Raw genomic sequence first — 112,310 nt, 5'->3', positions numbered from 1 at the left:
TTGGACAAAATAAGAACAAATGTAGGGGCCTGACCCGGAGCCTGCTTATGCCATACGCCCATTCCGACAAGACACAGCTGACCGCTGAAGACGTCCGCGCGCGCCTGAAACTAGAGGGCGGTAAACAGTTCGTCATGCATACCGAATTCGCCCCCGCAGGCGACCAGCCCACGGCGATCAAAGAACTGACCGGAGGGGTTCTGGATGGCGAGCGCGATCAGGTCCTGCTGGGGGCGACTGGGACAGGTAAGACCTTCACCATGGCCAAGGTTATTGAAGAAACCCAGCGGCCGGCGATCATCCTTGCGCCCAACAAGACGCTGGCCGCGCAGCTGTATGGGGAGTTCAAGGGCTTCTTCCCCGAAAACTCGGTCGAATATTTCGTCTCATACTACGACTACTACCAGCCCGAGGCTTATGTGCCGCGCAGCGACACCTACATAGAAAAAGAATCGCAGATCAACGAACAGATCGACCGGATGCGCCACTCGGCCACCCGCGCGCTGCTCGAACGCGATGACGTGATCATCGTGGCGTCGGTCTCTTGCATCTATGGTATCGGTTCGGTCGAAACTTATGGGGCGATGACGCAGGATCTGAAGGTTGGCAACGAGTACGACCAGCGGCAGGTGATGGCCGATCTGGTCGCCCAGCAATACCGCCGCAATGATCAGGCGTTTCAGCGTGGCTCGTTCCGGGTGCGCGGCGATTCCCTGGAAATCTGGCCTGCCCACCTTGAGGATCGTGCCTGGAAGCTGTCCTTCTTCGGTGAAGAACTGGAAACCATCACAGAATTCGACCCCCTTACCGGCGAACGCGCCGCGACGATGGAGCATGTGCGGGTCTATGCGAATTCCCACTACGTGACGCCCAAGCCGACGATGCAACAGGCGATCATCGGCATCAAAAAGGAACTCCGCATCCGTCTCGACCAGTTGGTGGGCGAAGGTAAACTGTTGGAAGCCCAACGGCTGGAACAACGCACCAACTTCGATCTGGAAATGCTCGAGGCCACCGGCGTCTGCAACGGGATCGAGAACTACTCACGTTACTTGACGGGACGCGCTCCGGGCGAACCGCCCCCAACCCTGTTCGAATTCATCCCAGACAACGCCATCGTCTTCGCCGACGAATCCCACGTCTCGGTCCCGCAAATCGGCGGCATGTACCGGGGCGACTACCGGCGCAAATTCACGCTGGCCGAACATGGATTCCGCCTGCCGTCCTGCATGGACAACCGCCCCCTCAAGTTCGAGGAATGGGACGCCATGCGCCCGCAATCTGTCTTTGTCTCAGCCACCCCGGCGAAGTGGGAGATTGAACAGACCGGCGGTGTCTTCACCGAACAGGTGATCCGCCCCACTGGCCTGCTGGACCCCGAGGTCGAAATCCGCCCCGTCTCGATGCAGGTGGACGACCTGCTGGACGAGGTGCGCAAGGTCGCCGCCAATGGCTATCGCACGCTGGTGACAACGCTGACCAAACGCATGGCCGAGGACCTGACCGAATACCTGCACGAACAGGGCATCAAGGTCCGCTATATGCACTCGGACATCGACACGCTGGAACGCATCGAAATCCTGCGCGACCTGCGTCTGGGGGCATTCGACGTGCTGGTCGGCATCAACCTGCTGCGCGAAGGGCTCGACATTCCAGAATGCGGGTTGGTCGCCATTCTGGACGCGGATAAAGAAGGGTTCCTGCGGTCCGAAACATCCCTGATCCAGACCATCGGCCGCGCCGCGCGGAACGCCGATGGCCGGGTGATCATGTATGCCGACAAGATCACAGGCTCGATGGAACGCGCCCTGAACGAGACCAACCGCCGCCGCGCCAAACAACTCGCCTATAATCAGGAAAACGGCATCACCCCCGAGACGGTGAAAAAGAATGTCGAGGACGTTCTGGCCGGTCTCTACGAGGGCGACGTCGACATGAACCGCGTCACCGCCACCATCGACAAACCGATGCACGGCGCGAACCTCGAGGCCCATCTGGACGGGCTGCGCGAGCAGATGCGCAAAGCCGCCGAGAACCTGGAATTCGAAGAAGCCGCCAATATCCGGGATGAGATCAAACGTCTGGAAGTGGTCGACCTCGCCGTCGCCGACGACCCCATGGCGCGCCAATGGGCGGTCGAGAAAGCCTCGGAAGACGCGGTTAAGTCGCGAGGACGGTCAACGGCTGGCAGGCCGGGGCAGCGGGGTGGGAATGTGAAGCGGAGGAAGCGGTAAGTCAAAGATAATATCTTTTAACCCCCTGTGATTGTGTATAGAATCGCGGATATGGCAAAGCGAAACTACATCATCTATGGCGATGAATCGGACAAGTCAGGCAACTTCTTCGGAAACTTCTTTGGCGGGGTATTGCTAAAGTCCGAAGACCGTCAGGCGATTGAAGAACTACTGCTTGCGAAGAAGCTCGAATTGAACTTCGGAAACGAGATCAAGTGGCAAAAAGTGACACCCCAATACCTCTCAAAATATCAGGAGTTCATTGAGTACTTTTTCACTTTTGTTGCTAGCGGCCGTTTGAAGGTACGCATTATGTTTACGCAAAATATCCATCAACCTCGCGACCTGTCCCCAGAACAAAGAGACGAAGCATACTTTTTGCTTTATTATCAATTTCTTAAACATGCCTTCGGGATTAGGTTTTGCAACCCCAACGCCATCGATACTGTTTCCTTTAGTTTGTTGTTAGATCAAATCCCTGACAGCAAAGCAAAGATCGATAGATTTAAGGAGTACTTATCTGGGATACCTACAACGAGAGATTGGCGTGGACTAAACATTCAAATCCCAAAATCTCATATAGCTGACGTTGATTCTTCAAAACACACGATCCTTCAGGGTTTGGATGTTATTCTTGGAGCGATGTGCTTTCGGCTTAATGATAAACATCTTGAGAAACCAGAAGGTGCTACTCGTAGAGGTAAACGAACTATAGCTAAGGAGAAATTGTATAAGTTTATCAATAAAGAAATTCGAAATATCTACCCAAATTTTAATGTTGGAATGACAACCGGGACAAGAACTGGGCCAAACGAACGCTGGACCCATCCGTATCGACATTGGCGGTTTGTGCCCAACAATCATGCATTGGATTTAGGGCGCTCAAAGCAAGGAGCCCCGCAAGATCCTACATAAATAATCCAAGTGGAACTTGGACCTTCGAATCCGGCAGGGCTCATTCAATAAAATAGAAATCCACTAACAAGTTGTCAACAGGATACTCTATATGTTGTGCAAAACTCAATATCTGACACAATAGTGTCAACAGACGTTGCACTGCGCTATCTCTCTCTGGCTTAACACAACACCACACTTCAACCTTGCAGCCCAGCGCCCTCTCCTCCACGTTTGAAATCACAAATTGTGATTCCAAACGGCTGCCATGACGAACCCCAACACCCTGCCCAGCACGCATGAGGTCCAAAGCGCCATTCACCGGGTGCGCGGCACGCGCGTGGTGCTGGCCGAGGATTTGGCGCAGTTCTATGGAAAATCCGTCAGCGCGTTCAATCAGGCCGTCTCGCGCAACAAGGACCTGTTTGAGGGCTATCGCTTTCAGCTGACCGATGCCGAGGTCGCCGATTTGCAATCACAGAATGTGATTTCAAAACCCAAGGGCCGCGGCGGACGGCGGGTCAATCCGTGGGTCTATACCGATTACGGTGTGGCCATCGCCTCGGCCTTGTTCAAGGACCCGCGCGCGATCAGGATCACTCGGATGATCACCGAAGCCTTTGTCGACGGCGCAAACGCTCTGGCAGAGACCCCGCGCAGCGTCCCGGAAATCCTGCCGCCCGAAGGTGCCCCTGCCCCGCTGTTGCCCAATGGCGAGCAACTGCGCGATTTGGCCGAGAACATCCTAGATTCCGGCCAGCAGAGCCTTGTCGATTACATCGCCAACCCCACCACCAAGCGTCAGCAGGCGGTGGCGGTGATCATGAAAACCCTCGCCGAAACCGCAGGTGAAGAGGTGCGCACCCAGCACGAACGCCTGCGCCTGAACATCGCCCAGCGTCTGGCAAGCGGCGATTACGCCGATGATGATGACCGCAAACGTCTGTTGGAATTGCTGCAGGCGATGAAGGGTTAAACCCCCAACTCGGCCCGCATCTTCCTGGTCAGCTTGGCCACGACCAGATCATAAGACGTCACGATATGTTCACGCAGTGACGCATCGCTCATCCCGCGCGCCTCATAGACCTGCAGCCACTTCATGCCACGCGATGCCAGATAAGGCGCCGGGCGGATGCCGGGCTCATCGCCCAGCACCTCAAACGCCAGATCGGTGGCCTTGAAGGTGAAGGCATCGCGCCCCTCGTTCCAGCCGCAAATCGCAAAGACCTTGCCGCCCACTTTCCACACATCCGCATTGCCCCATTGCACCACATGGCTGGTGGCTTTGAGGGTGGCGCAGAAGGTGTTGAATTCATCGCGGGTCATCGCCCGAATCTCGGCGATCACCCGGAAATATGCAAGCGTTTAAAGGGCTTTATCCCAGTGGACGACGACGTCAAACCCGGCAGGGGACGGCGGGCCTTCAAGGAATTCTGCGAAATTTCCCCACAACTCGGCCACTTTGGGCGCGTTCGCGTTCGATGTCTCCTCGCTTTCGACAACCGCAACAACGTAACCGGTACCGTCCTCGTTCATGGCATTGGTAAAGCTGTGCATCCCATTCATGCCCATAATCTGATCTTTAAGCTCATTCATTTTCGCCTCGGCGGCATCCCGCATGCCCGGCTTCATTTTGAACTGAGTAATACGTGCAAACATGGTACTTCTCCCTTGCTGGGCACAATCGCCCTTGGCAGGCAACCTCAGAGCGCCTGCCGCGCGGATCGTATCACAGGCGGCGTCGGGTTTCAGAGAAGCAGTTCACAATGCGCGTGCACGTCTCCAATTTCATTTCCGATGCAACTGTCAGGGTCGCAAGAATTTCGCGCTTCCGACCGTTCGCCGGTTCGTCGGCTGCGGTGAAGCGGATGGTGTTTGACGCGCGCCTTTTTGAACGAATGTTCCACAGGCCACTCCGTCGCCGTCAGGGTCGTTGCGCGTATGGTAACCCGCTTCACCCTGACGAAACGGGCCGAGACCGATGGCCCGCGCCGCGTCACATCCCGCCAGCGCCACCAGATGAACCACGGCCTCGTCCCGATCATAATCGGTGATGCGCAAAAACAACCCGGTCGCGATTATTGCAGTGGTCAATGGCAGCGCGAGCACCATGATCAGAATGCGTACGGGTGACAGCGCCTTTTTGCGCAACGCATCTGCCCGCCGATGCCGCCGGGCGGATCGCGGGTTGGGGATCACGTCGTCAACTTCCGTCGTCTTTGTCTTCATACGGTTGGCCGTACACCAACTATATGGCAATGCTGAGGCATCGTGGTGGCGCAAGGCGAGGACACGCTGTGAAACGATCCGATCCATTTCAACTTGTTGACGATTCGGCGCGCGAGTTGGCTCGGGAGTTGATTGCCAAGGCCGAATACGCAGCTCTGGCGGTTTTGAGGCCCGAATCCGCAACACCTTCGGTGACCCGGATTGCACTGGCCACGGATAAGTTGAACCAGCCGATTTCCTTGATTTCCACATTGGCCGAGCATACCCGGGCGCTTCTGGCAAATCCGACCTGCTCCTTGCTGGTTGGGGCACCCGGTGACAAGGGTGACCCGTTGACCCATCCACGTTTGACACTGCATTGCACTGCCCAAATGGTCGAACGCAGTTCGCAGGATCACGTGACCCTGCGCTCGCGCTATCTGTCGTTGCGACCGAAGGCGCGTCTGTATGTTGATTTCACCGATTTCGGCTTTGTCCGTTTCGAGGTCAGCGATGGGCTGCTCAACGGAGGGTTCGGCAAAGCCTGGCGATTATCGAAGCACGATTTCTGATCCGTCGCGTATCAGCGCACGACATGAACAGCGCATTTGGCGTGTCGCACGACATGAGTCGCCGTCGAACCCAGCAGCAGATCCTGCATCCCCGGTCGGTGCGACGCCATTACTATCAGGTCCGGGTTGTTGACCTCGGTCCAGTCGAGAATTGTGCGGCCAGAGTGCCCCTCAATCACTATCCCCTCGGCATTCGGAATCTGAGAGGCCAGATTGTCGAGTTCGGTTTGAATGGCTTTTCGTGCTTCGGACAGGTATTCGGCTGGCATGTAAGAAATTGCGTAATCCGGGATATGCTCAACCACGTGCAGCAACGTGACCTTGGCATCCGGCGTGGCCAGAAGTTGCGCCAGTTTCAAAGGCGCCGAGGTGTCCCTTTCGGCATCGAATGAGATTGGAACTAGAATGTTGTGATACATGGCTCGTGCCTCCGTCTCTGAGCCGTTAAGCTGAACCGCATCGGGTCCTTCGGCATTGATCTAGGTCAGGATTCTCCAAATGTTTCTGCAACATCGTACATTACGGGTTCAAAACTCTTGCACAGTTCATTGACCCTGCGGTTCCGCTCGCGCATCTCGGGTGTTCTCAGCATGGCCAGAAAATCTTCGCGTTTCTCCCACTGGGAATAGTTCGCGATTCGAGTCTGCGCGTCGTTTACATGCAAACCCGCCGCTATGAACCCAGGCTGTTTGGAAATGAATGACGCATAGGCATCTGTCAGGGCTTCCAACAGGTCCTGACATGTCCCCGGAGTCATCTCGAAGGTCGTTATGACGGTTTGGCTGCTGTTGTTCTTCGAAATATGAGGCATCTGGCTTCTCCTTATTGCTGACCCGAGCCTAGCACAGCTTTCGAAATCGCCACCCCGTTTCGTTGCAAAAGTTTGACGCATCAGCACAAATTCTTTCTGGGAAGTGAACGAAAAACTAACCAACCGTTAACCATGCTTGCCGATGCTGCCCGCATGAGACACCTGGTTTTGACCTTGCTGATAAGCTTGCTGTGCGGGCCCGCGTGGCCGGGTGCCTGGTTGAGGGAAAAGGACGCCGCGTTCACAGCCGCCTCGGTCACGGCATTTCAGGAAGCGGACGGGACATATAAATTCAAGTCCGCGCTATATGCCGAATGGGGGTTTCGACCCCAACTCACCCTTGGGCTGGATGCTGAGGAGCATCAGGACCTTTACGGTCACGCACTGGTTTTTGCGCGCTTCCCCGTTGCGGATTTCGGCACACAGGGTCGCCTCGCAGCCGAATTCGGCGCGGGCGCGCATCATCGGGGCCATCGCGCCTGGGCCATGTACAAGGCAACATTGTCATATGGCAAAGGAATTCAAACCGGTTGGGGTGGCGGTTGGATTGCGATCGACACGGCATTGGAATACCGCACGCACGAAGCATTGATCCAAAAGCTCGACTTCACTGCGGGACTGTCTTCAGGTCGAAGATTTGATCCGCTGCTCCAGTTAGAAACCTCCAATGCACCCGGCCGTCCGGTGTACTGGAGCGTGCGCCCGTCTGTCATGTATCGCCCGAAAACCGGAAGGATCACATGGGTGCTGGGGGTTGAGCAGAACGCAACACAAAGCGGAACCGGGATAAAAATTGCGCTGTGGAGCACGCATTGAGGCACCGGCTATCTAGGAAAAGACAGCCAGTGCCGGTCGCGATCAGTTCTCGACACGCATAGTGACCCAGACCGTGCCCGTCAGCGACTCGGGCCAACGAAGGGCTATGGCATCTTGGGACGCACCTTGCCGCACTTGGGCATAGGGCGACGTATAACGAATAGTGTTGAAAACGGTGCGAAGTGGACCATAAGGCACCACCGCATCACAGGCACGTGCCTTGCCACCAAACGGAAGCTGTCCCAACGAACCAATCGTCCAAACCGACGAAGCCGAGTTCTGAGAATAGCGCACTCTCAGAGGGTTCATGGTATGCGTGTTGATCCCGTGGAATGTATTGTTTTCAAAGGTAACGTTGACGTATCTCTCGTTGTCCAGGCCAGCATACGTGGTATCCACCTGTTCAGCCCGATAGATATTGCCTGCATTGGTACGGAATTTGTTTCCCGTCACTGTCAGCCCGTTCAGGAAATGCCCTGTCCCATATGGGCGGATTACGAAGTAGCTGAACCAGGGGGCAACGTTGCTGCAATAGAAGATATTGTCTGTCACACTCAACGCACTGAAAGAATACCCAGACGTGTAGTTGGGCGACGAGTCGCGTTCGTTGGTCCACTGGATAAAACAGTTATCCACGTAGTTTTCGGCAATGGACGAACTGTTGTATCCGCCGATCATCACCAGCCCCGGGCTGCGAACGCCATTCGAAACGCTGTCACCTTGGAAAAAGTGATTGCCCAGAACAAGGTTGTTGTCCCCTCCTAGAACGGCAAAGTGATGGAACCGAGTGGCCCGGTTGTGGCGTAGCTTGACGTCATTGGCGTTGGAGTTAACGGCAATCGAACTGCGCGCCGATACGTCCAGATCTTCTTCCGCCGACAGGAATTGGCAGCCGTCGATCAGCATCCCCTGACATCCCGCACCGATCGACGTGATCCCACGATCCTTCGGGCGGCTGATGAAGCAGTCCTTCAGCACAAAGGTATTCCCGCCCGGTGCCAGGCGTATGGCGCTGCATCGACTGTTGCACTGAAACTCGATGCCTTCCATGTTGAACTTTTGCAACGCGCTGAAACCGCTGAAATCCAGCAGGTACTTGAATGCCGTAAAAGTAAAGCTCTGAGTACCGGCGGCATTGTAAATCGGCGCGTTCAGGGTGATTTCACTGGCAACGTCGTTCTTGGATCGCACATAGATCTCACGTCCGACACCACTGCCTGTTATCAGGGATCCGACGGGAACGTTCGCAACATTCGCAACATTCGACAGCTTGTAGGGGTCGTTGGGATCATAAGTTGCGACCGAAGTGAAGGTCTCGGTATCCCAGGCCGAACTGCTTTTGACATCGAACTGGCCATTGCGTACCACTCGGCGCGTGGCATAGCCGGTGCGGTTGGGCACAGCAGCCTGCATGTCAATTGGCGCGTCAACCGATATTTTGCGACCACCCATATCCAGCGATTCATGATCTGAATTATTCAGCAAAGCCTGAAACGCCTTCTTGAAGGCCAACGCTTCGTCGCCGAAGGCCGAGATATAAGTCGGCAGGTCAAAATTCTTGGTCAGCAACAGCATCTTGTCGTCGGGCATCGTGACCGTACCATCAAATTCAACTTCTGATGCAAGACTGGTGTTCTGGTTCAGCAGAAAAGTGCCCTGCGGCACATAAATCCGCCGGCCATTCGCGGCCTGATCCGCAGCTTCAAATGCGGCCGATGCATCTGCCACACCGTCACCAACGGCACCATAATCCCGCACGTCGACCAGACCGATCATGTCGCGCAGGAAAACCGAAGTGACGTCAGCGATTTCGATGTCGTCAATCCGCACGACCGCACCATTGGTGCCTTCGATGTCCAGCCCGAAGTGACCGTACAAAGCAGCCGGCCCCCACGACATGTCGACCCCGGCCCGACGACCGGTACCTACAATGGCCGTGATCTCGTGCACGGTGCCATAGCTCGAAAGTTGCATCGCCGGGCCTTGTTCGACCACTCCGGAAACATGCGTATCACCCGCACCACCAGCCCAGCCGGCAATACGGACCGAAGGCAACGGACCGCTGATCGCCTTGACCCGTGCCGTGATCTGTAGATAGCAACCCGGCAACAAGACCGTTTGGCCCATGTAGCGCAGTTGCTGGGTCACGTTGGACTTTAGGATTTCGAGGCACCCGCCGAAATCCGCATCTGCCGGCACGAATACTCCGGTTCCCGATCCGTCATAGGTCGCCGAGCCGGGCGTTCCATCGCCGCTGGACCAGACGCCCAGCCCGTCTGCGAAAGCAGGCGGCATGAACACGATACCGTCGGTGATTGCCTTGTTCATAGAAATCCCTTTCTCAATCGCGCCCGCAGCGCGTGCCAAAACCATTGGCCCGGGCGTTGCCAGGGCGCATAGGTCTGAGTACCGATATGGAATTAACCGACGATCATAGTACCGTTACGGTGGTGTTGCCTCAGGCAGCAGGATCCGAGTTCCCGAGAAGCTGCACACCGTTGATCTTCCAGCCATTTTCCTGCTGAACCATCTGATAGTCCAGGATATGCACGCGGCCATCGCCATCCGTGATCATGACTTTCTGCCACAAGGATCCAGCGACTTCGCGCAGTTCGAGAAACCGCACATCCGTCGGTCGCCAGACCATCGGATAGCCATTTCGCACCATCGCGCCGAAGTTATCGGGATTTCGGAACAGCCGTTGGATATTGGGGCTGGCAAAGGTAAATGCGGTGGCAAAATCGTCCGCTTTGAACGCCTGTATCTGCGCCGATATGTTTGCTTCGATCTCGGCATTCTGGGCGAACGCGCCTGATGCCAATCCGACGCTCAATGAAATGGTAAGCAACAATCGACGCATGGGGCCACCTCCTGACGGAAGGGTAGCCCCACACGGTATCGGGTCAAATCAGGCCAGTTCCCCGGCCAATGCCCTGTTGATCAGAGCAATCGTCTCGGGCACGCCGTAAAGTGCTATGAACCCGCCAAACCTCGGGCCCTGGCTGGCACCCAACAACACCTCGTAAAGCGCCGTAAACCAGCCGCGCATCGGATCAAAGCGATCCCGTCCAATGGAATAGACCACCGATTGCAGCGCTTCATCCTCGATCGGCCCATCATAGGCCTCCAGCGCGGCATTCAAAGCCTCCAGCGCTTCTCGCTCCTGATCCGTCGGCGCACGATGCTGGCGTGTCGGTTTGACAAAGTCGTTGAAGTAGCGAACTGCAAAGCCCGCAGCCTGATCCAAATCGGGATGCGTTTCGGCGGTCGCCTCTGGCGCATAACGGCGGATGAAGCCCCACAGCGCCTCCTTGTCTTCGGCTCCAGAAACTGATGCCAGGTTCAGCAGCATCGCGAACGGCACGATGAGCGTCGATTCAGGGACATCTCCGCCATGGATATGCCAGACGGGGTTGTTCAGCTGCGCCTTCAGGTCCTGACCCGGATAGGCCCGCAACTGCTGGTGATACTCATCATAGGCCTTCGGGATAACATCGAAATGCATCCGCTTGGCGGTCTTGGGCTTCTGATACATGAAATAGGCCAGGCTCTCGGTCGGCGCATAGGTCAGCCATTCGTCGATCGACACACCGTTGCCGGATGACTTGGATATCTTCTGACCGTTCTCATCCAGAAACAGCTCATACGAGAAATGCTCAGGCGCGCGTCCACCCAGCGCCCGACAGATCGCGTCATAGATCTTTTCGTTGGTGGCGTGTTCTTTGCCATACATCTCGAAATCCACGCCCAGCGCCGCCCAACGTGCGCCGAAATCAGGCTTCCACTGCAGTTTCACATTGCCCCCCGTTACGGGCAGCGTCCATTCCTTGCCGTCCTCGTCATCGAAGGTGATTGTGTATGTCTCGGCACAGACCTTCTTCATCGGGACGTACAGAACCCGCCCGGTTTCCGGATGAATGGGCAAAAAGATCGAATAGGTCTGTTGCCGCTCTTCCCGAAGACTTTTGAGCATGATGGCCATCACGTCATCATACTTCTCGACCGCCCGCTTCAGGACCTCATCGAACTGGCCCGAGCGGTAGAAATCGCGTGCGGAATAGAACTCATACTCGAACCCGAACGTGTCGAGAAACCGGCGCAGCATCGCGTTGTTATGCTCACCAAAGCTGTCATATTCGTCAAATGGATCGGGCACCGAGGTCAGCGGACACTGCAAGTAATCCTGCAACTTCTCGGGGTTCGGCACGTTGCTGGGCACTTTGCGCATGCCGTCCAGATCGTCCGAGAAACAAATCAGCTTCGTAGGGATGTCCGACAGCGCCTCGAACGCGCGCTTGACCATCGTGGTCCGCGCCACCTCGCCAAAGGTACCGATATGCGGCAGGCCCGACGGGCCGTAACCGGTCTCGAACAGCACATACCCCTTTTCCGGAGCGCCCTGTCTGTAGCGTTTGAGCAGCCGGCGCGCCTCTTCAAAAGGCCAGGCCTTGGACGACATCGCGGATTCACGCAGGTCAGACATTTGATTGGATCTCCATCGGGGAATACGAAGCCAGTTGCCCCATGCAACTGACCGACCCCTCCTATTGTGCCGGTGCAGCATGAGTCAATAAAGCACCGCGTATTTCGCCTCCCTTCTGGCCCGGATTTCGCCACCGCCAGCAAAACTTGCCCAATTCTCCTTGTGATTTACGGTGGTCAGTGTGGTTTCACAAAGACTGAGGTAAGGGCATGCTGGGGCTGGATCTGCTGGTCAACACCGCGAACGTTTTTTATCTGCTCTCCTATTCCGTCAAAGACATTCTTTGGCTTCGAATCCTGTCCATAGCCGGCGGGTCAATTCTATTGCCGTATTATTATCTCCAGAACATGCCACTCTGGGCTCCGATTGGGTGGAACCTGTTTTTCATGGCAATCAACATTTACTGGGTGACCCGCATTTTGCTGGAACGCCGTCCGCCACCCTTCACCGACGAAGAACGTCGCCTTTACAGATCATCGCTCCGGAATTTCGCTGAACTGGATGCGTTCAAGTTTCTTCGAATGGGCACTGGCACATCAGTTTCGGCGGGGGCCGTCCTGCTGAAACAGGGTGAAAAGGTGCGGAACCTGTCACTCATCACCGATGGGGAAGTCTGCGTCGAAATGAACGGCGAACCAATGGACACACTTGGCAACGGTCGATTTCTCGGTGGCACAGCGTTGCTGAGCGATGACGAACGCTTCACAGCGCCCGTCACAGTGCGCGCCAAGAAACCTTCACGCATCCTGGTTTGGAACCTGTCGGATCTCGAAACCGAATTCGCAAAGAACACAGACCTTCAGATTGCAGTCGAATCCCGACTTGGCCTGGAAATCTCGCGCTTCCTGCAGACTGCAAGAAAGCATCTGCTCTGAACCCACTCGGACTGGCCGATACTGTATTTCAAGCCTGAACGATTGCTCGTATTTTTCAGGTGTATTTACCAGCCCAAACATGCCCTAAGGTACAAACAAGGTGTTGAACCTGCCTCCGCCCCCTCATATCGTGCGCGGTCAGAGACACCCAAGCAGGACGACCCAATGACCGACCAAGTACCCCACCCCATGTCCCCGCAGGATTGCCTTGTGGCGATCATGGTTGCGGTGTCCGCCTCAGACGAAAACATTCGCACTGCGGAACTGGTCAAGATCGAAACCGCGGTCAACATGCTGCCGGTGTTTGCCAACTATGATATCGATCGCACCCGCCGGGTGTCGCAGATTGTGTTTGACCTGTTCGAACAGGAAGACGGGCTTGACGCCTTGTTCGGCCTGATCCGCGAAAACCTGCCTGAGCGCCTGAATGAAACCGCTTATGCGCTGGCCTGTGATGTGGCTGCCGCAGACGGCGCTTTGGCAGAGACAGAGCTGCGTCTTCTGGAAGAAATCCGGTACGAACTGAACGTGGACCGCCTGCACGCTGCCGCGATTGAACGCGGTGCGCGTGCGCGTCACACCGTCTGATCACTGACGCTGAGCGTCAACTCCCATACAGGGCTCCCCATCGCTCAATAAGCGCGCGCTGCAATTTGCGAGACCTGCTGTTCCAGCTGCGTGCCCCGTCCGGACGCTCGCGATGCGCGCGGGGAATTTTAGCGCGTCGAGCCACATCAGCCGTGAAAATGGCAAAAGCCAGTTCGGCACCATCGGCTGTTGTCAAAAACCCGCCCAGTCCCGAAACGAAATTCAGCGTGCCAGTTTTTGCGTCGACAGTGATGGGATGATTTTTGACCGGCCGACCATTGCGGTCGGTCAGGGCAAATGGCTTTAGCAAAGGGCGCAGCGCCTCTGAATTCCGCGCCGCTACCAAAACAGCGACCAGATCGTCAGGCGCCATACGCGACGCGTCCCCTAGTCCGGAGTGATCGACCATGGCGATCCCATCCACGCCGTAAACATCTGAGGCCCACCGGTTCATTTCAGCCGCCGAATCTGCAAGGTCGTGCAAGTCAGCGCCGCGCGCAGTCGACGCCGCCATCCCAACCATTTCCGCCGTGACATTGGTCGAATATTTCAACATTCCGCGCAATATGCTGTCCAGCGGATCGCTTTGGTGTACCACCAGTACAGTTCCCTGAGGCACTTCACGTGTGATCTGCACACGACCCAGCACGATGCCGTTCGACCGCGCCAGTGTTCGAAACACGTCACCTGCATAAAGTGCCGGCTTGCGCACCGGCAACCATCGTGCCCCGCCATTGCCAAGTGCTCCTTTGGCCACGGTCCAACGGTCCTGACGTGCACTGGGTTGATAGGTGTAGATGGGAAGACTGCGCTTCTCGACCCGCATCGACGCCATGTCGACCGAAGGCCTGTACCGTTGACTGCGCGCGTCCATGGATACGTCATAGCTGGTACCGTCGCGCTTCCACTCGAAATGCACGCGGTTGAAGTTCAGCGAAATACCGCTGAGCGCAGGGCTGTAACCAAGATGGTCCGGTTGGCCCGGGTCGATGCTGAATACATAAGGCAATGCCCCGTCATAGACCTTGAAAGCCCCGCGAACTTCGGTAATCCCGGCCTCGCGCAAATTGGCTGCCATCGTGGCCAACGCATCCGTGTCCAACAGCGGATCACCGCCGCCGACCAGAATCAGATCGCCCATGAGGACGCCGTTTTCGATCGGGCCATCCGCCATCAACGCGGTTTCAAATCGAAAATTCGGGCCAAGAACGTCCAACGCGTAAAGCGCCGTCAATGCCTTGGCTACACTGGCAGGTGGCAAACCCCGTTCTGCACCAAATGTCTCCAGCGGAGCGCCGGTTTTCACATCGGCGACGGCGAAGACAACCTCGCCCCGCAGTCCGGAGGACTTAACAAGACGCTCGGCGCCAGTTAGCTGAATACCCCTGAGCTGAGGCCGCAGCGACACCAAGGGGGCTTCGGCAAAAGCAGTGGCCGGGACCAGAGCGGCTCCGAGCCCTCCGAGAAAAGCGCGACGCGAAAAACGATCAGTCATGGGCCAATTAAAATCCCAGAGATCTCCGGCAAACAACCACCGAAATGGATAATGAACGCAGTGGGGCTATTCAGGCAACACACCATTTGCCCAATCGCCCCGCGTGCGAATTTCGGTCGAGCTTACATCGACCATCGGCACATTCACGAAACACCAGGCCGGAGCAGCCGCCCGCCCCAACAGATGCCGCGCCTGCCCGTCGATCCGGTACTTGGCATAGACCCGCGCCGCCGGAGACATCCGGGCCGAGATACGATCCCCCGGCCGCGCCACGACACCCACCGGCACGCTGTCCATGATCAACCGCCAATCCTTCCACTTGTGAAACTGCGCCAGATTGTCCGCACCCATCAGCCAGACGAATTTCACCCGAGGGTACAATTGCCGTAGCACCGCCAGAGTATCCGCCGTCGCCCGCGTCCCCGTCAGCGCCTCGACATCCGTCACTTCTACCCGTGGGTGCTGCATGACGTTTCGCGCCGCATTCATTCGCTGCGCCAGCGGCGCAGGCCCTCTCGCCTTCAGCGGATTACCGGGCGACACCATCCACCACACGCGATCCAGGCCAAAAGCCTTCATCGCCTCACGCGTCACATGCACATGCCCCTGATGCGGCGGATCGAATGACCCACCGAACAAGCCCACGACCTGCCCGGGCCGCGCATATGGAATGCTGTATCGCTCCATCCCTTGCTGATGTTCAGAACTACGGGCTGTTGTCAATCAACAGGTTGTACCGCATCACCCAGACAAACCCGCCCCGGCTTGATGACTTCGGCACACCATCCCCCATGCCCCCGCACGGCCGAATAGCCTCCCTTGCCCAGCGCCTCCTCCATCCGGCTGCACGGCGCGCAAATCACGGTAAAGCGCAGAACAGCATCCCCCACCTGCACCTCGCGCCCTTTGAGCGCGGCCAGATTGATCCCTGAAACCACCAGATTGCGCCACAGGATTTCCGGCGCAATCGGCCCTTGCCCAAGATAGGAACCAATCGCCGCCAGATGCTCCTGTTGGATCAGAGTCACCGCCCGCTTGCCCGACCTGCCCCGATCGCCGTCCAACCCGGTCTCAGAAATCAGAACCTCCGCCAGAGCAGCCATTTCTACAAGTCGCCCGGGTCGAATCCCGATCCAAGCGACATGACCGGGCTGCGCCCAGCCAGCAATCAATTCCGCCAGTTTTGACAAACCTTCCCCCTCATCCGATCCAGTCAGATTAGCCCGCACAATCGACAATCGAAATTCACAAAACCACCAGCTTGCCCCGCTCGCCCGGCTCGGATATCCAGCGGATCAACCCGATTTCCCCGACCCAGAGGACGCGACATGGCCGCCTATCAATATGTCTACCACATGCAGGGTGTCTCAAAGACTTATCCCGGTGGCAAGAAGTGCTTTGAAAACATCCACCTGAGCTTTCTGCCCGGCGTGAAAATCGGTGTTGTCGGCGTCAACGGCGCGGGTAAATCGACACTGATGAAGATCATGGCCGGCCTCGATACCGACTTCACCGGCGAGGCATGGGCCGCCGAGGGCGCCAAGGTCGGCTATTTGCCGCAGGAACCGCAGCTGGATGAATCGCTGACCGTCCGCGAAAACGTCATGCTGGGCGTGGCCGCGAAAAAGGCCAAGGTCGACCGTTTCAACGAAATTGCCATGGAGATCGCCGAGAACTACTCGGACGAGCTGATGGAGGAAATGACCACCCTACAGGACGCAATCGACGCGGAAAACCTGTGGGACCTCGACAGCCAGATCGACGTCTCGATGGAGGCGCTGCGCTGCCCGCCGGACGACGCCAACATCTCTAACCTCTCGGGCGGTGAGAAACGCCGTGTGGCGCTCTGCAAGCTGCTGCTGGAAGCGCCCGACATGCTGCTGCTCGACGAACCGACCAACCACCTGGACGCCGAGACCATCGCCTGGCTGCAACAGCACCTGATCGACTACAAAGGCACCATCCTGATCGTCACCCACGACCGTTACTTCCTGGATGACATCACCGGCTGGATCCTCGAACTCGACCGTGGCCGCGGCATCCCGTACGAGGGCAACTATTCCGCGTGGCTGGAACAAAAAGCCAAGCGGCTGGAACAGGAAGCCCGCGAGGACAAGTCCAAGCAGAAAACCCTCCAGCGCGAACTGGAATGGATGCGTCAGGGTCAGAAAGCGCGGCAGGCCAAATCCAAGGCCCGGATCAACGCCTATAACGAACTGGCCGAACAGTCCGAGCGCGAAAAGCTCACCCGCGCCCAGATCGTCATCCCCAACGGCCAGCGCCTTGGCGGCAAGGTGATCGAGGTCGAGGGCCTGTCGAAGCACATGGGCGACAAGCAGCTGATCGAAGGGCTGGATTTCGCCCTGCCCCCCGGCGGCATCGTCGGCGTCATCGGCCCCAACGGTGCCGGTAAATCGACCCTGTTCAAGATGCTGACGGGTCAGGAACAGCCCGACACCGGCACCATCACGCTGGGCGACACGGTCGAGCTGTCCTATGTCGACCAGTCCCGCGACGACCTGAAAGACAACGACACCGTGTGGGAAGCGATCACCGGCGGCGCCGAAATCATCCAGCTGGGCGACGCGCAGGTCAATTCCCGCGCCTATTGCTCGTCCTTCAACTTCAAGGGCGGCGATCAGCAGAAGAAAGTCTCGCTGTTGTCAGGCGGTGAGCGCAACCGCGTCCACATGGCCCGCCTGCTGAAAGAGGGCGGCAACGTCCTGCTGCTCGACGAACCGACCAACGATCTGGACGTCGAAACCCTGCGCGCACTGGAAGACGCACTGGTCGATTTCGCCGGCTGCGCCGTCGTCATCTCACACGACCGCTTCTTCCTCGACCGGATTTGTACGCATATTCTGGCGTTCGAGGGCGATGCCCATGTGGAATGGTTCGAGGGCAACTTCGAGGACTACGAAGAGGACAAAAAGCGCCGTCTGGGCCCGGACGCGCTGGAGCCCAAGCGGTTAAAGCATAAAAAGTTTGCGCGGTAAGTCATGCGTATCCTTCTATCACTTTTTTTATGTGCCTTCGCCACGTTTTCCCATGCAGAAGGACTGAAGGAACTTCAATCGAAGCGAATTGGAGCGTGGGATGTACGTGTATTCGAAACTGGGAAAGACGGTCTCAGTTGTCAGGCCCTCAAGTGTAATATTCGGAATTGTGAAAGTCCGTCCGCTAAGGCGTCTATTCTGCTTTGGGGGTCCGCGAGGCGTAAGGCGATTACTCCGATGCTGAAAGCCAATTTTGATCTCGCTGGAATTACGCGCTCCAGTATTCTGGTTGGCGGCAACTCATATGACATGGAACTTTCCAAAACGGGAAGTCAAACAAGATTGATCGCCAAAAACCCAAAAGACGACGCTCGGATCATTCAAGCTATTGCTCGGGATGAGAAAGGTACTCTGGTTTTCAAATCCGCCCGCGGTGAAGCCCGATTTAAACTGCGTGATTCTCGGCGTGTTTTTTTGTTTTTTGAAAAACACTGCAACATACCTTCGCCTTGAGTGGCAACGGCAAAAGAAAGTTGGATTTCAACTCCATCACACACCCTTCGGCAGTCCGAACGCGCCTCCCGTTTTGGTGCCGCTCCTCTCCAATCAGCTCGGCCTATACCAGAAGCATGATTGACCGATGAATACGACCCGCGATCAGGTGCTTATTTCTCGGCGGATTTACGTTCAAAACGCCCGTTGAGCCCTGAAAGCAAGGTACATTCCGTACAATCCGCCCTTGCCACATCGCCTGACCGATGCCATATCCAAGAGGCTTACGTTTTTCTATTTCGACCTACTGTCTCCTTCTACGGCGCTCAGTCTATCGATACAGACAACGACGCCGGGCTGCCGCAACACCGTGGGCAGCACTAAAACAGGAGACAACGGAATGCCCGCAGGCACCGTAAAATGGTTCAACACCACCAAAGGCTACGGCTTTATCGCACCCGAAGATGGCGGCAAAGACATCTTCGTCCACATCTCGTCCGTCGAGCGTTCGGGCCTGACCGGTCTGGCCGACAACCAGAAAGTCACGTACGAGCTTCGCTCGGGTCGTGACGGCCGCGAAAGCGCGGACAATATCGAACTGGCCTAACCAGTTGAAAGGGCAGAGGAATTCTCTGCCCTTTTTCTTTTCTCAAACCCAGCGATTTCACGCAGGTGTGGCCTTCAGGCGACATCACAATTCGGTGACTCTGCCTCAAGATTGTCCAAATCGATTATCATACTGAAATTACAGTTATGATTTCTTTGGTATTTTGATGAGGCTCGCCATGTTCACACGCCGCACCTTTCTGGCCACGTCGGCCACAGCCAGCCTGCTCCCGACGCTCGCCAGCGCCAAGAAAAAAGTCGAATACGATCCGACGCCGCAATATGTGCGGATCAAAAAGCAATTTGTGCCGGGTCAGCTTCTGGTCGCTCCACGCTCGTTCTACCTGTATTTCGTAACCGAACCGCGCAAGGCGATCCGCTATGGCTGTGGCGTTGGTAAGGCTGGTCTTGAGTTCACCGGCACCGCAACGATCGATGTAAAGAAGGAATGGCCGACCTGGCGCCCGACCGACGAGATGATCGAGCGTGAACCGGTGACTTATGCGAAATTCAAGGACAACGACTATGTTCAGCCCGGCGGTGGCGACAACCCCCTGGGGGCTCGGGCGTTGTATTTGTTCCAGAACGGGGTCGACACCTATTTCCGAATTCATGGAACGACACAGCCGCAGACAATCGGCCATGCAGTGTCAAACGGATGCATTCGGATGCTGAACGAACACGTCATCGACCTTTATGAACGGGTTCCGATCGGTACAGTCGTCACGGTGGTCTGAACCCTTCAGGGCCCGGACCAATCGACATCCGTAGCTTCTTGGATCTGCAACAAACCGTCCGGCCAGGGACGCGCCAACGTTTTGGCTTGCGCTTCAGAGCCGGTAAGCCAGGTCTGAATGCCTGTGTGATCCAGCAAGACGCCCATTCGGTGATGAATGGGTTCAAGATCGGCATTCGGTTCGCACGTGACGGCGGCGAATTGATCGACGCGCAGCCCGCCGGGGGCTTGCCAGCTGTCCGTGATAGCGGCAAAGAACAAGGGCGCACCATTTGCCGAGGCGATACGCCAAGCGGTTTTTCGGCGTTTTTCTCCGGTCCATTCATACCATCCGTCCACCGGCACGACGGCCCGGCCAACGCCTTCGAATGCCGATTTGTCAAAAACCGTCTCTGAGCGGGCGTTGATTATGGTTTCCATGACCGGACGCCCGCGTGCATTGACCCGTCCAACCGGGATCATGCCCCAACGCATGGACGTCAGGCCAGCCTTGGTCAGTACGATCACCTCTTGTCCTGGCTGAATGTTGTACCGTGGCGGTTGCGGGCCGACATTGTTCGGAACATTCAATGCTTCCGCAATCTCAGCCATTGATCGCGTCAGAAAAAACGCCCAGGCATTGCCTAGTCCTGCCTGGCCGAGGCGTCGACCAGTTCCAGCACCTCGGGCCCAATAGCATCGACAATCCGTTCAACCCCAGTTGCGTTCGGATGAATGCCGTCGGGTTGCATGAACTGCCCTACCGCATTCGGATCACCATCCGGCTGCAACCCATCGAAGAAACTTTCGACATAGTGCACCTGAAACTCCTGCGCCAATTCCGGATACATCGCATCAAACGTCTGCTTGTATTCGGGGCCATAGTTTCCCGGAGCCTGCATCCCGATCAACAAGACTTCAACGCTCGCCTCTCGTGCGGCTGTCAGGATCGTAGCAAGATTTGCGCGTGACACCTTGGGATCTATGCCGCGTAACAGGTCATTGCCACCCAGTGCCACGATCATCCCGTCCACGTCGGGCGTCAGGGTCCATTCCACGCGCGCAGCCCCTCCGGCAGTGGTGTCTCCCGAGACACCAGCGTTGATCAGCCGGACTTCCGCGCCCTGCTCAACAAGCCAACGCTCAAGCTGCGGGACAAATCCATCCTGTTCGACCAACCCGTAGCCCTGGGTCAGAGAATCCCCCAACGCGGCGATTACAACGGGTTCGGCTGTGGCCGACATGCCGCAACAGATGATAACAGTCGAAATCAAAGCCTTGCGGAAATTCTGTTCAGCGCCATATCCCAATTGACTGTTCTCCTTTTGGAATGACTGATGACGACACCCGTTCTCTCGTTAAATGATGCCGCATTGTCACTGGATGGCAATGCAGGGCGTGTCGATATCCTGCACAACATCAATCTGACTGTCGACAAGGGCGAAACACTTGCATTGGTTGGCCCGTCCGGATCCGGCAAATCGTCGTTGTTGATGCTGATGGGGGGGCTTGAACAGGCGACCAGTGGTAGCGTGACCGCGCTGGGCCGCGACTTGACCGGTATGGATGAAGATGCGCTGGCGCGGTTCAGACGAGACACCATGGGTGTCGTCTTTCAGAACTTTCACCTGATCCCAACCATGACCGCGCTGGAAAACGTGGCCACGCCATTAGAGCTGGCTGGGCACAAGGATGCGTTCGACCGGGCTGAACAGGAATTGCAGACCGTAGGCTTGTCTCATCGCAGCGATCACTATCCCGCGCAGCTTTCCGGTGGAGAACAGCAGCGCGTGGCGCTGGCGCGCGCCTCGGCTCCGCGACCGCAGATTTTGCTCGCGGACGAGCCGACAGGGAATCTCGATGAGGCAAACGGGAACGCCATCGTCGATCTCTTGTTCGGCCTGCGCGACAAGCATGGGGCAACTCTCGTTCTGGTCACCCACAGCCATTCGCTGGCACAGAAATGCAATCGGATCGTCCGGCTGAGGGATGGCCGCATTTCCGAGAATGTCACCAAAGAGGCCGCGGAATGAGCCTGCGGCTTGCGGGACGCATGGCACGCCGGGAATTGCGCGGTGGGTTGCGTGGGTTCCGGGTCTTTCTGGCCTGCCTCGCATTGGGTGTCGCAGCCATTGCGGCTGTTGGGTCTGTGCGTTCGGCGATCGAGGCTGGGCTGAAACAGGAAGGGGCGGCGCTGCTTGGCGGGGATGCCGAGCTGGAATTCACCTATCGTTTTGCGAACGATCAGGAGCGGGCGTGGATGGACACGTCCGCAAACGCCGTGTCCGAGGTTGTCGATTTCCGGTCGATGGCAGTTATCGACCGGAATGGCGACGTTCAGCGGGCGCTGACCCAGGTAAAAGCAGTGGATGACGCCTATCCTTTGTTGGGCGAAGTCGGACTGAAGCCAGAAATCTCACTCGCCGCAGCACTTGCAGGGACAAACGGTCTACCAGGCGCCGTCATGGATCCCGTTCTTGTTGATCGCTTGGGCCTTTCCGTGGGCGACGAGTTTGCCCTTGGCACGCAGGAATTCGTGCTGATGGCTGCGCTGGAGAATGAACCAGATGGCGCAGCCGATGGATTTGCACTCGGCCCTCGCACTCTGGTTCGAACACAGGATCTGGGTAATTCCGGACTGTTGCAGCCGGGTACTTTGTTTTCCACGAAATACCGTCTGGACCTGCCGCGGAATACCGATCTCGGCACGATCTCGACTGAGGCGGGGCAAGCCTTTGATGGCACCGGAATGCGGTGGACCGATGCACGCAACGGTGCGCCGGGGATCACTGAATTCGTGGGGCGTCTGAGCGCGTTTCTGGTTCTGGTCGGCCTGTCCGGGCTGGCTGTCGGAGGGATTGGTGTCTCGGCAGCGGTCCGCGCCTATTTGGCACAGAAGACCGATACCATCGCGACCTTGCGCACAATAGGCGCGGACCGGGCGACGATTTTTCAGACCTACATGATCCAGATCGGTGTTCTGTCAGGCCTTGGTATTCTGATCGGTGTGGTCCTGGGCGGGATTCTTCCCCTGCTTCTGGCCCCGGCAATCGAAAGCCGGTTGCCCGTGCCGGCGGTGTTCACACTCTACCCGCAACCTCTTGCCGAGGCGGCATTGTATGGCCTTCTCACGGCATTCCTGTTCACATTGTGGCCCCTAGCCCGCACGGAAGAAGTTCGCGCAGCGACCCTTTTTCGGGATGCACTGTCTTCGGCCCGTCGCATCCCGCGCCCTGTATACGTCCTGGCAACCGGTGTCGGACTGGCGATGTTACTCGCTGCTGCCGCAGTTTTCAGCGGTTCAGCGAGGCTTACCTTGTGGACCGGCGGCGGCATTGTCGGCGCGCTGCTTCTTCTGTCACTGTCGGCCTTTGCCATTCAATGGCTCGCGCGAAAGGGCGGCCCGCTGGCGCGTGGTCGCCCCTCCCTGCGTTGGGCCTTATCCGCCATTTCCGGCCCGCGTGAAGGCGCGGCATCCGTTGTGTTGTCACTTGGTCTGGGCCTGTCGGTATTGGCCGCTGTAGGTCAGATCGACGGCACCTTGCGCAATGCGATTTCAGGCAACCTCCCGGATGTGGCCCCGTCATACTTCTTTGTCGACATCCAAAAGGAGCAAATGCCCGGCTTTTCCCGGCGGCTCGACACCGACCCAGCCGTCAGCCGGATCGAAAGCGCGCCGATGCTGCGGGGCATCATTACGCAAATCAACGGTCGCCCCGCCAGCGAGGTTGCCGGCGATCACTGGGTTCTGGAAGGGGATCGGGGCGTCACTTATTCCACCCATCCACCCGAGAACGCCCGTATCACAGCCGGGGAATGGTGGCCTGAAGATTATCTGGGACAACCCCAAGTCAGCTTTGCCGCCGAAGAAGCCATCGAAATGGGTCTGAAGCTGGGCGATGAACTGACGGTAAACATCCTTGGGCGAGATATCACGGCGGAGTTGACATCGCTGCGCGAAGTAGATTTCTCCACCGCTGGGATGGGCTTTATCATGTCGATGAACCCGTCAGCGCTATCCGGGGCGCCACACAGCTTTATCGCGACGGTTTATGCCGAAGAACAGGCTGAGGCCGTTATCCTGCGCGATCTGGCCGGGCAGTTTCCCAACATCACGGCAATCCGCGTACGGGATGCGATCGACCGGGTCTCCGGCCTGCTGGAAGGTTTGGCGGCTGCCACATCATACGGGGCCGGCGTCTCACTCCTAACCGGGTTTCTGGTGCTGATCGGCGCCGCAGCGGCAGGAGAGCCCGCGCGCAGATACGAAGCTGCGATCCTGAAAACCTTAGGTGCAAATCGCCGCAGGGTTCTGCTCAGTTTCGCGTTACGCGCCATTTTGCTGGGCGCTGCGGCTGGGTGCGTCGCCCTGTTGACCGGCATCGTCGGCGGATGGGCCGTTGCAACCTACATCTTTGAAACAAATTTCGCGGTCATCTGGCCCTCGGCGCTGATCATCATCGCAACCGGAGTGGCCGTCACGCTGGGCGCAGGGCTCATATTTGCAATTCGCCCGCTTTCCGCGCGCCCGGCTCGCATCCTGCGCGCCAGCGATTGATTTCAGCGTACGCAGGCGACGGGCTGCAGAATTCTGATCAGCTGGTCATTGTCGCAAACCAGCGCATCCAGCGTGATCTCGTCCAGCGAGGCATAGAACACCTCGGCCGCGTCCTGCAGTGCCAACCGCAACCGGCAGGCATCTGTCAGCGGGCAAGTATTGTCTGCGTCAGCAAAACACTCGGCAATCGGCAAACCGCCTTCTACATGGCGGAATACAGACCCGATGCGGATCTGGTCCGCGGGCCGCGCCAACGACATACCACCATTGCGACCACGCTGAGTGCTGAGATAGTTCAACTGGCTGAGCTGGTTGATCACCTGGGCCAGATGATTTTCCGAAATATTGCACACTTCGGCGATCTCGGATTTCGTCACCAGCCGATCCTGATGCGCGGCACAATACATCAACAGCCGCACAGCTATATTTGTCCGTTTGGTAATCCGCATGGAATCCTCCCAGAATTCACGATGCAACCTTATTGCATGCCGGACAAAAAAGCGGTTTGACATACATCAATCGCTACAGAAGGACGCCTGAACGCATGGCAGACCCCTATTTCTTTGGCTATGGCAGCCTTGTGAACCTTGCCACGCATGATTTCCCTGACCCGCGACCGGCTGTATTGAAAGGCTGGCGACGCGCCTGGAGGCATACGGACTTGCGCCCCGTCGCCTTCCTGACGGCAGTGCCCGACGCGGATTCCGAAATCGAAGGCATGATTGCGCATGTTCCCAAGGACGATTGGATGGCGCTTGATGAGCGCGAGTGGGCCTATGACCGAATACCTGCGACGCACTGCGTCACCCATCCCCTGACGCACGACGTCGAGATCGCGGTTTATGCGGTGCCACAGAACCGCCAGAATGAACCCACTAATCGCCATCCTCTTCTGCTGAGCTATATCGACGTTGTTGTTCAGGGGTACTTGCGCGCTTTTGGCCCTGAAGGCGCGGATCGGTTCTTTGCCACGACCGATGGTTGGGAAGCTCCTGTCCTCAACGACCGCAGCGAACCGCGCTATCCGCGCCACCAGCAGTTGAACCGGTCCGAGACTGAATTCGTGGATGACCGGTTGCGTCAGTTATCCGCGCGCATATTGCAGGACGCCCGATAAGAAGGGCGGGGCTCACAACCCCGCCCGGTTCTCGGCTTGCTGGCAATGCGGTTTCAACCAGCCGCGCACCTCGTGTTAACCCCGTGCGCGGATCACCTGCAACAACGGCAACAGGGTCGCCATTTCCGGGCCCCGCTCCATTCCGGTCAGCGCCTTGCGCAACGGCATAAACAGACCTTTGCCCTTGCGACCGGTGGCTTCCTTAACGGCGCTGGTCCACGCGCCCCAGGTTTCCCCGTCGAATGGGCCTTCGGGCAGCAATGCCATGGCATCGGCAATGAAGTCGCGATCTTCTTCGGCGATCAGGGGTTCTGCCCCATCGCGACACAGCTCCCACCAGCTCTTTAGATCTTTCAGCGTGGTGACGTTCTCACGTGCCATGGCCCAGAACGGCTCGGCCAGTTCCGTTGGCACGCCTGCATCAGCGACGGCATCAGCCACGTCTGACAGAGGCAGAGACTGCAAGTGCTTGGCGGTCAGCGGGAACAGGTCCTGCACATCGAACTTGGTCGGCGCCGCGCCGAAGCGGCTGACATCGAACCCTTCGATCAACTCGGCCATGTCCGAACGCAGCTCGACCGGATCGGACGAGCCCAAACGCGCCATCAGGCTCAGCAGAGCCATCGGCTGAACGCCCTGTTCACGCAAATCACGAAGGGCCAGTGTGCCCAGACGCTTTGACAGCGCTTCACCTTGTGGACCGGTCAACAGCGAGTGGTGCGCGAAACGCGGGCGGTTCCCGCCCAGCGCCTGAATGATCTGAATCTGTGTCGCAGTGTTGGTCACATGGTCCGAGCCACGCACGACGTCGGTCACGCCCATCTCGGTATCATCGACCACGGACGCAATCGTGTAGAGAACCTGACCATCGCCGCGGATCAGCACCGGGTCGGACACCGAGGCCGCATCGATCGAGATGTCGCCCAGAATGCCGTCGTTCCACTCGATCCGCTCGTGATCCAGCTTGAAGCGCCACACGCCATTTCCACGCTCGGCGCGCAAGGCCTCCTTCTCGGCCTCCGACAGGGTCAGCGCAGCGCGGTCATAGACCGGCGGCTTGCCCATGTTCAATTGCTTCTTGCGTTTCAGGTCCAGCTCGGTCGGCGTTTCGAACGCTTCATAAAAGCGACCCATCTCGCGCAGTTTATCAGCAGCTTCGGCATAGCGGTCGAGACGATCCGACTGACGTTCTACCCGATCCCAGTGCAGGCCCAGCCACTCCAGATCCTGCTTGATCGCATCGACATATTCCTCTTTCGACCGCTCGGGATCGGTGTCGTCGATGCGCAGGATGAACGTGCCGCCAGCCTTGCGGGCGATCAGATAGTTCATCAGGGCGGTGCGCAGGTTGCCCACATGGATATAACCGGTGGGCGACGGGGCAAAACGGGTGGTTGTCATGGGTGTCTCCTGTTGGCGCGGCTCTTGTCACATGAGCGGCGTTTTGTCCAGCAGCCGCATAAGGTGACATCCGTTCAGGAGGCGTCTCAGGTCGGCTCGACAGGCCAATACCGACCCAGATCCTTCAGACCGGCCGCAATCAATTCCGACAAAACGTCCAGGTCGATATCCGGCAGTTTGTTCACATACAAGCACGACTTGCCGATCTTGTGTTTTCCCAATCGGGACAGGATTTCAGTGAAATCGGCGTATCCCGGCATGATGTAGATCGAATGTGCAGCCTTGCGCGGTGAAAACCCGGTTGCCAGAAAGTCCCCTTCGCGCCCCGTGTCATAACGGTAGTGATACGTGCCATACCCAACGATCGAAGGACCCCACATCACCGGCGCAAATCCCGTGACCTCTCGAAACAGCGCGTCCAGAACCCGCGCCTCTTCCGCTTTGCGCGCTGGGTGGACGCCGGCCAGAAAGCTCTCGACGTTTTGCTTGGTTGGAACGGTCTTGTTCTGAGATCCCGGCATGAACAAAAATTAACACGTAATGTTCATCCACGCAGCCCATGTGTTGGGGGTATTTGAGTGGCCGAGAACGCTCATCGACCTAGTTGAAAACCTGATGTTCTGACAGGGAGAACGACAATGACCATCAAACTGACACGCCGGGCGGCGCTTGGAACCGCCGCGGCTTTTCCATTTGCAACAGTGGCTGCACCTGTTCTGGCAGCCGGAGCAGACACCAAAGCCAATTCAACTATTGCCAAGTCCTTTCAACTGGGCGATTTCACCGTCACGACGCTGCTGGATGGCAGCCTGCCACGCGATGGCGCCAAGGACATCTTCGGCGGCGGCGCATCGGACGAGGAATTCGCCAAGGTTTCGGCGGAAAACTTCATTCCCGCCGACAAGGCTCAATTCTTCTTTACACCTACTCTGGTCAAAACCGGCGAAGAACTGGTCTTGTTCGACACTGGTCTAGGTCAGGGCGGTATTCAGGCTGCACTGACAGACGCGGGCGTGACGCCCGATCAGATCAACGTGGTCGTCATCACCCACATGCACCCCGACCACATCGGTGGCATGACAACCAACGACGCTCCGACGTTTCCAAACGCGCGCTATGTGACTGCGGCGACGGAATACGATTTCTGGGCCGCGCAGGATGCAGGCAACCGTGTGGGCGATCTGGTTGCGGCCAAAGTCACACCGCTGGCCGAAAAAATGAGCTATATCGAAGACGGCGGCGAAGTGTCCTCCGGCATCACGGCCATGGCCGCCTTTGGACACACGCCCGGCCACATGGTCTATCACCTGGAAAGCAATGGCCAACGCCTGATCCTGACCGCTGATCTCGCCAACCACTATGTCTGGTCCTTCGCCCATCCAGAATGGGAAGTGCGCTTTGATATGGACAAGGCAGCCGCCACCGCTGCCCGCCGGAATGTGTTAGGCATGCTGGCCGCCGACAAAGTGCCTATGATCGGGTATCACATGCCGTTCCCGGCAGCCGGGTATGTTGAAACCCGCGGCGACGGGTTCCGATTTGTCCCGGTCAGCTACCAGATGATGGGCTAGAAACAGAAAAACCCCGGCACGCGGAGCGTCGGGGTTTTACGCACGCATTACCCTTATGCAACGGTCTGCTGCCGAACTATTGTGAAGCGGAAATGCTGTAGGTTGCCCTCGGGATAACAGGCCTAGCACCCCGGGTCTGGCCGTACCTTTGATCCGTCCGTGAATCGGGTCAGGCGAAATGCGATCGGATCGACGCATGGTGTTACCTGCGTCACAAGATCGGCGACCAACCGGCCAGCGCCCGGCCCGATTCCGAAACCGTGACCGGAAAAACCAGTGGCAATCCACAGGCCCGGCAGGTCTTCAACTTCCGAAATCACCGGAATTGCATCCGGCGTCACATCAATAAACCCCGCCCAGCTTTCGACAACATCAGAGTTCTCCAAAACCGGGAAAGCCCTGGTCGCAGCGGACAAAGCCTGCCGCAGTGCTTTTTTCGAGGGTTCCGGGTCCAGAATACGGCAATCTTCAAACGGCGTGATGTCTGAAGGTAACCAGGACCGGTTCTGCTGCGCCTCTACAGACCAGCGCCGAGACAGGCGAAACCGCAGCGATTTCCATTCCTGCTTATAGGCTGGAAGGAATTGCCAAGCCAGACGGAGGCTGTCTGGAACAATATCCACGGTGTTTTCATGCCCTGAAGCAATTGTAAAACCGCCATCTGCCCGTTTGCGGATCGCAAAATCGTCAGACCACAAGGCAATTCCCGGCCCGTCCTGGCTCGGCGACGTCCGCATCACGGTGTTCAAAACCTTGAGTTGCGGCAACGCGATACCGAGGTTTCCGGCAAAAAGGCGAGACCACGCCCCGCCAGCCAGAACTACCCGATCGCAAGTCACACGACCCCGCTCGGTGAAAACTCCGGCGACCCGCCCCGCCTGGATGTCGAGACTGCGGACCGCACAGTTGGTAACGATCGTTGCACCGTTGTCCCGGGCGCCCTCGGTTATTGCGGGTGCTGCCCATTGTGGCTCCGCCCGACCATCCTGTGGGGTGTAGAGCGCTGCGGACAGCCCCATTGCCATACCGGGCAACAGCTGATCCAGCTCGGCGCCCCACACCATGCGGGCGCCCGTCTGCCGCCCTTCGAGATGACGTAGCCAGCGGTTCAACTTTCCCTCGGACAACGCGTCCCGCGCTCCAAACATGATCCCTGACTGGACGTAGCCGGTTTTTCGCCCCACTCGTGCATCCAGCCCCTGCCAGATGCGAATTGATTCCTGCATCAGCGGGATCTCCCGGGGGTCGCGCATGCCCAGCCGCACCCACCCCCAGTTGCGAGAGCTCTGCTCGCCCCCGATCTGACCTTTTTCACACAGAAGAACCGAAAGTCCGCGCTCGGCCAGTTCCAGCGCGGTGGACGCACCTATTATGCCGCCGCCAATTACGGCTACGTCCACCTGCTTGGGCAAAGTGAAATCGGATTCGACATGTATCGGCTTGGGGCCGGGCATCCACTGCTCAACTACAATTCCTCGGACCGGTATGGAGCCCCAGGACGGCAGTGCAGACAATGTAGAAAAACAACAAAACGGGCGATTGCCCGAACCTGTGGCACATTCGCATACGCGCCGACATATTCAGCACTCATTCGGACGACAGCAACCGTGTGGGTCAGGCCGCGCCGGACAAGTGCGCCCATGTTTGACGCAGGATCGCGCCCACGCCGGTTTCCTGAGGCTCTTCTTCCTCTTCAGATGCCTCCTGCGACGTCAGTGTCGGGAATTCAGTCCGCTCCCGTGACATTTCCGCTTCCTCGGCCGTCTTGGCCGGCACGTTCTCGCTCAGGATTCCAGCAATCGCATCATCGGTCGCCGCCTCGTTCAATTCCTGTGCGGGCGACTCCATCGCCTTGTATCTCAGAGGCGAATGCAGCGATTTATCGTATTCGTTATACATTTGACCACCAAAACATTTACCTGCACCCACATACCCGGATGCATCGTACCCAGTTCAGCAAACCCGGCCCTTTGGCCCGTTTGTCGGGCTGTTCGACCGGATTGCGTCACGCTTGCCAACTTTAAGGCAAACCCCGGTCACAAATGTGGCAAAAAATGGGCCAAAACGCAAGGTGAACGCGCAACGCGCCCGGACAAGGGGCTGTTTTTCATAAACAATATTGGACCAAACATGGGATTGCCCCAAATTTGTCAACTATCAATCGCCCTCGACCGAAACGCCGGATGGTTGGCGTTAAAACCACCCGCCGTTTACGCCTTGTCGCGCCAGCGATTCACAATGGGATAACGGCGATCCAGCCAAAAGGCGCGCGACGTCAATCGAGTTCCCGGCGCGGACTGGAATCGCTTGTATTCGCTGATGTAAATCAGGCGCTCGACCCTTCTTGCGACTGCCGCATCAAACCCGGCCGCGACGCAGTCGGCAATCGAGCCATCCTGATCGACGAGAATATCAAGAATGGCATCCAGAACCGGGTAATCCGGCAGGCTGTCGCTGTCCTTTTGATCTTCGCGCAACTCGGCGCTTGGTGGTTTGTCGATGACCGATGGTCGTATGATCTCGCCCTCGGGGCCCATCATCCAGTCGCGATGGTTGGCATTGCGCCAACGACAAGTTTCGAACACCCGCGTCTTGTACAGATCCTTGATCGGATTGTAGCCGCCGTTCATATCACCGTAGATCGTGGCATATCCCACAGCGACCTCTGACTTGTTTCCGGTGGTCAGCAGCATCTCGCCAAACTTGTTCGAAATCGCCATCAGCAGCAGACCGCGCAACCGGGACTGAATGTTTTCCTCGGTCAGATCCTCATTACGACCGGCGAACAGCGTGGCGAGCGTTTCGGTTACCGCTGCACGGCTCTGCGAGATCGGAACAAAGTCATATTGCACGCCCAGCGCTCGAGCGACGGCTTCGGCATCCTCCAGTGAGCTCTGGCTGGTATACTCCGAAGGCAGCATCACACAGCGCACATTGTCCGCCCCGATTGCGTCAACGGCAATGGATGCAACCAACGCGGAATCAACGCCGCCGGACAGGCCCAGCACAGCTTTTCCGAACCCTGTCTTGCCCATGTAGTCCCGCAGCGATTGCACCATGGCGCGGTAGTCCTGCTCCCACTCGTTCGGCTGCGGAACGATTTCGGCAGGTACGATCTGCCAGCCTTCGTCGCCGCGCTGAAGATCGATATGGGTCACGGCCTCATCAAAAACCGGCATTCGAAAGGCAAGCTCGCCGCCCGGGTTCAGCCCGAACGTCCCGCCATCGAAAACCTGATCGTCCTGACCGCCCACCATGTTGAGGTAAATCAGCGGCAGTCCGGTTTCGACCACGCGCGAAACCATGTGGTTCAGGCGCACATCGTATTTGTTGCGGAAATAGGGCGATCCGTTGGGGATCAGCAGGAACTCGGCACCGGTTTCAGCCAGAGTTTCCGCGACGTCCTCGTGCCACCCGTCCTCGCAAATCGGGCTGCCAATCCGGGTATTTCCAACGGAGTAAGGTCCACCCAAAGGCCCAGCATCATAAAGGCGCACCTCGTCGAACACGGTTTCATTCGGCAGGTGGTGTTTCAGCATCTTACTGGTGATGCGCCCATTCTTCAGGATCAGGTAGGCATTGTACAGGCTGCCGCCTTCAAACCAGGGCCCGCCAATCGCCAGCGCCGGGCCCTTGGCACATTGCTCGGCCAGAGCTTCGACCGCAGCCATCGCGGCGCGGTAAAATACGGGCTTCATCACCAGATCCTGCGTGTTGTAGCCGGTGATGAACATCTCTGGCAGTGCGACCAGATCCGCCCCGGCGTCGCGCCCATGTTCCCAGGCTTCTGCGGCCTTTGCCGCATTACCCTCGATATCCCCGACCACGGGGTTAAGCTGCGCCAGAGTGATGCGGAAACGATCGGCCATTTTGCCCCCATGTTCTCGTAGCTTCCAAAGGCATTTAGCAGATCACACCGCGAGTAAAAGGCAAATGCGGCAAAAGCCGTTGCTCTGCCCCCGGCGGTACCTTAGTTTTGCGAAAAAGGATGCAACCCGGAAACAGGGCAGGCAGGGACCAGCATGAATGTGATCCGCAACTCTATTGCTATTGTAACGCTCGTTCTGGCGGCGCAGGCCGCCTCGGCACAGCAAGGACAGATCATTGTCGCCGACGACGAGGTTGGCGGCGTCTACGAGGGCACCTTCGAAAATGGGCTGCGCCACGGCACCGGAACCTACCGGTTGCCCGACGGGTTCGAGTATTCCGGTGAATGGGTCGAGGGTGAGATTCAAGGTCAGGGAACGGCCCGCTACGCAAACGGGTCGGTCTACGAGGGCTCATTCGTCAAAGGCCAGCCCGAGGGCCACGGAAAGATCCTGTTTGCCGATGGCGGATCTTACGAGGGCGAGTGGTCGAATGGCGCAGTCAACGGAACCGGCGTCGCCGTCTATGCAAACGGCATGCGTTATGAAGGCCAGTTCAAGGATGGACGCCGCAATGGCAAAGGCGTTCTGACCGATCAGAACGGATATGTCTATGACGGCGAATGGGTCGATGGCGTCAAGCAAGGCAAGGCGAAAATCACCTCGGGCGATGGCAGTTTCTATGAAGGCGACATTCGCGCGGGGCAACGGCACGGAATTGGCACCATGACCTTTCCCGACGGGATGAGCTATGTCGGCGACTGGGTCGAGGGTCACATGACAGGTGCCGGCCGAGCCACACAGGCCAATGGGGATGTGTATGAAGGCGAAATGGTCGAAGGCCGCCGACAGGGCAAGGGCAAGGCGACCTATGCCAACGGAGCGGTGTACGAGGGCGACTTCGTCGACGACCAGCGCCATGGACAGGGTGTTTTTACGGGCAGTGACGGTTTCCGCTACTCCGGCACGTGGACCAAAGGCCAGATCGAAGGGCTGGGCGAAATGACCTACCCTGACGGGTCAGTCTATGTCGGTGATTTCGTGGCCGATTTGCCCCATGGCAAAGGACAGACCACCTATCCCAATGGCGCGGTGTATGACGGCGAATGGATTGCCGGAGTGTTCGAAGGCTCCGGAACCGCTACGTTCCCCAACGGCACTGTGTACAAAGGCCAATTCAGGAACGCCAAGAACCACGGCAAGGGCGTTTTGACCTTGGCCGATGGCTACCTTTACGAGGGCGACTGGGTTGATGGCGTCCGGCAGGGTCAGGGCAAGGCAACCTATCCGGACGGAACCGTGTACGAGGGCGGGTTCGAAAACGGAAACCGCCACGGAAAAGGAAAGATCGTAACACCGACCGGTTTCGAATATGACGGAGACTGGGTTCAGGGCAAAATCACCGGCAAGGGTATCGCCACCTATGAAACCGGCGATGTGTACGAAGGCAATTTCCTGGACAACAAACGTCACGGTGACGGCACCATGCGCTATGCGAGTGGTCAGGAACAATCGGGCGTGTGGGAAGACGGCGAACTGGCGTCCGAGACCACTGTAGACTCTCAGACCGAAGAAGCACCGTCTGCGGAAGAAGACCCCGCTGAAAGCACATCAGATCCAGAAAATTCTGACGGGTGATCCACCGCTACCACGGCACGGGGCTTCCCGCCCAATCAAAAAATCCGCCCGTTTCGGTGACCTTCAGCGCACCTACTACGCCAATAAGATTTCGTGCAGCCTCATCCGGTTCCACCGCAGGGTGCCGTCCGAGGTATTTTTGCGTAAACGCAGTTTTGACCGTTCCAGGGTGGAGTGAAACGCAGATTGCCTGTTTATGCGTCCGCGCCAGCTCGATCGATGCCGTGTGAACAATCTGGTTCACCGCCGCCTTGGCCGCGCGGTAGCTGACCCAACCGCCCAGCCGATTGTCTCCGATCGACCCAACGCGCGCCGACAGCACGCCCAGAACTGACCGCCGGTCGCGCGGCAACAGACGGGATGCATGTTTCAGCACCAGGGCAGGTCCAACGGCGTTCAGGGCAAATTGATCCATCATGGCTTGCGCCGTAACCGCACGCAGCGACTTTTCCGGCGCCGCGCCGTCAATCTCAAGCGCGCCAGAAGTCACCAGAATCAGATCGAACGGGCCTTCGATCCGCGAGAGAAATTGTTCGACCACGTCGGGCTGCATCAGATCAAACCCGCCCCTGGACCGGGACAACCGGGTCACCGCGACTTTCTGCGCCTCAAGCCGGTCGCAGATAGCCTGGCCAATTCCGCCTGTCGCACCAATGATCAACGCCGTTTCCATGGGACGAAGCTAGGCGGCGACCCGCGCCAATCAACACCGCTCGCTTCGAAACACCGCGTAAAGGTCACGCGAGGGCAGATTCCGTCTTTTCATTCCCGGATCGCACTGTATAACCTCAACCCCATGATCATCCGCGCAGATATCCTTGTTGCCGACACCGCCATTCGCGGTGCGTCGCTGCGTGGCCTACTGATCCTAATCCGCCTCTGAGCGTGCCAACCGGCGCGCCCGCTCAGAGGAGGACGCCCGCGCGCCATAGGCTTTAGGACAGAAGAAGAAAGAGATTCCCATGACCAACGTGACCGACCAAGACCACGTCTTGATCTTCGATACGACTTTGCGCGACGGCGAGCAGAGCCCGGGCGCAACCATGACCCATGACGAAAAGCTGGAGATCGCCGAACTGCTGGATGACATGGGCGTTGATATCATCGAAGCCGGCTTTCCCATCGCTTCCGAAGGCGATTTCAAAGCCGTCTCCGAGATTGCCCAGCGGTCGAGGAACAGCCGCATCTGTGGCCTTGCCCGCGCAAACTTCACCGATATCGACCGCTGCTGGGAAGCAGTGAAACACGCTGAAAAGAACCGAATCCACACATTCATCGGCACCTCGCCGCTGCATCGTGCCATTCCGAACCTCACGCAGGACGAAATGGCCGAGAAAATCCACGAAACGGTCAGCCACGCCCGCAACCTGTGTGAGAATGTGCAGTGGTCGCCAATGGACGCGACACGTACCGAGTGGGACTATCTGTGCCGTGTGATCGAAATCGCGATCAAGGCCGGTGCCACCACGATCAACATTCCCGACACGGTGGGCTATACAGCGCCGCTCGAGTCCGCCGACCTGATCAAGCGCCTGATCGAAACGGTTCCGGGCGCGGATGAGGTCGTTTTTGCCACCCATTGCCACAACGATCTCGGCATGGCGACGGCGAACTCGCTGGCGGCCGTCGCTGGTGGCGCGCGCCAGATTGAATGCACGATCAACGGCTTGGGCGAACGCGCGGGCAACACGGCGCTGGAAGAGGTCGTGATGGCCCTGCGCACCCGCAACGACATCATGCCATGGCGCACCGGTATCGATACCACCAAGATCATGCATATCTCGCGCAGGGTGGCGACGGTGTCGGGCTTTCACGTCCAGTTCAACAAGGCCATCGTCGGCAAGAACGCCTTTGCGCATGAAAGCGGCATCCATCAGGACGGGATGCTGAAAAACCGCGAGAATTTCGAGATCATGCGCCCCGAGGATATCGGGCTTTCCGGCACTTCCCTGCCCTTGGGCAAACATTCGGGCCGCGCGGCGTTGCGCGACAAGCTGGAAAACCTGGGCTATGAAGTTGGCGACAACCAGCTCAAGGATATCTTTGTTCGTTTCAAGGATCTGGCCGACCGCAAGAAAGAGGTGTTCGACGACGACCTCATAGCCCTGATGACGCTGGACGATGACGAAGCCAACGATCACCTGCAACTGGTGTCGATGAAGGTGACCTGCGGCACCGGTGGGCAGGCAGAGTCCACGGTTGAGCTTGAGGTCGATGGCGCGGACATCATTGCCACCGAACATGGTGACGGCCCGGTCGACGCGACCTTCAAGGCCATTCGCGCGATCTACCCCAACAAGGCGCATCTGCAACTGTATCAGGTACACGCCGTTACCGAAGGGACTGACGCACAGGCAACGGTTTCCGTCCGTCTGGAAGAGGACGGGATGATCGCAACCGGCCAGTCCGCCAACACGGATACTGTGGTTGCATCGGCAAAGGCGTATATCCACGCGCTGAACCGCCTGATCGTGCGTCGCGAAAAGGCAGGCCCCGGCGCTGATGCACGGGAAATCAGCTACAAAGACCTTACCTAATACAGGTCTTGAGCAAACGGACGGCCCGGAGTTTCGGGCCGTTTCTTTTTTGGCTTCAGGTCAGTCCGGCTTTTTCCATACCCTGAACAAAGTGCTGCAGGTCTTCCTTGTTGCCATAGTGCAAGGTCGGCACAAGGGTTTCGATCTTGAAATCCGGCTGTGCTGCGTAAACCGCATCGGCATGTCTTTTGGCCTCATCGGAATTTCCCAGCCAACCGTGGCACGCAGCCAGATATGCGTCTTGAATGGCATCGCGTACCGGCAGGCGGGCGAAATCCTCGATGGCCTGCTCATAGTCCTTTGCGGCGAACCGCGCGCGGCCCAGATGGCTCCAGAACCGGGCCGGATGGTGCGGGTTCAGGCGCATGGCTTTCTGAATCCATTCGGCGCCCTCTTCAGGGCGGCCTGACCACGTCAGCAGCTCACCCATCTGAACAACGACCAGATCGTAGTTGGGGTTCAGCGACAGCGCACGTTCCTGATGATAACGCGCGCGGGCCAGCTTGTTGCGCAATATCGCAACAGCGGCCATCAACCGGTGCACGTCGGCATCGTTGTCATCCAAAGAGGCCGCTTTGTGAATCGCCTCCTCGCAAAGTGCCAGCATCTCCTCCGGGTCATCGCACCAGCCATAGCCCCAGGCCTGCCCTCTGATGCACCCGCTCCAGGCATGGGCGTGCGCATATTCGGGATCCAGCTCGATGGCCCTGTCGATCAGCTTCATTGCTTCGACATTATCCTCGCGCGTGCTGCGATGATGCAGGGCTTTGGCCGCCAGAACACACTCATAGGCCGCGAGGTTCGATGGCGGCTTTCGCTTCAACCCTTCCTGCTGGGACGCCTCAATGCGACCTGGCAGTGTGGCCACAACAGCCGAAGTGACCTCGTCCTGAATGGCAAAGATATCGTCCAGATCACGATCATATTTTTCGGCCCAGACATGAGCGTCGTTCTGGCTGTCGATCAACTGCACGGTCACCCGAAGCCGGTTCCCGGCTTTGCGCACACTACCTTCGACGATGTATTGCGCCCCCAGAGCCTCGGACACCTCGCGCAGGTTTACAGCCTGCCCCTTGTAGACAAAACTGGAATTGCGCGAGATCACGAACAGTTCGTGCCGGCGACTGAGTTCAGTCAACAGGTCCTCGGTCAGGCCATCGACAAAGAACTCCTGTTCGGGATCCCCGCTCATGTTTTCAAAAGGCAACACCGCAATTGAGGGTTTGACGACCTTGGTCGAGCCATTGCCTTCGACGTCTGCGTCAGCCGCCTCGACAGGCCCATCCAATTCAACGCGGAATGCCTGCACCGGTTGAGACAGGTTCTTGAGCGACAGGCTCCCCAAATCCTGAAATCTCAGATCCAGGCGGCTGGTCACCTGATCATGTACCGCGCCGGAAATCAGAACCTCTCCGGCATCGGCCGATTGCTCAAGCCGTGCGGCCACGTTAACGCCGCTGCCAAAGATGTCGCCGTCCTCATAGATGATTTCATCCAGGTTGATGCCGATCCGGAACTGGATGCGCTGGTCTTTGGGTACGTCGGCATTGCGACGAAACATCCGGTTTTGCACTTCGACCGCGCAGGCAACCGCATCGCAGGCGCTGGGGAATTCAACCAGCATCCCGTCGCCGGTCGTCTTGATGATCGTGCCGCGGTTCTTTTCAATGGACGGGTCTATCAGCTCGATCCTGTGGGTGCGCAGGCGGGCCAGCGTGCCCTGTTCGTCGGTTTCCATCAACCGGCTGTAACCGACCATGTCGGCTGCAAGAACTGCGGCAAGTCGACGATCCATTTCCCCCCCCTGCGACAAGTGTAGTGTTGCGTGCCTTCACCTAACAAGGAAATTCGCACATGCATGAGGGGGCCGTCAGCGAACGTGTTCACGCGCCAAGATCGGAAAAAACCTGGTCCAAGGCCTGCGTTTCGGCAACAAACCCGAACGGCGCATTTACCACGAACATGCCCGAACCCACCATGCGATGCCCTTCGCGAGCGGCCGGAAAACCGACTTCGTGACAAACCGACTTTGGCAGGTTCTGCGCCTTCAATGCCTTGACCATCGCGGCATGTCGGCGATCCCTCAGGATCGGGTACCACAGGGCGATCACGCCCACGTTCCATTTGCGGTGTAGCTTTGCGACGATCCCCGGCAAGCGGTCGTAATCTGATTTCACCTCATAACTGGGATCGATCAGCATCAGGCCCCGGCGCGGTGTCGGAGGCAGCAGGGACTGTGCCAGCTCAAACCCGTCCTGCCGATAAGTCCGGGCCGCGTAAGGCTTCATCGCCTTGTTCAGTGCCGCATGTTCCTGAGGGTGCAACTCGGCCAGATGCAGGCTGTCCGAGGAACGCAATAGATTTGCCGCGATCAAGGGCGACCCCGGATATGCCGTGTCCCCATGTTTGGCTTGCACCTGTTCAAGCGCCTGCGACAAGGGATGCCGGGCGTCAAACCAACCTTCTGCTCTGGCCCGTTCGATACCCGCTGCGGCCTCACCCGTGCTTACAGCTTCGATCGCGTCGAGATGATAGAGGCCACGTCCGGAATGCGTTTCGATATAGGACAGAGGTTTGTCTTTTTGCGCCAGATAACTCAGCATCCAGGCCAGTAATGCGTGCTTTTGCACATCAGCCAGATTGCCGGCGTGGTAAATGTGTTGATAAGACAGCATTTTGCCCTCTAAAGTCCTTATCAATGAGGCGGAAAGGTGCTGATTGTCGCGGAATCAGCCCTTTTACCGGGCGGTTTGGCACCCTATAAGACATCCGTCCCGGAACCGTCGAGTCGCGGGCAGTAGATAACAACTGACACACAGGATCAGGGGACACATGGGATTCTTTGGCAATCTGGGCGGCCTGTTCACAGCAGACATGGCTATCGACCTTGGAACAGCAAACACGCTGGTTTATGTCAAGGGGCGAGGTGTGATCCTGTCGGAACCTTCGGTGGTGGCCTACCATGTCAAGGATGGGGTGAAAAAAGTTCTGGCAGTAGGCGAAGATGCCAAGCTGATGCTGGGCCGTACTCCGGGATCCATCGAAGCCATCCGACCGATGCGTGAAGGTGTGATCGCCGACTTCGATACCGCCGAAGAGATGATCAAGCATTTCATCCGCAAGGTACATAAACGCTCAACCTTCTCGAAACCCAAGATCATTGTCTGTGTCCCCCATGGCGCGACGCCGGTTGAGAAACGCGCAATTCGTCAGTCGGTTCTGTCGGCAGGCGCGCGCCGTGCGGGCCTGATTGCCGAACCGATTGCGGCAGCCATTGGTGCCGGAATGCCAATCACCGATCCGACCGGGAACATGGTCGTCGATATCGGCGGCGGCACGACCGAAGTTGCGGTTCTGTCGCTGGGAGATATTGTTTACGCGCGCTCGGTTCGCGTTGGTGGAGACCGGATGGACGAAGCCATCATCTCATACCTGCGCCGCCAGCAGAACCTGCTGGTCGGTGAATCCACGGCCGAACGTATCAAGACCACCATCGGCACTGCCCGTATGCCCGATGACGGCCGTGGCCAGTCGATGCACATCCGAGGCCGTGACCTGTTGAACGGTGTGCCGAAGGAAATCGAAATCAGCCAGGCTCAGGTGGCCGAAGCGCTGACCGAGCCGGTTCAGGCGATTTGCGAGGCGGTGATGACCGCGCTGGAAACCACTCCACCCGATCTGGCGGCAGACATTGTCGATCGCGGCGTGATGCTGACTGGCGGAGGGGCGCTGCTGGGCGATCTGGACCTCGCCCTGCGCGAACAGACCGGACTGGCTGTCTCGATTGCGGATGAAAGCCTGAACTGTGTGGCATTGGGCACCGGCAAGGCACTGGAATACGAAAAACAACTGCGCCACGCGATTGACTACGAAAGCTAAGGCGCGCACCCTTTGACGGGTGACAAACGGACGCGAGCAGCACGGGAAGGAGTCCTGTGGCAAAGGACCGTTCACAGCGCGACGATTACACGGCCCCTCTGCGCAGGTTGCTGTTGGGGATCGTGGTTCTGTGCCTGCTGGGCATCTTCGTCGTCTGGCGGATCGACAGTCCGCGGGTCGAACGCTTCCGCGCACAGGTGGTCGACAAGGTCGTCCCATCGATGGAATGGGCCATGGTGCCGGTTACGGCCGCGGTCAATCTGGCGCGTGATTTCCAAAGCTATCAACGGCTGAGCGAACAAAACCGCGAGTTGCGCAGCGAGCTGCGCCTGATGCGCGCCTGGAAAGAGGCCGCGTTACAGCTTGAGCAGGAAAACGCCCGCCTGCTGGATCTGAACAACGTGCGGCTCGATCCCCGCCTTACTTATGTCACCGGGGTTGTCATGGCCGACAGCGGGTCCCCGTTCCGGCAATCGGTCTTGCTGAATGTGGGTGAACGGGACGGTATCCTGAATGGATGGGCCACGATGGACGGAATCGGAGTGGTCGGCCGCATCTCGGGCGTGGGGCCGGACACGGCACGGGTGATCCTGTTGACTGATGCCTCCAGCGCCATTCCGGCAACGATCCAGCCTTCCGGTCAAACTGCATTGATTGCAGGCGACAATACAGCGTCGCCGGTGGTTGAGTTTCTTGAAAACCGCGAGTTGGTGCGCCCCGGCGACCGTGTGGTCACTTCCGGCGATGGCGGTGTGTTTCCGGGCGGCCTGCTGATCGGTCAGATCGCTGTCGATCCGGGTGGACGCCTGCGGGTGCGCCTGTCGGCAGATTTCGAGCGGTTGGAGTTTCTACGTGTGTTGAGATACCAACCCGCGACGTCCATTCCCGATCCCGGAGGTATTGTCGGACCTCTCAGACCCGAAGCTGCCCTGACCCCGCAGGAGGTCGGAGATGGATAAACCCACCTCTCATCTGTGGGTTAAGCGCAGCCTGTATCTGCTGCTGGCGGCCATCGTCCTGTTCCTGCACCTGCTGCCGCTGGATACGAAACCGGATCGCTGGCCATTTCCGGACTTGCTGATCGCGCTGACCTTTGCCTGGGTCCTTCGCAGGCCGGAATACGTCCCCACTCTTGCCATCGCCGCCGTTATGCTGATGTCCGACCTGTTGCTGCAACGCCCTCCGGGACTGCTTGCAGCGCTGGTTGTTTTGGGCGCAGCTTATCTGCGGTCGGCGGCACCGGGCATGCGCGATGCCGGTTTCTTCAGTGAGTGGACCTCGGTCGGTGCTGTCATCACGGCAATCTATGTTCTGAACCGGCTCGTTCTCGGTATTCTGTCCGTCCAGCAGGCAGCGCTGACGCCGACCGTCGTGCAAGTGGTACTGACGATTGCAATTTACCCGCTGATTGTTCTGCTCAGCCAGAGCGGTTTTGGCGTGCGACGCGCATCTGCCGTGGATACAGCCGCCGCAGGAGCGCGGACATGAAGCAACGCAGATCGAAGTCACAGGGCCTTGCCTATAAACGCCTGCCCCGCCGGGCTTTGGTTCTGGGCGGATTGCAGGCCGCATTCATTGGCGGTCTGGCGGCAAGGATGCGGTTCATGCAAGTCGATCAGGCGGATGAATACCGCCTGCTGGCGGAAGAGAACCGGATCAATATCCGCCTGATTCCGCCGAAACGCGGTCGGATCTACGACCGGAATGGACAAATCATCGGGCAAAACTCGCCCTCGTACCGTATTGTCATAGTGCGCGAGGACGCCGGCGATATCGATCAGGTCATTGCCAAGTTGTCCCGTCTGATCCCCCTGAACGAAGATGAGATTGAACGTGCCAAAACCGAAATGCGTCGCTCGGCCCCGTTCCTGCCTGTCACCCTGGCCGATCAGGTCACGTGGGAGGATATCTCGAAGGTCGCGGTCAACGCACCCGCCCTGCCCGGCGTCATCCCCGAGGTTGGCCTGACCCGGCAGTACCCCCGTTACGAGGATTTCGCCCATGTCGTCGGCTATGTCGGCCCGGTCAGCGACTATGACCTGAGCCAGATAGAAGACCCCGAACCGGTCCTGCGCATTCCGCGCTTTCAGATCGGCAAGGTCGGTTTGGAAGCCAAGCAGGAAATCGTCCTGCGCGGAAAGGCGGGCGCAAAACGTGTCGAGGTGAATGCAACAGGGCGTGTCATGCGCGAGCTGGATCGGCAGGAGGGCACGGCCGGAGCCGATCTGCAGTTGTCCGTCGACGCCGATCTGCAGCAATACGCGCAGGCCCGTCTGGCCGGCGAAAGCGCGGCCGCTGTGGTAATCGACTGTGAAACCGGGGATATCCGGGCCATCAGTTCAGCCCCAAGTTTCGATCCCAATCTGTTCGTCCGCGGTATTTCTGTTGCGGATTATCAGCTTCTCACACAGGACAAATACCGCCCGCTGGCCAACAAGACGGTACAGGGCACATACCCGCCGGGGTCGACCTTCAAGATGATCACCGCCATGGCGGCGCTTGAAGCTGGCGTGATAGGTCCATCCAACACCGTCTATTGTCCGGGGCACCTGAAGGTCGGTAGCCGCCGGTTCCATTGCTGGAAGCGCGGCGGACACGGCACTGTCGATCTGGAAACCTCGCTTAAGCGCAGTTGCGACGTGTATTACTACGACGTGGCTCTGCGTGTCGGGATCGACAAGATATCCGAGATGGCCCGAACATTCGGGTTGGGTGTCAAACACGATATCCCGATGTCCGCTGTGGCCGCAGGCCTTGCCCCCAATCAGGAGTGGAAACAGCGCATCCATGGCGAGGAATGGCTCGTCGGTGATACTGCCAACGCGTCGATCGGTCAGGGATTCATGCTGGCCTCGCCCTTGCAACTTGCCGTGATGACCGCGAGGCTCGCCACCGGCCGTTCCGTCACGCCGCGTCTGGTGCGCAGCATCAACGGCGTCGAACAACCTTCGGGCGCAGGCGAAGCCCTGAACGTGAACCGGAACAATCTGGAGCAGGTGCGACGGGCCATGTTCACTGTTTCTAACAACCGGCGCGGCACGGCCTACCGTAGTCGCATCATCGCCGATGAGTTCCGCATGGCGGGAAAGACCGGCACCAGCCAGGTCCGCAATATTACCAAGGCCGAACGCGCCGCGGGCGTCATCCGCAACGAAGACCTGCCGTGGGAGCGCCGCGACCACGCCCTGTTCGTCAGCTTCGCCCCTTATGACAATCCCAAATACGCTGTAGCGGTCGTCGTCGAACACGGCGGTGGGGGGTCCAGAGCGGCGGCGCCGGTGGCACGGGACATCATGCTGCAGGCGCTCTATGACGGCACCCCCCCGCTCGAGGCTTACCCGGCCGCAGATCGCGAGCGCATCAAAGAGCTGCAAAAAAGGCTCGAGGGTGACCGGCGTCCCAAAGCGCGTCCTGACGAAAAGGACCGCGCATGAGTTACCTTGAATATGCCGTCAAATCCACGCCGTCAGGGTTCCGCAAAATTCTGTATATGAACTGGCCGTTGACGCTGTTGTTGATCAGCGTTGCAAGTGCCGGTTTCCTGATGCTGTATTCCGTGGCGGGCGGGTCCTGGACACCCTGGGCCGAACCGCAAATGGAACGCTTTGGACTGGGCCTTGTGGCCATGTTCATTGTGGCGATCGTGCCAATTTGGTTCTGGCGCAACATGTCTGTGCTGGCCTATCTGGGCTCTATCGCCCTACTGGTTTTCGTCGAACTATTCGGAACCATCGGAATGGGCGCACAGCGTTGGATTGACCTTGGGTTCATGCGCTTGCAGCCTTCCGAATTGATGAAGGTCACGCTGGTGATGCTGCTGGCGGCGTATTACGACTGGCTGCCGTCACACAAGACCTCGCGCCCCCTGTGGGTCATTATTCCGGTTCTGCTGATTCTGATCCCGACATTCATGGTGCTGCGCCAACCCGACCTGGGAACATCAATCCTGCTGCTGGCGGCGGGCGGCGGGCTCATGTTCCTTGCGGGCGTTCACTGGGCCTATTTCGCTGCGGTCATCGCCGCAGGCGTCGGCCTTGTTGCAACGGTGTTCAACAGTCGCGGAACAGAATGGCAGTTGCTAAAAGATTATCAGTTTCGCCGGATCGATACGTTCCTCGACCCCTCAACCGACCCGCTGGGCGCCGGATACCATATAACGCAGTCAAAGATTGCTCTGGGGTCAGGTGGTTGGAACGGACGCGGCTTTATGCAGGGCACGCAATCGCGCCTGAACTTTCTGCCGGAAAAACACACCGATTTCATCTTTACGACACTGGCCGAAGAGTTCGGTTTCGTCGGAGGTATCACTCTGCTGATCCTCTATGGTCTGATCCTGATATTCTGCTTGGTCACGGCGCTGTCGACCAAGGATCGCTTTTCGTCACTGGTAACGCTTGGCATTGCGTTGAACTTTTTCCTGTTCTTCGCCGTCAACATGTCGATGGTTATGGGACTGGCTCCGGTCGTCGGCGTTCCGTTGCCAATGGTCAGCTACGGCGGGTCGGCCATGCTGGTGCTGATGGCGGCCTTCGGGATCGTTCAAAGCGCCCATATTCATCGTCCACGCTGATCTGAAAGGTTCCAAATGCCCGTAAACGTTCTGTTTTCCGCGCGCCCTGATCTATGGCCCGTGTATGAACCGTTGTTGTCTCAGGGGCTTCGACAGGCAGGGCTGGAATTTCATCTGTCCACGGACATTCCTCCTGAACTGGTCGACTACGTTGTCTACGCCCCCAATGGCGGGCTGTCCGATTTTACTCCGTTTACCCGTTTGAAGGCGGTGCTCAGCCTTTGGGCCGGGGTCGAGAGTATCTCGGGCAACGAAACGCTCACGGTGCCGCTGGCGCGAATGGTGGATTACGGGTTGACCGAGGGCATGACGGAATGGGTGGTGGGACATGTTTTGCGATACCATCTGGGCATGGACATCCACATCATGCAGCAAGACGGCACGTGGACGCCCGACGCACCTCCGCTGGCCTCACAACGCAACGTCTGCGTTTTGGGATTGGGCGCATTGGGGCAGGCATCGGCACGCGCTTTGGCAGCCCTGAATTTCAACGTCACAGGTTGGAGCAGAACGCCCAAGACCATCCCCGGCGTGACCTGTCTGCACGGTCCCGACGGATTGCGCACTGCGCTTTCGAACGCTGAAATTGTTGTATTACTGCTGCCTGACACGCCCGCGACCGAGAACACTCTGAATGCGGACACGCTTGCCTTGCTGCCCAAGGGCGCAAAGATCATCAATCCGGGACGTGGACCGTTGATCGACGATAACGCGTTACTGGCAGCCCTGAACTCGGGCCAGGTCGGTCATGCCACGCTGGATGTGTTCCGGGTCGAGCCGTTGCCGCCAGAACATCCCTATTGGGCGCACCCAAACGTCACCGTCACCCCACACATTGCCTCGGAAACCCGGCCCGTCACCGCAGCGCAGGTTGTTTGCGAAAACATCAAACGCGGCGAGGCCGGTGAGCCGTTCGTGCATTTGGTGGACCGTCAGCTGGGATACTGACGGCCCCGCTTGCCTAGGCCGCGATCAGTCCGCGACCTTTCAACAGCGCATCGACCCCCGGCAGCCGTCCCCGGAACGCCAAATACAGGTCTTCGGCCTCGCGCGAGCCACCATTTGACAGGATGTTGTCTTCCAGCGCTCTCGCGCGTTCCGGATCGAACGCTCCACCCGCTTCTTCGAACGCAGCGAAAGCGTCGGCATCCATGACTTCGGACCACATGTAGCTATAATAACCCGAGCTGTAACCGTCGCCTGCAAACACGTGCGCGAAGTGAGGCGTGGCATGACGCATGCCAATGGCTGCCGGCATTCCGATTTTCGCCAGAACCTCGGCCTGTTTTTCCATCGGATCGGCCGGAGCCGCGCCATCGTGAAAGGCCAGATCCACCAGTGCCGAGGCTACATACTCGACTGTCTGAAAGCCCTGATCGAAGTTGGACGCCTTCAACACCTTCTCCAGCATCTCCTTCGGCATCGGTTCACCGGTTTCGGCATGGGTCGCGAATTCGGCCAGCACTTCGGGCACTTCCAGCCAATGCTCAAATAGCTGGCTGGGCAGCTCGACGAAATCTCGCGCGACACTGGTGCCCGAAATGCTTTCATATGTGACGTTCGACAACATCTGGTGCAGCGCGTGACCGAATTCGTGAAACAGCGTCCGCGCATCGTCATAAGACAGCAAGGCCGGATCGCCCTTGGCGAAATTGCAGACATTGATGACCACCGGGGCCTGATTTTTGGGAAACTTTGCCTGCCCGCGCATTGCGCTGCACCACGCACCCGAACGTTTGGAGCCGCGCGCGAAATAGTCGCCGATGAACACAGCAACGTGGCGGCCATTTCTGGTCACCTCCCAGGCTCGGCAGTCGGGGTGGTAAAGCGGCACGTCCAGCGGGGCAAACTCCAACCCGAACAACCGGTTGGCGCAGGCAAACGCGGCCTCGATCATCCGGTCCAGTTGCAGGTACGGCTTCAGGGCGGCTTCATCCAGATCATGCTCGGCCTTGCGACGCTTTTCGGCGTAGTAGCGCCAGTCCCATGCCTGAAGCGGGCCGTTTACGCCGTCCTCCTGCATCATCCGAGTCAGGATTTCCGCGTCGGCGTGGGCACGCGACCTGGCAGGCTCCCACACCTTCATCAACAGATCGCGCACCCGGTCCGGCGTACGCGCCATTTCGGTTTCCAGTTTGTAGTCGGCAAAGCTGTCGTACCCCAGCAACTTGGCACGCTCTTCGCGCAGGGTCAGGATTTCCGCCGCAATCTCGCGGTTGTCGGTTGCACCCCCATTTGCGCCCCGGGCGGTCCAGGCGCGATACGCTTTTTCGCGCAAGTCACGGCGCGGAGAAAACTGCAGGAAGGGTACTATGAATGATCGTGACAGGGTCACCACCGGACCACCCACGCCTTTGTCCTGACCAGCGGCGCGCGCGGCGGTCACAACGAAATCCGGAAGACCTTTCAGGTCGTCCTCAGTCAGCTCCATGAACCAATCGCGCTCATCCGCAAGCAGGTTCTGGGTAAAGGATGTGCCCAGTGACGCCAGTCGCGCCTTGATCTCTTGCATACGCGCATCAGCGTCCCCTACCAGGGCCGCACCCGACCGGACAAAACCACGATGGCTGAGCATCAGGACACGGGCCTGCTCGTCTCTCAGGCCAAGATCCTCACGCCGGTTCCACAAATCTGCTACGCGCTGAAACAACGCCTTGTTCGAGGAAATACCGGAAAAATGCTCTGCCAGTTTCGGCGAGAAAGCCCGCTGCAACTCCTCCCGTTTCGGATTACTGTCGGCTCCGGCAACCGTGAAAAAGACCGCAAGCACCTTGTCCAACTGCTCGCCCGCGGCCTCCAGCGCTTCGATTGTGTTGGCAAATGTCGGGGTGTCCGGATTGGCGGCAATCGCATCTATCTGGGCGTTGTGCGCCTGCAAAGCCTGCACGAGAGCGGGGTCGAAATCCTCGTCCGATATCTCGGCAAAAGGCGCAATTTCAAAGGGCGTATTCCAGTCGGACAAGATTGGGTTGGTCATGCATGTCTCCTTTGCGCCTATAGCTAGGCAAGGAGCGCCAGATGATCCAGAGCACCCTCTGTTTTTTCAATTCTTATTCCACGGCACCCGCACAAACCGAACAATCCGGCCGCTGCGACAGAGTAATTTTGCGGCTTTCCCCGTAAAGCGCATCGTAGATCAACATCTCGCCACGCAGAGCCTGCCCGGCGCCGGTGATCACCTTGATCGCCTCAACCGCCATCATCGATCCGACCACGCCGGGCAACGGACCGATCACCCCCGCCTCGGCACATGAGGGGGCAAGACCGGGAGCCGGTGCTTCGGGGAAGATGCACTGATAGCAAGGTCCGCCCGTTGCCGGGTCAAAGACACTCAGTTGCCCCTCCCACTGCGACAACGCACCAGAGATCAGCGGTTTGCCCAGTGCAACCGCCGTTCTGTTTGCCAGATAGCGGGTATCGAAATTGTCGGTTCCATCCAGAACCAGATCGAAATCTGCGAACAAGTCTGTCGCAATCTCTTCGGTCAGTCGCCTGTGATAGGGCAGAACGACCACGTTCGGGTTCTGCGCTTCCATTGCCTGTTGGCCGGAAAAGACCTTGGGAATACCGATATCCGTATCGCGGTGGATCACCTGACGTTGCAGGTTGGCGTTTTCCACAACGTCATCGTCGATCACGCCGATGGTTCCAACACCAGCGGCCGCCAGATACTGCAGCGCCGGCGCCCCCAAACCACCGGCACCGATCACAAGCACGCGCGCCTGTTTCAGACGTTTCTGCCCCGGCCCGCCCAGTTCCCGCAGTACGATATGCCGTGCGTAGCGTTCCAATTCCGTCTCGGTGAACTGACTGGCGGGCATCTTTGGTTCCTTCTGCGGGATCGGCGCGGCGCGGGTGCGCAAAGCCTTCAATACCCTGCCATAAACCAAAGCCAGCGCGACAAAGCCACACAGAATAAGCCACATTGCCGCGGAACCACCGGTCGCCTGACGCAAAGGGTTGTCATCGGGCAGTATGAGTTGTGCCACGATGACCCCCACCAAAAGGACCGCGACAGATACGGTTCGCGCGGTTCGGGTCACACCGGCAATATATCCAATGCCCCACAAACCGGCGCCAAGAAGCAGGACAAGCAGCATCAGCCGCGACCGGTTGAGCCGAACCCGCCAGCCCCGCGTTGTGTCTCGCCCAGGGTTTCGGTCAGCTCGAACTGTGCCTGAACGACCGGCGCAACGACCAGCTGGGCAATGCGCTCGCCATGGGTGATTTCAAACGCTTCCTGTCCGGCGTTCAATACGATCACACCCAATGGGCCGACGTTATATTCACCAAAAGGCGGTTTACACACTTGTTTGTAAGGTTCTTGCACGTCTAAACGCTTTCGAGACCGTTGACACAATATTGTTTTCAGCATTTGACCTTCGCTAGCCATCGTCACGAGTAGAAGCCCTTTAGGCGGGTTCTCCAAAATGTAGGAACTTGGTTGGACAATGTCCTTATCTAACTTTCTGCGAGAGCATTCCTCACCGCTAATCCTTGGGCAACCTGACATCGAATAATCACCTGCTCCAAGATTTCGTCAACATTGTCGTTCTTGACGCCCAACCAGGACATTTTAAGCTTGCTACCTTTTGGGGTTAGAAATTTCAGCCTCCATTTCCATCACTAGCTGGCTCAAGGAAAGATCCAACGCGCCACTTATACGTTGAAGCGTATCGAGAGTTGGTTGGTGTCGGCAGCTTTCCAGTAGTGAGATGTAACGCATGCTTCTACCTGCCAGATGCGCAAGTTCTTCTTGCGAGAGTTTTCGCGCCTGCCTGTGACGTCTCAGCACGATGGAGAGTGCGGTTACCATTGGGTCATCGATTCTTTCAGGGTCCATTTAAGGACAAAGGCGGTAAAGAGTGGCTTGCGGCTATGAAGTATACTGTGAATACTGAGTAGAACCGAAAGAAACTGTTTGGAAACACAGATCCCGGCAACTCGCTTGGTCTGGCTCGCGTAAGGAAAGATGGAACATGTCAAAAAAGTTGTCTGAAGATCAGATTGCTATGTTGGTCCAAGTCATCACTCAAAATGTATTGGACGCGGTTTCAAGCCCCGAAGAGCAGACCAGAAAACGCATGGAGAAAACAGCACAGACTGTAGTCCTCAATCGTGACCGCGGGCGTCAATTATCGCCCTACACGGGACAGCTTCACTTAAAGGTTCTGCCGGAAGATGAGGAGTGGTTCAAAGAACTAAGAAAACAGATTAACGTCCAGAATGGAAAACTCTTTCATCTTTTCCGTAGGTTCATTGACGACAACGCGTCTATCAGTGCTGCTGAGTTTCAATATATTAATCGAGTGCAGTGAGACTGCGGATGGGCTACTGAAACGGTGAAATTCGCTCACACAACGTCGTATGCCATCTCCAATGGGTGCCCGAATTCCGAAATATGCGACGAACTGTTTAGCAATACCGTAGATCAAGTTTCAGTCGATGCTGAGGCGCGTTTGGCCGCGCAGGCTTTCTACTGCCGAAACAATAGTACCTTCTTCTGGTTGCAGCTTTGCCCAGTCAGTCCAAAAGTCTCGCGTAGCGCTATCTGGCTCTATTCTAGGTCTATCGAGCTTGATGCGTGTTGGCAAAAGGACGGCATCTCCCAGAACTAACGCTTCGCCCACATCAAGTAGCGGGAGTATCGCGGTCAACTCGGACATTTGATCCGGAACTAAGCGTCGGATCACGCCCTGATCAGTTTCATTGGTGAGTCGAAGAGCAATGAAATTATTGCATTGGCTAAGGATCGTTCTGCTGATGTCTGCTGGGCGCTGGCTTACGACAACAATCGAAACTCCGTATTTCCGGCCTTCTTTTGCAATTCTTTCGAACGCAGCTAGTGCTTGCCGTTCAACGGCATCTGCGTCTTGGCGAACAGGCAGGTACAAATGGGCCTCGTCACACAGAATCGTAAGAGGCGTTCGCTGGCTTGCGTGTGTCCAAAACTGAACGTCGTAAATGAACCTAGCAAGCATACCTGTCACGACCGGAAGGACATCAGAGGGTACTTCCGAAAAATCGATTACCTTAATGCCAGCAGTTCCATCGGCTTGCAGCAACTTCCAAGCCATGTTGGCAAGCCATCCGTATGCACTTGAGGTAGACGGCGGCTGGAACATGAACCCATACCTCCTGTCGTCTAATTTCGCCTCCAAACGTGAGACAAATCTAGTCAGCTTACCCTCCCAGTCTCCCTTGACTGGCTGGCCTTTTGCTCCCGTTCCTTTCCTTGTGTCATCAGCATGCAGTTCGCGGACCAAGTCGGAAATACAGTATGGAACGGGGCTATCGATGGTGAATGTCTGAGCAATCGATGTCTGTCCCTCGGCCTGTAGAGTCTGATGCTTAAGCGTCCTTATATGTGTCCGAAATCGAGACGCCTGATTAGGTGCGTTGTTGTCCGAGCGATCAAGGATCATGGACAACATCTCCTCGTTATTGAGCATCCAGTATGGGAGAAAAACACAATTCTCTCCTGGACTATCCAAGTCGCCAGGACCAGCTATGCGATAGCCAGTTGCAATAGCGTTCTCACCTTTCGTAAGTGGCGCGTACTCGCCGTGCATGTCGAAAACGACGATATTCGGATGAGGAAGCATAGCTGCGCGTTCTAAAAGCAAAGCGACCGCGAAACTTTTCCCTGAGCCCGTACTTCCGAGAACTGCGGCATGCCTTTGAAACAGCTTATCCCCTGAGGCAATTGCCTCGGCAGAGCTGTCAGCAACAAATCGCCCTAGTCTTAGGCGTTCATTCTCGTGTAATCCGGCGCCCAGAAGGCCCATGAAGCGTTGTAAATTGCCCGCTTCAACGATATAGGCCTCACGGTCAATTTGCGGAAAGCTGTCGGCGCCCCTTTTGAATGTATTAGACTTAGAGCCGTCGACTGTTCGATATGTTCCAATCAACGTTGCTCGAACGCTGTCAACTGGGGAGATTTCTATCGGTAGCTCTTCCTCAGTACCGTCAAGGTCAGGAAGCGACTGTGCCAGCGATCTCAAAACACGCTCGACAATTGCGATCAAGAAATCCTGCTCAGTTGAACCTTTTATGGCGATAAGTTCCCCAACCCCAATCCGTGTAACCAACGAGGGGTTATCGATTGCAATCGAAATGCGATGCGTATCGACACCGGCGACACGCCCAAGGACATCTTCATCAGAAAACTTCAATGCTGTTTCAGTCATGGGCATAGTATCTCCTGAACAAATGTCCCTAGATCCCAAATCGGTTCTATTGCGGCGGACTCAGCAGAGCCGTTTCTGAAAATCCGGCAATGGTAGTCATCCAACCTGTCAATAGCAGTTATGTTGCTATGGTTTCGAGCGATTGCCTCCGAATTTTCCGACAATGTTCTTGTCAAAATCAGAGTCGGAGCACCGCGTTGGATCACTTGCGACAAATGAGTTTCCAAATGATCGTCATTGAAACCATATCCAATGACCAATAACCGGGCGGCCTCTGCCAAGCATTTGTTCATAGCCTCGCGATGCTCGTCAAATGGCCGATCATATCCCTTTCGAAGCTTGCGACGCCCGGGAGAAACAATCAAACGGGCTAGGTTCAAGTCGCCCGAAAAGCGCAACGGGCCCTCCGGGCCATCGTACCAGTCAAAGCTTCCGTGCGGTTTGAATATCCGAGCATGGTTACGTCTTCGCATACGTACCGTTCGCCCATAGATTCCGGCAGTCCTGAGCAAATTGTTGCGAGCCTCTGTTGCGTCCGGCCTGCCGACCACATCGCCGTCAAACATTGTATCAAGTGCAAGACCGGAAACCTCGCACGCCACTTCAATCAGGCGGTCATAGTTGGTGGTAAGGATCGGGGTTCCTTTTTCGGTTTTTGGAAGATGGTCTACCAGCATAGAGAAGCGTAATTGTCGCCCCCCCGAGATAACCTCCTCCAGTACGGCGTGTTCCTCAGGAAGTAATTTTTCACAGATTGCATGCACGATGGCTGCATCAAGTTCGTCGCTCGGCTCCCGTTCCATAAGTGCCGCCTCAAGACCTTTATTGCGCGCGATTGGGCTCAACGACCTCCACTCTTGAGAGGCTTCGTCTCCCAACCTTTGCGGCAAAACATTGTCAAAATGCGCAAGAAGACCGCCCATGCCGGAGATTCCTTCCCCAGCCGAGAGACCAGATCCCACAACTATAGCTAAGCCATCAGAGAAATGTCTCTGCAAAGAGATCTTAAAATCTTCAATATCGTCCAAGGGAATAACTGATCCAGCTCTACGACAATTTTTCGTTCAGTTTGACGCAATGACTTGGCTATTGAAACCGAGTCTGCGAAACGGAAATGTTATATTTCACTTTCTTGACTGAATTCTCCAATGCTTTGCATCGATCCCAAGGTCCGCTATCACTTGGGGGTATAGATGGGCTCGCGAATTCCGCGAACTTTCATTTTCCGCCGCGCGTCTTGAAGTAGAATGTACGCTCTGCGCTGCGAAGGTCCGAGTACCCATAGAGCTATATGCGCTATCCAACGAGTCTGTGTAGCAACTTGAATCAGCCGTCGAAGTCCTCCGCGTCTTCGGCAATAGCATCTATCGATACATCTTCAGCAGTCGGTTTTTCCTGCCTGATCCTCGGCGCGGCCTTCTTCCAGACGGATAGATTTGAGCCTACTTCGCCGTAAAATAGAGGAACGACTTCTTCCAAGTCAGATATGAAGTTGGCCTGTTGTGTGAACCGCCCGCCGAGGCGTTTGGATAAGAAAACGTGGAAGCCGTGTGTAACGAGATGGTCTTTGCCTTCTTGGCAGATATCAATGTCTTCCCGAAGTTCTGAGATCAAGTGCTGCGTCGGCTCGCTGGCGCCAGGCCAAAGTAGGCGGACATACAGCCCATCCAGGTTATCGACCTTGATCTGCCGAAGAAGCCAATTCAGCCTGGCTTTTGTCGATTTCTTATCTTCTGGTGCTCGGATTGTCATACCGACGTCAACGCACCGCCGCTTCAAATCTGCGGTGACTTCGATAGGGGCGGCCGTGTCCGGCACATCCAATGTACATTGCAGTTGGTGCTGTTCGCGAAGCATCAGAAGTTCATCCTTTTTTCGCTGAGCGGGATCTTTGATGTGCTTGCGCGACAGTTTCTCACTAACGGACGTTTCCACCAATCGGCTCAAGATTAGAGACAAGTCTCGGGTTTCCTGGTGCCAAGCGTCGACTACAATTTGTGCCTCCGGCGACCGCGCTGGAATGACACCGCCAGACGACACCAGTTTGTTGAGATCGCCCCATTCCTTAGGCATCCTATGGAAGCCCTGAACGCCAGCGCTCTCATGATTGAGGAAGCGCCTAAGCTCATTCAGCAACAGTAGTTGGTCCTCGTCCTCGACCTGCTCATTGCTGATCAACAACTCCGCAGTCGTGACAACATGCATCCATGACCAGTGATACACGGGAATCTTAGACCTGCTCTTCCTGACTTCCTCAACGGGGTGCGCCGTCGGCGTAGTTGCGAATTGATTGGATATCGTGATGACGCAATCGACGCCGTTCTCTTTGGCCAGAGCACGGTATCTTTCAATTTGTTCGGCATCGAGGGTGTTGTTCCCAACTTTGGTCTCAACAAGGGCCTTCCACTCGCGGGAGCCAACCTTCAGGACAATCAATCCGTCGGGCCGATCCTTGATTGCCTTTGATTGGTTCTTGAATACAACCTCGGTGAACGCATGTGCCTGAGACCGTTTCCCGCGCTTCTGGCCTACTGATTGAAGCAAAGCGGCTCCCAACTCTTCAATCTGAACCATACAAGCCAGCACAATAGACGTCGTGCGACCTTCCTTTGAAGTAGTTGAGAGAACGGGGAACAAACGGGCGGCTTCGCCTTGAGCCAGATAATCTGGCAGCTTTTCAGTCATCTATACGCCTACAACTTGAAATTGAATATCGTGTCTCAAATAGACAGCCGACTCAGCTTTCCGTCAAGTTTTCAATAAAGTATTGTCCACAAAACGTTGAGGGATACCGCTTCTCGCGTCGTTGAGTGACTACAGTTGTCAAGGAGTAGCGTATTTCAATGAAGTTCCATTCTGATTGGAAACTCACGCAATGGCAGTCAGTTGAAAGAGTTGTCAACAATGACTTAACGCGTGTCGTCGCGTTGGTGCCTATCATTGGGTATCTGATCCTTTTCAACGACCAAATTGCAGAAATAGCGTCATTTCGAATGATAGCTGGAGTTGAACCGGGTTTGGAAACACCGTTTTACCTAACTGGTATAGCCAAGATGAGGCTGGTTTTCTTTGGTAGTTTGCTTTTGCTGATTTCAAATCTAATTTTTATGGCCTTTCGTCCTCAGGTCTTAGGGCTTGCAAAAGGTGACATTGAGTTTGCCGCCAGAGTTGGAGAACGTTACAGCGTCCACGAGCTTGCGGACATGGAAGCGCATGTTTTCTCCGACCATTGGAAGCCCAGATTATCTTTGTTCTGGGAAGTGCATGACAAGTCCAGGAGTAAGAAACAGTTGGTTTCTGGCTACAGACCTGATGTTCGTTCTCATATGTTTTCGCGACATGGCGACTATATCAGCTACTTGGCGCGAGAATGGTGGACAGGAGAGATGCACACATTTCGTTTGGCGCGCTTCGTGTCACTAAGTCTGGGCATCACCGGAATCCTACTATTGGCAATTCCAACGCTGGACATAACGCAGGCCGTGGTCGGAGACGTTTATCTCAAGCTTTGGTGAGTTGCTTGGCAGTTGACCCTTATGTCACCTCAAGAACGAATGGCTGCTTCGGGCTGCGACCAACCAATGATGAAAGCCGCAGAGAACAGCGACACTGAGCCCAAAGTTGCCAGCGGTACTCAGGGCGCGAAGGTCTGCGATGCGCAGAAAGCAGACTTTGCAAAGTCTCGCTACGGCATCAAAACTGACGCTTATCGCTGTCTCGGATGTAGTAGGATAGTTCTCAAAAGCGGTCATTGATCTTCTGTGCCGCCTACCCAAGACGCCTTCGAATTTGGATCGCAGAGATACGGCGTCATCTCAACTTGCTAGGTTCCAAGCCAGACAGGCTCGATTTCTCTGTTACCCTCCTCTGCATCAAGGCTTGTATCGTGCGTACTCGAAGTCCATATACACAGGGCTTACGTTTTTCTTTTTCGACCTGCTGTCTCCCCAATTCGGCGTTCAGTCTTTCGATTCAGACCGACCACGCCGAGTCGCCGCAATGATGCGGGCGGCAAGTATTAGGAGACTTCCACCATGGCAAATGGCACAGTAAAATGGTTCAACTCGACCAAAGGTTTTGGCTTTATCGAGCCTGAAGACGGCAAACGCGACGTGTTCGTACATATCTCAGCAGTCGAACGTTCCGGCCTTAGCGAATTGAAAGACGGTCAAAAGGTTACTTTTGACGTCGAAGCTGGCCGTGACGGGCGCGAAAGCGCCGCCAATCTGGCACTGGCCTGACCTTTTACGGGCACCCTTTCTGGGTGCCCGTTTGCACAATGGGCAACTATAAGCCGTTGGAGAACAAGCAAGTTGCAACCAAAAGACTGGACGCGGGCGCTCGCGCAATACCGTGTGCCCGATGCGAAGCGCAGTATTTATGAAATTGCGATCACCGTTGTCCCCTTATTCGCGCTATGGGCTCTAGCGTGGTTTGCGTTATCATTTAGCGTCTGGATCGCAATATTGCTGGCCATCCTGAATGCCGCATTTCTGGTCCGTATCTTTATCATTATGCATGATTGTGGTCATGGATCCTTCTTTAGAAACCGTACCGTTTGCAATTGGACAGGCCGGGTTTTGGGTGTCCTTGCGCTGACACCCTATGACGTTTGGCGGCAAAGCCATGCGATTCACCACGCCTCAACCGGTAACCTTGATCGGCGTGGTATGGGTGACATCCCTACATTGACCACTGAAGAATACCTGAAGCGGAAGTGGTTCGGGCGTGCCGCGTATCGTCTGACCCGGAATCCCATCTTCCTGTTCGGTGTTGCGCCGGTCTATACGTTCTTCCTTCAAAACCGCTTACCTCTTGGTTTCATGCGGTCGGGCTGGCTGTATTGGGCAAGTGCGATGGGAACAAACGTCGCGATTGCAGGGATATTGGCTCTGGTTTTTTGGGCCGGAGGCTTTGAGGTGTTGGTATATGTTTTCCTGCCAACCATGATTGTCGCATCATCGATTGGTATTTGGCTTTTCTATATTCAACACCAGTTTGAGCACACGACCTGGGAACGGGAAGAGGGGTGGAATCTTCAGAACGCCGCATTCTATGGAAGTTCTCATTATGCCCTACCAGGCATCCTGCGGTGGTTCTCTGCTAATATCGGCGTACACCATGTTCACCACCTGGCCAGCCGCATACCGTTTTATCGGCTAAACGAGGTTTTGCGTGACCATTCTGAGTTGGAAAATTGCCAGCGTATTACTCTAAATGAGAGCTTTCATTGTGCACGCTTGCATCTTTGGGATGAAAAAAGTCAACGTCTGCTGACGTTTTCCGAGGCTTTGTCGAACGCCAATTCCAATAGGCATTTAGTGTAGTCTGGCACGGACCAGATAGGCTTCGACCGTATCACCGCCCAAGGCGCGAATGGCCTCCAATCGGTGAAGGCCTTCAATCAGCACGAACCTCTTGTTGTCCGAGCGTATCTGGATCGGGGTCTTCTGGCCGTTCTTCAGAATATCTTCGGCCAGCGTCAGAACTTTTTGTTGATCAAGCGTTTTCGCCCGTTTCACAGGTACATAGATCAGGTCGAGCGGATATGGTCTTTTCTCCAACATAAGCTACGTCAGCAACCTTTCGTGCATTTGTTTCGGTTCAGAGCTCGCTTCAAAAGCGGGGGCTAGAACGTACGTCATAGAACCGAACGAACAGCGTCGCGCAGTTCCTGATGCATAATCCAAGTTGCTGGCTCATCGTCACTTTCGATGTGAGAAAATGCCAGGACCTGTGCAGCGCCATCATTCTGTGCCGATCCAGCTTCGGGAAGTTCGAGTTCCAGATATTCTGCAATCAATAGTCCGATTTTCTTGAAGACCTTGATGGACGCCTCGCGCGATTTGTAACCGGCCGCCTGAGACAAGTGACCAATAGTCAGACCTTCCTTGCCTGCTATGGTAAGTGCTTTGAGCATTGTAACCTGCGCAGGGGTCAGCCTGATCTGGCGCAGTGCCTCGGCATATTCTCTTTCGCTGGGAACGAGAGTGCCGGAGTTACCCTCCAAACGGCGTTGACCGCTACGTTTCCTGTCTCGTTCTTCGAGAATTTCTTTTAAGGCTTCAATGGCCAATGCTGGAGTTTCGCCAACTGCATCGGCAATCATTGCCTGCGTTTTAGCCGGTGGCTTGGGAAATGCGCGCGCAACGCAGTTACCACTCAGAATGCCAGCCTTAATCAAGTATTTTCCAAACTCTTCTTCAATCACTCCTGATACGTCAGCGTTCCGCGACTTACGAACACTGCGGTCCTGAAATGCTCTTTGTTCCAAACCACGAGCTGACATCTTTGAATCGTGAAGAGTCACTTGGGGGGCATTTTTGCGCATCAGAGAAACACGACCACAATTATGGCCGCAACAAACACCGCTAACGCGATAAACATCTTTACTCTGTAGGACCAGCGATGCGCCCTTTCGGCTTTGAGCATTTTGCCCAGATTTTCGTCAATTGAGTTATGGTTCACGGCTTGGTCCTTCCGGATATTTCAGGCGGTATTGATTTCCACCAACCTATTGTCGCGGCACATTTTCGGTGCACTTATCGTTCTGTCTTGTGAACGGCCGATTACATTCCCAACCATCACCTCTTCGATTCAAGTGAGCGTTTGAAGGGACAAGGATCGCAACGCACCTGTCCCGGTTTGCGCGAAAACCACGTTCGCATTTCCATCCGGAATAAGTTTCAGGTGCAAGATATGCATGCTGTGGAACAGCTACAGGATCACAACCGCTCTCCGTTGCTCTGTAACCTCTGAGGCACACCCAACCATCCGCGCTGTTTTTGTCAGTCAGGCGGCCGTTGCTCGGGACATTAATCGAAACACAATCCTGGCCCTCCTTACGAAATCCCCAGTTACAGTGTATTTCCTGCGCGCCAAACCGGGTTTCGACGTATCCATTTCGAGGTGCAATCACTTCTTCACATTCTGCGCCGACACGCTGGAACAGCCGATTGCACTCCCACTGATCTCCGGTTGATGCAAGATAGGCATTTTCAGGAACTCTTATCTCCTCACAAAGTTCTCCGACATTCTGAAAACCGTGATTGCATTCCCAGCCGCTGCCGTAGGAGCTACCCGTCAAATATGCGTTTTCCGGTAAGTCTATTCTTTGGCACGATCCGTTCTTGTTTTCGAAACCTTCGTCACAAACCGATCCATCGGCACTGCCTGCGATCTGGGCAGGAAGCTGCGTTCCTGAGAGCAACACCAAGAGTGTCGGGATCAAACAAAGAATGCAGCGCGTAAACACGATGAAAGACTGATTGAAACGGAGCCTGAGACCTGTTTTATCGGTCATCAAGCACGCAATTTATGAGCCATGTGCTGTTCATACGGCGCCTTCTTTCATGGGTCACGCGATGACTGGGGCATGTCAGGTGACAGTTGCGAATGCTTGCGAGGAACGAGCTCATAGCGAAGACCCCAGCGAAACCCGTTCCTATGCTGGGGCACATGCTACGTTAGTCTGAAGGCCATTGGATTATCGAAGCCGGCAGCATCGCGGCGACGAGTAATTTTTACCAATGCACGTTTGTGGTCCTTAGCCAGAATAGAGTCAAGGAAGTTTCCCTCGTCGCAACGCTAGTACTGCCAAGGCAGGTGGTTTTGAAACAAGCACGTGACCAAGTAGCCTGGTGAACCGCCGAAAGAAGTTACTTGGCATTAATCTGTTGTTGTAGGGTTTTGGGGTCGGACCAGCAGCGAATGGCAGATTAAGTCCGCGTCTCCTTGTCGAGCCTGAGTGCGGCGAAAGAGCGGTACGTGATCAAGGTTTCCTCGTGGCTATGAATGACTGGCCTGACGTCATCAGCAGCAACGCAGCGACATTCGTGCCGCTCCTGTGAACTGAAGCTGCGCAAGCACTCGCGGCGCGAGCAAATGGTTAATCTGTTACGCTTCTCGGGAATTGCAAAGTCTAATTGTGAATGTCCGTTTTGGGCTGAGACCGGTCCTCAGCAACCGTTAAGCCTACGGCAACTATGTCCGCTAAGCCGGAATTGCAAAGTCTTGGATTGAAGGTCCGCTTCGGGCTGCGATCAGCTAATTGTGTAAGACGCATCCAGCAGAGTCATGGTTCGCAAAACTACATTCCATCACTGGGTAAACCCGACACCGACTGACAGCTATTTTTCATCCAAGTATTTTATCACAAGCCTCTTGTTCTTCTCGTTGTGCATTTCCCAATAACGCTTGGTGATCTGACTTGTGATATGGCCGGGAGATCCAGCGCCGATATTTTGTCCATTCACTTTGGTCACTGGCATGATCCCTCCGGCGGTTGAAGATATAAACACCTCGTCTGCACCCAGGAGTTGGTCTTGGGGTATGTCGACGGCTGAGCAGTCGATATCCAAGTTCGTGCATATGTCGAAGACCGTCTGACGAGTGACCCCGAGAAGCACACCGAGCTTTGGTGTTAGGACTCTTCTGTCGATGACGGCAAAAATATTAAACCCGGGCCCTTCCGACACGTTTCCATTTGTATCGACAAGGATCGCCGTGTCGGCGTCTCGGTCGTAAGCCTCATAGAGGCCTCTCACCAGATCCAACCAGTGATAGTTCTTCACAGTTGGATCGACTGAATTAGGTGGAATGCGGACCAAGGATGATATTGCTGCATGTAGCCCATGCTTCATCTGCTCTGGATTAGCCACCGATCCAAACGGGATTGCGAAGGCGATGAACTGGTTGACGGCATCACGCGGATCCCGGCTGAATGTTGGAGACATGCCGCGTGTGCAAATAAACTCGACGTACGAGTTCTTTAGTCCGGATAGCGCGACGCAATTGTGCAGTATCTCGGTAACCTGGTCTCGGTCATACTCAATTGACATATGCAGCTTTTCCAAACCTGCAAAGAACCGATCAAGGTGATTTTCGAGTCGAAAGAAGGCTCCGTTCCAAACATGGACGACATCATACGTCGCGTCGGAATGAAGTAGCCCATAGTCCAGCACCGAAATCTTGGCTTCCGAAATCGGCAAATACTGCCCGTCCATGAAAGCCACGCCAGGAGGATATGTTTTAGGGTCAGAGTAATGCTCGGAGAGATTGGGTAAAACAGTCATGAATAGAAGCTAACGGAGTGAGGACAGAAATCGCAATGTCCGTTTTGGGCTGCGAGCGCTGAAGCATCTATCTGCAATGGAAAGCCCTCAAACTGGGCTATAGAGCAATTTAGGTTGACAATTCATCTGTGAAATCGCCGGATTTCATGGGCAACAATCTTGGAGGTGGTGAACGCTCGCCGCTCCGGTCTGCGGCTGACACCAAATTAGGAGATACGCAATTTCTATCGACAGTTTTGCGGAAACCGAGATTGGAACACACCTCGCCGACGCTGCACGTCGTTGCCGCATGGTTTTCTTTACTGGATTACCGGCATCTGGAAAGTCATTTCTGTTGCGCCAGCAAATATCCATTTCGGTCTCCTTGGGACGTCGCGTACATATCATGCGGTGGGATACAGGACTCGCGGCGTTTCAGACCGAAGACATACTCGCAAAGTATCCAGATGTTTCAGATGGAACTCATCCGTTGATCCGCAAGGCAGCCGGATTGTGGGGCCGGAGAGCCCTGGCGCGATGGCTGACAGAGACTACCGATCCCACAGACATGATTGTCGGTGAAGTCCCTATCATCGGAAACAGGTTTTCCGAGTTTGTCCAGGCGCAGCCGGATCAGGTTGAACCAGCCTTAGCATCCGAGGAAACCACATTCATCTATCCTGTTCCTACAAAGAACTTGCGTGCCAATCTCGAAGCTATTCGAAGATCTACATTTACGAACCCCAGACATCCTGATGAGGCCAGGGACGCGCCACCATCCACAATGGATCTGGCTTGGCGTTTGACGTGTGCCAAGGCGGCAGAATTGGGCTTGATCTCAGAAGCGGATGGTCATTCTCCGTACAAGGAGATGATTTACGTGCGGTTTTTTGAGCACCTACTGCAACACCGAAACGCCATCAGAATTGGGGTTGATACGATTTTTTCAAATGCCGGGTCAGCCCATAATCTAGGGGCGAGCATTTTGGAACTTATTGCAAGCCCGGACGAAGTACGGCGTGTCATCGCGGAGGTAGAGGCTGCTTTTACAGTCGACGAAGCTACCCGAGACGTTGAAAACTGGTATCGGGTGTAGCCTCGTGCAAAAATTCGCTCTTTGGCATCTTTAAAACTGCAAAGTCTAATTTTGCATGTCTGCTTCGGGTTCTCGCTGCCGGAAAAACAGGGCGCAGAGAACCGCGTAATTGAGGCCGCGCCGGTAGGACAAAAGAGTTAATGTCGGCGTCAGCCAGACAATCCTGCCGCTCGTAGCCCATCCACAAGACGTTCGAAATCATCTGGTCGCCGCCACATAGACCGAAACCCGCGGGCAAGGCTGTCGACCGTCTTATCCTCAACCACAATACCTCGACTTGTGAACTCATCGTGACGTTCGGTGACGAATTCTCGCAATGCGCCAGAGGCGTCTCGCTCTCGTTCGAGCTGCGCGTAAGACGCTGCGACAAAGGCAGTGGCCAACGAGTTAAGCCGCGCTGCTCCCATCAGAAAACCAAGCACTGCTTCATAGTTACCGTTGAAAAATTCGACTTGCCCCATAATCCAGTCGATGGCAGGCGGATGTAGCGGGTCCAGCGCCATAGCTTCCGAAACTACGTCGCGCGCCTTTTCGTGCTGGCCGAGCAGTAGGAAAGCATAGCCGCACCAAGCCATCGACTCCGCCTCGCTTTCTATCATGGAAAGTGTCTTGTTGAATTGCGCTTCGGCCTCGCTCCACAGCCCGGCGCAGAGATAAGCAAAACCAAGCTGGTCCTGAATGTAGACGTCCCGGTTATCCAGTGCCACGCCCTTTCGGGCGATATTCAACGTGTGGGCGGGTGCGTCAGCATCCGCCAGACCCAGCCACAAATCTATGACATATGTATCTGAAAGATACATGTAAGATCGCGCGATACTGGGATCCAGCGCGACCGCTCGTTCCAACAACGCTCTCGCCTTGGCCGTATCTCGTGCGTTCAAGCCGTCGCGTAGTGCCTTGCCCTTGAGCATCAGCTCATAGGCCTTCATCTGATCCGTTGGTTTCTGTGTCGAACGGTCGACGACATCGTGCTGGACCCTGCCTGGCAACACTGCGACGATATTTCGGGCCACCTCGTCTTGTACCGCGAGAACATCTTCCAGTTCGTGGTCGTATCGATCCGACCAGAGTTGAGTGCCCGTTCGGGCGTCAGCGAGTTGCACCGAGATTCTGACGCGACTGCCGGCCTTCCGCACGCTGCCTTCAACGAGATATTCTGCGCCGAGAGTCTCCGCGATTTTGGCCGGATCTGTGTCCAGTGTCCGGAACCTGAAAGACGCATTTCTGGAAACAACCTTAAGCGTCCGAAAACGCGATAAGCCCACAATAATGTCTTCCGCAATCCCGTCGCTAAAGAAGGCCTGCTCGGGGTCATCGCTCATGTTGTGTAGAGGCAAGACAGCAATAGTGGCTTTTCCTGATGATTCAGGCTGAGGCGGTTCAGCGCGTACTGCGCTTGACCCCCCAATGCGCCAAGCATGTACCGGTTCGGCAACGTTCTTTACCGTGTGCTGACCAGTATCCTCCCAGGCGACCGGTATACGGTTCCCGACCACACGATAAACAGCGTCCGACACCAATACACCGCCGGGTGGGGCAAGCTGCTCCAACCTCGACGCAAGGTTCACACCGGACCCAAAAACATCTCCGTCGCGCATGATGATGTCGCCAAGAGTGACGCCGATGCGAAAGCGAAGCGGGTCGGAGCCCACTACCGCCGAATTTTGCCATTCAACCGCGCAGGAAACGGCATCAACAGCGCTGTCGAAGCTTACGAGCAGACCGTCACCCATCTGTTTGACAATGCGGCCGTGATGACGACCGACAAGCGGAACAACGGTTTCGTCAATGTGCGCTGAAAGGATTTCGAGCGTGCCTTTCTCGTCCCGCTCCATCCGGGCGGTAAAGCCGACTAGGTCGGCTATCAGGATGGCCGCTAGCTTTCGCTCCACGTGTTGTACTCCTATCTGTTTCATACTGATCGCTACGTGTTTAGACCATGCGAAAGTGAACAGGGGTGGTGTCTGATCTTGTCCGAAGTCTGTTTCAGCTTTGGAAAGCGCTGCGATACGTCTGCTTTAACAGCTCAGTGGGCAAACGGCCTTTTTTGTCCTCATCTTGCGAAAAATCATCGCCGCTCTGGGTTGTTGCTATCCGTTCGAGTCGAACGCCAATAACAGTTATATCAAGTGAGCAGGCGTCCATTTGAAAAGGCTTTTTTCATATTCGGTAATTGAACTGGAAAGCCACTTCTGAAACACCTTTGCCGCTGGACGAACTGCTCCAGGCAGCGTGACGAGGTGATATCCGATCTGCGGGATTGGATCATCGAAAAGCGCCACGAGATCTCCAGACTTCAATTCGTCAGAGATGAATGCCGGAACCGTTGCCCCGATACCATCACCTTGGCGGATTCCATCAAGCAGCATGTTGCCCGGCAAGCGAACAACTCTCCTATCTGCACCAGGTGGCACTCCAACCTTTTCCAACCACAGGTCAAATTCGACCGAAGCCTGTTCCTGAAGAAGAGTAAAGTCGAGCAACTCAATTGGGTCTTTGAGTACCCGTTCCCCAATCAATTCTTTTGCAGCAACCACTGTCAGACAGCCAGGTAGCAACATTTGCGACACCAGCCCCGACCAGCGCCCGGTGCCGTATCGAATGGCTATGTCAATGCCGCCTGGCTTGAGGTCGACAGCCTGGATCGTTGAGTCGATCCGAAGCTCAATATCCGGGAACTCCTGAACAAACGCCGATAGGCGCGGCATGAGGAATGCGCTTGAAAACATCGGTGTCGCACTGACCACCAGCGGGCGAACCGCCTCTGCACTTGATATGCTCTCAGTCAGGGACGCCATTGAGGCGAATGCTTCGTGTAGGCCCGCCGCTAAGAATTCTCCCTGCGCGGTCAGAGCGATACCGTGTCGCGTCCGAGTAACAAGCTGGGTTCCCAGATGCTGCTCCAGACCACGGATTTGTTGGCTGACCGCGGAATGGGTCACGTTCAGCGCCGCTGCTGCGCGGGTCAAGTTTTTAAACTCTGCGGCGGCGGCAAAAGCTCTGAGAGAAGTCAGCGAGGGAAACGTGTGCCAATCCATGAGTCAGAAAATCTAACAATACAGAAAAATTTACAACTACGCGATTTCTCGATTCTTACGCATGTTGACTGAAACACCAATAACCAGAACAGGAGGAAACCATGGCAACGCTTGCGGTACTCGGATTGGGCAGCATGGGTTCGGCGTTGGCGCATTGCCTGCTCAATGCAGGTTACAGCGTCTGCGTCTGGAATCGGACGCCTAAAAAGACAAAATCGTTTGCAAATGCAGGTGCAGTTATTTGCGCATCGCCGGAAGATGCTGTTGCAGCGTCGGATTTCGTCATCGTCTGTATCAAAAGTCACAAGGAAACTGTCGATTTGATCAGCGGTCTAAGTGTATCTTTGAAGGGGAAAACAATCTGCGACATGAGCACCGGCGACACGTCCGATGCTGATTCACTGGTCTCATTTCTCAGCGAAAAAAACGCAGACTACATGTTGGGCATGATCAATGCCTACCCTTCGGGCATCGGTGGCAGCGACACCACCATCCTCACCGTAGGCAGTGACGGAACCTGGGATCGCTACGGCGAAGTAATAAGATCTCTGGGGGGAAAGTCGGAGCAAGTCGGTGAGAAACCCGCAGCTCTTGCAGCACTTTTTGCTGGTCTCTTCACTGTCCGGCAAGGTTTCATGTTCGGGATGATATACGGTGCACTGGTTTGCCAGAAAGCTGGTGTTCCTATGCAGGTCTATGTCGATCAACTTCCTGCCACGATCAAGCTGGTAAATGACTACCAAGATCTCTTTGTCCGTACCGTTCCAACCGAGGACTATGACGACGCTGAAGCCTCGTTAAAAGTCTACGCATTGGCCCAGGAGGACGCTCTAAAGACCTGCAAATCTCTGAATGCTCCGGCTGACTTCATCCGATTGATGCATGACCGCACAAAAGCCGCGTGGGAGGGTGGATACGGAGACAAACAATTGACCTCTTTGGTCAAGCACATGACGGATGCCTGCTGAAATCGAAAGCTTACTGTCAAAATAGCCGTTCGACTTTACCAACAATCGGCTGCAAAGTTGCGTACATGGGATTGCGAAGTTGCGTCGCCAATGTCCGGTTTGGGCTGCCGCCAGACGCTAGTTGCGAGGAGGTGAACGGTCGTGTAGAGCCAAAGGGTGGGCTTACGAAAGCCGAAACGCCAACTTACAACGTCAGTTCTTTGGCTTCCAATTGGCTTGTTTCATAGCGTCACCAAGTTCCACCCCGTATTCTGGATTCGCAAATAGTCTCTGAAACAAAATATCCACCCTACTGTCAGGCCATTCACGCGAGAGTTGATCCGACAAGGCTTGAGCTTCACTTTCGTTCCCCAGCATCTGATGAGCCGCCATCAGATAGGCGACAGAAATAGGGCCGACAGGGCCACCCTTTTGGGTCACCTGCTCGAAGGCTGAAACGGCACCTTCGAAATCCTTCAGATGGAACTTTGCAGACCCCATCGCGTTCTGAAACACATAACCTCTGTCCAAATCTATTTTCGACAGGGCATCTTCGCTAATCGCCACGACTTTTTCGAACTCACCTGAGTACAACAGGATCAGTGAGACAAACTCCAGCACGTGTACGTCGTTTGGTGCCAAACGCTGTGCCCTGTAAGAAAACTCCATAGCTTCCGGCCAATTTCCTTTGGTAAATTCGACCCAGGCCTTTGCAGATTGACTCCACCCCGTTTCGGGTGCCAATTCAATCGCCCTGTTGGCCCGTGTGTCCGCGTAACGCAGCACATCCCCGGTCGGATCAGCGTCCGGTGTAACCAGCGCTATTGTTGCTGCAACCTGCGCGGCCCCTGCATGGCCTCCGAAATAGCTGTCGTCGTTTTCGATTGCCCCCTGGAATATTGTCAGGGCTCCCTTTAGCCGCGCGGGCTCCAAGGCCGGAAATATCAAATCGCGGCCCGAATTGGCCAGGTTCACGGCCTGAAGTCGCATGGGGGATGCATCAAATATGGCACTGCGCTCAGCTTGGCTCAGGCTATCTACTGGCTGGTCGACTGGAACGCCACGATATGTCGACATTAATGCAATTGCCGCTGCAACAAAGATAATAAGGAAAACTCCTGCAATTCCGATGAATCGGCGTGGCCAAGTATACGTCTTGGTTTCCCTCTCGGGTTTTTCGGGCTGATCTGTCCCGGGCGACCTAATCGATATCTCAGGTGCGTATCCGCCTTTAGGTAAATCGAAAACAGTGACTTCATCGCGGCCATCTTCGACATAATATTCGGCCAGCTTGCGACGCAGGCGCCCGGCATCCACCCGCACCACATTTTCTCGACGCGCCATCTCGGACATGCTCGCGCCGTAGACATCCATGGCGATAGTTTTGGCACGAATGTCTTCGGCTCGACCGTTGAGCGATTCCTCGACGACGTAGATAAGAAAATCCTGTAGTCGCTGTGATCCAGCGAAAGTCTGGGACCCGACAAGTCTCTGAAGCGCGGCCCGCACCTCTTTAGCGTCAGATGTTCTGCCATCACTAATAATAGTCGATGTGCTTTTGGATAGTTCCATTTTTTCAGCAAGTTACTTCTCTGATTATACCGTATTATGCCCCGATAAACCTTTTGTGAGAAGTGAATTCAGCGAACACTCTCCTAAGCCTGCTGATCCATCGAACGAGCTCCGAAATGAAAGGTATCGTCCTTGATACCCTGTTTCCTGACCAACGAGCCGCAATTGCGGACTTACGGCGTGAAGACATTATTTTCGATGAAATTTGCCGGGACTATCTGCTTCTCAGTGACGAGTACCTTGCCTTGAACACTGAGTCCGGAAGCCAATCGCTCAATATTGCCTGCGACATCCGCGAAACGCTGAAAGGTCTTCAGGAAGAAATTGCTCAATCGCTGCGGCGTGCAGGCAAGATGTAATTCAAATAGGGGAAGGGATACCGATGAGATCAACACTGAAACAAGCCTCAGTCATGGTGCTGATGGCAAGCGCGGGTTTTGCGCAGGATGCGCCGATAATTCATGATGGAGAGTTTGAGTTTCTACGCGCACAATTTGGCGAGCAATGGGACGCTCAAGACACGGAGATTGAACAGAAGCTTTCCGAGATCCGGGATGCAAATGACGGCAAACCACCCAACATCCTCTACATTTTGATCGACGATGTTAGCTTTGGTCAGATGGGCAACCGGACGATGAATTACGTCACCGGTTTCGATACGCCAAACATCAACGATTTCGCCGCGGAAGGCATGTCTTTGATGCGGATGTACACTGAGCCTTCCTGTACGCCGACACGAACGGCGATGCTGACCGGTCGTCACCCCGTGCGTGCGGGCGTTGAAGAGGTCAAGGTTGCCCTGGTTGGCGAAGGTCTTTCGTCAGAAGAGGTAACGATTGCCGAAATTCTGAAGGAAGAAGGGTACAACACTGCGCATGTTGGAAAATGGCATCAGGGTGATATTGAACAGGCCTATCCACACAATCAGGGCTTCGACTGGGCTGCTTTTCCCCTGCATCAGCAGGTTCAGCTGAGCTTGATGACACGGGATGCGATGGTCGCCAACAATATGCTTGGTTACCATCCGTCGGGGCAGTCCAACCAGTTTCAATTGGACGAGCGGTTCAAACCCTATGGCCTTGTGACCGGCGTTGAAGGTGAATCGGGCGGCCTGGCTCGCGAAGTCTACATGGCGCCGGGCGAAGAATGGACCCAAGCGAAATACGAGGAAATGAACTTGCGCTATCAGCGCCAAGCATTGGAGCAGCTAGAGCGGCTGGCTTCACAGGACGCGCCATTCTTTATGCAATACTGGCCGCTCTATCCGCTGAACTTTGCTTATCCTGATCAGGCTGTATCTCGCAACGGTGGTTTTCATGCAGACAAATTGCAGGTTCTGGACGGTTGGATCGGCGAGGTTCTGGCCAAACTGGATGAAACCGGCAAGGCAGATAATACTGTCGTTATGATCATGGCTGACAATGGTTTGATGTACCACTACGAAGGAACGTCAGGCCTAAATCAGCTGATTTATCGCGGCGGCAAGACACAGCATCTCGAAGGTGGTGTGAGAACTGACGCGTTCATCCGGTGGCCCGGCGCGATCGAGGCGGGCAGTGCAGCAGGTGACATCGTTCATGTCTCAGATCTGTTTTCCACGTTTGCCCGGCTCGCAGGCGCGACGGACCACATTCCACGCGACCGTGTCATTGATGGCATCGACCAGACGGCACTATTGCTTGAGGGTGAAGGCAATTCGCGCCGTGACTACGTCTATGTGTACGAAGGGCCGGTTTTGCGCTCGGTGGTAAAGCAAGAATTCAAGATGCATCTGCCAGCTCCCGGTCAGCCCGGCGCGGCCGCCCCTGTCTTCAATGTCTATCGCGATCCCCGTGAAGAACATCCGCTTGTCGGGTATTCGCTGTGGTCCGGGGCGTCATTCCAGGACATGTTGAAGCGCCACCAGAAGTCCATCGAAAAGCACCCTCACAAACCGCTCGGCAAGGGCGTCCCCTATGAGGGGATTGAAAATCTAAGGCCCGAAAGCGAATTGGCCCGAGAAGTCTTTTCTAGCTGGCAATGACGAACTTGAGACGGCGGTGCCGAGACGCCGCCGTCTCAATGATCGCATGAATTTTTCCAAGGTGTACTATGACCCGTACCTCGCTTCATCTCACAGTCTTAACCTTGGCGTTGCTTGTGATGGCTTCTGCCACCAAAGCCGAAGAAAACGCGTCAAATCCGCTAGCGGCAGTTAACAACACGGACATTCGCTATCAGTATTTTGATCTGGAAGGGGGGGCAGACCGTCAGGACATGTTCATTGATGGTGCATACATGCTGCGCCCCGATCTTAAACTAAAGTACGAGCTACACTACAATTCGACTGATGCGACCGGAGAGAGGTTCAATGGGTTCGAAAAGACCAGCTTCAAGCTGATCTACTTCCCATCCCAAAAACCCTTGAATGACACATGGAGCGTCAAGTCCGCGCTTGGTTTGGAGTGGATACTTGATTTCGGTGACCCCGATGAAGGCATTGGCACCGGGTCTGATCAAATCGCTCCTTTCGGAGGCTTCGCCTTTGCAAACACAAACAGTGGGCTGACACTGATCCCTCTGATCCAGCATTTCGCATCTTACAATGGACCGACCGATGTCAGTCAAACCGCGATGCGCCTAATTGCGCTTCAGCCATTTGGTGAGGGGTATTGGGTCAAAGCAGATATTAAAGCGCCCTATGATTGGGAGAATGACGACTGGCCCGCGACCGCAGAATTCCAGATCGGAAAGAACCTGAGCCCCGGAGTAGCCCTCTATGCAGATGTGTTGATCGGGATTGGTGCTGATCGCCCCTATGACCAAGGCGCCGGGGTCGGTCTTAGGTTCAATTATTAAGTCGCGATTTCCTAAAGGAAGCAGTCATGCCCCATACCGCATCACGCAGGGTCATGATACCTGCGATAAGCCTTGCGGCTCTGCCAGCGTTTGTATTTGCTCAATCATTACCGGCGCCTGGTCAAGACGAAACCGGTTGGCGTCATGGAGCCTCCTTCTATCTGTTCACACCCCTGCGAACCAAGGGAACGTCAACCGTGGCTGGACAATCCGCAGATCTGGATCTGGCCCTTGGTGACGTACTTGATGTGCTCGATTTTGCGGCAGCCGGCCGGTACGAGGTATGGAACGGGGATTTTGGGATCATCGTGGATGCGAATTATGTCGGCATCGAACAAGATACTACTTTGCCCGGCACTCTGGGTGCCGGGGTTAACGTCGACGTTCGTCAAAAATGGTTTGGTGTGCTGGGTGCTTACCGTGTTGCAGATGGCGTATATGGCGGCAGCAGCCAGCGATACGCAATCGATCTTCAAGGCGGTCTGAGGTACAATTCCATTCGTCAGGAAATCGACATAACAACCACAGGTCCGGGAAATCCACCTACATTGGGCGGAGATCAGGGTTGGATAGAACCTGTAATCGGTGCTCGTGGAATGTGGCGATTGAACCAAGAATGGAATGGGATTGCTTCTTTGGAGCTTGGCGGGTTTGGAGCGGGCGGTAATTACCTCCAGATCGGTGCGAATGTAGGGTTCGATTACCAGCCTTGGGAGAATACTGCGCTCACATTTGGGTATCGCTATTTCAGCGTTGACTATACCGACACGCTGAGTTCCGGAGAATTCGCTTATGACGTCGACCAGCATGGTCCTTACTTCGGCGTAAAGCTATTTTATTAATTGAACGGACGCGAGTCCTACGCTCAAACCAGACTGGGAATAATGCCCGCATAGAGACAACTTAGTTTGCCTATCGATTGTCCTAACCGTACAAGGCAAATGAGCGGTTTTTGCAAAAAGTGAGAATACGCTAACAACCGACCGGTTCCGTGCCAACTAATGCCCTATTGCAATGCCAAAATGAAAGCGCATCATCGATTACGAAAGAGATAGCTGCGCGAGGGAATGTCATGGTCGCCCGCATCTCGGAGAACTGCAAAGTCCAATTTTGAATGTCCGGTTCGGGCTGAAAGCGGGCATAGATCTTGGAGAGTGCGGCATAAAATTTGATGCGCTTTGTCGACTTTTGTTCAAGACACGACGATAGCCCGGTATTCTTCACACACTTTGCTCGGCGATCAGATCAAGCAGCGCATTTTGCCGACGGAGCATTTGTTCCAGTTCCGCTGCCATTGCTTCTTCTTGCACCTTGGCTTCACGAAGCTCGCCTTCGAGTTCGGCCACGCGTTCCGTTTCGCTCGCCGGGGTGCGCTCATAGACGGCGATAAGTTCGAGAAAGAGAGCGGTTTTAGCTCCTTTCCCATGGCCTGCAAACTGGACGGCCAGTGCGCCAAAATGCTCAAACATTTCCTCCGAGACCATGAACTGGAGCGGTTTGGTTGCTGTATCAGACTTCGTCGTCGTCATGGGTTTCTCCTCTAAACTTTGATGTCGTCACGATCTGTATTGCCGGGAGACCACTTTGAATTGCTTCCTCGCTGCGCGGATCATGCAGACGGCAGTTCTATCGATTTCTCGTGAAGGTATCCGTGCACCAGCCGCCCCAGAATGCGGATGGATTTATGCACCTTGTACGTGTCAGCCAGTGCTTCGACCTCGCCGATATCAAGCGAGAAGAACTCCCGCCTGAGACCGTGGTCCGCCGCATATCCACTGACGAGACTGTTGATGATGGCAGGCACCTGCTCTTGCGTGGGTTGCGGGATCTCATAGACCTTGCAACGGCTCCGCAGCGGCGCCGAGATCTTGTCCAGCACGTTTGCGGTGAAGATCCAGTTCACATGTGATGCATCGACTTCGGTGGTCAGGTATTTTTCCCGGTAACGCCTGGCTTCTTCGGGCTCCAACAGACCCAGGAGTTCACCCTGGATATCTCCGTTTCTACCTGCATGGGTCTTGTCAATCTCGTCCAGGATAATGGCGGGATTTAAAGTGCGTGCCGAAGCGACGGCCTGCGTTACAATGCCCGGATGGGCGCTATGCCACCCCGCGGACAAACCGAACAGATGATTTTCCGAAATACCGCCCACATTGGCAGACTGGGCGTATAGCCCAAGTGCCTTGCAAAGCTCCCTCGAGAACTTGGTTTTGCCGATACCAGGAGTACCAACCAATAGCGTCGGTCGGAACCGGATGACATCGGATCCCATTCCCCAATTCAATTCGATGTCGTGAGCAATACCGTCGACTGCCCGCTTACAGTGCGGAAAACTTTTCGGCAGCAAGCGAAGCTTCTCGAGGTGCTCCGGAACTTTGAGGCGCGCGAACTGGCCGCTCCATTCAACCAACTCCCGGATGTGTTTTGGCATTTCGTTTTTGAGATTGCGCGGCAGGTAATCAAAGTCGCTTTGGCCGATGAGGTAACGCGCGTCGAGCTTATTGGGATCTTCATCAGACCCACCATCTTCTACGAGCTTCGTCTGGTAGCTTTTGACGAGTAATTCAGCGACCTGGTGCCACACATCCATGCTGGGCATCTGGTTGATTGCGTCGGCCGCGTAAGATGTCGGGATCGGGTCGTCTTCTTTCAGTTTGTCGATCTCGGTTTGTCGCCAGTCTGTGTCGTCCGAAATGGCATACATAGATGCTTCAGCGCCCCTGCTTTTGATGACCTTGAACGCGTTTTCAGGTGGCTGCTGGTCGATAATGCGCGCCTTGAGTTCGTCCCACTCACGCTTGTCTCCAACAACTTCAACAGCGCGGCGCACAACGTCCTGGAACTCCCAGTCGAACCCCGAGAGTCGTCTGACTTCAGCGTCTTCCCATTTCCGTCTCGTGAGCACCATTTCTAAAGTCCTTTGGAGACGCAGCACGGGCACCGATGACCGGTTGCCGTCCAGGCAATCTGCCCCAGGTAGCCGCAACTCTGACACCGGAGTGGATCGTCCGGCAGGTGTTGGATGTTGAACTTAGGCTTCGACTCACTGGTGTTTTCCACCATGCGGTGCATGCACCAGCAGCACATGTTGACGATCCAGGCATCGATGACCTGCGTCCGGCAGCTGTTTCCGCACCGCTCACAACTGCGATTGGCCTCAGTGATCGCAGCCACAATGTCCGAATCCTGGTAGCCGTCGGTGTTCGCGCGGCTGTAGTAGATACGCAGCTCGCCAGACTTTTGCTTGATCTGATGAACCTCGGGGGCAGGCCTTTTTTGCTCAATCGCGCGCTTCTTGACGCGCTCAAGCGCTTCCTCGACGATCCGGATCCAGCCCTGGCACTCCTTTCCAAGTTCGCTGACGACGCTGTTATGGATGTCACCCCAATCAATCACGGACATAACTGCCTCCCGTTTCTCGACGGTGATGCAGGGGCAACTTGGTCCTGTGTTCACAGATTGTGTCCGCAACCAAGTCTCGGAACATGGACCACCAGAGACTTGGTCCCGCTGCGCGCAGGTGCTGTTTACATTCCTGATTGTTTTGTTGGTGGGTTGCGTTCCTAGGAAGCCAACCGAATTCATGCTGAGTCTTAATTTCCGGCACAAAAATTTCCTCCTTTGAAAATGGTAGGAGGCGTCGGAATCGAACCGACTCGTGCACTCTAATCTGGAGCTATCACAGGGGTATAAGCCCCGCCCGCATACCAATGCTGCCTCCCACGGGTTTCGCGTGGGCTATCGACCTCAGGCCGATATTCGGTGGCAGATGATGCGTGCGTTTGACATACGCTAAGGCTGGTCCAATTCCTGCGTCCCCGTCAAGACGGAATCTGAAACGCCAAGTGAAATGACCTGTAGTAAATTGAAAATAATAACTTATTTCCATCATCATTTCTACGAATGTGCAATTTGAGTACCAGTTCACAAGACTTCGCTAAGTGAAGAATCGACCAATCCTGATGCTCACGTTGTTTGAATTTGTGGCGTCACGGAAAATGCCTTGAGAACGTTGGATGCAAGTAGCGTTCGTCGGTTCCGCAGTTTCAGAAATAGAATCGAGTGCAACGAAATTGACCGTGCTTCCCAAGGTTTGGACGGTATGAAGATCCTCCATCACAAAGAAGATGAAAAAGTCATGCGTCGTCGTTTTCGGAGAATTCCTTTCGAATCCTTTTCTGATACTCGATGTCATCAACAAGAATTGCTCGGGTCTTGGTCTTATCTAAGAAAACTTTTTCAATTTCTTCGTCTGTAGCCGCTTTCGGCTCTTCGGGCAGGCTTCGCCATGTCAGCCAGCAGGCGATCCCACCGATTACGCCTATAACGACGGCGAGGATTGAAATGATCTGATCAGGCTCCATTCGCTCATTTTATCATAGAGATCTTGAGTGTGGATGACTATTGCGTACCAGTAGCCAAAATTTGGTCAGATTCTGAGTGCAACTAGCAGGAGAAAAAAGCATCTTAAAGGACACTAGATTTGAAAAACACCATTGCTTCCGCAGTTGCCTTTCTTCTTACAAGCACGGTCGCCAGCGCAGATATCTGCTACCTGGAAATTGACGGCATCATCGAGATGCAAGGCCCCTGCGTTTTCGATCCAATGGGCGGCGGTGACTTCTTTGTCGCAGACGCGGACGACAGGCTGGCATTCGTGTACTTCTATCTTGATCATGCTGGCATCGGGACTGCGATGTGGAGTGATCGCGAAAGCAAAGCCAACCATAATCTGGGTACGCTGAACCGCGACGGTGCTTGCTGGCAAAATGGCGGGGCCACGTTGTGTGCTTGGAAGTCCTGAACGCAGTTGCACTGGTCCATTTTGTTGGCGAAGACCAGTGCCGATTGCACAATCGAAGTCACCCTCTTTCACCGGGTCATGGGCCGTGAAGCTGGCGGTCCAGCGCTTTACACAGCGGGCGGCTCGCCTTCTTCGCCGGCGTAAATTCGGTGGGTCTGTAGTTGTCGCCACGACTGCGCGGCAAATGCGGTTGACGGCATTCTTTCTATGATCCTGCTTACCTATCCAGGTGTTAGCTGAAGTCCATGGGACTACTCAACCCCTGTTGAACCGAAGCCTCCTTCTCCACGTTGAGTTTCCGAAAGCTGTTCAACCTCCTCCAGCGAGAAGCGTAAAACACTTGCGATGACCGCTTGAGCGATCCGATCTCCATGACTAATCGTGAATGGTTCCTCTCCAAGATAGTAAAGCCCACATTTGACTTCACCGCGGTAATCAGCGTCGACCGTACCAGGGCTGTTTGGCACCAAAAACCGATGTTTGAGGGACAAGCCAGACCTCGGCCGGATCTGCATTTCGGTTCCAATTGGCAGTTCCACATGGAACCCGACGGAAATGAGCTGTAAGTCACCATGACTAAATGTGACCGGCCCATTGGGAAGAAATGCTCGCAAGTCCATGCCGGCGGCTCCCGGCGTAGCGTATGAGGGTAGTGGTAAGTCATTTCCCTCGACACGTTTGAACTTGATCTCAGTCATTTATTGACCTCCTAGAGCCCATTTCGATTACCTTCTTTCCTAGTTCATTGCTCGCCTTGAGTTGCAAGCGAAGACTTACGTTCTCAGCTCTGAGCTTCTCCATTTCAACAGAAATTTTTTGAACTTCAGCACTTACTTGCCGAATTACTCCCTCGTACCATTCGATCTTTTGAACCGTTGTCACCTTGGCCGCTTTTACCGTCGTCGGCGAACGCAAGCTAAGTTGATGTAGCCATTCATCGACCAAATCCCTTGTCTTTCGATGGTGCTCGTTTCTGAGCGTACTTGACCCTATTCCAGCCCGCCGACACACTTCGGTTCGGGTTAACGCACCATTGTTTTCGGGATACCATCCATCCTTTGCAATCTCGGCCTCAATTGTGCGTATGGTTTCTAATATGCGTTCCTCGGTGGCACGTCTTCTTGCAGCGCTTGAAGCCTTTAGTTTTTCAACTCGCTCGCCCATGGACATCCTCTCTAATCTTGGAAAGCTTGGACTTAAGCTCAGAATTTGCGTTGGACCACGCTGACGGGCTGCATCCTGCAATAATCTCCTGAAACTGGGATTTTTCCTCGAATTCGGAAAAGATATCCGAAAATGGGTCAAGATTAGATATCAATTGACCTTCCCAAAAGGACCGCTCCAACTTGCACAACTCCTTCTCTGATAGCTTTTTCACGATATACGCTGTCTTGTTTCGCCGATCCTGCCTGTTTGCCGACAACTCTAGCCGGTGCAGACAGCTAGTGGTGCATTTGCTGAAGTCCCTAAGACCTAAGCTGGAGGAACATGCACCTCTTTCCAAAGCTTGCGCCGTGCAGAGGACTCCTGGTCGAACCAACTCAGCTTCACCGAGAATAGAAGCGGCTTCGGACAAATCACTTGTATCTAACTCGTCGTCACCGAATCGAGGCAGCATTTCAGCCTTTATTTTCCGAACTGTGTTGGCCGCCATGCCACCCAGAAACTCAGCTTCTTCAAAAACTTCTTTGTAGCGAACTGCCCTAACCTCTCGTCTTATGCGGTTAATTTCTTCTAAAATTTCCGGGTCCTGATGGGCGTAGCCCAAGGTTACCTCGACGTCTTCATGACCCAGAACATCAAAGAGAACCTGACTTGCGTTTGTGAGTGATAACGCCACCAATCGTGCCACAGTATAACGGAATCTGTGTGCGGTAATTCTTCCATCAAATTGGTCTAGTGTTCTGCCCTCCAGCGTTTCGACTTTTTTTCCAAAGGCAACTATTGACTGATCCAAGCTCGGCAACCCAACTGAATTTTTCTTGCCGCCAAAAGCTACCCAAAGGAACTTACCCCCCATTGCCTTCGCCAAATCCTGTTGTCGTTCGATTGCTTCGGCAGCGATTTTTGGCAAAGGCCACTCACGTTCTTGCCCTCCAGGCGCATCATTGTCCTTGTAGCTATTTCCCGTAAGGTACAGCCGGCCTTCATGACGTGTTAAACAATCAAAAGGAAGAGCGCTCGCTTCACTGCTCCTCATTCCGGAACATAACACCAACAGAAAATTTGCTGTCTGACAAAGATGAAGTAGTGCTTTTAGGCCACTGACCGTTTGCATGGGCCAACTTGTAAATCGAGTACTGGCCCGTTTTCGCCCATTCACCCAAACGGCAAATGGAAACTCAGTGCCAAGTCGCAGGGTGTCAGACGACCATGCACTAACGCACTCCGCGCGATAAGCCTGCACTAGAGACTGACGAACGTATCCATCTTCCGTCTGCGTTATGTCCTTGGTCTGAAAATAGGCCCGTTGAACATCTGGTTGAATGCGTGACAACCACGACGCAGCCCGAACAATTTGCGTGAATGCCTCATCCGAAAAGAACTCACTCGCCCGTGAGTTTTCACGAGCAGTAATTTTTAGCTTTGCAACATCTGGTGCTGGCCAATCATCGAAGAGTCCACCCGAGAAAAGAGCATTCATTCGGGCGACGCACGAGTTGTTCCATGCAATGTTGTCGCTGGAGATTCTCCGCATTTCCACGACAGAGAGGTGGGCAAACAGCGTAAGCCCATCAGGGCAAGTGGAACCTTCGGCGCAACGGCTATAGTTCGCCAAAGAATCTCTGGCGGCACGAAGTAATCTCTGACAATTTTTTACCCAGGTGCCCGTCGCGTTCGGAGAACTCGTTTTGACCTTGAATCGAACCGTCTGGAATCGATCCAACAAAGCAATTCGCTTTAAACGCCTGATGAACCCACTGGCGTGTTCAGGAGAAAAACCAGGAGGTATAGCTCGCTGAAATTCGATAGTTCTGTGGTGCCGGTGCGAACGGTTTTTCGAGCACCATTCAACCGGAACACACCAAACATCATCGTCAACGATGCAGCTTCTTTCTGGATCATTGTCGGACACCGGAGAAATAGGAAAGTCAGCTAACGACTCCCAAGGCATAGTCCAAGCAAGCTCAAGGTTGGGCTTACTTGGCAGGAGACGATAGTAGTCTTGGACCAGTTTTTTGCGCGCTCCACTATTCATCGACTCGCCCTACCAAAGAATGATCGTCAAAAAGGAAAGCACGACCAGCCTCTAACTCTGACAGTTTGAGTTCGGAATGCTCAGAAAAGCGGGGTTCAACTGACGCCAGAAATCTATCTCTAACAAGTTCAAGCGCTTCCAACTCCCAAGAAAATGTCGAAGTTAGCCATCGATTTGGTAGCGTCCGTTTTCGCAGGTAAACAAGTTCTGCATGCCGTTCGGCCAGATTCTTCCATGACTCCTTGAACACGACACCGTGGTTACACAAAATACATCGCTGTACCGAACAATAGGCCCCAGTGTTAGCTTCCGATGACAAATGCGGAGGAGGGTTTTGGGGGTCTTTGCATCCCATGCCCATTCGAGTTCTGAATGCACGGAGGCGAACACGGTCTGACGCGTCAAAATCATCATAGTTTGCGGACATGAACAATATTGTAGGGTCCAGCGCGCGTCCCTTATCGATCTCCTCAACTGCTGTGTCGATAACTTTTCGGGCCGCATCAAAATGCTCACAAATTAAATGCCTTTGCCGAAGGTAACCTCGTGTTACATCTATCGAACCATGCCCGAGAGCCCTTTTGACTAAGAACAGGTTTCCGGCGCTAGCAGAGTAAAGATGTGCCGCGAAGGCATCACGGCAGTCTTTCCAACTTATTTTGTTGATCGCTGACTTTATGCTCTCGCTGTAGCCTTTTCTTTCCGACGCAGATATCGCCCTCTGTCTTATTTTTGGCAGGTTGGCTGACATAATATGGCTCAGCCTGTCGTGCCCGACAGCCTTTATTCCTCTGTTTCTCAGATTGTAGTAGATCCAGGGCGATCTAAGGATGTGATCAATGTCAGCAATTTCCGACTTTACTTCCTGCGTCTGTTTTGCAGTTTCAAGCATCGCTCGTCTCTTTTTGGCTAAAGCTCGCAGAAATTCCGAACGTTTCTCCATAGACTTAATTACTTGAAATGCCCGAAACTTCGAACCGGCAGCACTGATTGCAATTTGAGGTTTATTGGTTTTGGGGCGGACAGCCTTTATCACTACACTGTCTGTTTTGCCTGGCTTCATATAGTTTGAGCCGCGACGAAATATGTGCCAATCTTGAAGGAGATCAATGTTTTCGAGAGTATCAATCCAGCCCGTTTCCATAGAAACAATCAAGGCTGAAGCACAAACCTCGAGTTGAGTTGGCCCAAGTGCCGCCATAAGATCCCTCGTCGCAATCCCGGTACTTAAAGTACCTCCGCGGCTCAAATGATTTTGAAGCTTCTTTGCGTCTACAACTCTGATCTTACTTGTTCCTAGAACTTTGTCGGAAAACGCCTTTGCCTGTAAAACACATAAGTTAGCTGGGTTGCGCCACGCTGGATTGGCAAACCCTCCGCGATGGCCTTTTACATACATGACGCGTATACCTTCAATGTCTCGGGGGTCTTCGCCTGTAGCCAGCCACTTTCTTGCAAGAAGGTATTTTTTCTCTCCCTCATCAAGAATGCGCTTGCAGGCATTGTAAATTGCCTTGAAAGCAGCGGGCGGTTTATCCGATATAATTTTTCGTTGATCTCCCACCTCAATGGTGGGCCACATCAATTTCTGATGGTCGCCTCGAGCCGTGGACAAAAGAGAATAGATACAGCTCAAGTTCTTTTTTCTATACTTGAGCACCCCGCCTTTTGTGTAGAGGAGATAGTCCTTTAAATGTTGCCCATCTTCATTTGTAAATTCGTAAACAGAAGCCGGGCAGCGCCCGACTTCACGTTGCATCGCTGTTAGCCAACTAAAAAGAAGATGGAATCTTGATTGCATCCAACCCTTAATTCCACCTTTTGTTCTCTTTTGGCGAAAAAGGTAATCTTCAAACTGAGGCAAAAGCTCCATAATGAGCGTCGGGAAACCCATTATTCCCAACTTCGAACAACCGTCTCGATACCTAGTGAGGTCAACTTGTTCAAAGCGACCGTCGTTCAATATGTAGTTGAATTTCAGGGGATCACCGCAGGCAGAGCGTGACGACAGCCTCGCACTCACCGGTTCGAACTGTGACTCTGAGTCATTTTCACGATGAGCCTTCAGATACTTACTCATTTAGATAGTCCACCCAGACATCTGTACCCCAAGCAAGCTCTTCTTCATCGATAATCCAGCTTAAGTACATTTCCGTAGTCCGTTCATCCACATGCCCTAGTTGTGGTTGGATGAATGTTCTTATCAGTGTCTCTGCTGTTGACCTTGAAATGGCCGTCCGTGCTGCTCCGGATCCAGATGCAAGCTGAAATTCTTCCTTGAGCTTGCAGCGTAATGTAAAGCAAGCCCAAATATGACGCGCCAAGTGGGGCGAAAAACCTTCAAAAGGCAGAGGCTTAGATTGAGTCCAAACGCGGTAGAACCAGCTATAGCCGAATGGCTTTCCTTTCGCCTCTGTCAGGAATAGTTGAGGTGGATAGGGTTGATTGGGATGTAACTTGCGAAACCGTCTCTGTAACAATTTTCGCCGCGTCTTTTTGTAGTTGTGAAGCTCGATCAGAAGATCAACGGGTACTCTGATCAACCGCTCCTTGCCCATTTTTTGCCGATCCCCTTGCCGCCTACCTCCTTTTGTTCCGAATTTTAGCGTCATTTTTACGCTTTGACTGTTAGAATCCGTAGGAATGTTTGGCAGTTGGTCGGCGCGCAATAGGATCGTTTCTTCGGGCCTTAGACCCAATCTAATTGCTGTTTTGAATGCTAAAGCTGGCGAATTCCCAAATTCCTCTCGCACTCCCTGCATCCAAGTTTTTAGCTCCGTTGACGTTGGCAACCTCAGTTCTCTCGGATTGCGGCGGATGCTCCCACTTCGCTTTTGGATCCTTTTCTTTGGTTGACCACGGTGATGCACATCCACCCATGCAACTTCAAATGGTAACCGTCTACCCGTGACTGCCGCGTAGGTAAGAAAGTCACAAACATAAGCCATTCGACGGTTGATCGTCGCGGCCGCGAGCTTTTGCCCTCTAGTCCTTTGGTTCCATCTACCGGTTTCCATCTGCTCCTGATAGCCTTGGAGAAGTTGCTCGTAGCTGATCGTTTTCCAGTCGACCTTTCGACTCTCGCACCAGTCAATGAAATTTGTCAGATCACTGCCAACGGCTTTCATTGTGTTAAAAGCGGGTCGATGTAGTCTTGAATACAACGATTGCTGTTTCGCACCGCGCCATCGACTGGTCGCTTTCGCTATCAAGTAGTCTGTTACCTCAGTGATTACCTCCCAGTTTTTCGACCAGACAACCCCGGCACCCGAGCCCATCAAGAAACCTAACCCTCGTTCTTTGAGGTCTTCGTCGCGCGGCAATACAAAAAAGGCCAATGTCGGCACTCACAATGAACGAACGCGGCATCGCGTCTCGCAAGCTGAAAATTTGGATAGCCAAGTTCCCAAGTACCATAACTGATTTGGCACTTTCGGCGGGGCTAGAGTCACCCGTTGCCTACAATCTTGAGACTTTTGTCGCCTATTACTCATGTCTTTGTCCGCTTTAACTCTCGGCCATGTTGGCGACATTTGGAGTTTAAACCAGCCTCGCAAAAGCGATTTTTTTTTGAAGTCATGAAATTGAACAAAGTCAACGGTAATAAATGACAGGACCAAAAATATGGTACTTTTTAGTCGATTGATTAGGTTTTTATTCTTGGCCAAAGATTAAATGGCCCACTTATCCTTTCATCAATTCTTGGCTAACAAGGAAAAGAAAAAAAGCAGGTGATTTTCTCCAAAGCCTTAACAAGAATTACCAAAATGCCCGCAAAGTACTGAGTGTTGCCAACTGAACACACTGCAACAGAGAAAATCCGATTGCATTATGCAGGTTCGACATCACCACTCGTGTCCAATGACAATGCTCCCACGATTTCGTTGTTTCTGAACTCGGGATTGGATGAAGCGGTAGAGTGAATTTCGGCTAAAGATGGGGATGACCATGCATCCTTCGTTTTCTTCAAAAAAAGTGTGGTGATTAAGATAGACTTTTCGGGCTCAAAAGCGAAAACGGCTTAGCTTGTTCCGTCAGCACTATGGGATGCTCCAGAGCTGTTGAGCAACAAACAACTTATCGCATTACACGCCCTTAAACCCGCATGGCCTGATAGGGCTACGATATTTGAGGTCTTCGCCCAATCAGGCCACGCTACGTTTCGACACTGGTGAACACCGTCGCCTAACGTTGGCAAACCGTAGCAGACATAAAAATAAAATGAGCTTCACGACTTGTCTAGTCGCAACAAAGATCAGTGATGATAACCGCGATAGTCGCTGTCGATGGTTCCCGGCGTGTTTGGAAGCGTTATTCCATGCTTCAGCGCAAGACCGGATCGGGGCCGAACCTGAACCTCGAACCCCGGCGGAATTTCGATCCGCAGGCCCGTCGGCACCAATGCGCGCTCGCCTGGTTGCAGCGTGATCGACGCGGCGTCCGGCAGATTGGCCCGCACATCTGCACCCGCGGCTCCGGGTGTTTCGTACGATGGCAATGCCACCGATGGGTCGGCGCCCTCCTCGCGGATTACACGGATTGCTACCATCGTTCTTCCTCTGAGCGTTTATCGGGTAAGGGTATCGGCGATCCTGCGCGCCAACTTGTCTGCCACGGCGTCCTTGCTCATGCGCGGCCATTCTTCAGCTCCGTCACCAGTAATCAGGATCACTGCGTTTTCCGACCCACCCATGATCCCGGTCGCCGGGCTGACGTCATTGGCAACGATCCAGTCGCACCCCTTGCGCCCCCGCTTGGCTGTTGCGTGATCGACGACGTTGTCCGTCTCGGCCGCAAAACCCACCACCAGCGCTGGCCGGCCTTTCTTCATCTGAGCGACGCGTTTCAGGATGTCCGGGTTTTCAGCGAATTCCAAAATCGGCAGACCATCGCGGCTTTTCTTCAGCTTTTTGTCCGAGGCAGCGGCGACACGCCAATCTGCCACTGCCGCCGCAAAGACACCCGCATCGACTGGCAGGGCAGCATCAACTGCTTCAGACATCTGCTGCGCCGTTTCGACCCGCACGACCTGCACGCCCTCTGGCGGGGGCACATCAGCGGGACCTGTGACAAAGACAACTTCAGCACCCAACGCTGCCAGTGCTCGGGCAACCGCCGTACCCTGCGCTCCGGAAGAACGGTTGGCGATATAGCGCACGGGGTCAATCGGTTCATGCGTAGGCCCCGAGGTGACAAGCACCCGTTTGCCGCTGAGCGGGCCATTGCCCAGCGCAGCCTCAATCGCCGTAACAATCTCCAGCGGTTCGGACATACGGCCCGGCCCGTATTCCCCGCAGGCCATGTCGCCTTCGTTGGGGCCGACAAACCGCACGCCATCGACATGCAACTGCTTGAGGTTGCGACGCGTTGCCGGATGATCCCACATGCGAACGTTCATCGCTGGCGCACACAACACCGGCGTGTCCGTTGCCATCAACAGGGTCGAGGCCAGATCATTGGCCAATCCACCAGTCATCTTGCCCATCAGGTCCGCAGTAGCCGGGGCCACGACAATCAGATCAGCCGATCGGGACAACTGAATATGGCCCATCTCGGCTTCGTCCGTCAGGTCAAACAGATCACGATATACCTTTTCACCTGCCAATGCCGACACCGACAACGGGGTCACGAATTCCTCTGCCGCGCGGGTCAGAACCGGAGTGACAGCGGCCCCGCGTTCTTTGAGCCGCCGGATCAGATCCAGTGACTTATAGGCCGCGATCCCGCCACCGATGATCAGCAGAATGCGTTTGGATGCCAGCATGTTCAGCCCTTCCCGTTCCGGTCGGTCCTGACATTAGGCAACGCCACCGGGTAGTTCCAGCAGTTAATTCTGCGTCTCGAATGCTTTGCAGGGGTCCTCGCGTTCAACCGCGGGGCTGTCGATCACGGCATCGAAATCACCGTACACGACGCCATCTTCGGATTGACCGAGGACAAACACGTTCAAGCCCGGACGCAGGCGAGACAGAAATGTGGGGATACCGCGATCCTTTCGCGCATGGCCATTGCCGGTGATCACGACAACCGGTCCGCCGGTCTCTTCCGTGGCGCGCAAGGTTGCGCGCGCCAAAACGGCATCGCGAAGGCGTTGAATGGCCACTAATTGAGGCAAAGTTTCAGCGGGGATCGCGTTGCAATGCGCGGCCAGCTGATCCGCCTCACGCGCCGCCTGATCTTCGGCCGCCAGCGGCACGGTCAAACCAAAACGCGCCGCGTCGGCACCCAATATTGTCGCCGCCCCGCGCTCCATGGCGGCCCGGGCCGCATTGCGCGGCACCATCGCGCCGTAAACCGGGGCGTCTGACGCCTGAAACACCGGATAATACATGCTGAGCGGGGGCCAGCCGGATTCAGCCCAACGCAGGATTCTCGACAGCTCCTCAGGATTGGACGCCGCCTTTTGCGCAAGTCGCTGCGCGCCTTCCTCGGTCACCATTTCCCAGACCACGGCCGACGGCGCGATGGCTTCAATCGCCTCCGTCTGGACCAGATGATGTTGGGGATTGTCGTGGATCTCACCCAAAATCACGACATCTGCCGCTTGCATGGACGCAACGACGTCATCGGGGATGAGTTCGGCAGAAAGGCCCGGCCGCATTGCCGCGACGAGAAACCCAACGGTAAGCACCAGATTCGCAATACGTTTCATGCGAAGAAGTGTTGCACCTCGCGCGATTGAGCTTCAAGGTTCTTGCGCATTTTCACAAATGCCGCCGCCTCAAGCTGACGAACGCGTTCCTTGGATAAGCCGAGTTCCTGCCCCAGACTTTCCAATGTTCTCGCAGGTTCTCGCAGTTTCCGCTCGCTGACGATAAAACGCTCACGCTCGTTCAGGGCCCGCATAGCCGTGACCAACCATTCGCGCAACTGCCGGGTATCGTGACTGTGTTCGACGGCTTCAGCAGCCTGTTCGCGTTCGTCTTCCAATGCGTCGATCCACTCTCGACCGTCCTCGTCGGTCGATTGCACCGCGTTCAATGAGAAATCCGACCCGGCGAGACGGCCTTCCATCATTTCCACATCCCGCAGGGGCACGCCAATCTCGGCGGCGATCATCTGATGCAACTGGTGGCGGTCCAGCTCAAGCCCTTCGGTGGCCGCTTCCCTCTCAAGCCGCGCCTGCACCCGACGCATGTTGAAGAACAGCGATTTCTGCGAGGACGTAGAGCCCGTCCGCACCATCGACCAGTTGCGCATGACATAGTCCTGAATGCTGGCCTTGATCCACCAGACCGCATAGGTCGAAAACCGCACGCCCCGGTCCGGGTCAAACTTGTCGGCGGCTTTCATAAGGCCCAGGCCGGCCTCCTGAATGAGATCATTCATCGGCGCGCCGTAGCGTTTGAACTTGGCTGCCATAGAAATCGCCAGACGCATATAGGCTGTAATTAGACGGTGAAGCGCTTGCTCATCCCGGTTGTCGCGCCAGGCGTAGGCTAGTTGTAATTCGGTTTCGGCGTCCAGAAGCTCGGCCTTCATCGCCTGCCGGGACATCGAAAAATCACTTGGGCTATCCAGTGCCATGCAACTCTCCCCTTTACATCGGCGCGGGCCGGGCTTGCCATGCCGACTTGTGGTCGATACGCAGTGCAAAACCGGGTGGATCACTTGAAAGGTAATAATAGTGCATCCTGATTTAACCTTTGTCATGGGTGGTGCCGCATCGGGAAAGTCGGTGTTTGCCGAGCAACTAGTTGTTTCTTCAGGAAAAAAGCGTATTTATGTCGCCACATCACAAGTGTTTGATGACGAAATGCGCCTAAAAGTTAAGCAGCATATTGCACAACGCGGCGATGGCTGGACCACGATCGAGGCCCCATTCGATCTGTCGCAGGCATTGGCAGACCTGACTTCGGACCATGTCTGCCTGATTGATTGCGCGACCATGTGGCTGACCAATCACCTTCTCGCCGAGCATGACCTGATGCAGGAACAGGCAACACTGATTGACGCCTTGAAGTCCTGTAAAGGGCAAATCGTGATCGTTTCGAACGAGGTCGGCCACGGAATTGTCCCCGAGAATGCCCTGGCCCGTCGATTTCGCGATGCGCAGGGGCGCCTGAATATTGCGCTGGCGGCACAAGCCGAACTTGTGGTGCAGGTGACGGCGGGGTTGCCACTGGTCCTAAAAGGGCAGTTGCCGTGACCCGGTTGCATCTGGTCCGCCACGGCCCGACCCATGCGAAAACCATGGTCGGGTGGTCGGACCTCCCGGCAGATCTGAGCGACCATGCGGCGCTCGACCGATTGCACGCGCACCTTCCTTCAGATGCGTTGGTTATATCATCCGATCTGTCACGCGCCGCGGACACGGCCTCGGCCATTCAGGGCGACCGTCGGCGCCTGCCGCACCACCCGGATCTGCGCGAGATCAATTTCGGCTCGTGGGAGATGCGATCCTTCGCCGAGATCGAGGCCGAAGACCCTGAACTGGCCTTTGCCTATTGGGACAACCCCGGCGAGGTTCGCCCGCCGCAAGGCGAAAGCTGGAATGATGTCCGTGCCCGGGTCGACACAGTAGTCGACACGCTGATTGCTCAACATTCAGGCCGCGACCTGATCGTGGTCGTCCATTTCGGTGTCATTCTGACCCAGATACAACGAGCCCTTGAATTGGACGCGCAACAGGCGTTTTCGCATCGCATTGACAACCTGTCGGTGACAGAAATCACGCATCTCGGCGACCGTTGGTCAGTCGGGCGCATCAATCACCATCCGTGATCTGCCGGCTCACAAATCTCTGATTTACGGACGTGGGTCTGTCGGACATCGTTGGCGAATGACCTATGACATTTATATCGGTGACCGCCTGTTCTCCAGCTGGTCTTTGCGCGGCTGGCTGATGCTTGAGAAGTTCGGCCTGCCCTATCGCAGCCACATGGTTGGCCTTTATTCGGGCACGATGCCCGAGGACATGAGGCCGCTTGCGCCAGCGCGGCTGGTTCCAGCCCTGCGCCTGCCTGACGGAACCGTTGTGGGCGAAAGCCTCGCCATGGCCGAAACACTGGCCGAGCGACACCCCGATGCTGGCCTTTGGCCCAAGGATCCAGCCTCTCGGGCGACCGCCCGCTGGCTCTGCGCCGAGATGGTGGCCGGGTTCACCGCCTTGCGCGGCCAATGCCCGATGCAGCTGCAGCACTGCTGGGACGGCTTTGAGCCCTCATCAGAAACCCGTGCGGATCTGGACCGCATCGAAACGCTTTGGGCACATGCTCGGTCAGTCTCAGGGGTGCCCCGCGGGCCGTTGTTTGGAGCCTATTCTCTGGCCGATGTATTCTACACCCCTGTTGCCGCTCGAATTATCGGTTACGGGCTGCGCATTTCGGACGCCAACCGAGACTATTGCCTTGAGCTGTTGTCGGATCTTTCCGTCCGACAATGGCGAGCGATGGGCCTGACGGTCTCCTACGATCCGTTTCCTTATGCGCAGGAATTGCCCTCTCGCCCGTGGCCGGTCGGTGGATCCTCACATGCCAAGCCGGTACCACACGGACCATCCGAAAACGCCGCATGCCCCTATTCCGGCAAGCCGGCAAAAGATTTTCTGGAAATGGACGGGAAAGTCTGGGGCTTCTGCAACCCGTTCTGCCGTGACAAAACCGTCGCCGATCCTGGGGCCTGGCCAAAATTCCTGACGATGTCCAGCGCCGTTAACGTTTCTTAAACCGCGGCCATGGCAGCAACGTCCTGTTAACCAAGAACAGGATTGCCATGGTCGCCCGCGCCCACACTGTTGCCTTTCAAGGGGTCGAAGCCCGCCCGGTCGAAGTTCAATGCGCAGTCTCTCCCGGTTTGCCCGCTTTTTCGATCGTCGGTCTTCCGGACAAGGCGGTTTCCGAGGCTCGCGACAGGGTGCGCAGCGCGCTCAGCTCAATGGCGATTGCGCTGCCTTCGAAACGCATTACCATCAACCTGTCCCCTGCCGATCTGCCCAAGGAAGGCAGCCATTTCGATCTGCCCATCGCCGTTGCCTTGCTGTCAGCGCTGGAAATCATCCCCTCGGATGCCGCGGAAGGGGCCGTGGCGCTTGGGGAGCTGTCGCTGGACGGCTCTCTGGTGCCCGTCGTTGGTGCCCTGCCCGCTGCCATGACGGCAGCCTCCGAGGACCGCGCCTTGCTTTGTCCGCGGGCTTCCAGCGCTGAAGCTGCGTGGGTGGATGCAACACAGGTCATCGGTGCCGGATCACTGGGGGATGTTGTGCGTCATTTCACCGGCCAATCCCCGTTGCCTGCGGCCACGCCGGGCGAAGTGGACCTCGCCCCCAGCAGCCGCGACTTGCGGGATGTAAAAGGCCAGGAACGCGCAAAACGGGCATTGGAAATCGCAGCCGCCGGTCGGCACCATCTGATCATGATCGGTACACCAGGCTCGGGGAAATCCATGCTGGCGGCGCGTTTACCCGGGATCCTGCCTGCGCTGACACCGGTCGAGGCGTTGGAAACATCAATGATACAGTCGCTTTGCGGCTTGTTGGACGAAGGCGGAATCAGTCGTTCCAGACCTTTTCGGGAACCGCACCACACCGCATCAATGGCCGCGATTGTAGGCGGGGGCAAAGGGGCCAAACCCGGCGAGATATCACTGGCGCATAATGGCGTACTATTTATGGATGAGTTTCCCGAGTTTCCGCGAACGGTTCTGGAAACCCTGCGCCAGCCCATCGAAACCGGCGAAGTGATGGTGGCCCGCGCCAACGCACACGTGAAATATCCCTGTCGGTTCATGCTGGTCGCAGCGGCCAATCCCTGCAAATGCGGTTACCTGACCGATCCATCCCGCGCCTGTTCGCGTGCCCCGGGATGTGGCGACGACTATCTTGGGCGCATCTCCGGCCCTTTGATGGATCGTTTCGACCTCCGCATCGAAGTCCCTCCGGTTGGATACACGGATCTCGACTTGCCACCATCGGGTGACAGCTCTTCCGCGGTGGCAGCGCGGGTCGAAGCGGCGCGGCAGATACAGGCCGATCGGTTCCGGGATATGCCGGAAACGCGGCAAAACGCCGATGTTGAGGGAAAACTGCTGGAAGAAATCGCGGCACCGGATGCGGAAGGGAAAGAGCTGCTGATGAAAGCCGCTGAGATGTTCGGGCTGTCGGCCCGCGCCTTTCATCGTATCCTGCGGGTTGCGCGCACCATTGCCGATCTGGAAGGCAGCGCAGATATTCGCCGCCCGCATGTGGCCGAGGCGTTAAGCTTTCGCATCAGCGCGCGGGTCGCGGCCTAGAACCTGGCTTCAATCGCATCCCAGATTTTGGCCGCTACATTGACGCCGTCGAACCGCTCCAACTCCTGAATACCGGTGGGCGAAGTCACGTTTATCTCGGTCAGGTAATCGCCGATCACATCAATCCCGACAAAAATCTGGCCCTTTTCCTTCAACAACGGCCCGATGGCAGCGCAGATTTCCAGGTCCCGATCCGATAAACCGATCTTTTCCGGGCGTCCGCCGACATGCATGTTCGAACGGGTTTCGCCTGCGGCAGGGATACGGTTGATCGCACCGACGGGTTCGCCGTCGACCAAAATCACCCGTTTGTCACCATTGCGGACATCGGGCAGGAATTTCTGCACGATCAGAGGTTCTCGCGAAAACCCGGTGAACAGCTCGTGCAGGGACGTCAGGTTGCGGTCATTCGCGTCCAGGCGGAACACCCCGGCACCTCCGTTCCCGTACAGCGGCTTCAGAATGATGTCGCCATGTTGTTCCTTGAACGCCTTAATGGTCTGCAAATCACGCGCAATGGTCGTTGGCGGCGTCAGATCGGGGAAATCCAGCACCAGCAGCTTTTCGGGGTAGTTGCGTACCCAGAACGGGTCATTCACCACCAATGTCTGTCCATTCAGACGATCCAGCAGATGGGTCGAAGTGATATAGTGCATGTCAAACGGAGGGTCCTGACGCAGCCAGACCACATCGAACTCGACCAGGTCCACCTCACGCTCAGGACCCAGGATGGCCGGATCGTCGGGAACACGCTGAACAGTCATGTCGTGACCGCGCGCCGTAATCCGGCCTTCCTGATAGGCCAATTGGTCCGGGCCATAGAAAAACAGCTGATGGCCGCGGGCCTGCGCCTCTTCGGCAAGACGAAACGAACTGTCGGCGTTGATGTCCACGACCCCGATCGGGTCCATCTGAAAGGCGATTTTCATGGCGCGTCCCTTGTATTGACGCCTGATACATGGCTCAGCATGTCCGGGGGTTCAATGCCGATCAGACCTGTCCGAACGCGTTTTCGATGATTTGAATGGCACCTGCGGTGTCAACCAGTGCCGCGTCAAAGCGCACGTTGGTCAATTGACCACCCGGTTCCTGTTCCAGAAACTGAGAAGCCGAAGCGCAGATTCGATCCATCTGTCGTCGATTGATACGCGCTGCAGCCTGCGCGAAACTGGCGCTTTTCTTGACTTCGATGAACACCAAACCGTCCGAACCCCGCGCGATGAGGTCAATTTCACCGCCAATCCCGCGCCAGCGCCGATGAACTATGGAGTAACCTCGCCGTTCGTAATCCTTGGCCACGCTCATTTCCGCCGCCTGCCCGGAATGAAAGGAAACAGAACCCCGGGCAGATCGTTTGGCCATGTCATCCCTTCCCCAGTTTCAAAGCCTTCTGGTAAATGGGCCGGCGCGGCAGATTGTACATTTCTGACACAAGATCAGCCGCATCCCGCACCGAATGGGTTTCCAGGGCTTTTTCCAGGGCCTGTTCTATGTCAGATTCGTTAACAGAGGGCGAATGCCCGCGATCCACCAGCAAAACGACTTCTCCTTTCACCGATGCTCCCTGATACTCTGCGGCCAGCTCACCCAGGGTGCCGCGCCTGACTTCTTCGAATTTTTTGGTGAGCTCCCGGCACAGCGCCACCTGACGATCCGCACCAAGCACTTGCGCTAAGTCCGAAAGGCAGGCTGCCACACGCTTGGGCGATTCGTAGAATACAAGCGTTCCGGGGATATCGCGGAGGGTCTCGATCCGCGTACGGCGCGCGCCCGTGGCGTTAGGCAGAAACCCTGCAAAAAAGAACGCATCCGTTGGCAAGCCGGCCAGCGTCAGCGCCGTCAGCACCGCCGAAGGGCCCGGTGCGCAGGTAACCATAAAGCCTGCCTCGGCCGCTTGCTTCCCCAGATCATAGCCCGGATCGGCGATCAGCGGCATACCCGCTTCGGATGCGTAAGCGACCGATTTGCCCTGCTCCAGCGCCTCAATGATTTTGCCCCGCGCGCCAACACCGCTGTGATCGTGATAGGCCAGAACGCGGCGTCCCTCCAACGGCACGCCGTGGATCTCCATCAGGCGCCGCAGGCTCCGGGTGTCCTCGGCTGCGATCACATCAGCCGAGGCAAGCACATCCAACGCCCTGAGCGTGATGTCGCGTGCGGTGCCGATCGGGGTAGCGACGAAATACAGGCCGGCGCTCAATCTTACCTTTTGGAAATTCAAAGCTGGACCCTCACAGCGTGACGTTTATTATCGCGGCTCAACAGAATGGCAGCAGCTTTGGCCGCTGGATCAGGGAGTTTTCATTTAGATGTTTACCGTTTGCAAGCCCGTTCGCAAGCTGGCGAAATCCGCCGCAATCCTCGCCACCGCAGCGTTTCTGGCCGCATGCGAGCCGGGCGGGCTGGGCGGAGGCCCCTCGATCAACACATCCGAACCGGTTCCGGTGGCCCTTCTGGTTCCCAGCGGCTCGCCGCAAGCCGGTGATGCGGCGTTGGCCCGCAGCCTTGAAAATGCGGCGCGTCTGGCCATGTCCGATTTGCAGAATGTTCAGATCGATCTGCGCGTATATGATACGGCGGGCAATGCAACAACCGCGACGGCAGTTGCGCAACAGGCTGTGGCGGACGGGGCCAAGATCATCATCGGGCCGGTTTACGCGCAGGCGGCCAATGCTGCAGGCCTCGCGGTTTTAAACAACAACGTCAACGTTCTGTCCTTTTCGAACAACACCAGCATCGCCGGTGGCAACGTCTTTGTCCTGGGACCGACATTCGAAAACACGGCGAACCGCTTGGTCAGCTACGCGGGGCAGCAAGGCAAAAACGGCATGGTGATCGTTCATAGCAATGACGCGGCCGGCAATCTTGGACAATCCGCTATCGCCGGCGCACTGACCAATAGTCGGGTCAACAACGCCGGAACGGTGGGTTATGACCGTTCGCAACAGGGCGTGATCAACTCGGTCCCGACGATCAAGGCAACTGTCGACAATAACGGGGCGGATTCGATCTTCATGACCGCCACCACCGCCGGGGCACTGCCTTTGCTGACACAATTGCTGCCCGAGGCCGGCGTATCACCGGCGACCACGCAGTATATCGGTCTGACCCGCTGGGATATCCCGGCACAAACGCTTGAACTGCCGGGCGTTCAGGGCGGCTGGTTCGCATTGCCTGATCCCGCCAAGGCACAGGCCTATCGTCAGCGTTACAACAATACCTATGGCGAAGCCCCGCACCCGATCAGCGGACTTGCTTATGACGGCATTGCCGCCATCGCCGCATTGGTAAGCCAGGGGAATTCCAACGCACTGTCTGCGGCCGCTTTGACGCAAAACGCAGGCTTTCAGGGAGTCGGTGGAATTTTCCGTCTGCGCCCGAATGGTACCAACGAACGCGGTCTGGCTGTGGCCACGATCCAGAACAAACAGGTGGTTGTGATTGACCCTGCCCCACAAAGCTTCACTGGCGCCGGCTTCTGATCAGCCTGCCGGGCCCGGTGCGCCTGAAGGCGCACTGATCTGCCCGGCTGAAGAGATTTTCGACAGCGCCGGCGTTTCCGCCCAGCTTTCGAACGCCTTCGAGACCAGCCAAGACAATACTGCGCTACGCTCTGAAACAGTGCGTATCCTGCGCGAAGCGCAGAAAACGGGCCGTGAGGTTATTGCACGCGCCTTTGAACAGCGTCCCTTTGATGCACGTCACCTGACGCGTTCGTATACTTATCTGACCGATCAACTGGTCTGCACGGCTATGCAGGTATCCAGCGAGCGTCTCCATCCGCTTGCGACGCCAACGCAGGGCGAGAAAATAGCTGTTCTGGCAGTCGGAGGGTATGGGCGCGGGGAAATGGCGCCGTTTTCGGATGTGGATCTGTTGTTTCTGACACCCTACAAGATCACCGCCTGGGCCGAGAGCGTGATCGAATCCATGCTCTACATCCTTTGGGATCTGCGACTGAAGGTTGGCCATTCCTCCCGAACGATCAAGGACTGTCTGCGTCTGGGGGCGGATGATTTCACCATTCGCACGGCGATGCTGGAGCAACGTTTTCTGGCTGGCGACAACACTCTGGCCGCCGAACTGGACCAGCGCCTCAAAAACGAGCTGTTCAAAGGAAGCGAACGCGACTTCATCGAAGCCAAACTTCAGGAACGCGATGCCCGCCACCTCAAACAGGGCGAGCGCTATATGGTTGAGCCGAACGTCAAGGAGGGCAAAGGTGGTCTGCGCGACCTGCAATCGCTCTATTGGATCGCCAAATACATCTACGGCGTTCAGGATGTGGCTGAACTGGTTCCGCTGGGCCTGTTTACACCCGATGAGTTCAAGGGATTTGTGCAGGCCGAAGATTTCCTTTGGGCCGTCCGCTCACATCTGCACCTGGTGACCGGGCGTGCAACGGAACAGCTGACTTTTGACCTGCAGGTCGAAGTCGCCGACCGCATGGGATACGAAGACAGGGCCGGGCGCCGCGCGGTCGAGGTCTTCATGCAGCGCTATTTTCGCGAGGCGACGCGCGTTGGCGAACTGACCCGTATCTTCCTGACCAAGCTGGAAGCGGCCCATATGAAGGGCGCACCGATGCTCGAGCGCATCTTTCGCCGCCGGCCACGTGTCAAAGCGGGTTACAAGGTTGTCCACGGCCGGCTGGACGTGGCCGACCCGGACAAATTCCTGTCCGACAAGGTCAACCTTCTGCGCCTGTTTGAAGAAGGGCTGCGCACCGGGTTACTGATCCACCCGGACGCGATGCGGCTGGTCACTGCAAATCTGAACCTGATCGACGACGACATGCGCAACGACAAGGAAGCGCGGCGGATATTCCTTGACCTGATGCTTAAGCATGGCAACCCGGAACGCGCCTTGCGGCGGATGAACGAACTGGGCGTTTTGTCCGCCTTTTTGCCCGAATTCGAACATATCGTGGCGATGATGCAGTTCAACATGTATCACAGCTATACAGTGGACGAGCACACCATTCAGTGCATCGTGAACCTCGCTCAGATCGAACGTGGCGAGCTGGTTGAATCGCTGCCTTTGGCGTCGTCCATTCTGAAAGAAGGCGTCAATCGAAAGGTTCTATATGTAGCCTTGCTGCTGCATGACATCGCCAAGGGGCGGCCCGAGGATCATTCTATTCTGGGCGCACAGATTGCGCGCAAGGTGGCGCCGCGGCTAGGTCTGAACAAGACAGATTCCGAGACGGTCGAATGGCTGGTTCGCTATCATCTGCTGATGTCGGATATGGCGCAGAAACGCGACATCTCTGACCCCCGGACGGTTCGCGACTTTGCCAAAGCGGTCCAGACGGTCAAGCGGCTGGACCTGCTGACGGTGCTGACGGTTTGCGACATTCGCGGCGTCGGGCCAAATACGTGGAACAACTGGAAGGCCACGTTGCTTCGCGCCCTGCATGCCGAAACCAAACGCGCGCTTGAAACCGGTATGGAAGACCTGAACCGCGAAAACCGCGGAGCCGAGGCCAAAAGAGCGCTCCGGGCCGCGTTGCAGGACTGGTCCAAGGCTGACCTCAAGGCGGAAACGGGCCGTCATTACGCGCCTTACTGGCAGGGCCTGAACCTGTCGACGCATTTGGAATTCGCCAACATGCTGCACACACTCGAGCGCAGCGGTGATCCTGGCGCGATGGAGATCCGCCTGCATCCGGACGAAGATCGCGATGCCACCCGGGCCTGTTTCGCCATGGGTGATCATCCGGGCATCTTTGCGCGAATTGCCGGGGCCCTGGCTCTGGTCGGTGCCAATGTGGTGGATGCGCGCAGCTATACCACCAAGGACGGCTACGTGACGGATGCGTTCTGGATACAGGACGCCGAAGGCCACCCGTTCGAAGCCTCTCGCCTGCCGCGTTTGACCCAGATGATCCACAAGACGCTCAAAGGCGAGGTCGTGGCCCGCGAGGCGCTCAAATCCCGCGACAAGATCAAGAAACGGGAACGCGCCTTCAGCGTGCCGACACATATCACGTTCGACAACGACGGCTCGGAAATCTACACGATCATCGAGGTCGACACCCGCGACCGCCCCGGTCTGCTTTATGACCTGACCAGAACGCTGGCGGCGGCGAATGTCTACATCGCCAACGCGGTGATCGCGACCTATGGTGAACAGGTGGTGGATACCTTCTACGTCAAGGACATGTTTGGCCTGAAATACCATTCAGAAAGCAAACAACGCAGCCTGGAGAGCAAACTGCGCACCGCCATCACCGAAGGTGCGGAGCGTGCCGCCTCATGAAACAAATCCGGTTGTTCTCGGGCCTGTTCACGGTTGGCTTCTGGACCCTGGCCAGTCGCATTCTGGGGTTCCTGCGAGAGATTCTGCTGACCGCCTATATCGGACCGGGGCCGGTGATGGACGCATTCGTTGCCGCCTTTCGCCTGCCGAACATGTTCCGCCGTTTCTTTGCCGAGGGTGCTTTCAACGCGGCCTTTGTACCGATGTTCTCCAAGCGGCTGGAGGGAGACGAGAACGCCCTGGGCTTTGCTCAGGACGCGTTCAACCTGCTGGCCGTCGCCGTTCTGGCCCTGGTCGGGCTGGCCATGGTTTTCATGCCTGCGCTGGTATGGCTCACGGCCGAGGGGTTTTATGGTGACGAACGTTTCGACCTCGCTGTCGATTATGGATATGTGGTTTTTCCCTATATTCTGTTCATGTCGCTGGCCGCATTGTTCTCGGGCGTCCTGAACGCCACGGGCCGGTTCGCTGCCGCCGCTGCCGCACCTGTTCTGTTGAATATCTTCGCCTGTTCGGCCCTGATCCTTGGCGCGATGTCCGGTGGCGAGGTGATCCGATGGCTGATCACCGTCATACCCATTGCAGGCATCGCCCAGCTGGCCTTGGTGTGGATCGCTACAGAACGTGCTGGTTTCCGCATACGTCCGGGGATGCCAAAGCTCAGCAGGGAGATGCGCAATCTGGTCCGCATAGCTGTCCCTGCGGCACTGGCGATGGGCGTGACGCAGGTCAATCTGGTTGTCGGACAGCTGGTCGCGTCCAAAACCGAGAAGGCAGTCAGTTGGTTGTTCGCCGCAGACCGCCTGTATCAGCTACCTTTGGGTGTGGTTGGGATTGCGGTGGGTATCGTGTTGTTGCCCGACCTCTCTCGGCGCCTGCGGGCAGATGACAAGACGGGCGCACGCAATGCGTTTTCGCGGGCCGGTGAATTCATGCTGCTGCTGACAATCCCGTCGACAGTGGCATTTGTCATCATTCCAAACCCGCTGGTTTCAGTTCTGTTCCAGCGCGGCCAGTTCAGCGCTGAAGATACAGCCGCGACAGCTCTGGCGGTGGCGATCTACGGCATCGGCTTACCTGCCTTCATGTTGCAGAAGCTGCTGCAACCACTGTTCTTCGCGCGCGAGGATACCCGGTCGCCTTTCCACTATGCCCTTGTGGCCATGGTGGTGAACGCGGTTCTGGCCTTTGGTCTCTATCCCGTGGTCGGGTGGATTGCCCCGGCCATCGCGGCGTCGACCGCTGGCTGGGCCATGGTTGCCCTTCTGGTTATTGGGGCACGCCGGATGGGGGATGAGGCGCGGTTTGACGACCGGTTCAAACGACGGGCCTGGCGGATCGTGGCGGCATCGGCAGGGATGGGTGTCGTGCTCTTTGCCGCTGTCCATTTGTTCGGCTGGGCGTTCGAATTGTCAGGCTGGCGTTATCTGGCTCTGTTGCTGCTTATCAAGGTTGCGGCCGCCACTTATTTCTTTCTTGGGCATCTGTTCAAAGCCTTTGAGATCTCGGATTTCAAGCGCGCCCTGCGACGCTCGTAACGGATCAATCCCGACGGATGCGGCCAACAATGCGCGCCCAGCCGCCAGGAGCCAGAAAGAAGGACAGGCCGAACCCCGTGGCGAAACCGCCAAGATCCGCGACCCAGTCAGACGTGCCGCCAAAGATCAGGCCGAACAACAGCTGAATGCCCATCAGAACGGCAATCAGTTGAAATGCTCGGGCCTGATTTTCCCCGACCAAGGACAGCTTTCGCCACAGAAGCCACGTAAAAGCGCCGATCAGACCGTAGACCGGTGGAAACCCTCCGACCAGCGGATAGGACGGATTCAGCAGCAGCGCATAGATCAACGCACCACCCACGCCGGACAGAACAAAGATCAGCAGCATCTGGAGACTTCCGAAAACCTCGGCAACCATCTTGCCCATGGCCAGTATGAAGACGCACACAAAGATGGCTTGCGTGAAACTGCCTGACACGAAGGGATACGTGACAAAGCGGAGGACATGTTCGAACGGCCAGCGCCCGTTTTGGACCATCCAATCGAAGATATCGGGAGAAAAGGAATAATGCTGTAGTGCGTCCAACCTCCAGCCAACCGCTGATGGCCCGCCGATAAGCCCCCGGCTTCCCAGCAAGAAAGCCAGCTCGATCCCCATGATGAACAAAGCCAGCGCCACCACAACAGGCGGCAACGGGTTTACGGGCGGTGTATTATGCTCACTGCTCATTGGGCAGGCCTTTCGCGGCTGTTGACGTCCCTTGGCCTCATGGGTAAGCGACGGGGGCTGATTTTTCCAGACGGGAGTTCCCTTCGATGACTGAGACCCAGTTCACGCCGCGCGTGTTTTCCGGCATCCAGCCTTCGGGAAACCTGCACCTTGGCAATTATCTGGGTGCGCTCAAGCGTTTCGTGGATATGCAGGGACCAGATATGGAGACGGTCTATTGCATGGTCGATCTTCATGCGATCACCGTCTGGCAGGACCCCAAAGAGCTGGCACACTCGACCCGTGAATTGTGCGCGGGATTTATCGCGGCCGGAATCGACCCCGAACGCTCGATCCTGTTCAATCAAAGCCAGGTTCCCGAACACGCACAACTCGCGTGGATTTTCAACTGTGTCGCCCGGATGGGCTGGATGCAGCGGATGACCCAGTGGAAGGACAAGGCAGGAAAGAACCAGCAGAACGCCTCGCTGGGGCTGTTCGCTTACCCGTCGCTGATGGCCGCAGATATCCTGATCTATCACGCGACCCACGTGCCTGTAGGTGATGACCAGAAACAGCATCTGGAACTGACACGGGACATTGCAATCAAGTTCAACAATGATTTTGGCGTCGATTTCTTCCCGATCACAGAACCGGTGATCGAAGGCGCGGCAACGCGTGTCATGAGCCTGCGGGACGGGTCCAAGAAGATGTCGAAATCCGACCCGTCAGACATGAGCCGGATCAACATGACCGACGATGCCGATGCCATTGCCAAAAAGATCCGCAAGGCCAAGACGGACCCGGATGCCCTGCCTTCCGAAGTTGACGGTCTGGAAGAGCGCCCCGAGGCACGAAACCTTGTGAATATCTATGCCGCGCTCAGCGACCAGACGGTCGAGCAGGTTCTGGCCGACGTTGGCGGCAAGCAGTTCGGTGAATTCAAACCCATGCTTGCCGACCTGGCGGTTTCGAAACTGTCACCGATCTCGTCGGAAATGGCGCGTCTGATGGGTGACGAAACCGAGATTGACCGTATCCTGGCGCGGGGTGCAGAACGAGCACGCGAGATAGCAACTCCGATCCTGAAACAGACTTACGAGATTGTCGGCATGGTCGGCGCGGGCAAGTCCTGAACCTCACCTGAACCACATGAGAACGCCGCCCACGTCCGGGGCGGCGATTTTTATTGCAAATCCGCTACGCGGCCTGAGGGCGCAACACTTCCTGAACGATCGACTCGGCCACTTCATGTGGACTGACCGATTCCGAACGTGCTCGGGTCAGAATGCGGTCCATGGTCTGCTCCAGCGCCTGCAACCTGCGCTTCACCCAGGCCTCGCGGTCCGAAACCCGCAATATCTCGGTCGCAACATTTACGATACCGCCGCCATTGGCAACAAAATCCGGAGCGTAAAGAATACCTCGATCATGCAGGCGAACTGCGTCTTCATCGGTGGCCAATTGATTGTTTGCACCACCAGCGACGGCGCCAACCTTGAGAAGCGGGATGCTGCTGTCATTCAACACACCGCCAATCGCGCAGGGTGCGAATATGTCGGCATCGACCGAGTAGATTTCATTCGTTTCAACGGCTGTCGCCGCAAAACTGTCAACGGCGCGGGCCGTTTGCTGCGCGTCGATATCGGCGACGATCAGTTCAGCCCCGGCTTCGTGCAGCAGACCACACAAATGCCAGCCAACACTGCCCAGCCCCTGAACCGATACCGTCATACCGGTCAAGCCAGCAACCCCGAACCGATGCGCTGCCACAATGCGCACCGCGTTGAATATGCCCCGTGCAGTGATCGGAGAAGGGTCGCCGCTGGCAAAGTCGCCCTCTGCCAAACCGGCTACGTATTCGGTTTCCGACCCGATATGCGCCATGTCGGCGGGAGTCATTCCCATATCCTCGGCCGTCCAGTACTGACCGTTCAGTTGCTGGACGACGCGTCCGAAAGCCCGCAACAAGTCGGGGGATTTTTCCGTCGCAGGATCCCCCACGATAACCGCCTTACCACCCCCCAGCGGAAGATCAGCGGCGGCGTTCTTGAACGTCATGCCCCGCGACAGCCGCAGCGCGTCATTCAACGCCTCGGCCGGATGTCCGTAAGGTCGCATCCGCACGCCACCGGCGGCCGGACCCAATTGCGTTGAGTGAATTGCGACATAGCCCAACAGACCAAGCGCGGCGTCCTTGAATTCAACCACGCGCTCATGTTCAGGCGCGTCGATTGGGGTGATTTTCATAGTTTTCCTCCGACGTGACAAAGGGATTCTGCCACGTTACGCGGAATGATTTTCGCCAATGCACGTCGGCAGATTGATCATTTTTAGGGAATCACTCTAAAATTGGGAAATTTATTGGATGTATTCACCATGGACCAGATCGACAAAAAAATTGTCCGCGCTCTGCAAAGAGATGGCCGTATGACCGTTATCGATTTGGCCGAACATGTCGGACTATCCCCGACGCCATGCGCGCGGCGGTTGGATCGGTTGCAGCGCGACGGTGTGATAACCGGATATGCCGCTCAGGTGGATCCGGAGCTGTTGGGATTTGGCGTTACCGTTTTTGTTTCGGTTGAACTGGAAAAACAGGATCGCAATGCAATCGGAGCGTTCGAAAAGGCTGTCCGCCGCTATGACGAGGTGATGGAGTGTTACCTGATGACGGGTTCGCGCGACATTCTGTTGCGTGTGGTCGTGCGGGATTTGAACGCGTTCGATGCCTTCCTTGAGAACCGGTTGATGCAGATTCCAGGTATTCGGAACCTGAGGTCGAATTTCGCACTGCGCACCATGGTCAAGCGAGATGTCCTGCCATTGTCGCTGGTATAATCCTCTGGACGTCGGTCCGCCTCCAACATAGGTTTTGCCGGAATGAACGGAGGGCGCCATGGCAGTCGGCAAGAATATCCGCACCTATTTCGAAGGTCAGTGGCACGACGGGGACGCCCCGATCATGCGGGCTGCGGATCACGGAGCCTGGCTGGGATCGTCGGTTTTTGACGGCGCGCGATTTTTTGACAGGGTAACTCCCGATCTTGATGCGCATTGCGCCCGCGTTAACCGCTCGGCCGAGGCCCTGATGCTGACACCGACCGTTACCACGGAACGGATGGTCGAGATCGTGAAGGAAGGCTTGCAAGCCTATGCGCCCGACAGCGCCGTTTACATCCGGCCGATGTATTGGGGCATCGACGGAGATGTCACGGCCATCGTCCCCCAGGAAAACAGCACTGGCTTCGCCATCTGCCTGGAAGAAATTCCCATGGCACCCGAGACCGCGTCAGCAACATTGACGACGACACGCTTTCGCCGCCCGGTGCTGGAATCCGCGGTGGTGAACGCCAAGGCAGGGTGCCTCTACCCGAACAACGCCAGAATGTTGCAAGAGGCCAGATCAAAAGGCTTTTCAAACGCTCTGGTTGCGGATGCGATGGGACATGTGGCCGAAACCGCCACTGCCAATATTTTCATGGTCCGCGATGGCGAGGTGTTTACCCCGATCCCCAATGGCACATTCCTTGCCGGAATCACCCGCGCCCGCCATATCAAGAATTTGCGCGCAGACGGCGTGACGGTCCACGAAACGGTCCTGACTTTCGACGATTTCCACAATGCGGACGAAGTTTTCATGTCGGGCAACATGAACAAAGTCACCCCGATTACCGCGCTGGATGACACACAATATCAGGTGGGCCCCATTGCCCGACGTGCGCGTGAAATGTACTGGGACTGGGCGGCCAGCACGCGCTAGCTGCTCCCGTTCCAGTTGCCACAGTGCCACCGGTCGGGCATGATCCCGGAAAATTGTGAGGACAATCATGCGCAAATTCCTGGTCGTTCTGGATGACAGCCGCGAATGCCTGAACGCGATGCGTTTTGCAGCGATGCGCGCGGCCCATACCGGTGGCGGCGTTACGATTCTGTCGGTGATTCCACCGGATGAATTCAACCATTGGATCGGCGTTGCCGAAGTCATGCGCGAAGAGGCCCGTGAACGCATTCACGCCCATTTCGAAGTGTTCGCGAAGTGGATGCGAGACAAACAGAATGTGGAACCCGAACTGGCCATTCGCGAGGGCGACCCGGTGCCTCAAATCATTGAACACGTGCAATCCGACCCTGAAATTGGTGTGCTTGTCCTGGGCGCAGGCACCGACAAAAAAGGACCAGGACCGCTTGTTACCCAGCTGACCCGAAACTCGGGTAGCCTGCCGATCCCGATCACCATCGTGCCCGGCGATCTGAGCAAGGAAAAACTGGAAGAGATTACCTGAAAGCGATCGGATGGGCGCCCAAATCCAGTTCTGGTTCGACTTTGCTTCGACCTATTCCTACCTCAGCGCGATGCGGATCGAACGGGTCGCTTCGGCAAGTGGGATCCGCGTGTCGTGGCAGCCGTTTTTGCTAGGCCCGATCTTTGCCGAACAGGGCTGGAACAATTCTCCGTTCAATATCTATCCGGCCAAGGGACGTTACATGTGGCGCGACATGGAGCGCCAGGCCACGGCACAGGGCTTGCCGTTTCAGCGCCCGGTCACGTTCCCACAAAACAGCCTCAAGGCAGCCCGGCTGGCGCTTGCCATCGAGTCTCAGGATCAGCGGGCAGAATTCACCCGTTCAGTATACTCCGCCGAGTTTGCATCTGGACACGATATTTCTGAGGATGCCGTTTTGGCAGAATGCCTGAACGCCGCCGATGCGCCTCTTGATCTTTTGGACCGCGCAGGCAACGCTGACATAAAGGGAAAGCTCTTTGCCCAGGTTGAGCGGGCCAAAACCCTCGGCATCTTCGGCGCCCCCAGTTTTGTTGCTGAAAATGAGCTATTCTGGGGGGATGACCGGTTGGACAGCGCAATTTCTTGTGTTGCCGCAATTTAGAACGGTTCCAAATCTTGACTTCCCCCGCCCCTGCGCGCATATCAAAGGCAACCTAAACGGAGCCGCGCCATGTTCATCCAGACCGAATCCACGCCCAACCCGGCCACATTGAAATTTCTGCCCGGTCAAACGGTTCTGGACGCGGGCACCGCCGATTTCCCGACTGCGGAAGCTGCGGAAAAATCGCCGCTGGCGCAGCGTATCTTTGGCGTGAACGGCGTGACGGGCGTATTCTTCGGCAACGATTTCGTGACCGTCACCAAGTCCGATGACGTTCAGTGGGACCACATCAAACCCGCAATTCTGGGCGCGGTGATGGAGCATTATCAGTCAGGTCAACCCGTGATGGGCGCCGATGCCGCAACGGCGTCGGGCCACGCCGAGCATACTGGGGAAGACGCCGAAATCGTCAACCAGATCAAGGACTTGCTTGACAGTCGCGTTCGTCCCGCAGTGGCTCAGGATGGCGGTGACATCACGTTCCACGGTTTTGACCGGGGCGTCGTTTACCTGCATATGCAGGGGGCATGCGCGGGCTGTCCGTCCTCGACCCTCACACTGAAGATGGGAATCGAAAACCTGCTGCGTCATTACATTCCCGAAGTGACCGAGGTTCGCCCGGTTGCCGTCTGACCCGACAATACTGGCATTTGACACATCGGCCGCGCATTGCGCGGCCGCTTTGCTGCGCGATGGTCGCATCGTTGACTCCCGCTTCGAGCCCATGACCCGTGGACAGGCCGAACGTCTGATGCCGTTGCTTGAAGAGGTTCTGAGTGAAGCAGGATGCAGCTGGAAAGATCTCGACGCCATCGGCGTCGGCACTGGCCCCGGCAATTTCACCGGTATCCGCATTTCGGTTTCAGCCGCCCGTGGCCTCGCCCTTGGCCTCGGAGTGCCAGCCATCGGCGTCAACGGATTTGACGCATTGGCGGACATTGCTCCCGATCACCATATCCCTGCCGTTCGCGCACCGCGTGAACAAGCCTACGTTCGCTTGCCGGGGGAGGAACCAAAGTTGATTTCTCACGACGCGTCCAGCCTGCCCAACCCGCTGTATTTTTGCGATGATCCTGCCGCGCATGCGCGAGCCATCGCCGCACTTGCCGCACGCCGTGGAACGTCCGTAGCCGAGGCACCGGCGCCGCTCTACGTTCGACCTGCGGATGCCGCGCCGTCGAAAGACGTACCGCCAGTGTTGCTGGACGGATGACACCGCAGGACATGGCCGCCACCCATGCGGCGGCGTTTCGGAACGCACGCCCCTGGTCGGCGCAGGAATTTGACGACCTACTGACCAATCCGTTTACCTTTGTCGTTGGTGACGCGCGGTGCTTTGCGCTGATCAAAGCCATCGCTGATGAGGCCGAATTGCTGACCATTGCGACTCACCCCGAGCATCAGCGGCGCGGTCTGGCGCGGGAGCGCATGGCGGAATGGCATCGCGCTGCCCGTCAACAGGGCGTGACCCGTGCGTTCCTTGACGTAGCGTCGGACAATCATCCGGCAATCGCGCTTTATCAGACCTGCGGTTATACCCAATGCGGGTTACGAAAAGCGTATTACCGACGCCAAAGCGGCCCAAATGCCGACGGGATCGTCATGGAATGCGCCCTGGATCGGCGGTAAATCACATTTTTTGGACCACTTGGTCAAATTTCTGTTGACCCCGCCTGTTGCAAACGGCCTTAATTCCCGCCATCACAACAGTTATGCTCGCTCTGAGTGGGTAATCGGGGCTATCTTGGCCTCGGACCAACTATAACAAACGGGAGTAAGAAATGACCCTGATGAAATCCTTGATGGGTGCCGCCGCTGCTGTCGCGCTGACCGCAGGTGCTGCAATGGCCGAACCGGCCCTGATCTTCGATCTGGGCGGCAAGTTCGACAAATCGTTCAACGAAGCTGCTCATAACGGTGCAACACGCTGGGCCGAAGAAACCGGCGGCACGTATCGTGAGATCGAGTTGCAATCCGAAGCCCAGCGCGAACAGGCCCTGCGCCGCTTTGCCGAAGCGGGCGCCAACCCGATTATCACCATGGGTTTCGCCATGGCCGATCCGCTGGCCGCCGTTGCCGGCGATTATCCTGACACCAAGTTCGTCGCAGTCGACGTGAACTGGCTGGACGCGCCGAATATTCGTCAGGTCAGCTTTGCCGAGCACGAAGGCTCGTATCTGGTTGGCATGATGGCCGCCATGGCATCGCAATCAGGCACCGTGGGCTTTATCGGTGGCATGGATATACCGTTGATCCGTCACTTTGGTTGCGGCTACGCCCAGGGTGCCAAGGCCGTCAACCCCGACATCAACGTTGTCGCCAACATGACCGGCACCACTCCGGCGGCTTGGAACGATCCGGTTAAGGGATCCGAGCTGACCAAGGCCCAGATCGCGCAGGGCGCTGACGTGATCTACGCCGCTGCCGGCGGTACCGGTGTGGGCGTTCTGCAAACCGCGGCCGACGAAGGTATCCTGTCAATCGGTGTGGACAGCAACCAGAACCACCTGCACCCCGGCAAGGTTCTGACATCGATGCTCAAGCGCGTGGATGTGGCCGTCTATGACGCGATGAGCGCGGGCGAAAACGTCGAAACCGGCGTGTTCACCATGGGTCTGGCCGAAGAAGGTGTTGGCGTCGCGATGGACGACAACAATGCCTCTCTGGTTTCGGATGACATGAAGGGCACCGTCGAAAAGGCGCGCCAGGACATCATCGACGGTAATGTTGCGGTTGTCAGCTACTACGAGAATGACAGCTGCCCGGCACTGCAGTTCTGATATCGCGCGGGGCGGGGGGCTTCCCCGTCCCGCATCCACTTTGCCGGTTTGCCGTAGGGCAATCGCGCACTCCCCTTCGGCAATTGAGGACAAGACATGACCGTCCCCGCCATTGAGCTCAAAGGGATATCCAAAGCCTTTGGGCCGGTTCAGGCCAACAAGGACATTTCCATCAGCGTCGCCCCCGGCACGATCCATGGGATCATCGGAGAGAACGGTGCGGGCAAATCCACGCTGATGAGCATTCTCTACGGCTTTTACAAAGCCGACAAAGGTGAAATCTGGATCAACGGCAGCAAGACCGACATCCCCGATAGCCAGGCTGCGATTGCCGCCGGCATTGGGATGGTGTTCCAGCATTTCAAACTGGTCGAGAATTTCACCGTTCTGGAAAACATCGTTCTGGGCGCGGAAGATGGCGGCCTGCTGGCCCCGTCGCTGGCCAAGGCGCGTAAAGAGCTGAAAGAGCTCGAGGAAGAATACGAGCTGTTTGTCGACCCCGACAAACGCATCGACGAAATAGGTGTGGGGGCGCAGCAGCGGGTCGAAATCCTCAAGGCCCTGTATCGCAGGGCCGAGATCCTGATTCTGGACGAACCGACGGGCGTGCTGACCCCGGCCGAAGCGGATCAGTTGTTCCGTATTCTTGACCGCCTGCGGGAAGAAGGGAAAACGATCATTCTGATCACGCACAAGTTGCGCGAGATCATGGAGGCCACGGATACCGTTTCCGTCATGCGGCGCGGTCAGATGACAGCAACTGTAAAAACTGCTGAAACCAATCCGCAGGAACTGGCCGAACTGATGGTGGGCCGCAAAGTTCTGCTGCAGGTGGACAAGGTTCCGGCGCAACCCGGCAAACCAATCCTCGAGATTGAGAACCTGCGGGTTGTCGACGAAGCGGGTGTCGAGCGGGTCAAAGGCATCGACCTGACCGTCCGCGCAGGAGAGATCGTCGGTATTGCCGGTGTTGCAGGTAACGGCCAATCGGAATTGCTTGAAGTTCTGGGTGGAATGCGTCCCGGCCTGGGGTCGATCAAGCTGAACGGCACCCCCCTTGCGCTCAGCGGACATGGCTCGGACGGGCAGGCACGCCGTGCGCAACATATCGCGCATGTGCCGGAAGACCGACAGCGGGAAGGCCTGATCATGGACTTCCACGCGTGGGAGAACGTCGCGTTCGGATACCACCGTGATCCTGCCTACAAACGCGGGATCTTCATGGACAACGCCGCCCTTCGCGCTGATACCGAGGCCAAGATCGAGAAATTCGACGTGCGCCCCCCGAATGCCTGGCTTTCAGCCAAAAGCTTTTCCGGCGGGAACCAGCAGAAAATCGTCGTCGCGCGCGAGATCGAGCGGAACCCCGATTTGCTGCTCGTCGGTCAACCGACCCGCGGCGTGGATATCGGCGCGATCGAGTTCATTCACAAACAGATCGTCGCCCTGCGCGATCAGGGTAAGGCAATCCTGCTGGTCTCGGTCGAGCTGGAGGAAATCTTCTCGCTGTCCGACCGGATCGCCGTGATGTTTGACGGACATATCATGGGCGAGCGCCTGCCCCACGAAACAGATGAAAAAGAACTTGGCCTGCTGATGGCCGGTGTTGCCGGGGAGGCCGCGTAACATGGAAAAGATGCCCAAATGGGCCGATGTGGTGCTGATCCCAGTCATCAGCCTGATATTGGCCGCAATCCTGTCGGCGCTCGTCATCCTCGCCATCGGTGAAAATCCTGCTGAGGCCGTGAACCTGATGGTTACCGGTGCTTTGGGGTCGACCTATGGTTGGGGCTATACGCTCTACTACGCGACCAATTTCATGTTTACTGGCCTCGCCGTGGCGGTCGCTTTTCACGCGCGCCTGTTCAACATCGGGGGGGAGGGGCAGGCGATGCTCGGCGGTCTCGGGGTTGCCATGGTCTGCCTTTACATTCCCTGGCCGCATTGGAGTATCGCGCTGCTGGCCGCCTGCGCTGGCGCAATGCTGTTTGGCGCGGCATGGGCTGCCATCCCCGCCTATCTGCAGGCAAAGCGGGGCAGCCACATCGTGATCACCACGATCATGTTCAACTTCATCGCCGCCGCCTTCCTGAACTACATGCTGGTAAACGTGATGCGGCCTGAAGGTTCAATGGACCCGGCCACCGCACGTTTCCCCGAGGCGGTGCATCTGCCGACGTTCCAGTCGATGTTCTCGACCGCTGACAACGTTCTGTTCCGCGGGGCACCGGCGAATATCTCGTTTTTTGTTGCGATTCTTGCTTGTTTTGTGGTTTGGGCGCTGATCTGGCGTACACGGCTTGGCTATGAAATCCGCGCCTACGGCCATTCGGAAACCGGCGCGGTTTATGCCGGTATCTCGCCTGTGCGGATCACAATCGTCGCGATGCTGATCTCGGGCGCGCTCGCCGGCTTGATGGCGATCAACAACGTGATGGGTGAGGCCGAGCGTCTGGTGCTGAACTCCACTGAAGGTGCGGGCTTTATCGGTATCGCCGTGGCGCTGATGGGGCGGTCCCATCCCTTTGGCGTGTTCCTTGCGGCCATCCTGTTTGGCTTCCTGTATCAGGGCGGCGCCGAGCTGGCCCTCTGGACGTCGATACCGCGCGAACTGATTGTTGTCATTCAGGCGCTGGTGATCCTGTTCACCGGGGCGTTGGACAACATGGTGCGCATTCCGCTTGAAAAACTGTTTCTGGGTCTTCGGAAGGGGGCGGAGTGATGGATTTCTTCGTTACACTCATCCAAATCCTCGATTCCACCATCCGCCTCGCCACGCCGCTGCTGCTGGCTTGTCTGGCAGGTCTTTATTCAGAGCGCGCGGGCATCTTTGACATCGGGCTTGAAGGCAAGATGCTGATGGCGGCCTTCTTTTCCGCAGCGGTAGCCGCCACAACAGGATCGGTCTGGCTGGGTTTGTTGGCGGGCATTGCATCCTCGCTGATATTATCGGGGCTGCACGGAATGGCCTCGATCACATTCCGGGGAAACCAGTTGATTTCGGGCGTGGCCATCAACTTCCTTGCCGCGGGCATGACTGTACTTGTCGCACAAAGCTGGTTCAAACAAGGTGGGCGCACGCCATCCCTGTTTGGCGGTGGCCGGTTTGAATCTGCCGAGTTTCCATATGCGATTGGACCAACGGATGCGGAGCTGACCGGCCGCTCTGTCTCGGACCTGATGTCGGATGCAAATGTCTTGCATCTTGTCTATTCCGAGTTGCTGTCCGGGCATTCCATTCTGGTCTATGTCGCCTTCCTGATGGTTCCGGCCACCTGGTGGATCCTGTTCCGCACCCGGTTCGGTCTGCGGTTGCGCGCCGTTGGGGAAAACCCCGCAGCGGTGGATACCGCCGGGGTCTCGGTCGTCGGGCTGCGCTATGCCGCCGTTGCAATCTGCGGCGTCCTGTGCGGCATCGCGGGGGCCTATCTGGCCACCGCCCTGCAGGCCGGGTTCGTCAAGGACATGACGGCTGGCCGCGGCTTCATCGCGCTGGCCGCTCTGATCTTTGCAAAGTGGCGACCCTGGCACGCGATGTGGGCCTGCCTGCTGTTCGGACTGCTACAGGCGATTGCGCTGCGGTTCCAGAACATCGATCTGGGTGGTGTGGTCATCCCGGTGCAGGCCATGGACGCCCTGCCCTACATCCTGACCGTGGTGATTCTCGCAGGCTTCGTGGGCAAGGCCATTCCGCCGCGTGCAGGCGGTGAACCCTATGTAAAGGAACGTTGATAAGTCCAGTTCGGGATCACGTTTCGGTCCTGATTGCTGCAGAGCGGCATGCAGAGTTGATTTTGCATGCCGCAACCGTTCTAAAGAGGTATGGACGTGTCCCTCATCGCTTCGGTCAACCTGGAAATCCCTAGTATCCGGATGGTGTTAAGGACGCGCCCGTTTCGGTTCGCATTCCGCGGTCCGACAAAAGCGCCACATGTTTTCAGAGGCTTTGTCGCGTTGCACGGCGCAGCCGGGACCGTTTAGAAGTAACCATGCAGATCTACCTTCCCATCGCCGAAGTCTCAGTGAACGCCTTCTTGCTGTTTGGGCTGGGCGGCATGGTCGGCATCCTGTCGGGCATGTTTGGCGTCGGCGGCGGATTTCTGATGACGCCCCTGCTGTTTTTCATTGGCATCCCGCCAGCCGTTGCCGTGGCGACCGAAGCCAACCAGATCGTTGCCTCTTCATTTTCGGGCGTACTGGCACATTTCCGGCGGCGAACCGTCGATCTGAAAATGGGGACGGTCCTGTTGGTCGGAGGTCTGGCCGGGGCAGCGTTGGGTGTGATTGTCTTCAACTATCTCAAAAGTCTGGGTCAGGTCGATCTGCTGGTCAAGCTTTGCTATGTCGTCTTTCTTGGTGTGATCGGCAGCCTGATGTTTGTTGAAAGCCTCAGGGCTCTGCGCAAGTCGCGCAAAGGCGGCGCACCTGCGCCCAAACGCCGTCAGCGTGGATGGATCCACGCCATGCCGTTCAAGATGCGCTTTCGGACATCGGGATTGTATATCTCGGTTATCCCGCCGATTGCGGTCGGTTTGTTCGTCGGTGTGTTGTCGGCCATTATGGGCGTCGGCGGCGGGTTCATCATGGTGCCTGCCATGATCTACCTGCTGGGTATGCCAACCAAAGTGGTTGTCGGAACGTCGCTGTTTCAGATCATCTTTGTCACCGCGTTCACAACCATGCTGCATGCCACCACCAACTATACCGTCGACGTGGTTCTGGCGGTGCTGCTGTTGGTGGGCGGCGTCGTTGGTGCACAGATCGGAACCGTTATCGGAGCCCGGATGCCCGCTGAACAATTGCGTGTGCTGCTGGCAGCTTTGGTGCTGGTGGTTTGCGGCAAACTGGGTCTGGATCTCCTGTTGCAACCGGCCGAGCTGTTTTCGCTCGGGGATTCGGGGGGACACTGATCATGATCCGCCTGATTGTTGCCTTCTGCCTGATTTGCCTTCCCGGTTGGGCCGCCGAGGAACAGGTCGTATTGGGCCTTAGCCAGGATCGCGTTTCGATCACGGCCAATTTCGACGGGTCCGAGATTCTGATCTTCGGAGCCGTCAAACGAGAGGCTCCCATACCCGCCGGTCCTCCGCTGGAAGTGATTGTCTCCGTTGTCGGTCCCTCCGAACCGGTGATGGTCCGTCGCAAGGAAAAGAAGTTCGGAATCTGGGTGAACACCGACAGCGTTCTTGTCGATTCCGCCCCCAGTTTCTATGCCGTCGCCACCAGCGCCCCGTTTGATGAAATCATCACCGACACCGAGGACCTGCGGTATCGCATCTCGATCGAGCGCGCCATCCGCTCGGTCGGGGCGGCCATGCACATCCGGGGTGCTCAGGATTTTGCCGACGCGGTCATTAGAATCCGCGAGAATGAACACCTGTACTCGATCCGCGAAAACACTGTGGCCGTGGACGAACAAACCCTGTTCCGTACATCTATTGAAATGCCCGCCGACCTGACCGAAGGTGATTATCTGGCCCGCATTTTCTTGACGCGAGGCGGCGAGGTCGTTTCTCAGCTCGAAACTGTCATCGATGTGCGCAAGGTCGGGCTCGAGCGCTTTCTCTACAATTTATCCCGCGAGCAGCCCATCTGGTATGGCCTCATGTCGCTGGCCATTGCTATTGCAGCCGGTTGGGGGGCGTCGACAGCGTTCCGACTGCTGCGGGAAAACTAGCACCTAGCCGCGGCCGATATAGGGCATCGTCGTAGCCATCACAGTCATGAATTGCACATTCGCCTCGGGCGGCAGTGAGGCCATGTGCAGTACGGATTCCGCTGCATTCTCGACAGACATTGTCGGATCGGGCGTCCGCCCTTCCGCGATGGCGGTATCGACCAGTTCCTGCACCATAGGCGTTCGGGCGTTGCCGATATCAATCTGACCGCAGGCGATGCCAAAAGCACGGCCATCCAGGGACAGGCTGCGGGTCAAACCGGTGATGGCATGTTTGGTCGTCGTGTAATGAACCGAATTCGGTCTGGGCACATGCGCCGAGATCGACCCGTTGTTGATGATCCGGCCACCCCGAGGCGACTGCCGCCGCATCGTGGCAAAAGCGGCCCGGGCACAAAGAAACATTCCGTTCAGGTTCACATCCACGGACCGGGCCCAATCATCCAGTGCAATTTCGTCGATCGTTCCGCCCGGTGCGAAAACACCTGCATTGTTGAAGAGCACGTCCAACCGTCCAGCGCGGTCCGCAAAGTCGGCAAAGGCCGCTTCCACGGCTTTTGCATCGGTGACGTCCGCCACTAGGGGGATCGCGTTTTTTTGGGCCTC

Annotated in this window: 108 protein-coding genes, 1 tRNA gene and 2 pseudogenes (1 of these 111 running past the window's edge); 55 read left to right on the top strand and 56 right to left on the bottom strand. The window is 56.3% G+C overall.

From position 1 onward, the window contains the following. Positions 1–47 precede the first annotated feature (47 nt). From uvrB to AC2TEL_RS14880, 3 genes are all read left to right on the top strand, one after another. Positions 48–2,234, top strand: coding sequence for an excinuclease ABC subunit UvrB (uvrB, locus tag AC2TEL_RS14890; protein ID WP_480904893.1), 2,187 nt, complete (start codon positions 48–50; stop codon positions 2,232–2,234). A gap of 51 nt (positions 2,235–2,285) precedes the next feature. After that, on the top strand, positions 2,286–3,149 hold the full coding sequence (locus tag AC2TEL_RS14885) for a DUF3800 domain-containing protein (RefSeq protein WP_480904890.1): 864 nt from the start codon (positions 2,286–2,288) through the stop codon (positions 3,147–3,149). A 247-nt stretch (positions 3,150–3,396) separates the two neighbouring features. Next, complete coding sequence (locus AC2TEL_RS14880) at positions 3,397–4,104, top strand: ORF6N domain-containing protein (protein ID WP_480904887.1); 708 nt, start codon at positions 3,397–3,399, stop codon at positions 4,102–4,104. Here AC2TEL_RS14880 and AC2TEL_RS14875 read toward each other — a convergent pair. The 3 genes from AC2TEL_RS14875 to AC2TEL_RS14865 form a co-directional block, all read right to left on the bottom strand. Beyond that, the gene (locus AC2TEL_RS14875; protein ID WP_480844138.1) at positions 4,101–4,454 is read right to left on the bottom strand and encodes an MmcQ/YjbR family DNA-binding protein; all 354 of its coding nucleotides are present in this window, start codon (positions 4,452–4,454) and stop codon (positions 4,101–4,103) included. The genes AC2TEL_RS14880 and AC2TEL_RS14875 overlap by 4 nt on opposite strands. A gap of 39 nt (positions 4,455–4,493) precedes the next feature. Continuing rightward, the gene (locus AC2TEL_RS14870; protein WP_170445934.1) at positions 4,494–4,787 is read right to left on the bottom strand and encodes a hypothetical protein; all 294 of its coding nucleotides are present in this window, start codon (positions 4,785–4,787) and stop codon (positions 4,494–4,496) included. Positions 4,788–4,934: 147 nt separating this feature from the next. Continuing rightward, on the bottom strand, positions 4,935–5,357 hold the full coding sequence (locus tag AC2TEL_RS14865) for an excalibur calcium-binding domain-containing protein (protein ID WP_480844137.1): 423 nt from the start codon (positions 5,355–5,357) through the stop codon (positions 4,935–4,937). 68 nt (positions 5,358–5,425) lie between these two features. Here AC2TEL_RS14865 and AC2TEL_RS14860 point away from each other — a divergent pair, with 68 nt between their 5' ends. After that, positions 5,426–5,908, top strand: a complete 483-nt coding sequence (locus AC2TEL_RS14860) for a HugZ family pyridoxamine 5'-phosphate oxidase (RefSeq protein ID WP_480904884.1) — start codon at positions 5,426–5,428, stop codon at positions 5,906–5,908. An 11-nt stretch (positions 5,909–5,919) separates the two neighbouring features. Here AC2TEL_RS14860 and AC2TEL_RS14855 read toward each other — a convergent pair whose 3' ends face one another. Continuing rightward, the gene (locus tag AC2TEL_RS14855) at positions 5,920–6,327 is read right to left on the bottom strand and encodes a universal stress protein (protein ID WP_480904882.1); all 408 of its coding nucleotides are present in this window, start codon (positions 6,325–6,327) and stop codon (positions 5,920–5,922) included. A 65-nt stretch (positions 6,328–6,392) separates the two neighbouring features. Further along, positions 6,393–6,719, bottom strand: coding sequence for an antibiotic biosynthesis monooxygenase family protein (locus AC2TEL_RS14850; RefSeq protein ID WP_480844134.1), 327 nt, complete (start codon positions 6,717–6,719; stop codon positions 6,393–6,395). Between the two features lie 153 nt (positions 6,720–6,872). Between AC2TEL_RS14850 and AC2TEL_RS14845 the strand changes: the two genes are divergently transcribed. After that, entirely contained in the window at positions 6,873–7,535 is a 663-nt protein-coding gene (locus tag AC2TEL_RS14845; RefSeq protein ID WP_480904879.1) for a hypothetical protein, read from the top strand. Positions 7,536–7,577: 42 nt separating this feature from the next. On the opposite strand, the gene AC2TEL_RS14840 is transcribed toward AC2TEL_RS14845, so the two are convergent. The 3 genes from AC2TEL_RS14840 to AC2TEL_RS14830 form a co-directional block, all read right to left on the bottom strand. Next, positions 7,578–9,863, bottom strand: coding sequence for a glycosyl hydrolase family 28-related protein (locus AC2TEL_RS14840; protein ID WP_480904876.1), 2,286 nt, complete (start codon positions 9,861–9,863; stop codon positions 7,578–7,580). Positions 9,864–9,993: 130 nt separating this feature from the next. Beyond that, entirely contained in the window at positions 9,994–10,395 is a 402-nt protein-coding gene (locus AC2TEL_RS14835) for a DUF4864 domain-containing protein (protein ID WP_480904875.1), read from the bottom strand. Positions 10,396–10,443: 48 nt separating this feature from the next. After that, entirely contained in the window at positions 10,444–12,018 is a 1,575-nt protein-coding gene (locus tag AC2TEL_RS14830) for a lysine--tRNA ligase (protein ID WP_480904872.1), read from the bottom strand. Positions 12,019–12,227: 209 nt separating this feature from the next. Between AC2TEL_RS14830 and AC2TEL_RS14825 the strand changes: the two genes are divergently transcribed. Beyond that, the gene (locus AC2TEL_RS14825; RefSeq protein ID WP_480844130.1) at positions 12,228–12,893 is read left to right on the top strand and encodes a cyclic nucleotide-binding domain-containing protein; all 666 of its coding nucleotides are present in this window, start codon (positions 12,228–12,230) and stop codon (positions 12,891–12,893) included. 165 nt (positions 12,894–13,058) lie between these two features. After that, positions 13,059–13,481: a tellurite resistance TerB family protein gene (locus tag AC2TEL_RS14820; protein ID WP_480844129.1), complete on the top strand. Its 423-nt coding sequence runs from the start codon at positions 13,059–13,061 to the stop codon at positions 13,479–13,481. Positions 13,482–13,497: 16 nt separating this feature from the next. Here the strand turns inward: AC2TEL_RS14820 and dacB are convergent, their stop codons facing one another. The 3 genes from dacB to AC2TEL_RS14805 form a co-directional block, all read right to left on the bottom strand. Continuing rightward, on the bottom strand, positions 13,498–14,976 hold the full coding sequence (gene dacB / locus AC2TEL_RS14815) for a D-alanyl-D-alanine carboxypeptidase/D-alanyl-D-alanine endopeptidase (RefSeq protein WP_480844128.1): 1,479 nt from the start codon (positions 14,974–14,976) through the stop codon (positions 13,498–13,500). Between the two features lie 66 nt (positions 14,977–15,042). Further along, the gene (locus AC2TEL_RS14810; RefSeq protein ID WP_480844127.1) at positions 15,043–15,663 is read right to left on the bottom strand and encodes a nicotinate-nucleotide adenylyltransferase; all 621 of its coding nucleotides are present in this window, start codon (positions 15,661–15,663) and stop codon (positions 15,043–15,045) included. A gap of 32 nt (positions 15,664–15,695) precedes the next feature. Next, positions 15,696–16,166, bottom strand: a complete 471-nt coding sequence (locus AC2TEL_RS14805; protein ID WP_480904869.1) for an MOSC domain-containing protein — start codon at positions 16,164–16,166, stop codon at positions 15,696–15,698. A gap of 138 nt (positions 16,167–16,304) precedes the next feature. Here AC2TEL_RS14805 and ettA point away from each other — a divergent pair, with 138 nt between their 5' ends. The 4 genes from ettA to AC2TEL_RS14785 all read left to right on the top strand — a co-directional run bounded on the left by ettA (position 16,305) and on the right by AC2TEL_RS14785 (position 19,807). Next, a complete protein-coding gene (gene ettA / locus AC2TEL_RS14800) occupies positions 16,305–17,972 on the top strand; it encodes an energy-dependent translational throttle protein EttA (RefSeq protein WP_480904866.1) in 1,668 nt (555 codons plus the stop codon). A gap of 237 nt (positions 17,973–18,209) precedes the next feature. Continuing rightward, entirely contained in the window at positions 18,210–18,485 is a 276-nt protein-coding gene (locus tag AC2TEL_RS14795; protein WP_480904864.1) for a hypothetical protein, read from the top strand. A 379-nt stretch (positions 18,486–18,864) separates the two neighbouring features. Further along, positions 18,865–19,071 (top strand): cold-shock protein, encoded by a 207-nt coding sequence (locus AC2TEL_RS14790; protein ID WP_480844121.1) that lies wholly within the window; start codon positions 18,865–18,867, stop codon positions 19,069–19,071. A gap of 178 nt (positions 19,072–19,249) precedes the next feature. Then, complete coding sequence (locus tag AC2TEL_RS14785; protein WP_480844120.1) at positions 19,250–19,807, top strand: L,D-transpeptidase; 558 nt, start codon at positions 19,250–19,252, stop codon at positions 19,805–19,807. Between the two features lie 5 nt (positions 19,808–19,812). Here AC2TEL_RS14785 and AC2TEL_RS14780 read toward each other — a convergent pair whose 3' ends face one another. Next, positions 19,813–20,397 (bottom strand): SOS response-associated peptidase, encoded by a 585-nt coding sequence (locus tag AC2TEL_RS14780; RefSeq protein WP_480904862.1) that lies wholly within the window; start codon positions 20,395–20,397, stop codon positions 19,813–19,815. A gap of 32 nt (positions 20,398–20,429) precedes the next feature. Then, positions 20,430–21,095, bottom strand: a complete 666-nt coding sequence (locus AC2TEL_RS14775; RefSeq protein ID WP_480904859.1) for an arylesterase — start codon at positions 21,093–21,095, stop codon at positions 20,430–20,432. Between the two features lie 27 nt (positions 21,096–21,122). Here AC2TEL_RS14775 and AC2TEL_RS14770 point away from each other — a divergent pair, with 27 nt between their 5' ends. Together AC2TEL_RS14770 and AC2TEL_RS14765 are read left to right on the top strand one after the other, a co-directional pair. Further along, positions 21,123–21,818: an ABC transporter ATP-binding protein gene (locus AC2TEL_RS14770; RefSeq protein ID WP_480904857.1), complete on the top strand. Its 696-nt coding sequence runs from the start codon at positions 21,123–21,125 to the stop codon at positions 21,816–21,818. Beyond that, positions 21,815–24,343: an ABC transporter permease gene (locus AC2TEL_RS14765; RefSeq protein ID WP_480904854.1), complete on the top strand. Its 2,529-nt coding sequence runs from the start codon at positions 21,815–21,817 to the stop codon at positions 24,341–24,343. The genes AC2TEL_RS14770 and AC2TEL_RS14765 overlap by 4 nt, the downstream gene beginning before the upstream one ends. A 2-nt stretch (positions 24,344–24,345) precedes the next feature. Here the strand turns inward: AC2TEL_RS14765 and AC2TEL_RS14760 are convergent, their stop codons facing one another. After that, positions 24,346–24,792, bottom strand: a complete 447-nt coding sequence (locus AC2TEL_RS14760) for an RrF2 family transcriptional regulator (RefSeq protein ID WP_480844115.1) — start codon at positions 24,790–24,792, stop codon at positions 24,346–24,348. Between the two features lie 95 nt (positions 24,793–24,887). On the opposite strand from AC2TEL_RS14760, the gene AC2TEL_RS14755 reads away from it, so the two are divergent. Next, positions 24,888–25,460: a gamma-glutamylcyclotransferase family protein gene (locus AC2TEL_RS14755; RefSeq protein WP_480844114.1), complete on the top strand. Its 573-nt coding sequence runs from the start codon at positions 24,888–24,890 to the stop codon at positions 25,458–25,460. Between the two features lie 75 nt (positions 25,461–25,535). Here the strand turns inward: AC2TEL_RS14755 and gltX are convergent, their stop codons facing one another. Together gltX and AC2TEL_RS14745 are read right to left on the bottom strand one after the other, a co-directional pair. After that, positions 25,536–26,861: a glutamate--tRNA ligase gene (gltX, locus tag AC2TEL_RS14750; protein WP_480904851.1), complete on the bottom strand. Its 1,326-nt coding sequence runs from the start codon at positions 26,859–26,861 to the stop codon at positions 25,536–25,538. 86 nt (positions 26,862–26,947) lie between these two features. After that, a complete protein-coding gene (locus tag AC2TEL_RS14745; RefSeq protein WP_480904848.1) occupies positions 26,948–27,382 on the bottom strand; it encodes a DUF1801 domain-containing protein in 435 nt (144 codons plus the stop codon). 117 nt (positions 27,383–27,499) lie between these two features. Here AC2TEL_RS14745 and AC2TEL_RS14740 point away from each other — a divergent pair, with 117 nt between their 5' ends. Beyond that, positions 27,500–28,432, top strand: a complete 933-nt coding sequence (locus AC2TEL_RS14740) for an MBL fold metallo-hydrolase (protein WP_480904845.1) — start codon at positions 27,500–27,502, stop codon at positions 28,430–28,432. Between the two features lie 122 nt (positions 28,433–28,554). Here the strand turns inward: AC2TEL_RS14740 and AC2TEL_RS14735 are convergent, their stop codons facing one another. The 3 genes from AC2TEL_RS14735 to AC2TEL_RS14725 all read right to left on the bottom strand — a co-directional run bounded on the left by AC2TEL_RS14735 (position 28,555) and on the right by AC2TEL_RS14725 (position 32,301). Beyond that, positions 28,555–29,886: an NAD(P)/FAD-dependent oxidoreductase gene (locus AC2TEL_RS14735; protein WP_480862583.1), complete on the bottom strand. Its 1,332-nt coding sequence runs from the start codon at positions 29,884–29,886 to the stop codon at positions 28,555–28,557. Between the two features lie 160 nt (positions 29,887–30,046). Continuing rightward, positions 30,047–30,331, bottom strand: coding sequence for a hypothetical protein (locus tag AC2TEL_RS14730; protein ID WP_480862581.1), 285 nt, complete (start codon positions 30,329–30,331; stop codon positions 30,047–30,049). 311 nt (positions 30,332–30,642) lie between these two features. Then, complete coding sequence (locus AC2TEL_RS14725) at positions 30,643–32,301, bottom strand: NAD+ synthase (RefSeq protein ID WP_480844108.1); 1,659 nt, start codon at positions 32,299–32,301, stop codon at positions 30,643–30,645. Positions 32,302–32,454: 153 nt separating this feature from the next. Here AC2TEL_RS14725 and AC2TEL_RS14720 point away from each other — a divergent pair, with 153 nt between their 5' ends. Next, positions 32,455–33,936, top strand: a complete 1,482-nt coding sequence (locus tag AC2TEL_RS14720; protein ID WP_480844107.1) for an MORN repeat-containing protein — start codon at positions 32,455–32,457, stop codon at positions 33,934–33,936. 7 nt (positions 33,937–33,943) lie between these two features. Here AC2TEL_RS14720 and AC2TEL_RS14715 read toward each other — a convergent pair whose 3' ends face one another. Continuing rightward, entirely contained in the window at positions 33,944–34,609 is a 666-nt protein-coding gene (locus AC2TEL_RS14715) for an SDR family NAD(P)-dependent oxidoreductase (protein WP_480904843.1), read from the bottom strand. 289 nt (positions 34,610–34,898) lie between these two features. Between AC2TEL_RS14715 and AC2TEL_RS14710 the strand changes: the two genes are divergently transcribed. After that, positions 34,899–36,473: a 2-isopropylmalate synthase gene (locus tag AC2TEL_RS14710; protein WP_480844105.1), complete on the top strand. Its 1,575-nt coding sequence runs from the start codon at positions 34,899–34,901 to the stop codon at positions 36,471–36,473. 55 nt (positions 36,474–36,528) lie between these two features. Here AC2TEL_RS14710 and AC2TEL_RS14705 read toward each other — a convergent pair whose 3' ends face one another. After that, complete coding sequence (locus AC2TEL_RS14705; RefSeq protein WP_480844104.1) at positions 36,529–38,268, bottom strand: adenylate/guanylate cyclase domain-containing protein; 1,740 nt, start codon at positions 38,266–38,268, stop codon at positions 36,529–36,531. Positions 38,269–38,356: 88 nt separating this feature from the next. Continuing rightward, the gene (gene rlmJ / locus AC2TEL_RS14700) at positions 38,357–39,148 is read right to left on the bottom strand and encodes a 23S rRNA (adenine(2030)-N(6))-methyltransferase RlmJ (RefSeq protein ID WP_480904842.1); all 792 of its coding nucleotides are present in this window, start codon (positions 39,146–39,148) and stop codon (positions 38,357–38,359) included. Positions 39,149–39,305: 157 nt separating this feature from the next. Here rlmJ and AC2TEL_RS14695 point away from each other — a divergent pair, with 157 nt between their 5' ends. The 6 genes from AC2TEL_RS14695 to AC2TEL_RS14670 are packed head-to-tail and all read left to right on the top strand — an operon-like array spanning position 39,306 to position 45,870. Then, entirely contained in the window at positions 39,306–40,352 is a 1,047-nt protein-coding gene (locus tag AC2TEL_RS14695; protein WP_480844102.1) for a rod shape-determining protein, read from the top strand. 56 nt (positions 40,353–40,408) lie between these two features. Next, entirely contained in the window at positions 40,409–41,311 is a 903-nt protein-coding gene (gene mreC, locus AC2TEL_RS14690) for a rod shape-determining protein MreC (RefSeq protein WP_480844101.1), read from the top strand. Continuing rightward, positions 41,304–41,840 (top strand): rod shape-determining protein MreD, encoded by a 537-nt coding sequence (locus AC2TEL_RS14685; protein ID WP_480844100.1) that lies wholly within the window; start codon positions 41,304–41,306, stop codon positions 41,838–41,840. Before mreC ends, AC2TEL_RS14685 begins: the two co-directional genes overlap by 8 nt. Then, complete coding sequence (mrdA, locus tag AC2TEL_RS14680) at positions 41,837–43,786, top strand: penicillin-binding protein 2 (RefSeq protein ID WP_480844099.1); 1,950 nt, start codon at positions 41,837–41,839, stop codon at positions 43,784–43,786. Before AC2TEL_RS14685 ends, mrdA begins: the two co-directional genes overlap by 4 nt. Then, entirely contained in the window at positions 43,783–44,922 is a 1,140-nt protein-coding gene (gene rodA / locus AC2TEL_RS14675; protein ID WP_480844098.1) for a rod shape-determining protein RodA, read from the top strand. Before mrdA ends, rodA begins: the two co-directional genes overlap by 4 nt. Positions 44,923–44,937: 15 nt before the next feature. Next, on the top strand, positions 44,938–45,870 hold the full coding sequence (locus AC2TEL_RS14670; protein WP_480904840.1) for a 2-hydroxyacid dehydrogenase: 933 nt from the start codon (positions 44,938–44,940) through the stop codon (positions 45,868–45,870). A gap of 13 nt (positions 45,871–45,883) precedes the next feature. Here AC2TEL_RS14670 and AC2TEL_RS14665 read toward each other — a convergent pair whose 3' ends face one another. The 4 genes and pseudogenes from AC2TEL_RS14665 to AC2TEL_RS14650 all read right to left on the bottom strand — a co-directional run bounded on the left by AC2TEL_RS14665 (position 45,884) and on the right by AC2TEL_RS14650 (position 49,738). Beyond that, complete coding sequence (locus tag AC2TEL_RS14665) at positions 45,884–47,899, bottom strand: M3 family metallopeptidase (protein ID WP_480904837.1); 2,016 nt, start codon at positions 47,897–47,899, stop codon at positions 45,884–45,886. A gap of 73 nt (positions 47,900–47,972) precedes the next feature. Next, positions 47,973–49,022, bottom strand: a complete 1,050-nt coding sequence (locus tag AC2TEL_RS14660; protein WP_480904834.1) for a HesA/MoeB/ThiF family protein — start codon at positions 49,020–49,022, stop codon at positions 47,973–47,975. Further along, a pseudogene (locus tag AC2TEL_RS14655) lies at positions 49,022–49,198 on the bottom strand (dUTP diphosphatase); the annotation flags it as partial. The gene AC2TEL_RS14660 and the pseudogene AC2TEL_RS14655, both read right to left, overlap by 1 nt. Positions 49,199–49,507: 309 nt before the next feature. Continuing rightward, positions 49,508–49,738, bottom strand: a complete 231-nt coding sequence (locus tag AC2TEL_RS14650; RefSeq protein WP_480495471.1) for a helix-turn-helix domain-containing protein — start codon at positions 49,736–49,738, stop codon at positions 49,508–49,510. 163 nt (positions 49,739–49,901) lie between these two features. Between AC2TEL_RS14650 and AC2TEL_RS14645 the strand changes: the two genes are divergently transcribed. Beyond that, positions 49,902–50,240 (top strand): hypothetical protein, encoded by a 339-nt coding sequence (locus AC2TEL_RS14645; RefSeq protein WP_480904831.1) that lies wholly within the window; start codon positions 49,902–49,904, stop codon positions 50,238–50,240. Positions 50,241–50,360: 120 nt separating this feature from the next. Here AC2TEL_RS14645 and AC2TEL_RS14640 read toward each other — a convergent pair whose 3' ends face one another. The 3 genes from AC2TEL_RS14640 to AC2TEL_RS14630 all read right to left on the bottom strand — a co-directional run bounded on the left by AC2TEL_RS14640 (position 50,361) and on the right by AC2TEL_RS14630 (position 54,797). After that, positions 50,361–52,112, bottom strand: coding sequence for an ATP-binding protein (locus AC2TEL_RS14640; RefSeq protein WP_480904828.1), 1,752 nt, complete (start codon positions 52,110–52,112; stop codon positions 50,361–50,363). After that, on the bottom strand, positions 52,109–53,140 hold the full coding sequence (locus tag AC2TEL_RS14635; protein ID WP_480904826.1) for an SIR2 family protein: 1,032 nt from the start codon (positions 53,138–53,140) through the stop codon (positions 52,109–52,111). The genes AC2TEL_RS14640 and AC2TEL_RS14635 overlap by 4 nt, the downstream gene beginning before the upstream one ends. A 298-nt stretch (positions 53,141–53,438) precedes the next feature. Then, a complete protein-coding gene (locus AC2TEL_RS14630; RefSeq protein WP_480904824.1) occupies positions 53,439–54,797 on the bottom strand; it encodes a hypothetical protein in 1,359 nt (452 codons plus the stop codon). Between the two features lie 158 nt (positions 54,798–54,955). Between AC2TEL_RS14630 and AC2TEL_RS14625 the strand changes: the two genes are divergently transcribed. From AC2TEL_RS14625 to AC2TEL_RS14615, 3 genes are all read left to right on the top strand, one after another. Then, on the top strand, positions 54,956–55,627 hold the full coding sequence (locus AC2TEL_RS14625; protein ID WP_480904821.1) for a hypothetical protein: 672 nt from the start codon (positions 54,956–54,958) through the stop codon (positions 55,625–55,627). Positions 55,628–56,146: 519 nt separating this feature from the next. Further along, positions 56,147–56,353 carry a cold-shock protein gene (locus AC2TEL_RS14620; protein WP_170328727.1) on the top strand — a complete coding sequence of 69 codons (207 nt, stop codon included), beginning with the start codon at positions 56,147–56,149 and terminating at the stop codon, positions 56,351–56,353. Positions 56,354–56,425: 72 nt separating this feature from the next. After that, on the top strand, positions 56,426–57,439 hold the full coding sequence (locus AC2TEL_RS14615) for a fatty acid desaturase (RefSeq protein ID WP_480904818.1): 1,014 nt from the start codon (positions 56,426–56,428) through the stop codon (positions 57,437–57,439). Here the strand turns inward: AC2TEL_RS14615 and AC2TEL_RS14610 are convergent. From AC2TEL_RS14610 to AC2TEL_RS14595, 4 genes are all read right to left on the bottom strand, one after another. Then, the gene (locus AC2TEL_RS14610; RefSeq protein WP_039524390.1) at positions 57,431–57,679 is read right to left on the bottom strand and encodes a ParB N-terminal domain-containing protein; all 249 of its coding nucleotides are present in this window, start codon (positions 57,677–57,679) and stop codon (positions 57,431–57,433) included. The two genes, AC2TEL_RS14615 and AC2TEL_RS14610, sit on opposite strands and share 9 nt — an antisense overlap. A gap of 74 nt (positions 57,680–57,753) precedes the next feature. Continuing rightward, positions 57,754–58,443 (bottom strand): hypothetical protein, encoded by a 690-nt coding sequence (locus AC2TEL_RS14605; RefSeq protein WP_480904815.1) that lies wholly within the window; start codon positions 58,441–58,443, stop codon positions 57,754–57,756. 183 nt (positions 58,444–58,626) lie between these two features. Next, positions 58,627–59,415, bottom strand: coding sequence for a hypothetical protein (locus AC2TEL_RS14600; protein WP_480904813.1), 789 nt, complete (start codon positions 59,413–59,415; stop codon positions 58,627–58,629). Between the two features lie 826 nt (positions 59,416–60,241). Beyond that, positions 60,242–61,186, bottom strand: coding sequence for an aminotransferase class IV (locus AC2TEL_RS14595; protein WP_480904810.1), 945 nt, complete (start codon positions 61,184–61,186; stop codon positions 60,242–60,244). 289 nt (positions 61,187–61,475) lie between these two features. Between AC2TEL_RS14595 and AC2TEL_RS14590 the strand changes: the two genes are divergently transcribed. Then, complete coding sequence (locus AC2TEL_RS14590) at positions 61,476–62,261, top strand: DEAD/DEAH box helicase family protein (protein ID WP_480904807.1); 786 nt, start codon at positions 61,476–61,478, stop codon at positions 62,259–62,261. 149 nt (positions 62,262–62,410) lie between these two features. Here AC2TEL_RS14590 and AC2TEL_RS14585 read toward each other — a convergent pair whose 3' ends face one another. Further along, the gene (locus AC2TEL_RS14585) at positions 62,411–64,153 is read right to left on the bottom strand and encodes an adenylate/guanylate cyclase domain-containing protein (RefSeq protein WP_480904805.1); all 1,743 of its coding nucleotides are present in this window, start codon (positions 64,151–64,153) and stop codon (positions 62,411–62,413) included. 228 nt (positions 64,154–64,381) lie between these two features. Continuing rightward, entirely contained in the window at positions 64,382–65,299 is a 918-nt protein-coding gene (locus tag AC2TEL_RS14580; protein ID WP_480904803.1) for a LysR family transcriptional regulator, read from the bottom strand. A gap of 101 nt (positions 65,300–65,400) precedes the next feature. Between AC2TEL_RS14580 and AC2TEL_RS14575 the strand changes: the two genes are divergently transcribed. After that, positions 65,401–66,267 carry an NAD(P)-binding domain-containing protein gene (locus tag AC2TEL_RS14575; RefSeq protein WP_170623082.1) on the top strand — a complete coding sequence of 289 codons (867 nt, stop codon included), beginning with the start codon at positions 65,401–65,403 and terminating at the stop codon, positions 66,265–66,267. A gap of 192 nt (positions 66,268–66,459) precedes the next feature. Here AC2TEL_RS14575 and AC2TEL_RS14570 read toward each other — a convergent pair whose 3' ends face one another. Beyond that, complete coding sequence (locus AC2TEL_RS14570) at positions 66,460–67,818, bottom strand: tetratricopeptide repeat protein (protein ID WP_480904800.1); 1,359 nt, start codon at positions 67,816–67,818, stop codon at positions 66,460–66,462. A 116-nt stretch (positions 67,819–67,934) separates the two neighbouring features. Here AC2TEL_RS14570 and AC2TEL_RS14565 point away from each other — a divergent pair, with 116 nt between their 5' ends. The 4 genes from AC2TEL_RS14565 to AC2TEL_RS14550 all read left to right on the top strand — a co-directional run bounded on the left by AC2TEL_RS14565 (position 67,935) and on the right by AC2TEL_RS14550 (position 71,498). Continuing rightward, positions 67,935–68,177, top strand: coding sequence for a hypothetical protein (locus AC2TEL_RS14565; protein WP_480904798.1), 243 nt, complete (start codon positions 67,935–67,937; stop codon positions 68,175–68,177). 23 nt (positions 68,178–68,200) lie between these two features. Further along, on the top strand, positions 68,201–69,841 hold the full coding sequence (locus AC2TEL_RS14560) for a sulfatase-like hydrolase/transferase (RefSeq protein ID WP_480904795.1): 1,641 nt from the start codon (positions 68,201–68,203) through the stop codon (positions 69,839–69,841). Positions 69,842–69,960: 119 nt separating this feature from the next. Further along, a complete protein-coding gene (locus tag AC2TEL_RS14555) occupies positions 69,961–70,656 on the top strand; it encodes a hypothetical protein (protein WP_480904792.1) in 696 nt (231 codons plus the stop codon). A 197-nt stretch (positions 70,657–70,853) separates the two neighbouring features. Next, positions 70,854–71,498, top strand: coding sequence for a hypothetical protein (locus tag AC2TEL_RS14550; protein WP_480904789.1), 645 nt, complete (start codon positions 70,854–70,856; stop codon positions 71,496–71,498). A 378-nt stretch (positions 71,499–71,876) separates the two neighbouring features. Here AC2TEL_RS14550 and AC2TEL_RS14545 read toward each other — a convergent pair whose 3' ends face one another. The 5 genes from AC2TEL_RS14545 to AC2TEL_RS14525 all read right to left on the bottom strand — a co-directional run bounded on the left by AC2TEL_RS14545 (position 71,877) and on the right by AC2TEL_RS14525 (position 75,020). After that, entirely contained in the window at positions 71,877–72,185 is a 309-nt protein-coding gene (locus AC2TEL_RS14545) for a hypothetical protein (RefSeq protein WP_480904786.1), read from the bottom strand. A gap of 80 nt (positions 72,186–72,265) precedes the next feature. Then, positions 72,266–73,564, bottom strand: a complete 1,299-nt coding sequence (locus AC2TEL_RS14540) for an AAA family ATPase (protein WP_480904783.1) — start codon at positions 73,562–73,564, stop codon at positions 72,266–72,268. A gap of 2 nt (positions 73,565–73,566) precedes the next feature. Continuing rightward, positions 73,567–74,058 (bottom strand): hypothetical protein, encoded by a 492-nt coding sequence (locus tag AC2TEL_RS14535; RefSeq protein ID WP_480904780.1) that lies wholly within the window; start codon positions 74,056–74,058, stop codon positions 73,567–73,569. A gap of 226 nt (positions 74,059–74,284) precedes the next feature. Continuing rightward, positions 74,285–74,378, bottom strand: a tRNA-Ile gene (locus AC2TEL_RS14530). Between the two features lie 414 nt (positions 74,379–74,792). Further along, positions 74,793–75,020 (bottom strand): hypothetical protein, encoded by a 228-nt coding sequence (locus AC2TEL_RS14525; protein WP_480904777.1) that lies wholly within the window; start codon positions 75,018–75,020, stop codon positions 74,793–74,795. Between the two features lie 119 nt (positions 75,021–75,139). Between AC2TEL_RS14525 and AC2TEL_RS14520 the strand changes: the two genes are divergently transcribed. Further along, positions 75,140–75,460, top strand: coding sequence for a hypothetical protein (locus AC2TEL_RS14520; protein WP_480904774.1), 321 nt, complete (start codon positions 75,140–75,142; stop codon positions 75,458–75,460). Positions 75,461–75,711: 251 nt separating this feature from the next. Here the strand turns inward: AC2TEL_RS14520 and dut (AC2TEL_RS14515) are convergent, their stop codons facing one another. The 9 genes and pseudogenes from dut (AC2TEL_RS14515) to AC2TEL_RS14475 form a co-directional block, all read right to left on the bottom strand. Further along, positions 75,712–76,158, bottom strand: a complete 447-nt coding sequence (gene dut / locus AC2TEL_RS14515; protein ID WP_480904771.1) for a dUTP diphosphatase — start codon at positions 76,156–76,158, stop codon at positions 75,712–75,714. Further along, on the bottom strand, positions 76,151–76,624 hold the full coding sequence (locus AC2TEL_RS14510; protein WP_480496506.1) for a hypothetical protein: 474 nt from the start codon (positions 76,622–76,624) through the stop codon (positions 76,151–76,153). The genes dut (AC2TEL_RS14515) and AC2TEL_RS14510 overlap by 8 nt, the downstream gene beginning before the upstream one ends. Continuing rightward, positions 76,608–78,659, bottom strand: coding sequence for a tyrosine-type recombinase/integrase (locus tag AC2TEL_RS14505; RefSeq protein WP_480904768.1), 2,052 nt, complete (start codon positions 78,657–78,659; stop codon positions 76,608–76,610). The genes AC2TEL_RS14510 and AC2TEL_RS14505 overlap by 17 nt, the downstream gene beginning before the upstream one ends. Next, the gene (locus AC2TEL_RS14500) at positions 78,652–80,739 is read right to left on the bottom strand and encodes a hypothetical protein (RefSeq protein WP_480904766.1); all 2,088 of its coding nucleotides are present in this window, start codon (positions 80,737–80,739) and stop codon (positions 78,652–78,654) included. The genes AC2TEL_RS14505 and AC2TEL_RS14500 overlap by 8 nt, the downstream gene beginning before the upstream one ends. Next, positions 80,732–82,006 (bottom strand): hypothetical protein, encoded by a 1,275-nt coding sequence (locus tag AC2TEL_RS14495; RefSeq protein WP_480904764.1) that lies wholly within the window; start codon positions 82,004–82,006, stop codon positions 80,732–80,734. The genes AC2TEL_RS14500 and AC2TEL_RS14495 overlap by 8 nt, the downstream gene beginning before the upstream one ends. A 920-nt stretch (positions 82,007–82,926) precedes the next feature. Then, positions 82,927–83,208: pseudogene (gene dut, locus AC2TEL_RS14490) on the bottom strand (dUTP diphosphatase); the annotation flags it as partial. Between the two features lie 18 nt (positions 83,209–83,226). Beyond that, on the bottom strand, positions 83,227–84,423 hold the full coding sequence (coaBC, locus tag AC2TEL_RS14485; RefSeq protein ID WP_480844093.1) for a bifunctional phosphopantothenoylcysteine decarboxylase/phosphopantothenate--cysteine ligase CoaBC: 1,197 nt from the start codon (positions 84,421–84,423) through the stop codon (positions 83,227–83,229). A gap of 63 nt (positions 84,424–84,486) precedes the next feature. Then, complete coding sequence (locus tag AC2TEL_RS14480) at positions 84,487–85,311, bottom strand: ChaN family lipoprotein (protein WP_480904761.1); 825 nt, start codon at positions 85,309–85,311, stop codon at positions 84,487–84,489. Continuing rightward, entirely contained in the window at positions 85,308–86,186 is an 879-nt protein-coding gene (locus tag AC2TEL_RS14475; RefSeq protein WP_480844091.1) for an RNA polymerase factor sigma-32, read from the bottom strand. The genes AC2TEL_RS14480 and AC2TEL_RS14475 overlap by 4 nt, the downstream gene beginning before the upstream one ends. Before the next feature lie 100 nt (positions 86,187–86,286). On the opposite strand from AC2TEL_RS14475, the gene cobU reads away from it, so the two are divergent. From cobU to AC2TEL_RS14455, 4 genes are read left to right on the top strand one after another with little or no spacing between them, the layout of a single operon-like run. Further along, positions 86,287–86,808 carry a bifunctional adenosylcobinamide kinase/adenosylcobinamide-phosphate guanylyltransferase gene (gene cobU / locus AC2TEL_RS14470; protein WP_480844090.1) on the top strand — a complete coding sequence of 174 codons (522 nt, stop codon included), beginning with the start codon at positions 86,287–86,289 and terminating at the stop codon, positions 86,806–86,808. Beyond that, complete coding sequence (locus AC2TEL_RS14465; RefSeq protein WP_480844089.1) at positions 86,805–87,383, top strand: histidine phosphatase family protein; 579 nt, start codon at positions 86,805–86,807, stop codon at positions 87,381–87,383. The genes cobU and AC2TEL_RS14465 overlap by 4 nt, the downstream gene beginning before the upstream one ends. Before the next feature lie 58 nt (positions 87,384–87,441). Continuing rightward, positions 87,442–88,326 carry a glutathione S-transferase gene (locus tag AC2TEL_RS14460; protein ID WP_480904758.1) on the top strand — a complete coding sequence of 295 codons (885 nt, stop codon included), beginning with the start codon at positions 87,442–87,444 and terminating at the stop codon, positions 88,324–88,326. Positions 88,327–88,373: 47 nt separating this feature from the next. Continuing rightward, positions 88,374–89,888 carry a YifB family Mg chelatase-like AAA ATPase gene (locus tag AC2TEL_RS14455; protein ID WP_480844087.1) on the top strand — a complete coding sequence of 505 codons (1,515 nt, stop codon included), beginning with the start codon at positions 88,374–88,376 and terminating at the stop codon, positions 89,886–89,888. Here the strand turns inward: AC2TEL_RS14455 and gshB are convergent. The 3 genes from gshB to rsmI all read right to left on the bottom strand — a co-directional run bounded on the left by gshB (position 89,885) and on the right by rsmI (position 92,109). Further along, the gene (gshB, locus tag AC2TEL_RS14450; RefSeq protein ID WP_480844086.1) at positions 89,885–90,817 is read right to left on the bottom strand and encodes a glutathione synthase; all 933 of its coding nucleotides are present in this window, start codon (positions 90,815–90,817) and stop codon (positions 89,885–89,887) included. The two genes, AC2TEL_RS14455 and gshB, sit on opposite strands and share 4 nt — an antisense overlap. 61 nt (positions 90,818–90,878) lie before the next feature. Next, on the bottom strand, positions 90,879–91,250 hold the full coding sequence (locus tag AC2TEL_RS14445; protein WP_480904756.1) for a YraN family protein: 372 nt from the start codon (positions 91,248–91,250) through the stop codon (positions 90,879–90,881). Between the two features lies 1 nt (position 91,251). Further along, positions 91,252–92,109: a 16S rRNA (cytidine(1402)-2'-O)-methyltransferase gene (gene rsmI, locus AC2TEL_RS14440; protein WP_480904753.1), complete on the bottom strand. Its 858-nt coding sequence runs from the start codon at positions 92,107–92,109 to the stop codon at positions 91,252–91,254. Between the two features lie 88 nt (positions 92,110–92,197). Between rsmI and AC2TEL_RS14435 the strand changes: the two genes are divergently transcribed. The 3 genes from AC2TEL_RS14435 to murJ are packed head-to-tail and all read left to right on the top strand — an operon-like array spanning position 92,198 to position 97,687. Continuing rightward, complete coding sequence (locus AC2TEL_RS14435; RefSeq protein ID WP_480844083.1) at positions 92,198–93,370, top strand: penicillin-binding protein activator; 1,173 nt, start codon at positions 92,198–92,200, stop codon at positions 93,368–93,370. Then, positions 93,330–96,149: a [protein-PII] uridylyltransferase gene (locus AC2TEL_RS14430; protein ID WP_480904750.1), complete on the top strand. Its 2,820-nt coding sequence runs from the start codon at positions 93,330–93,332 to the stop codon at positions 96,147–96,149. The genes AC2TEL_RS14435 and AC2TEL_RS14430 overlap by 41 nt, the downstream gene beginning before the upstream one ends. Continuing rightward, positions 96,146–97,687, top strand: coding sequence for a murein biosynthesis integral membrane protein MurJ (gene murJ, locus AC2TEL_RS14425; protein WP_480904747.1), 1,542 nt, complete (start codon positions 96,146–96,148; stop codon positions 97,685–97,687). Before AC2TEL_RS14430 ends, murJ begins: the two co-directional genes overlap by 4 nt. 4 nt (positions 97,688–97,691) lie before the next feature. On the opposite strand, the gene AC2TEL_RS14420 is transcribed toward murJ, so the two are convergent. Continuing rightward, entirely contained in the window at positions 97,692–98,378 is a 687-nt protein-coding gene (locus AC2TEL_RS14420; protein WP_480904744.1) for a rhomboid family intramembrane serine protease, read from the bottom strand. Positions 98,379–98,464: 86 nt separating this feature from the next. Between AC2TEL_RS14420 and trpS the strand changes: the two genes are divergently transcribed. After that, on the top strand, positions 98,465–99,493 hold the full coding sequence (trpS, locus tag AC2TEL_RS14415) for a tryptophan--tRNA ligase (RefSeq protein WP_480904741.1): 1,029 nt from the start codon (positions 98,465–98,467) through the stop codon (positions 99,491–99,493). Between the two features lie 64 nt (positions 99,494–99,557). Here trpS and AC2TEL_RS14410 read toward each other — a convergent pair whose 3' ends face one another. Then, entirely contained in the window at positions 99,558–100,607 is a 1,050-nt protein-coding gene (locus AC2TEL_RS14410; RefSeq protein WP_480844078.1) for a Glu/Leu/Phe/Val family dehydrogenase, read from the bottom strand. A gap of 129 nt (positions 100,608–100,736) precedes the next feature. Between AC2TEL_RS14410 and AC2TEL_RS14405 the strand changes: the two genes are divergently transcribed. From AC2TEL_RS14405 to AC2TEL_RS14345, 13 genes are all read left to right on the top strand, one after another. Beyond that, positions 100,737–101,198, top strand: a complete 462-nt coding sequence (locus tag AC2TEL_RS14405) for an Lrp/AsnC family transcriptional regulator (RefSeq protein WP_480844077.1) — start codon at positions 100,737–100,739, stop codon at positions 101,196–101,198. 58 nt (positions 101,199–101,256) lie between these two features. After that, entirely contained in the window at positions 101,257–102,120 is an 864-nt protein-coding gene (locus AC2TEL_RS14400; RefSeq protein ID WP_480844076.1) for a branched-chain amino acid aminotransferase, read from the top strand. 67 nt (positions 102,121–102,187) lie between these two features. After that, positions 102,188–102,643, top strand: a complete 456-nt coding sequence (locus tag AC2TEL_RS14395) for a universal stress protein (RefSeq protein ID WP_480844075.1) — start codon at positions 102,188–102,190, stop codon at positions 102,641–102,643. 10 nt (positions 102,644–102,653) lie between these two features. Continuing rightward, positions 102,654–103,247 carry a DsbA family protein gene (locus tag AC2TEL_RS14390; protein ID WP_480844074.1) on the top strand — a complete coding sequence of 198 codons (594 nt, stop codon included), beginning with the start codon at positions 102,654–102,656 and terminating at the stop codon, positions 103,245–103,247. A 69-nt stretch (positions 103,248–103,316) separates the two neighbouring features. Beyond that, complete coding sequence (locus AC2TEL_RS14385; RefSeq protein WP_480844073.1) at positions 103,317–103,880, top strand: NifU family protein; 564 nt, start codon at positions 103,317–103,319, stop codon at positions 103,878–103,880. Continuing rightward, positions 103,870–104,460: a tRNA (adenosine(37)-N6)-threonylcarbamoyltransferase complex dimerization subunit type 1 TsaB gene (gene tsaB, locus AC2TEL_RS14380; RefSeq protein WP_480862573.1), complete on the top strand. Its 591-nt coding sequence runs from the start codon at positions 103,870–103,872 to the stop codon at positions 104,458–104,460. Before AC2TEL_RS14385 ends, tsaB begins: the two co-directional genes overlap by 11 nt. After that, positions 104,457–104,876: a GNAT family N-acetyltransferase gene (locus AC2TEL_RS14375; protein WP_480844071.1), complete on the top strand. Its 420-nt coding sequence runs from the start codon at positions 104,457–104,459 to the stop codon at positions 104,874–104,876. Before tsaB ends, AC2TEL_RS14375 begins: the two co-directional genes overlap by 4 nt. 152 nt (positions 104,877–105,028) lie before the next feature. After that, positions 105,029–106,027 (top strand): BMP family lipoprotein, encoded by a 999-nt coding sequence (locus tag AC2TEL_RS14370; RefSeq protein WP_480844070.1) that lies wholly within the window; start codon positions 105,029–105,031, stop codon positions 106,025–106,027. A gap of 96 nt (positions 106,028–106,123) precedes the next feature. Then, entirely contained in the window at positions 106,124–107,653 is a 1,530-nt protein-coding gene (locus AC2TEL_RS14365; protein WP_480904738.1) for an ABC transporter ATP-binding protein, read from the top strand. Between the two features lies 1 nt (position 107,654). Continuing rightward, the gene (locus AC2TEL_RS14360; protein ID WP_480844068.1) at positions 107,655–108,749 is read left to right on the top strand and encodes an ABC transporter permease; all 1,095 of its coding nucleotides are present in this window, start codon (positions 107,655–107,657) and stop codon (positions 108,747–108,749) included. Further along, positions 108,749–109,759 (top strand): ABC transporter permease, encoded by a 1,011-nt coding sequence (locus tag AC2TEL_RS14355; protein WP_480844067.1) that lies wholly within the window; start codon positions 108,749–108,751, stop codon positions 109,757–109,759. Before AC2TEL_RS14360 ends, AC2TEL_RS14355 begins: the two co-directional genes overlap by 1 nt. Before the next feature lie 257 nt (positions 109,760–110,016). Further along, positions 110,017–110,937 (top strand): sulfite exporter TauE/SafE family protein, encoded by a 921-nt coding sequence (locus AC2TEL_RS14350; protein WP_480844066.1) that lies wholly within the window; start codon positions 110,017–110,019, stop codon positions 110,935–110,937. A 2-nt stretch (positions 110,938–110,939) separates the two neighbouring features. Further along, entirely contained in the window at positions 110,940–111,704 is a 765-nt protein-coding gene (locus AC2TEL_RS14345; protein ID WP_480844065.1) for a TIGR02186 family protein, read from the top strand. A gap of 3 nt (positions 111,705–111,707) precedes the next feature. Here AC2TEL_RS14345 and AC2TEL_RS14340 read toward each other — a convergent pair whose 3' ends face one another. Continuing rightward, a protein-coding gene (locus tag AC2TEL_RS14340; protein ID WP_480862571.1) for an SDR family oxidoreductase crosses the window boundary here: on the bottom strand, positions 111,708–112,310 show its 3' portion. Its footprint extends 126 nt past the window's final position; the window shows 603 of its 729 coding nt (coding positions 127–729); the start codon falls outside the window, past its right edge; the stop codon is at positions 111,708–111,710.

This window comes from Ruegeria sp. HKCCD9138, assembly GCF_057220975.1.
Note: the sequence above shows the minus strand (reverse complement) of the source record. Positions and strands in the feature narration are given on the sequence as shown.

What these genes read in the sequence shown, in the direction of transcription:
- AC2TEL_RS14375 (WP_480844071.1), top strand. Translation starts at nt 104,457, where the DNA reads ATGACACCGCAGGACATGGCCGCCACCCATGCGGCGGCGTTTCGGAAC.
- AC2TEL_RS14810 (WP_480844127.1), bottom strand. Translation starts at nt 15,663, where the DNA reads ATGGAGCGATACAGCATTCCATATGCGCGGCCCGGGCAGGTCGTGGGC.
- AC2TEL_RS14435 (WP_480844083.1), top strand. Translation starts at nt 92,198, where the DNA reads ATGTTTACCGTTTGCAAGCCCGTTCGCAAGCTGGCGAAATCCGCCGCA.
- AC2TEL_RS14640 (WP_480904828.1), bottom strand. Translation starts at nt 52,112, where the DNA reads ATGACTGAAACAGCATTGAAGTTTTCTGATGAAGATGTCCTTGGGCGT.
- AC2TEL_RS14420 (WP_480904744.1), bottom strand. Translation starts at nt 98,378, where the DNA reads ATGAGCAGTGAGCATAATACACCGCCCGTAAACCCGTTGCCGCCTGTT.
- AC2TEL_RS14575 (WP_170623082.1), top strand. Translation starts at nt 65,401, where the DNA reads ATGGCAACGCTTGCGGTACTCGGATTGGGCAGCATGGGTTCGGCGTTG.
- AC2TEL_RS14765 (WP_480904854.1), top strand. Translation starts at nt 21,815, where the DNA reads ATGAGCCTGCGGCTTGCGGGACGCATGGCACGCCGGGAATTGCGCGGT.
- AC2TEL_RS14560 (WP_480904795.1), top strand. Translation starts at nt 68,201, where the DNA reads ATGAGATCAACACTGAAACAAGCCTCAGTCATGGTGCTGATGGCAAGC.
- AC2TEL_RS14730 (WP_480862581.1), bottom strand. Translation starts at nt 30,331, where the DNA reads ATGTATAACGAATACGATAAATCGCTGCATTCGCCTCTGAGATACAAG.
- AC2TEL_RS14835 (WP_480904875.1), bottom strand. Translation starts at nt 10,395, where the DNA reads ATGCGTCGATTGTTGCTTACCATTTCATTGAGCGTCGGATTGGCATCA.
- AC2TEL_RS14625 (WP_480904821.1), top strand. Translation starts at nt 54,956, where the DNA reads ATGAAGTTCCATTCTGATTGGAAACTCACGCAATGGCAGTCAGTTGAA.
- AC2TEL_RS14570 (WP_480904800.1), bottom strand. Translation starts at nt 67,818, where the DNA reads ATGGAACTATCCAAAAGCACATCGACTATTATTAGTGATGGCAGAACA.
- AC2TEL_RS14870 (WP_170445934.1), bottom strand. Translation starts at nt 4,787, where the DNA reads ATGTTTGCACGTATTACTCAGTTCAAAATGAAGCCGGGCATGCGGGAT.
- AC2TEL_RS14595 (WP_480904810.1), bottom strand. Translation starts at nt 61,186, where the DNA reads ATGACTGTTTTACCCAATCTCTCCGAGCATTACTCTGACCCTAAAACA.
- AC2TEL_RS14825 (WP_480844130.1), top strand. Translation starts at nt 12,228, where the DNA reads ATGCTGGGGCTGGATCTGCTGGTCAACACCGCGAACGTTTTTTATCTG.
- gshB (WP_480844086.1), bottom strand. Translation starts at nt 90,817, where the DNA reads ATGAAAATCGCCTTTCAGATGGACCCGATCGGGGTCGTGGACATCAAC.
- AC2TEL_RS14820 (WP_480844129.1), top strand. Translation starts at nt 13,059, where the DNA reads ATGACCGACCAAGTACCCCACCCCATGTCCCCGCAGGATTGCCTTGTG.
- AC2TEL_RS14735 (WP_480862583.1), bottom strand. Translation starts at nt 29,886, where the DNA reads ATGCCCGGCCCCAAGCCGATACATGTCGAATCCGATTTCACTTTGCCC.
- AC2TEL_RS14710 (WP_480844105.1), top strand. Translation starts at nt 34,899, where the DNA reads ATGACCAACGTGACCGACCAAGACCACGTCTTGATCTTCGATACGACT.
- AC2TEL_RS14715 (WP_480904843.1), bottom strand. Translation starts at nt 34,609, where the DNA reads ATGGAAACGGCGTTGATCATTGGTGCGACAGGCGGAATTGGCCAGGCT.
- gltX (WP_480904851.1), bottom strand. Translation starts at nt 26,861, where the DNA reads ATGACAACCACCCGTTTTGCCCCGTCGCCCACCGGTTATATCCATGTG.
- AC2TEL_RS14445 (WP_480904756.1), bottom strand. Translation starts at nt 91,250, where the DNA reads ATGGCCAAACGATCTGCCCGGGGTTCTGTTTCCTTTCATTCCGGGCAG.
- AC2TEL_RS14540 (WP_480904783.1), bottom strand. Translation starts at nt 73,564, where the DNA reads ATGGTGCTCACGAGACGGAAATGGGAAGACGCTGAAGTCAGACGACTC.
- AC2TEL_RS14385 (WP_480844073.1), top strand. Translation starts at nt 103,317, where the DNA reads ATGTTCATCCAGACCGAATCCACGCCCAACCCGGCCACATTGAAATTT.
- AC2TEL_RS14565 (WP_480904798.1), top strand. Translation starts at nt 67,935, where the DNA reads ATGAAAGGTATCGTCCTTGATACCCTGTTTCCTGACCAACGAGCCGCA.
- AC2TEL_RS14830 (WP_480904872.1), bottom strand. Translation starts at nt 12,018, where the DNA reads ATGTCTGACCTGCGTGAATCCGCGATGTCGTCCAAGGCCTGGCCTTTT.
- AC2TEL_RS14790 (WP_480844121.1), top strand. Translation starts at nt 18,865, where the DNA reads ATGCCCGCAGGCACCGTAAAATGGTTCAACACCACCAAAGGCTACGGC.
- AC2TEL_RS14725 (WP_480844108.1), bottom strand. Translation starts at nt 32,301, where the DNA reads ATGGCCGATCGTTTCCGCATCACTCTGGCGCAGCTTAACCCCGTGGTC.
- dut (WP_480904771.1), bottom strand. Translation starts at nt 76,158, where the DNA reads ATGACTGAGATCAAGTTCAAACGTGTCGAGGGAAATGACTTACCACTA.
- AC2TEL_RS14795 (WP_480904864.1), top strand. Translation starts at nt 18,210, where the DNA reads ATGCTGAAAGCCAATTTTGATCTCGCTGGAATTACGCGCTCCAGTATT.
- AC2TEL_RS14455 (WP_480844087.1), top strand. Translation starts at nt 88,374, where the DNA reads ATGGTCGCCCGCGCCCACACTGTTGCCTTTCAAGGGGTCGAAGCCCGC.
- AC2TEL_RS14475 (WP_480844091.1), bottom strand. Translation starts at nt 86,186, where the DNA reads ATGGCACTGGATAGCCCAAGTGATTTTTCGATGTCCCGGCAGGCGATG.
- AC2TEL_RS14410 (WP_480844078.1), bottom strand. Translation starts at nt 100,607, where the DNA reads ATGAAAATCACCCCAATCGACGCGCCTGAACATGAGCGCGTGGTTGAA.
- AC2TEL_RS14500 (WP_480904766.1), bottom strand. Translation starts at nt 80,739, where the DNA reads ATGAGTAAGTATCTGAAGGCTCATCGTGAAAATGACTCAGAGTCACAG.
- AC2TEL_RS14365 (WP_480904738.1), top strand. Translation starts at nt 106,124, where the DNA reads ATGACCGTCCCCGCCATTGAGCTCAAAGGGATATCCAAAGCCTTTGGG.
- AC2TEL_RS14660 (WP_480904834.1), bottom strand. Translation starts at nt 49,022, where the DNA reads ATGCTGCTTGTCCTGCTTCTTGGCGCCGGTTTGTGGGGCATTGGATAT.
- AC2TEL_RS14645 (WP_480904831.1), top strand. Translation starts at nt 49,902, where the DNA reads ATGTCAAAAAAGTTGTCTGAAGATCAGATTGCTATGTTGGTCCAAGTC.
- AC2TEL_RS14395 (WP_480844075.1), top strand. Translation starts at nt 102,188, where the DNA reads ATGCGCAAATTCCTGGTCGTTCTGGATGACAGCCGCGAATGCCTGAAC.
- AC2TEL_RS14745 (WP_480904848.1), bottom strand. Translation starts at nt 27,382, where the DNA reads ATGCCGGGATCTCAGAACAAGACCGTTCCAACCAAGCAAAACGTCGAG.
- AC2TEL_RS14345 (WP_480844065.1), top strand. Translation starts at nt 110,940, where the DNA reads ATGATCCGCCTGATTGTTGCCTTCTGCCTGATTTGCCTTCCCGGTTGG.
- AC2TEL_RS14855 (WP_480904882.1), bottom strand. Translation starts at nt 6,327, where the DNA reads ATGTATCACAACATTCTAGTTCCAATCTCATTCGATGCCGAAAGGGAC.
- AC2TEL_RS14590 (WP_480904807.1), top strand. Translation starts at nt 61,476, where the DNA reads ATGGTTTTCTTTACTGGATTACCGGCATCTGGAAAGTCATTTCTGTTG.
- AC2TEL_RS14760 (WP_480844115.1), bottom strand. Translation starts at nt 24,792, where the DNA reads ATGCGGATTACCAAACGGACAAATATAGCTGTGCGGCTGTTGATGTAT.
- ettA (WP_480904866.1), top strand. Translation starts at nt 16,305, where the DNA reads ATGGCCGCCTATCAATATGTCTACCACATGCAGGGTGTCTCAAAGACT.
- AC2TEL_RS14670 (WP_480904840.1), top strand. Translation starts at nt 44,938, where the DNA reads ATGCCCGTAAACGTTCTGTTTTCCGCGCGCCCTGATCTATGGCCCGTG.
- trpS (WP_480904741.1), top strand. Translation starts at nt 98,465, where the DNA reads ATGACTGAGACCCAGTTCACGCCGCGCGTGTTTTCCGGCATCCAGCCT.
- AC2TEL_RS14850 (WP_480844134.1), bottom strand. Translation starts at nt 6,719, where the DNA reads ATGCCTCATATTTCGAAGAACAACAGCAGCCAAACCGTCATAACGACC.
- AC2TEL_RS14685 (WP_480844100.1), top strand. Translation starts at nt 41,304, where the DNA reads ATGGATAAACCCACCTCTCATCTGTGGGTTAAGCGCAGCCTGTATCTG.
- AC2TEL_RS14555 (WP_480904792.1), top strand. Translation starts at nt 69,961, where the DNA reads ATGGCTTCTGCCACCAAAGCCGAAGAAAACGCGTCAAATCCGCTAGCG.
- AC2TEL_RS14510 (WP_480496506.1), bottom strand. Translation starts at nt 76,624, where the DNA reads ATGGGCGAGCGAGTTGAAAAACTAAAGGCTTCAAGCGCTGCAAGAAGA.
- uvrB (WP_480904893.1), top strand. Translation starts at nt 48, where the DNA reads ATGCCATACGCCCATTCCGACAAGACACAGCTGACCGCTGAAGACGTC.
- AC2TEL_RS14630 (WP_480904824.1), bottom strand. Translation starts at nt 54,797, where the DNA reads ATGACTGAAAAGCTGCCAGATTATCTGGCTCAAGGCGAAGCCGCCCGT.
- AC2TEL_RS14480 (WP_480904761.1), bottom strand. Translation starts at nt 85,311, where the DNA reads ATGAAACGTATTGCGAATCTGGTGCTTACCGTTGGGTTTCTCGTCGCG.
- AC2TEL_RS14770 (WP_480904857.1), top strand. Translation starts at nt 21,123, where the DNA reads ATGACGACACCCGTTCTCTCGTTAAATGATGCCGCATTGTCACTGGAT.
- AC2TEL_RS14885 (WP_480904890.1), top strand. Translation starts at nt 2,286, where the DNA reads ATGGCAAAGCGAAACTACATCATCTATGGCGATGAATCGGACAAGTCA.
- AC2TEL_RS14370 (WP_480844070.1), top strand. Translation starts at nt 105,029, where the DNA reads ATGACCCTGATGAAATCCTTGATGGGTGCCGCCGCTGCTGTCGCGCTG.
- murJ (WP_480904747.1), top strand. Translation starts at nt 96,146, where the DNA reads ATGAAACAAATCCGGTTGTTCTCGGGCCTGTTCACGGTTGGCTTCTGG.
- AC2TEL_RS14845 (WP_480904879.1), top strand. Translation starts at nt 6,873, where the DNA reads ATGAGACACCTGGTTTTGACCTTGCTGATAAGCTTGCTGTGCGGGCCC.
- AC2TEL_RS14880 (WP_480904887.1), top strand. Translation starts at nt 3,397, where the DNA reads ATGACGAACCCCAACACCCTGCCCAGCACGCATGAGGTCCAAAGCGCC.
- rodA (WP_480844098.1), top strand. Translation starts at nt 43,783, where the DNA reads ATGAGTTACCTTGAATATGCCGTCAAATCCACGCCGTCAGGGTTCCGC.
- coaBC (WP_480844093.1), bottom strand. Translation starts at nt 84,423, where the DNA reads ATGCTGGCATCCAAACGCATTCTGCTGATCATCGGTGGCGGGATCGCG.
- AC2TEL_RS14650 (WP_480495471.1), bottom strand. Translation starts at nt 49,738, where the DNA reads ATGGTAACCGCACTCTCCATCGTGCTGAGACGTCACAGGCAGGCGCGA.
- AC2TEL_RS14865 (WP_480844137.1), bottom strand. Translation starts at nt 5,357, where the DNA reads ATGAAGACAAAGACGACGGAAGTTGACGACGTGATCCCCAACCCGCGA.
- AC2TEL_RS14405 (WP_480844077.1), top strand. Translation starts at nt 100,737, where the DNA reads ATGGACCAGATCGACAAAAAAATTGTCCGCGCTCTGCAAAGAGATGGC.
- AC2TEL_RS14695 (WP_480844102.1), top strand. Translation starts at nt 39,306, where the DNA reads ATGGGATTCTTTGGCAATCTGGGCGGCCTGTTCACAGCAGACATGGCT.
- AC2TEL_RS14780 (WP_480904862.1), bottom strand. Translation starts at nt 20,397, where the DNA reads ATGGCTGAGATTGCGGAAGCATTGAATGTTCCGAACAATGTCGGCCCG.
- AC2TEL_RS14545 (WP_480904786.1), bottom strand. Translation starts at nt 72,185, where the DNA reads ATGACGACGACGAAGTCTGATACAGCAACCAAACCGCTCCAGTTCATG.
- AC2TEL_RS14505 (WP_480904768.1), bottom strand. Translation starts at nt 78,659, where the DNA reads ATGAATAGTGGAGCGCGCAAAAAACTGGTCCAAGACTACTATCGTCTC.
- AC2TEL_RS14705 (WP_480844104.1), bottom strand. Translation starts at nt 38,268, where the DNA reads ATGGATCGTCGACTTGCCGCAGTTCTTGCAGCCGACATGGTCGGTTAC.
- AC2TEL_RS14620 (WP_170328727.1), top strand. Translation starts at nt 56,147, where the DNA reads ATGGCAAATGGCACAGTAAAATGGTTCAACTCGACCAAAGGTTTTGGC.
- AC2TEL_RS14460 (WP_480904758.1), top strand. Translation starts at nt 87,442, where the DNA reads ATGACCTATGACATTTATATCGGTGACCGCCTGTTCTCCAGCTGGTCT.
- AC2TEL_RS14605 (WP_480904815.1), bottom strand. Translation starts at nt 58,443, where the DNA reads ATGCGCAAAAATGCCCCCCAAGTGACTCTTCACGATTCAAAGATGTCA.
- AC2TEL_RS14610 (WP_039524390.1), bottom strand. Translation starts at nt 57,679, where the DNA reads ATGTTGGAGAAAAGACCATATCCGCTCGACCTGATCTATGTACCTGTG.
- AC2TEL_RS14390 (WP_480844074.1), top strand. Translation starts at nt 102,654, where the DNA reads ATGGGCGCCCAAATCCAGTTCTGGTTCGACTTTGCTTCGACCTATTCC.
- AC2TEL_RS14740 (WP_480904845.1), top strand. Translation starts at nt 27,500, where the DNA reads ATGACCATCAAACTGACACGCCGGGCGGCGCTTGGAACCGCCGCGGCT.
- AC2TEL_RS14785 (WP_480844120.1), top strand. Translation starts at nt 19,250, where the DNA reads ATGTTCACACGCCGCACCTTTCTGGCCACGTCGGCCACAGCCAGCCTG.
- AC2TEL_RS14350 (WP_480844066.1), top strand. Translation starts at nt 110,017, where the DNA reads ATGCAGATCTACCTTCCCATCGCCGAAGTCTCAGTGAACGCCTTCTTG.
- AC2TEL_RS14840 (WP_480904876.1), bottom strand. Translation starts at nt 9,863, where the DNA reads ATGAACAAGGCAATCACCGACGGTATCGTGTTCATGCCGCCTGCTTTC.
- AC2TEL_RS14600 (WP_480904813.1), bottom strand. Translation starts at nt 59,415, where the DNA reads ATGACCGATAAAACAGGTCTCAGGCTCCGTTTCAATCAGTCTTTCATC.
- AC2TEL_RS14665 (WP_480904837.1), bottom strand. Translation starts at nt 47,899, where the DNA reads ATGACCAACCCAATCTTGTCCGACTGGAATACGCCCTTTGAAATTGCG.
- AC2TEL_RS14360 (WP_480844068.1), top strand. Translation starts at nt 107,655, where the DNA reads ATGGAAAAGATGCCCAAATGGGCCGATGTGGTGCTGATCCCAGTCATC.
- AC2TEL_RS14875 (WP_480844138.1), bottom strand. Translation starts at nt 4,454, where the DNA reads ATGACCCGCGATGAATTCAACACCTTCTGCGCCACCCTCAAAGCCACC.
- AC2TEL_RS14755 (WP_480844114.1), top strand. Translation starts at nt 24,888, where the DNA reads ATGGCAGACCCCTATTTCTTTGGCTATGGCAGCCTTGTGAACCTTGCC.
- rlmJ (WP_480904842.1), bottom strand. Translation starts at nt 39,148, where the DNA reads ATGCTGTCTTATCAACACATTTACCACGCCGGCAATCTGGCTGATGTG.
- AC2TEL_RS14400 (WP_480844076.1), top strand. Translation starts at nt 101,257, where the DNA reads ATGGCAGTCGGCAAGAATATCCGCACCTATTTCGAAGGTCAGTGGCAC.
- mrdA (WP_480844099.1), top strand. Translation starts at nt 41,837, where the DNA reads ATGAAGCAACGCAGATCGAAGTCACAGGGCCTTGCCTATAAACGCCTG.
- AC2TEL_RS14580 (WP_480904803.1), bottom strand. Translation starts at nt 65,299, where the DNA reads ATGGATTGGCACACGTTTCCCTCGCTGACTTCTCTCAGAGCTTTTGCC.
- dacB (WP_480844128.1), bottom strand. Translation starts at nt 14,976, where the DNA reads ATGACTGATCGTTTTTCGCGTCGCGCTTTTCTCGGAGGGCTCGGAGCC.
- AC2TEL_RS14525 (WP_480904777.1), bottom strand. Translation starts at nt 75,020, where the DNA reads ATGGAGCCTGATCAGATCATTTCAATCCTCGCCGTCGTTATAGGCGTA.
- AC2TEL_RS14720 (WP_480844107.1), top strand. Translation starts at nt 32,455, where the DNA reads ATGAATGTGATCCGCAACTCTATTGCTATTGTAACGCTCGTTCTGGCG.
- AC2TEL_RS14355 (WP_480844067.1), top strand. Translation starts at nt 108,749, where the DNA reads ATGGATTTCTTCGTTACACTCATCCAAATCCTCGATTCCACCATCCGC.
- AC2TEL_RS14535 (WP_480904780.1), bottom strand. Translation starts at nt 74,058, where the DNA reads ATGTCCGTGATTGATTGGGGTGACATCCATAACAGCGTCGTCAGCGAA.